The sequence below is a fragment of the Guyparkeria sp. SCN-R1 genome, assembly GCF_003932495.1.
In the GTDB taxonomy this organism is placed as follows: Bacteria; Pseudomonadota; Gammaproteobacteria; order Halothiobacillales; family Halothiobacillaceae; genus Guyparkeria.
On the sequence record NZ_QZMT01000002.1, the window covers coordinates 56797 to 169880 of the forward strand.

The following is a 113084-nucleotide window of genomic DNA, read 5'->3' on the forward strand; positions in this document are numbered from 1 at the left end:
GTCACGAGATAGTAGTGCATGCACGCAAGGCCGACAGAAGTTCTTCCAGATCGGCCCGCTCGTGTGCGGCACTCAAGGTGACCCGCAGACGCGAGCCGCCCACCGGGACGGTCGGGGGTCGGATTGCCGGCACCAGCAGCCCCACCGAATCGAGCCGCTCGGCCATGGCCAGCGCCCGGTCCGCCTCACCCACCGTCAGCGGCTGGATCGGGGTGGATGAGGGCATCGGCTCGAGACCAGGGATACCGGCCACGCCCGCGCGAAACCGACGCACCAGCTCGGCCAGGTGATCACGGCGCCAACCCTCGTCGCGCACGATCGCCAGTGCGGCGCGCGAGGCCTCGGCCACGGCCGGTGGTTGCGCCGTGGTGAAGAGGTAAGTGCGTGCCCGCTGCAGCAGCACCGCCAGCGGCTCGGCCGCGCCGGCGACGAAGGCCCCAGCCGTACCGAAGGCCTTGCCCAGGGTGCCGACCCGAAGCACCCGCTCGCCGGGCACCTGCTCCGCCGCCTCGAAACTGCCTCGCCCCTGGGCGCCGAGCACGCCAAAGGCATGCGCCTCGTCGACCACCAGCCAGGCATCGAAACGCTCGGCCAGCTCGACCAGTTCGGCCAGCGGCGCGACGTCACCGTCCATGGAGAACACGCCGTCGGTCAGGATCATGCGCTCGCCACGGGCCCGCTCGAGACGAGCCTCGAGATCGTCGAGATCGTTGTGGCGATAGCGGGACAGGCGGGCACCGGAGAGCTGCACGGCGTCGACCAGCGAGGCGTGATTGAGCCGGTCGGCGATCACGGTGTCGCCACGCCCCATCAGGGCCCCGACCACGCCGAGGTTCGCCATGTATCCGGTGGAAAAGAGCCGTGCGGCATCCACGTCGAGCCAGCTCGCCAGCTCATCCTCGAGCCGCTGATGCGGCTCGAAGTGCCCGTTGATCAGGTGTGCCGAACCGGCACCCACCCCGTAACGGTCGATACCCTCACGCATGGCCTCGGCCAGCCGCGGATCGTTGGCCAATCCGAGGTAGTCGTTGCTGCAGAAGGCCAGATACTCGCGCCCGTCGATCCGCATGCGCGGTCCCTGCGGGGAGCCGGCAACCCTCAACCGGCGGGTGAGCCCCGCCGCGGCGCGCTCGCCCAGCCACTGTGCCCAATCATGCTTTGTGATAGCGTCACCTTCACCGTAATCCATGCGCCGGCCCGCGGGCCGGACGCACCCGAGGCTCACCCGCATGCGTCTGCCGGTCAACATCTTCCTGTGGACCTTTACCGCCACCCTGGTACCGCTCGTGCTCCTGGTATGGGGCGTGACCAGCTACAGCGAACAGCGCTTCCAGAAGGAATTCAGCCGCGAAATCGACGAGAACATCGATTCGCTGATCAGCGAAATGAGCAACCGCATGCGCTATGAGCGCGAGGTGGTCGAGGGCATCGGTCAGTCGCAGGAAATCCAGACGATGCTCAATGCCCTGATGGCTTCGTCCATGGGCATTCGTCACCCCGAGCTGACCTCGATGCGCATCAATGCCAACCGCTTTCTGGCCGGACTGCAGCGCACCGTGCCGGGGCTGGGGAGTATCCGCATTCTCGATGCGGCCGGCAACACGGTAATCAAGGTGACCCTCGGGCGGGTCGCCTCACCCTCCTTCGACAGCCTCGGCCAGGTCAACTACGTCGAGGAGGAATTCGACAACGATCGCTTCCTCCGGCGGCTGGAGTCCCTGTCCTCCGACCAGATCAGTTACATGACCCTGCCGCTGGCCTTCGGCGATGCCCTGCCCGGCCGCGAACCGAGCACCCTGTATGCCGTGCGCCCGCTGCGCAACGTCGACGACCGCACCGCCGGCTACGTGGTAGTCAACACCTTCGGCGAGCAACTCGACCAGATCCTATCGTTTTCGCCCCGCCCCCGGGACGGCAAAGTGATGATCATCGAACACAATCCGGGTGCGCCGGCGCGCGACGGCTTGCTGCTGTTTGACGACCAACGCGACATCAGCTTCATCAGCCCGTTCGAAAACGGCGGCAACGCAGACTACCCCGGTGCCCGACAGATCGACGACGGCAGGTTCTGGGATACGGCGGTGGCGCAATCAAACGGCTCCTACCTCAGCGAGGACGGCGATACCCGCTATTACTACCAGGAGTACCATCCCTACCCGCACAGCCTTGCTTCATGGTTCGTGGCATTCAAGCTGCCGGCCGACATCACCACCGCCCCGTTCCGCGACATCCGGTTGAGCCTGTTCGGCTTCGGCCTGCTGGCCCTGGTGATGAGCCTGCTGTTCGCCGGGCTTGGAGCACGCTTCTTCTCCCGGCCGATCATCCGGCTGTCAGAGAGCCTCAAGCGATTCGCCGACGGCGACCGCGGCGGCCCGATCCCGGTGGACTCGCGCACCACCGAGGTCCACGAGCTGCAGGCCTCGTTCCGCTACCTGACCACCCAACTCGCCGAAGAGGCTCGTCGACGTGACCGTGCGGAGAGAAAGGCCCTGCAACAGGCCAAGCTTGCCTCGATCGGCGAGATGGCCGCCGGCATCGGCCACGAGATCAACAACCCGCTCAACAACATCCTCACGCTCACCCGGCTGGTCGAGCGCCAGCTCCCGCCCGACCAGCCCGGGATCCGCGAGGACATGAGCGATCTGCGCGCCGAGGCGCTTCGCGCCAGCCGGATCGTGCGCGGCGTGATGAACTTCGCCCGCCAGCTGCCCCCCGAACACGAGACCGTCGCGCTGGCAGAGTGGCTCGAAGAAGTGATCGACCGCATGGAGCCGGAGGCCATGGAAGCCGACGTCCACCTGGCCCTGCTGAGTGCCACCGCGCGCTGCGAGGCGGAATTCGATCCGGGCCAGATGGAACAGGTGGTCGCCAACCTGGTGCGCAACGCCATCCACGCCAGCCCCACCGGTGGACATATACTGATCCAGGCCGAATGCCTGGACGAAATCGTCCGGATCGAGATCCGCGACGAGGGCAGCGGCCTGCCGACCGAGGTGATCGAGCAGATCTTCGACCCGTTCTTTACCACCAAGGCGGTCGACCGCGGCACGGGCCTCGGGCTGTCGATCAGCCTGGGCATCGTGCAGTACCACGGCGGCGAACTGACGCTGGAAAACCGGCGTGATTTGGGCGAGGACGCCACCGGCGTACTTGCCCGTGTCGTGCTGCCGCGTCACAAGGCACGGCCACGCGTCATTCGTCCGCCCGAGACATCCACCCCCTCGAAACCCACGCCACCGACACCGACGCCATGACGACAGCCAGGCAAAACGACAACCCGCCGGTCATCGCCTTCGTCGACGACGACGAACGCACCTCGGACCTGTTCACGCGCTACGCGCACACGGAAGGACTGACGGTTCACGGCTTTCAGTCGGTCGAGGCCGCCCAGTCGTGGCTGACCGAAAACCCGGTCGACCTGGTGATCTCGGATCTCAAGATGCCGGGCATGAACGGCCTGGAGTTCCTGGAATGGCTGCGCGGCGAATGGCCGGAACTGCCGGTGATCCTGATCACCGGCTACTCCACCATCGACAACGCGATCCAGGCGCTGCGGCTCGGCGCCAGCGATTTCGTCAAGAAGCCCTATGACCCGGAAGAGTTGATCGACCTGGTGCGCCGGCTGCTCGACGAAGGACCGGCCCAACCACCCTCCGCGGCCGAACCGGGTGAACGCGCGATGCTGGGTCAGTCGAAGGCCATCGAGGCGGTCTATCACATCATCGACAAGATCCGCGACGTACGCATCAACGTGATGATCGAGGGCGAATCCGGCTCGGGCAAGGAGCTGGCCGCGCGCGCCACGCACGAGCGCTCGGACTTCGCCGGCACGCCGTACATCGTGATCGACTGCGGCGCGCTGACCGACACCCTGCTGGAAAACGAACTCTTCGGCCACGAGAAGGGCGCCTTCACCGGCGCGAACACGGCCAAGCCGGGCCTGCTGGAAGTCGCCAGTGGCGGCACGGTCTTTCTCGACGAGATCGGCAACATCTCGGATGCCATGCAGACAAAGCTGCTGCGCGTGGTGCAGGAACAGGAAATCACCCGCGTCGGCGGGGTGCAGACCATTCCCATCGACGTGCGCTTCATCGTCGCGAGCAACCGCAACCTCGCCGACATGGTGCGCGAAGGGACGTTCCGCCACGACCTCTACCACCGATTGAACGTGGTGCGGCTGCTGATGCCGCCGCTGCGCGAACGAAGCGATGACATCCCGGCCCTGGCGCAGCACTTCATCGACGAGTTCGCCGGCCGATTCCGCCGACCGGCCAAGCGCCTGACCGAGCGCGCCGAGCGCGCGATCCTCGATTACCCCTGGCCCGGCAACGTCCGCGAACTCAAGAACGCCATCGAGCGAGCCGTGGCCCTGTCCGACAGCGAGGAGATCGACCTGGAACTGGTCGGCGAAGACACGGCTCCGGCGTCGGCCAATACCGGGGCGAGCAGCATCGACGCCGACCTCCCGACCCTCGAGGAACTCGAGCGTCGCTACATCGAAAAAACGCTGGAGCACACCGAGGGAAACCGCGAAAAAACCGCCAACATCCTCGGCATCAACAAATCGACTCTCTGGCGCAAGCTGCAGAACTACGACAAGAAGTGATCAACACGCCGGATTCGGCCGATCACAGCCGGAATCATTGCAATCCCCGGCGCATCAAAATTGCAGATTGCAACTTGCAACGATCGACCAATATCCACCTTTTTCTTTTCCCATCAACCAGTTACAAAACTGGCACAGGCTATGCTTCACTAGGGGCGTGGACACCCACACATTAACGAGGAGTTAAGATATGCAAACCAAGCGTCGCGTATTTCTGAAGGGCAGCCTCGCTGCCAGTGCTGCTGGTCTGGCCGTTGGTGCCGGCCTGCTTTCCCCGCGTGCCGTACTGGCCGCCGATTGGCCGGAAGCGGCTTTCGATTCCGAGAGCATGGACAACGGCCTGAACGAGCTGTTCGGTTCCTCTGACGTTACCGATTCCGGCGACATCACTGTCAAGGCCCCGGACATCGCCGAGAACGGCGCCGTTGTTCCGGTCACCGTCGAGTCCAGCATCGCCGACTCCGACAAGGTCGCCATCTTCGTATCGAAGAACCCGACCCCGCTGGTCGCTTCTTTCGACCTGTCCGGCGCCAACCCGTTCGTTTCCACCCGTATCCGTATGGGCGAAACCGACGACGTAACCGGCGTAGTTCACGCTGGCGGCAAGCTGTACAAGGCGTCCAAGGAAGTCAAGGTAACCATCGGTGGCTGCGGCGGCTAATCAGCCTCTGAACCCGAAGTCATTGATTAAAGACAGATAACACCCAAGAGGTATAGATTATGTCTACTATCCGCATGCGCATTTCCCCGGCCGGTGACGTCCTGGACGTGAAGGCCCTGATCCGTCACCCAATGGAGTCTGGCCTCCGCGAAGACAAGTCCACCGGCGAGAAGATCCCGGCTGACTACATCCAGAAGCTGGTTGTTGAAGTCAACGGCGAAGAAGTCATGGACGGCAACCTGTCGGAAGCCGTTTCCAAGAACCCCTACCTGAACATCAAGGTTCCGGGTAAGAAGGGTGACGAGGTCAAGATCTCTTGGTCCTCCAACACTGGTGACACCGACGAGGCTACCCAGGCTGCCTAAGGCAGACTGAACAGCCCGAAGGACAAGGCCCGCCACTCGGCGGGCCTTTTTTGTGCCTGACGTTTTTATCTCGGCGGGACACAGCGCCCGCTTCCGGCACGCTCAAGCGGACGGCGGCACTTGTAGCCAGAAGGTCACCGGTCCGTCATTAACCAGCTCCACCTGCATGTCGGCACCAAAACGCCCGGTCGCCACCGCCCCGGGGTGCCGGCGGCTCAGCGAGTCGACGAAGACGCCGAACAGCCCTTCCGCCACATCGGGGGCGGCGGCCGGGGTGAAACTGGGTCGATTGCCGCGACGGGTGTCCGCTGCCAGCGTGAATTGCGGCACGGCCAGCACCCCGCCCCCGGCCTGCTGTACGGATAGGTTCATCCGGCCGGCCTCGTCAGGAAACACGCGGTAGTTGAGCACGCGCTCGGCCAGTCGCTCGGCCTGGGCCGGCCCATCGCCCTGCTCGACCCCCACCAGGCAGACCAGCCCGACCCCGATTTCGCCGACCACCTCGTCATCCACCCGTACGGCACCCCGCCGCGCACGCTGGATCAGGCCGATCATGAACGCGCCTCGTCGGCGAACCGGTCGGTGGCACGCACCAGCGAATCGACGATCCCCGCCTCGCTTGCGGCATGACCGGCGTCATCGATCACCTCGAACGTGGCGTTCGGCCAGCGCTCGTGCAGCGCGAAGGCCTGATCGACGGGACAGACCATGTCGTAGCGCCCGTGGACGATGTGCCCCGGAATATCGGCAAGGCGATCCATGCCATCGAGCAGCGGCGTCTCGAGGAACGAATCGTTCATGAAATAGTGGTTCTCGATCCGGGCGATCGACAGGGCGTGATGGGCATCGGCGAAGTAGTCCACCACCTCGGATTCGGGCCGCAGCGTGGCGCAGCGTCCTTCCCACACCGACCAGGCCTTTGCTGCGTGGTATTGGGCGATCTGGTCATCGCCGTTGAGTCGACGGTGATAGGCAGCGACCAGGTCATCCCGCTCGTCGACGGGGATCGGCTCGAGGTAATCGCGCCAGTAATCGGGGAACACATGCGAGGCTCCATCCTGGTAGAACCAGCGGATGTCCTGCCGGCGACAGAGAAACACGCCCCGCAGGATCAACCCGCTCACCCGCTCGGGGTGGGCCTGGGCATAGGCCAGCGCCAGGGTCGAGCCCCAGGAACCACCGAAGACCAGCCAGCGGTCGATGCCCAGCGTTTCGCGCAGCACTTCCAGATCCGCGATCAGGTGGGCGGTCGTGTTGGCCTCCAGCCCGGCATGCGGCGTCGAGCGGCCCGCACCGCGCTGGTCCGGCAGGATGATGCGGTAGCGGTCCGGGTCGAAGAACCGCCGGTGCATCGGGGTGCAACCCGCCCCCGGCCCGCCATGCAGGAACAGCACCGGCAGGCCGGTCAGTCGGCCGCATTCCTCGACATGCAGGACGTGCCCGTCGCCGACCGGCAAGCTGTGATTGACCAGGGGTTCGATCGGGGGATAGAGCGCACGCATGCAGGCGGACCTCGATTGGCTGCGGTGGACGAACGGGCCAGTTGGCCGGAATCAGTCTAGGGAAACTCTGCACGAATGCCATACCGCTCTGCGTGCCTTGAGCCGGGCAGATGCAACGCCTGATCGAACTCAAGCGCGCCCTGGAAAAGGACATGGGGATCACGGTCGACATGTCTCGCTACGGCGTCGAACAACGCCTGCTGCGCCTCTCCCGGGCGAGCGAGGACCCGGCGGTGCAGGCCCTCGCCGCCTCGCTCGACCAGCCCACGACCGCCGCCGAACCCGGCGATGCCGGCGAAGCCGGCCCTCGCATCCGCGGCTACTACCGCGGCCGCCCCATCTACGACGATTAACCCCGCGCGACCCGACGACGTCGCGGCCAGATCACGACTGGTAAGATGGCCGTCCAACACCAACGACTCCATCGAGCCGTCGCATGCCCGTCACCCTGAAGAACGATCCCGTCGATATCGCCGACACGCCCAAGGCGCGCTGGGCAACGCCCGGCCGCGGCCTGCAGAAACAGGTGGCCCGCGCCGTGATGCACTACCAGATGCTGCATCACGGCGACCGGGTGCTGCTGGGGCTGTCCGGCGGCAAGGACTCGCTCTCGCTGTTGCACATCCTGCGGCATATCCAGCGGCGCGCGCCGATCGATTTCGAGATCGCCGCGATCACCGTCGACCCGATGGTGCCCGGTTTCGACCCCGGCCCGATGGGTGAGTACCTGGCATCACTCGGCATACGCCACTACCGGGTGCAGGAAGACATCGTATCGCTGGCCGACGAGCACATGAGCGGGGATTCCTACTGTTCGTTCTGCTCACGGCTCAAGCGCGGGCTGATCTATCGGCTCGCCCGCGAGGAAGGCTTCAATGTGCTGGCGCTGGCCCAGCACCTCGACGATCTTGCCGAGAGCTTCATGATGAGCGCGTTTCACGGCGGCAAGCTCAACACCATGAAGGCGCACTACCTCAACGACGCCGGCGACGTGCGCATCATCCGCCCGCTGGTGGATGTGCGCGAATCCGCCCTGGTCGACTTCGCCCGCCGCTTCGAGCTGCCGGTGATCAACGACAACTGCCCCGCCTGCTTTGCTATGCCCACCCAGCGCGAGCACTTCAAGCAGCTGCTCGCGACCGAGGAGCGGGACAACGGCCAGCTATTCCACTCGCTCCGGTCGGCCATCGCGCCCTTGGTTGCCGATGGCGCCGATCGGGCCATTGCGCACGCTACCACTCACGCGACACCGGCCGCCCCGATTGCGGACAACCACGCGTGAGCAAGCGACGCGACACCGCCCGGTACCGCTGGCGCGGCCAACTACGATTGGCCGCCGCGCGTACCGTGCTCACCGGCCTGGGTTGGCTATCGCTGCCGGCCGCCCAGCGAATGGGCATCTGGATGGGCAAACTTGCGTGGCTCATGCACGGATCGATGCGGCGAACGGTCGAGAGCAATCTTGCCCTGTGCCTGCCGGAGAAGGACGAGGCGGAACGCGAGGCCCTTGCCAGGCAAACCCTGATCGAAACGGGCAAGGGGCTGTTCGAAACCGGTCCGATCTGGCGCTGGCCACGCGAGCGCGTCGAGGCGATGATGATCGACATGCCCGGCTTCGAGCGGATCGAGCAGGCCTTGTCCGAGGGGCGTGGTGCAATACTGCTGGGGCCTCACCTGGGCAACTGGGAGTTCGGCGGACTGATGACCGCCGCACGGGTGCCGACGACCGTCATGTACCGCCCGCCACGCGAACCCACCATGGAGCGATTACTGGTAGAGGCACGATCCCGCTTCGGCGCTTCGATGGCCCCGGCCAATCTCGGCGGGGTGCGGCAGGCACTGCGTGCGCTCAAGCGCGGCGAACTGGTCGCCATCCTGCCCGATCAGGCGCCACGACATGGTGAGGGGGTGACCGCACCGTTCTTCGGTCAGCCGGCACTGACCATGACGCTGATCCGCACGCTGACACAACGCACCGGCGCACCCGCCTTCACGGGCTGGGCCGAGCGGCTGCCCGATGCCGGCGGATTTCGCATCCACTACACGCCGGTCACCGAGCCCATCGGCCACGAGGACGCCGTCGAGGCCGCCGCGGCCCTCAACCGCGAGGTCGAGCGAGTCGTGCGGATCAAGCCCAGCCAGTACCAGTGGACCTACCGGCGCTTTCGACGCCAGGCCAGCGGCCGGGTCCGGCGCGAGCAGCGCCAGAAAGGCTGACGACAGGCGTCAGGCGCCAGCCGGTCAGTCCCGATATCGATCGTCCTCGCCCGGCGGCGTGGTCTTGAAGTACTTGAGCGACCACATCAGCTGGGCCGGGTCATCGACCACCAACTCCTCGATCACGCGATTGATCGCCGTGGCCGCCTCGCGGTCGTTGCCCGCGGGCAAGTCGACCGGCTCGAGGAATCGCAACCGATACCGCCCCGTGACCTCGTCGAGCTGACCGATCACCGGATAGACCGTCCGGCGGCTGGCCCGCGCCAGCTTGCCCGCAAGCGGCAGGGTCGCCTTTTCCACGCCGAAGAATGGCGCGAAGATGCTGTGCTCGGCGCCCAGATCTTCGTCGGCGATATAGAAGAAACTCCGCCCCGACCTCAGGGCGCGCAGGTGCGGCCCCATGCCGCGCGAACGCGGCAACGCCTCGGTGCCGTGCCGGGTGCGCATCCCGCCGAACCACCAGTCGATCACCGGGTTGTCGGCGAAGGGCTTGTAGATGGTCGAGCCCTCGACCGTCTCGGCCAACATGGCCGCGGCCCACTCCAATCCGACGCTGTGCACGGTCAGGATCAGGCCGGGCTCGGCACGCAGCCGGTCGAGAACCGCCTGTCCCTCCACCTCGGTCTGACGGGTCAGCTCGCCGCGGCGGGCACGACGGATGCGCCCGAGATCCAGCAGCGCAAGCATGTGCCGATCCAGATACTGACGCAGCCATTGTTCGCGGGTCTCAGCCGTCTGATGCGGGAAACACAGCCGCAGGTTGGTGGCGATGATGCCGACCCGGCGCGGGTTGAGACGGCGGTAAAGCCCGGCAAGCACCCATGCCGCGCCACGGCGCAGCGGGTGCCCGCCAACAGCCAGCAGGCGCAGCAGGCCGATCCCCAGCCAGGTGGGCCAATAACGCGGTGCGAGCAGTCGGCGACGAAACACCGGCGGCCCGACGGTGCCACTGCTCGGGCTCATCGCCGCCAGAACATCGGCAACAGGATGGCCAGCACGGTGAAGATCTCGAGGCGCCCGAGGATCATCGCCAGCATGCCCAGCCACAGCACCGTATCCGACTCCGAGGCGAAATTGCTGGCCACCGAGCCGATGCCCGGGCCGAGGTTGGCCAGGGTGGCGAGCACCGCGCCCAGGGCGGACTCGATGTCCATGCCGGTGAACAGCATGGCGAAGAAGAAGAACAGGAAGGTGAACATCCACGCGGCAAAGAAGGCCCAGACCGCGCTGATCACACTGGGGTCGAGTGGACGTCCGCTCAGGCGGATGACGAACACCGCGTGCGGATGGATCAGGCGGCGTATCTCGTGAAAGCCCTGACGGGCCAGCAGCATGACGCGCACCGATTTCATCCCGCCGGTGGTCGAGCCGGCACAGCCACCAATCACGGTGGTCATCACCAGCAGCAGCATCAGGAACGGCCCGTAGGCGGTGTGATCGGTGGCGGTGTAGCCGGTGGTCGTGGCGAAGGAAACCAGGTTGAACAGGTTCAGGCGCACCGTGTCGAGCCAGCTGCCCTCCGGCCAGTTGGCCAGGAAGAACGCCACCACCATCGCCGCGACCGCGGCCATCCAGCCGAGGAAAAAGCGCACCTCGGCACTGCGCCAGTAGGCACGCAGCGAGCCATGCCGAAGCGCGATGAAGTGCAGCGCCATCGGCAGCGCCCCGAGGATCATGAAGACCATGGCCGTGACTTCCATGGTCGGGTTCTGGAAATAGCCGAAACTCGCGTCGTGGGTGGAGAACCCGCCGGTCGCCACGGTGGTAAAGGAGTGACTGACGGCATCGAACCAGCTCATGCCCTCGATCTTGTAGACCAGCGCACAGAGCACCGTGATGCCGGTATAGACCAGCCAGAGCACCTTGGCGGTCTCGGATATGCGGCCCGACAGGCGCGAATCCTTGATCGGACCGGTCATCTCGCCCTTGTACAGCTGCATGCCGCCCACACCCAGCAGCGGCAGAAAGGCCACCACCAGCACGATGATCCCCAACCCGCCAAGCCATTGGAGTTGCTGACGGTAGAACAGTAATGAGCGCGGCAGCTCATCGAGCCCCGTGATCACCGTCGCGCCGGTGGTGGTGATACCCGAGACCGACTCGAACACCGCCTGCGTAAAGCTCAAGCCCAGGTCCGGCTGCAGGTAGATCGGTGTCGAACCGATCAGGCCCAGCACGACCCAGAACGACACCACGATCAGCAGCCCGTCACGCAGCTTCATCTCACGGCGGTAGTTGCGCGTCAGCCCCCAGAGAACGCCACCGAGCGTCACGCTGATGACGAAACTCAGGACAAAGGGCGTGAGGTTGGTATCCCCCATGACCCAGCCCACCAGCCACGGCGGGATGAAGGTCAGGCCGAAGACCATCAGGAGGATCCCGAGAATACGGATGACGATCAGAAATTGCATTGGAGCTCGCTGCCGACCCTAGAAAAAGCCGAAGCCGACCGAGAACAACTGCTCGATTTCGCCGATGCGGCGCTTGTCGGTCAGGAACAGCACCACGTGGTCATCCGACCGGATCACGGTGTCGTGGTGGGCAATCAGGACTTCATCGTCGCGCAGGATTGCCCCGATGGTGGTGCCGCGCGGCAGATTCAGCGCGTCGATGCGCCGGCCGACCACCCGCGAAGTGCTCTCGTCGCCACGGGCGATGATCTCGATCGCCTCGGCCGCGCCACGGCGCAGGGAATACACGCTGACCACGTCACCACGCCGCAGGTGCGTCAACACCTCGCCGATGGTGATCTGGTGAGGCGAGAGGGCAATGTCGATGCTGCCCATCTCGATCAAGTCAACGTACTCGGTGCGGTTGACGATGCACATCGCCCGCCGCGCCCCGAGACGCTTGGCCAGCATGGCGGCGAGGATATTGTCCTCGTCGTCGTTGGTCAGGGCCAGGAAGACGTCCATGTCCTCGATGTTCTCTTCCTCGAGCAGTTCCGTGTCCGAGGCATTGCCCGAGAGCACGATGCTGCGATCGAGGGAAGCCGACAGTTCACGCGCTCGGCGCAGGTTGTGACTGATCAGCTTGACCTGGTAATCGTCCTCGAGCTTGCCGGCCAGCGCCCCGCCGATGTTGCCGCCGCCGGCGATCATGATGCGCTTGTAGGGCTTGTCGAGCGGGCGCATCACGCTCATCACGCGGCGGATGTCGCTCTTCCTGGCCAGGAAGAACACCTCGTCGCCGGCCAGCAGGCGGGTGTCGCCCTCGGGGGGGACCGAGGTCTCGTGTCGGTAGATCGCCGCCACCCGCGCCTCGATGCCCGGCAGCAAATCACGCAAGCGGTGGATGGGCTCGCCCACCATGGGCCCGCCGCGGTCGACCTCCATGCCGATCAGCAACAGCCTGCCGTCGCCGAATTCGCGCACCTGCAGGGCATCTGGGTACTGGATCAGCCGGGCGATGTAGTCCTTGATCAGCCGCTCGGGGCTGATGATGAAGTCGACCGGGATCGCCGCGTTGTCGAACAACGCCGGGTGATCCTGGTAGTCGGTGACCCGGATCCGCGCGACCTTGGTGGGCGTGTGGAACAGCGTCCAGGCGATCTGGCAGGCGAGCATGTTGGTTTCATCCGAATGCGTCACCGCGATCAGGATGTCGGCATCGGCCGCACCCGCCTCCTGGAGCACGCTGGGCTGCGAGCCCAGGCCGGTCACCGTGCGGATATCGAGCCGTTCCTGAAGCCAGTTGAGCGCCTCGACGTCGGTATCGACCACCGTGACCGAGTTGTCGGTTTCGGTCGCCAGCGCGGTCGCCACCGAACTGCCGACCTGGCCGGCTCCCAGCACGATCACCTTCATGCATTCGTCCCCGTGGATCGTTCGCCGCCGGTCTGGATGCCCAGTGATTTGAGCTTGCGATAAAGATTGGTGCGCTCCATGCCGGTGCGCCGCGAGAGCTCGGTCATCGAGCCGTCGACGTTCTTCAACTGGGCGAGCAGGTAACGCCGCTCGAACTCGTCACGTGCCTCGCGCAGGGGCAGGTCGAGGTTGAGCGACACCAGCGCCGGGCTGTTGTCCGCGCCGGCCTCGTCCATCGGCGCAAGCCCCAGCGCCCGCTGGACTTCCTGCTCGTCGATCACCTCGCCGCTGCCCAGGATCAGCAGGCGCTGGACCAGGTTCTTGAGCTCGCGGACGTTGCCCGACCAGTGGTGGTAGCGCAGCAGGTTACGCGCGCCGATGGTCAGCTCGCGTCGCGGCAGGCCCTCGACCTTGTGGGCCGTCTCCAGGTAGTGCGACAGCAGCACCGGGATGTCCTCGGGGTGCTCGCGCAGTGGCTCGATGTGCACCGGCACCACCGACAGGTGGTAGTAGAGGTCCTCGCGGAAGTTGCCGGCGCGCACCTCGGCCTCGAGGTCCTTGCGAGTCGCGGCAATCACGCGCACGTCCACCCGCACCGGCTCGTTGCCGCCGACGCGGAAGAACGACTGGCTCTCGAGCGCCGAGATCAGCTGCATCTGGGTCTGCTCGTCCATGTCGGCCGCTTCGGCGATGAAAAGCGTCCCGCCATTGGCCTGTTCGAGCAGCCCGTAGCGGATGCGCCCGTCCTCCTCGGCACCGAACAGCTCGACCGCGGCGTTCTGCCGCCCGGAGACCGCGCTGCCGCCGGTGTCGACGAAGGGGAAGTGACGACGGGCCGAATGCCGGTGGATGAATCGAGCCAGCGCCTGCTTGCCGGTACCCGGCTCGCCGGAAATCAGCACCCAGGCATCGTGGTCGGCGATCTTCTTCGCCTGATCGCGCAACTCCTGCATGTACTCGGAATCGCCGATCAAATCGAGTGGGTCGACCTCGCCGCGCTTGAGTGCCGCGTTTTCCTGCGCCAGGCGCCGGTTGTCGAGCGCATGCTCGATCAGCAGCAGCAACTTGTCGAGCGAGATGGGTTTCTCGATGAAGTCGAACGCACCCAAGCGGGTGGCCTCGACGGCCGTCTCGACCGTACCGTGGCCCGACATCATGATCACCGGCCAGACCAGCTGGTCGCGCTCGTGCCATTCACGCAAGAGACCGATGCCATCCGTGCCGGGCATCCAGATGTCCAGCAGGATCAGGTCGGGCCGCCGCACCGCGATCGAGCCGCGTGCCTCGACGGCATCGGCCGCGCTGCTGACCGTGAACCCTTCGTCCTCAAGCACGTCGGCCAGCAGGTTGCGGATCTCGCTCTCGTCATCGACGACCAGGATGTGTCCGATACTCATTCGTCAGGAAATTCCCGTTTCTCCGTGGGTGCCACCTTGGCGACCCTTTTCGACGTGGGCGCCACCATGGCGGCCCTTTTCGACTTGGGCGCCCTCGTGGCGACTCTTTTCGACTTCAGCGCCTTCGCGGCGGCGATTGTCCCGTGCCTCGCAGCGCCCCGATTCCAAGGGTAGGCGAATCGTAACGCGAGCACCGTGATTGGCAAGCCGCCGGCCCGCCTCGGTGTCGTCATTCTCCAGCTGCTCGAACGCGTTCCAGGCATGCACGGCCCCGGCGTGCTCCTCGACGATCTTCTTGACGATCGCCAGGCCCAACCCCGATCCCTTGGGCCGGGTGGTCGCGTAGGGCTCGAACAGGCGGTCGAGTATCTCGGCCGGGAAGCCCGGCCCGTTGTCGGCCACCGTCAACTCGGCAAGGCAATGCCCTTCCTCCCCGACCACCCGCAGGTCAAGCAACACGATCGGTTCGCCGGCCACCGCGCCGCGCTCCTCGAGCGCCTGGCTGGCGTTGCGAATCAGGTTGTGCAGCAATTGGCGCACACGGTTGCCATCGCCCTCGACCCATACCGGTTCGTCGAGCTCCGGCAGGTAGCGCACCTTGACGGCCGTGTTGCCGCGGTAGAGCTCGACCGTCTGGCCGGCCAGGGCCTGCAGGTTGAGCCGCTCGAAGCTCACCTGCGGGCTGCGCGCGTACTCGGCGAATTCGTTGACCATCTGCTTCATGGCGTCGACCTGGGCGATGATCGTGGCGGTGGCCCGATCGAGGATCGGCGCATGCTCCTCGTCGAGCTGCGGCAGGATACGCCGGCGCAGCCGCTCGGCCGACAGCCCGATCGGGGTCAGCGGATTCTTGATCTCGTGGGCCAGACGGCGCGCCACCTCCGACCATGCCGCGTCACGCTGGGCCTGGATCAGCGCAGTGACGTCCTCAAGGACCATCACGTAGCCACCGGCGTCACTCTCGCCATCCGGCGGCAGAGCCGCAAGCCGGGCCAGCAATACCTTCCGGCCGCTGCCGTTCATGATGCGCACCTGGGCCTCGACCGTCTCGCCGGGAGGCGGCCCCGCCGCCCCCAACCGGTCGAGGAACGCCTCGCATAGCGGCAACAGGCTGGCATGCTCGCGACAGACCGCCTGCAGTGTTCCCTCGAACAACTCCTCCGACGCCACCCCAAGGATCTGCTGCGCGGCGGAGTTGCCGCTGATGATGCGCCCGTCGAAGGACAGCGTCAGCACGCCGGAGGACAGGTGCTGGATCACCGTGTCCAGATAATCGCGTTCCTTGTCCGCGAGCTCCTGGAGCTCGCGCATCACCTCGTGGGCCCGGCGCACCCGGGCGGTCATGGTGTTGAACGACTGGACCAGCTGACCGAGGTCGTCACGCCGGTCGACCGGCAGGCGCAGGCTGTAGTCGCCCTCGGCGACCGCCTGGGTGCCGGCGGCCAGCTCGCGTATCGGGCTCAGCAACCGACGCGCGGCCAGGAAGGCCAGCCAGACGGCCGTCAGCAGGGACAGCAGCAGCGCCAGGGTCAGCGCCAGGGTGAAGGTCTGCTTGAGCGAGCTGTGCAGGTAGACCAGTTCGCGGTAGTCGTTGAAGGCATCCTGCACGCTCTTGGAAAGCTCGTTGGCGTCGTCGGGCACGTCAAACAGGGCCTGCAGGACCCGCTTGCCACCCTCGCTGGTCAGCCCGGCCTCCATCGGCACGACCACGCGGATCTGCAGATTGCCGTCGCCGCCGGGATCAAGACCGATGAAATCCCGGCCGGAGCGGGCATGCGCCAGCGCGGTATCGTCGGCCCGCGCCGGGACGATGCTAGTGGAATCTTCAGAGGACGAGGCGACGATCAAGTTGCGCTGGCCGAGAATGGTCATCTCCTCGGCACCGGTAGTGCGCCGCACCTGCGAGAGCTTCAGTGCAATCAATTCCGACCCGCCATCCTGCAGGTCACTGGCCGCACGACGGGTCTCCTCCAGGGCCTGGCGCATGCGCCCGTCGAAAGACATCTGCGAGAGCGAGAGCGCGTCGGTCATCGCCTGCTCGACCTGGACGTCGAACCAGGAATCGATGCCGCGCTGCACGAAGGTGAGCGAGAAGTAGAAAACGATCGCCACCGGCACCACCGACAACGCGACGAAGGTCACCACCAGGCGGGCGGTCAGCCGGGCACCGGGCGTGCCGCGGCGATAATCGCGGATCAGCCGAACGATGTGCCACAGCACCACCATGGCGAGGAACAACAGCCCCACCGCACTGATACCCAGGAGCGCCAGGAACAGCCCCTCGGGTTGCTCGACGGCGCGCAGCGAGTCGGAGACCAGGTACAGCAGCACCAGCAGCAGCACGATGACCGTCGCGCTGATCGGCGGGATGGCACGCCTGACCCAGCGTTGCATGCGGCGGCCCAGACGCGTCATCGCCGCACCTCCGAGAGCCCCCACAGGAACCAGTCGCTGTCGAGATCCCAGGCGTCCTTGAACAATGCCGGAACGCGCAGCGGCAGCGGCAGCTTGTTGACGTCCAGCGTCACGCGCAGCTTGCCCAGCAGGCGCGGCTTGTCGGCCAGCGGCGCCCAGGGACCCAGCCGCCAGGCGCGCACGCGCGAGAGCGACTCGACCGCGCCGACCAGCTCGGAGAAGGTGTGCGTCTCGCGGGCGTGATAGTCGGTGACCACCCAGGTACGGGAAAGCGCGTGGTATTCCAAGCGCAGCCGCCGCCGATCAGACAGCAGGCGCCGATCCCAGAGCCATTCGCGCGGTTCGGCAATCTCCGCCTCGACGATCAGGTTCACGGCGATCGAGTTGCGCAGCGCCTCGATCACCTCGCTGCCCAGCGACAGCTCGAGGTTGGCATCCAGGAACACCGACTCCTCGCGCACCTCGGCATGCACGTCGATCACCCGGGCATCCGCGTGCAGCCCGGCCGAGCCGCCGAGCCCGATCACGAGCATCAGGAGCAACCAACCCGGACGTGACACGCGGCCCCACCTCATCCGTCGGCCACCGCTTTTTCCAGCACCGCGTAATAAAAGCCGTCGTGGCCGTCGGCCTGCGGGAACAGCTGCCGACCGACCACCTGCGGCTCGCCCCAGTCGACATCCAGCGGCACCGCCACCGCGTCCGGGTGATCGCGCAGGAAGGACTCGACCTGCTTGGCGTTCTCGCGCTTGAGGATCGAGCAGGTTGCGTAGACCAGGCGCCCGCCCGGGCGCAGCAAGGCCCAGAGCCGCTCCAGGATCTCGCGCTGCCGGCGCACCAGGGTATCCAGGTCTTCGGGGCGGCGCAGGCGCTTGATATCCGGGTGGCGCCGGATCACGCCGGTGGCCGAACAGGGTACGTCGGCCAGGATGCGGTCGAAGCTCGCCGGCGGCTCGATCGACTGCGACGTCAGGTCGGCGCAGACCAGCTCGGCGTAACGCCCGGAGCGTTCGAGATTGTCCTGCACGCGCGCCAGGCGCGTGACGTCGATATCCACCGCCGTCATCTGCACGGCTGGCTCGGAATCGAGCATCGCCAGCGTCTTGCCACCGGGGGCGCAGCAGGCATCCAGCACGCGCAGCCCCGGCGACAGGTCCATCAGGTCGACCACCAGCTGGGCCGCCTCGTCCTGCACCGACACCTCGCCCTGGTGAAAACCCGGCAGCCGCTCGACATCCAGCGGCGTGGCAAGCGCCACCCCGTGGGGGGCGTGGCGCGTGGCGCTGGCCTCAACCGACTGCTCGGCAAGGCGCTCGATATAGGCCGACACGCTCTGTTCGGCGGCATTCACCCGCAGGGTCATGGGCGGGTGGGTAGCCAGCTGCTCGCCCAGCTCGATGGTGCGTTCCTCGCCCCAGTCGTTCGCCAGCATGCCGAACAGCCAGTCCGGGAGACGGGCACGTACCGCGGGCGGGGCGTTGTCGAACGGCGTTTCGCCGGCCTCGATCTGACGCACCGCACGCCGCAGCACGGCGTTGACCAGCCCGGTCGCCCAGTTGTGATTGAGCTCGCGGGCGGCATGCACCGCGGCATTGACCACGCGCGAGGGTTCGCGCTTGGAGCCGGTCAGGCGCTCGAGGCCGACCAGCAGCAGCATGCCGACCTCGGCGGCGCGCGGATTGAGCGGACGGTCGAGCAGCTGGTCGCGCCACCAGGCCAGCGGCTCGTAGTGACGCAACACCTCGTAGCTCATCGCCTGAACCACGCTGCGGTGGGCGGTCTGCGCGCGCGCGGTCAGCTCGGGCAGCACGCTATCGAGGGAACGGCCGTGATCGACGACCTGCAGCAACCCCTCGGCGACCAGGGCCTCGGGCGAGCGCGGCGCCCCGCCGTGATCGGCGCCACCGGGACGGCGACGCGGGCGCCCCCGTTGGCCGTCGGGGCGGCGCCTGGACTGGCGATCGGCCTGTGGGTTATCCGCCAAGCCGCACCCCCAGCAGATCTCGGCCGCGGGCGAAGTCGGCGGCCGCTATCGGCCGGCCGCCGGCGCGCTGCACGCGGGTCAATTCCAGACCACCACTCCCCGTGTGCACCACGAGGCCATCAGTGCTCAGCTCGATCACCTCGCCGGGTGTCGCCCCCGCGCGGCCATCGACGACGCGCGCGCCCCACAGGCGCAACGGCTCGCCGTCCAGCGTGGTCTGCGCGACGGGCCAGGGGTTGAAGGCGCGCACGCGGCGCTCGATCAGCTCCGCCGGCTCGCGCCAGTCGACCTTTGCCTCGGGCTTGGCGAGCTTGGCGGCATAGCAGGCCTGCGCATCGTCCTGCAGTTCGGGCGCACCCTCGCCCCGAATGATGGCCGGCAGCGCCTCGATCAGCGCCTGCGCACCGAGTGGCGCGAGCCGATCGTGGAGAGTGGCAGCGGTATCATCGGGATGGATCGGCTCGATCCGCTTGAACCACATCGGCCCGGTGTCCAACCCGGCCTCCATCTGCATGATGGTGATGCCGGTTTCGGTATCGCCCGCCTCGATGGCGCGATTGATCGGCGCCGCCCCGCGCCAGCGCGGCAACAGGGAGGCGTGGATATTGATCGCGCCGAGACGTGGCATCTCGAGCACGGCCGGCGGCAGGATCAGTCCGTAGGCGGCGACGACCAGCAGGTCGGGCCGATACTCGGCCAGCCGCGCCTGGGCGGCCTCGTCGCGCAGCGAGAGCGGCTGTTCGACCGGCAAACCCAGCTCGAGCGCGGCCTGCTTGACCGGCGAGGCGGTGAGTTTCTTGCCCCGCCCGGCCGGGCGGTCGGGCTGGGTGTAGGCAGCGACCAGTTCGACCTTCTCGCCGCCGATCTCGTTGAGGCGCGCCAGCGCCTCGAGTGCCCGCACGGCGAAATCGGGCGTGCCGCAGTAGACCATGCGCAGGGTCATACACGCTCCCGGCGCGCGGCCTTTTCCATCTTCTTGCGGATGCGCTGCTGCTTGAGTGGCGAGAGGTAGTCGATGAACAGGCGACCGTCGAGGTGGTCGAGTTCGTGCTGGACGCAGATGGCGAGCAGCCCGTCGAGATCCTGCTCGATGGCCTTGCCCTTCTCGTCGTGGGCACGCACGCGAATGCGTTCGGCGCGCGGGATGGTCTCGTTGATCCCCGGGATCGACAGGCAACCCTCTTCGGATTCGACTTCCCCGGCGCGGGCCACGATCTCGGGATTGACGAACGCCATCGCCCCGCTGCGATCCTCGCTGACGTCGGCCACGAACAGCCGCCGATGCTCGTCGATCTGGGTGGCGGCCAGCCCGATACCGCGCTCCTGGTACATGGTCTCGAACATGTCGGCCACCAGTTCGGCCAGCGCGGGCTCGAAGGAATCAACCGGGCGGGCAATCTCGCGCAGGCGGTCGTCGGGATAGATGAGGATGTCTCGCAGGCTCATACGTCGGTCACTGGTTTCAATTATTCGCCACGGTGGGGTCACTGGCACGGCGATTCATTCGCCCGCTGACCGACTGGACGGTAAGGGCGAAATCTTTTACAACAAGCCGTATTTGGGGATACATTGTACGCCAGCACTCGGCAGAACCCAGATGAATGTCGACAATCACGGGGGAACAGTTCGCACGCGGGCTGCTCTCGGCCGGACACCAAGGACGTTGTAACGATGAGATCGACCAAAGGACTCCCCCTGGCACTCGCCCCGGCACTCGCGCTCGTGGGCCTGATGCCGCTGACCGCCAGCCTCACCGGCTGCGCACTGACCGAAGACGACGTGGTCAACCCACGCGAACCGATGTCCGCCGATGCCCTGCCGCTGGGCGCCGAGCGTGGCCCGGTCAAGCGGACCCTCTCCGCCGAGGAAACCCGCGACCAGTTCCGTGACCTGTCCGCCGAGGACTACGTGGTCAAGAAGGGCGACACCCTCTGGTCGATCGCCAACCACTTCCTCAAGGATCCCTATTACTGGCCCGAGATCTGGTACGCCAACTCGGAAATCGCCAACCCGCACCGCATCTATCCGGGCGACCGAATACAGATCGTCTTCGTCGGCGATCGCCCGCGGCTGTCCGTCGGTCTGCGCCCGCACATCCGCTACGAATCGCTGCCGCCGGCGGTCACCGCCGTGCCGCTCGACCTGGTGCGCCCGTTCCTGACCCACGACCAGGTGATGAACGAGGACGAGTTTGAGGCCGCCCCCTACATCCTCGCCAACCGCGAAGGCTCGATTCACGCCAGCAGCGGCGACACCGCCTACGTCCGCCCGCCGCTCGACGGCTCGCAGCAGCGCTTTGCCGTCGTCGAACAAGGCGAGGCCCTGGTCGACGGCCGCACCGACGAGCACCTCGGCTACCGCGCCATCTTCAAGGGCGAGGCCAACGTGGTCGAAACCGGCGACCCGACCACCGTCAAGCTCGAAGACACCGTGCGCGAGGTCAATGAAGGCGACCGCCTGGTCGAGATGACCGAAGAGGCCTTCGATCGCGACGTCACGCCGCAGATCCCGGCCTTCCCGATCGACGCGACCATCATCCTGCTGCCGGATGCCATCACCCAGGTGGGCAGCCAGCAGGTGGTCGTGATCGACCGGGGCAGCGAATCGGGCGTCACCGCCGGCGACCTGCTGCAGATCAGCAAGCGCGGCCGCGTGGTCGAGGACCGCTTCGCCGAGCGCGACACCGGCGAGGATGGCCGCGAGGCCACCCACGGTCCGGCCGTGCTGCTCCCGGATCACCCGATCGGCACCGCCATGGTCTTCCGTGCCTACGACCGCGTCAGCTACGCGCTGGTGATCAAGGCCACCCAGCCGGTCCACGAGGGCGATCTCGCCCAGACCCCGGTTCAGGGAAGTCGCCTCTAAGCGGTGCCTCCCGCACCGACCTCCTCGCCGAACGCCCGGGCGATCGCCCCGGGTAACGGCGACGAAACCACCGCACTGATCGAGTTGCTTGCGACCCACGGCATGGGTCCCAAGCGGCTCGGTCTGTTGCTGGCGCATTTCGGCACGCCCAAGGCTGCCCTCGACAGCCCACGCGGCGAATGGCGCCACGCCGGGCTTCCCGAGGGCGTTATCCAGGCCCGCCCGGATGCCGAGAAGGTCAGGGCAATCGCCGACTGGCTGGCCGCCGACGAGACCCACCACCTGATCGCCCGCGGCGACCCGCACTTCCCCGCCGCCCTCGAGGATCTCCCCGACGCCCCGGCTGCGCTCTTTGCCCGCGGTCGCATCGCCGCGCTCAGCGAGCCGCAGGTCGCGATGGTCGGCTCGCGCACGCCCACCACCGGCGGACGCCAGAACGCCCGCGCCTTCGCCCGCCATCTGGCCGCCCAGGGGCTGGTGATCACCAGCGGGCTGGCCCTGGGCGTGGACGGCGAGGCCCATCGGGGCACGCTGGATGCCGACGGGATCACCATCGCCGTGCTCGGCTCGGGCCTCGACCACATCTATCCGCCCGAACACTCCTCGCTGGCCGACGAGATCGTTGCCGGCGGCGGGGTGATCCTGTCCGAATGGCTGCCGGGCACCGAACCGCGCCGCGGACACTTCCCGCGTCGCAACCGGCTGATCAGCGGGCTGGCCAGCGGCGTGCTGGTGGTCGAGGCCTCGGTCAAGAGCGGCTCGCTGATCACCGCCCGCCTGGCCGGCGAGCAGGGTCGTGATGTCTTCGCCATTCCCGGCTCGATCCACAACCCGCTGGCCCGCGGTTGCCACCGACTGATCCGCGAGGGGGCAAAACTGGTCGAGACCGGTCAGGACGTGCTCGAGGAACTCGCCCCCACCCTGCGCCGTCAACTGGAAGCGACCGCCGCCGCACTGAGCCGGGCCGCCGATACCGCGACCGATTCGGCGACCGAGGGGCCCGCCCCGGTGCGCGATCCGGACCAGCAGCGCATCCTCGACCTGCTCGGCCATGACCCGCAACCGGCCGACACCCTGATCGAGGCGAGCGGATTGACCGCCGGTGAGGTTTCCTCCATCCTCCTCATGCTTGAACTGGCGGGAGAAGTGTCCACCCTGCCCGGTGGACTGTACGTCCGCACGAGCTAGAGCAACCTGCCGACCGCGCCTGCCGCCGCTCCCATGATATTCCCGCCCGCGCGCGCAGACTCAAGCCATCTTGTCCCGGTGAGCCGATGAAAGAGACCGTTCTCGACCTGTTGATGTTCCTCTTCGAGAATTACATGGAAGACGAAGACCGCTTCCCCCCGCAAAACGAGCGTGCCGGCCTGCAGATGAAGCTGCTGGAAGCAGGCTTCGACCACGACGAGATCGAACATGCCTTCGCCTGGCTCGAAGGCGTGCTGGAACAGGGCAGCGAGTCCGGCCCCGAACGCGACCAGGCCTTCAGGGTCTACAGTGACGACGAGCAGATGATGCTCGACGTCGATGCCCGCGGCTTTCTGATGCAACTCGAACAGATCGGCGTGCTCTCCCCATCCGCCCGCGAGACGGTGATCGAGCGCGCCATGGCCCTCGGCGAGGACGAAATCGACGTCGAGCGTCTCAAGTGGATCGTCCTGCTGGTCCTGTTCGCCAAACCCGGCGAGGAACAGGCCTTTGCCTGGATGGAAGACCTCGTCTTCGAAGACGCCGCCATACTGCACTGACGTCACAAGCGAAAGACATTCTATGAGCGAAAACCTGGTCATCGTCGAGTCGCCTGCCAAGGCCAAGACGATCAAGAAATACCTCGGCCCCGGCTACGAAGTGCTGGCTTCCTACGGCCACGTGCGGGATCTCGTGCCCAAGAACGGCGCGGTCGACCCCGACAACGACTTCGCGATGAACTACACGGTCATCGACAAGAACAAGAAGCACGTCGATGCCATCAAGAAGGCGCTCAAGAAGGCCGACACCCTGCTGCTGGCCACTGACCCCGACCGCGAAGGCGAGGCCATCTCCTGGCACCTCCACGAGCTGCTCAAGGAGGCCGGCCTGCTCGAAGGACGCGAGGCCAAGCGCGTGGTGTTCTACGAGATCACCAAGCGCGCCGTGCAGGAGGCCATCGCCCACCCGCGCGGGCTGTCCGAGGACCTGATCGACGCCCAGCAGGCGCGCCGGGCGCTCGACTACCTGGTGGGCTTCAACCTCTCGCCGCTGCTGTGGAAGAAGATCAACCCGGGCCTGTCGGCCGGCCGCGTGCAGAGCCCGGCCCTGCGGATGATCGTCGAGCGCGAGCAGGAGATCGAGGCGTTCAACCCGCGTGAATACTGGTCGATCGCCGCCGACTGCCGCACCGACGACCAGCCGTTCAGCGCCCGCCTCTACCAGCTCGACGGCAAGAAGGTCGCGCAGTTCACCCTCGAGGACGAGACCAGCGCCACCGCGGCACGGGAACGCTTGGAGGCGGCCGCCGCCGGCAAGCTCACCGTCGCCAAGGTCGACCGCCGCGAGCGCAAGCGCCACGCCGCCCCGCCGTTCACCACCTCCACCATGCAGCAGGAGGGGGTGCGCAAGCTCGGGCTGACCGCCTCGCGCGCCATGCGCACCGCCCAGGAGCTCTACGAGGGCGTCGACATCGGCCAGGGCACCGTGGGTCTGATCACCTACATGCGTACCGACTCGGTCAACCTGTCGAACGACGCGATCGGCGAGATCCGCCACCACATCGGCCAGAGCTACGGCGCCGACTACGTGCCGGAAACCCCCAACCAGTACCGCACCAAGTCGAAGAACGCGCAGGAGGCCCACGAGGCGATCCGCCCGACCTCGATCGCCAACACGCCGGACAAGGTGCGCGCCTTCCTCAACCGCGACCAGTTCCGCCTCTACGAGATGATCTTCAAGCGGACGCTGGCCTCGCAGATGAACCCGGCGATCTTCGACCAGGTCTCCGTGGATCTCGCCGCCGGTGACGAGCACAGCTTCCGCGCGACCGGCTCGACCCTGAAGTTCCCCGGTTTTATCGCGGCCTACCGCGAGGACGAGGACGACCAGGCATCGGACAAGGACGACGATCGTCGCCTGCCGCCGCTGGAGGAAGGCCAGCAGATCGAGTTGGCCGCGATCAACGCCACCCAGCATTTCACCGAGCCACCGCCGCGCTTCACCGAGGCGAGCCTGGTCAAGACGCTCGAGCAATACGGCATCGGCCGCCCGTCGACCTACGCCAGCATCATCTCCACGCTGCGCTCACGTGAATACGTCGAGCTCGAGCAGCGCCGCTTCAAGCCCACCGACATGGGCCGCGTGGTCAACGGCTTTTTGACCGAATACTTTCGCGACGTGGTCGACTACGAGTTCACCGCCAAGCTCGAGGACGAGCTCGATGCCGTCTCTCGCGGCGAGATGGACTGGGTGCCGCTGCTGCGCGAATTCTGGGAGCCGTTTTCCAAGCGCATCGAGCACACCCAGCAGAACGTCTCCCGCCAGGAGGCCGCCCAGGGTCGCGAGCTCGGCGTCGATCCCAAGAGCGGCAAGCCGGTAGTCGCCCGCCTGGGCCGCTTCGGGCCGTTCGTGCAGATCGGCACCAAGGACGACGAGGAAAAGCCCAAGTTCGCCTCGCTGCGCCCGCACCAGAGCATCGCGACGATCACGCTCGACGAGGCCATGGAGCTGTTCAAGCTGCCGCGCAAGCTCGGCGAGACGCCCGAGGGCGAGCCGGTCGAGGCCAACATCGGCCGCTTCGGCCCCTACGTGAAGTTCGGCAACAAGTTCGCCTCGCTGGGCAAGGACGACGATCCCTACACCGTCGAACTGCCGCGCGCGCTGGAGATCATCGAGGTCAAGAAGCTCGCCGAGAAGAACCGCATCATCAACGAGTTCGACGACGGCATCCAGGTGCTCAACGGTCGCTACGGCCCCTACGTGACCGACGGCAAAAAGAACGCCAAGATCCCCAAGGACGACGACCCCAAGGCGATCACCCACGAGCAGGCAATCGAGATGATCGCCAAGGCCCCGGAACGCAAGGGCCGTGGTCGCAAGGCCGCCGCCAAGAAGGCGACGACCACCAAGACCGCAGCCAAGGCCACCACGAAGGCGACGGCCAAGAAGACGGCGAGCAAGACCACAACCAAGAAGGCCCCGGCGAAAAAGACCGCCGCCAAGAAGAGCACGCCGAAAAGCGCCTCCGGGGACAAGGCCGAATGAGCATCCCGTCGCCGTTCCACCTGCGCGAGATCGCCCGCCACCTCGATGACGGCGGGCTGATCGCCTACCCGACCGAGGCGGTCTTCGGCTTGGGCTGCGCGCCGCTCGACCCGTTCGCGGTCATGCGCCTGCTCGCCCTCAAGCAGCGCGAGGTCGGCAAGGGGCTGATCCTGATCGCCGACACGCCGGAGATGCTCCAGCCCTTCGCCGCGGTGACTGCCGAGGAGTGGGACCGCATCGCGGCCGACTGGCCGGCGGCGCGCACCGTGATCGTGCCGGCGGCGGACGGCGTGCCGCCCTGGCTGACCGGCGGGCGCAAGGAGATCGCCCTGCGGGTCCCGGCGCACGAGACCGCGCGCGCGATCAGTCGCGCCTTCGGTGGGCCGATCGTCTCCACCAGCGCGAACGTCAGCGGCCGGCCGGCGGCCCGTGACGCGCTGACGGCACGGCGCCTGTTCGCCCGCGCCGCCGTCCAGATCATCCCGGGCAGCGTCGACCGGCGCGCCCGCCCCTCCCAGATCATCCACTGGCCCACCGGGCGGACCATCAGGAGCTGACATGGCGGATAACCAGGCCGAAACACAGGCCGACCTCCAGGCCATTCGTGACTACCTCATCGACCTGCAAGACCGGATCGTCGCCGGCCTCGAAGGCCAGGAAGACGGCACGCGCTTTCTGCACGACGACTGGAAACGTCCGCCGGGCGATCACCTCAACGGCGAGGGCCGTGGCCGCATCCTCGAGGACGGCTCCACCTTCGAGCGTGCCGGGATCAACTTCTCGCATGTGACCGGCAACAAGCTGCCGCCCTCGGCCACGGCCCACCGACCGGATCTGGCCGGCGGCTCGTTCGAGGCGATGGGCGTCTCGCTGGTCATCCATCCCCGTAATCCCTACGTGCCCACCTCGCACGCCAACGTGCGCTTTTTCCAGGCACAGAAGGAAGGGGTCGAGCCGGTGTGGTGGTTCGGCGGTGGGTTTGATCTCACGCCCTACTACGGCTTCACCGAGGATGCGGTGCACTGGCACGAACAGGCCGAGGCAGCCTGCCGGCCCTTCGGTGACGACCACTACCCGCGCTTCAAGCAGTGGTGCGACGAGTACTTCTGGCTCAAGCATAGAGCCGAGCCGCGCGGCGTTGGCGGCCTGTTCTTCGACGACTACGGCGCCGACGGCCAGATCGACTTCGACACCGCCTTCGGCTTCATGCGCTCGGTGGGCGATCACTACCTGCCGGCCTACCTGCCGGTCGTGGAAAAGCGCAAGGACACGCCCTATGGCGAGCGCGAGCGCGCATTCCAGGCCTACCGCCGCGGGCGCTACGTGGAATTCAACCTGGTCTATGACCGCGGCACGCTGTTCGGGCTGCAGTCGGGTGGGCGCACCGAGTCGATCCTGATGTCGATGCCGCCGCGCGCCGACTGGCGCTACGACTACCACCCGGAGCCCGGCAGCGAGGAGGCACGTCTCTACGACGAGTTCCTGCGCCCGCGCGACTGGCTGGCCGAGCGCTGAGCCGATTGCCGCACTCCGACGAAAAAGGGCGAACCCGGTTAGGTTCGCCCTTTTTTCCTTCCGCTTGCCCGCTCGTCAGTCGAGACGTTCGAGCGCGTGCAATGAGTCCACCGGGATGAACCAGTCCTGGTAGCGGTTGCTGTGATGCACGATCCAGCCGCGCGCCCGCAGCTCCTCGCCTTCCAGTGCCTCGAAATCCCAGCCGGGGAAACGCTCGAGATCCGCCTTGTCGATGCGCACGGCCACCCGGCCCTCCAGGTTGAGCCAGATATTGCGCCGGCTTTCACCCACCGACTCCACGCGGCCACGGACGATCGCCGCACCCTGCACGTGCTCGGGAATGCCCCGGGCCGACGGCAGGCCCGGCTCGTAGGCGGGCAGCGACCAGATGCCGCGCTCGTCCTGCCGCGCGCGTTGCTCGCGGGCCACGAGGCAGTCGGCCAGTTCCAGGTTCGGGGCGACGAACACCGCCATCGCCATGCCCTGTTCGAGCAACCGCGCCTGCACCGAGCGCCCGTCCGGCAGGTAGAGGTAGGACAGCCGACGGCCGTAGCGGTCCTCGCCCTCGGTGGCATCGACCACGGTCACGCGATTGCGCGACTCGGCCAGCAGCGCGCGCAGCGCCTGCTGCGCCTCGCGGGCCATCGGTTCGTCGTCCGCGCCGTCACGCCCCAGCTCGGGGGTATCGATGCCGACCAGGCGCACCCGGTCGCCGTTGGCAAGACGGACGGTATCGCCGTCGTTGACGTAGCTGACCGTGGCCGACTCGATCGACAGGTCGGGCGGCGGGGCACAGTCACCCGTGGGCGGCTGCGGCGGCTCCTCGGCCACGCAGCCGCTGGAGACGACCAGCGCGGCGAGCAGCCAGGTCAGCCCCATCGAGCGCGCACGAAAAAGGGCACCGGGAAAGCCCGCGGTGCCCTTTTGCTGCGTCCGGCCGGTTGGCGGGAGCGCGACCATGGTTGGTCTTACTTCTTCTTGCCGTAGCGGTTGCGGAACTTGTCCACCTGCTTGGCCATGCTGCCCTCGGAGCGCTTGCCCGTGAAGAACGGGTGGCTCGCGGAGGATACGTCGATCTTGACCAGCGGGTACTCGTTACCGTCTTCCCACTTGATGGTCTCCTTCGACTTCATGGTCGAACGGGTCAGGATGGCGAAATCCGCCGCGACGTCCTGGAATACCACCGCCTGGTAGTTCGGGTGAATGCCTTCTTTCATCTCGATTCTGCCCCTGGTAAAGGTTCGAAAGTTGGGTCGGATGCCGCCGGGGCCGCATCTCAGGTTGATCGTCTTCGGGTTCGCCCCTGGCGGGGCCGCCATCCCGACGCTCGCCCCGGGGTTAGCAACCACCACGGGCGTACGCGGCCGGGACGGCCAAGGCGCGAGATTCTACCCAAACTCCCGGCACGGCACAAGCCACATCTGCGCGTGCTTGGGGCAGGAGTCTGGTCGGCTTCTGCCGCCCAGACTCCTAGGGCGTGCGCGCCAGCGCCCAGACGGACACGGCACTCGCGCCACCGCGCTGCAAGGCCGCGGCCAGCGCCTCGGCACTCGCGCCGGTGGTCAACACGTCATCGACGATCGCGACCCGTTCGGGGATCGGCCCGTCGGCGACAAAGGCCCCACGCAGGGCGCCACGACGGGCACGGGCCGAAAGCTCGGTCAACGAGCCAGTATCCCGCACCCGCCGCACCCCGCGACGCAGCAACGGCACGCCGGTCGCGCGGGCCAGCCCGTCGGCCAGCAGCCAGGCCTGGTTGAAACCGCGTCGACGGCGCTGCCTCGGGTGCAGGGGCATGGGCACCAGCGCATCGATTCTCGCCGCCTCCTCCTGCCCGGCGACGGCCTCGATCAGCGTGGCTTGCAACAGCGGCACGACGCTGAAATCCTGACGATACTTGAGCCGGTGGATCAGCGCGCGCACCGCCGGATCGAGATCGACCGCCGCGACCACGCGTTCGAACGGCGATCGCCGACCGACACAGACCGCGCAGGCCTCGTCCCCCGCCCCGGCGGCCAGGTCGCCAGCAAGGATCAACCCGCAGGTTCGGCAACGCGCTTGGCCCAGCGCGGCGCGCCATTCGCGGCGGCAGTCCGGGCACAGGCCATCGGCATCGACGGTATCGAGGCGGCAGAGATGACAGGGCGCGTCGAACCAGCGCCGCCGTCGCGAGGGCATCCATTCCATGCTAATCTGCATCCCATACGCATATTTAGAGGTCGTTTCATCATGAACCACGATGCATCCGCCGAAACGTTCGACACAAACGACGAGCACACCCCGACTCGCATCTCCGGCAAGTCGGCCCGGCGGGCCGCCACCTGGTTCAACTGGGGCAACATCGTCGCGATGATCGTGCCGCTGCCGCTGGCGATCTTCTGGACCGGTCTGTCCATGCTGGTCTACGCCCTGAACAAGCACCACCCCAACCCCAAGGTGGGCTACTACACCCAATGGGCCGCCTATCGCTTCTACGGCGTGGCCGGCACCGCGATGGTGGTCGCCGTGTTCGCCCCGCCGAGCCTGACCTTCTACCTGGTCCTCTGGGTGATCGCCGCGGTGATCCTGATCCCCTGGTCGCTTTACGACCTCTACCGGATCAAGCAAGATACCTGGGAAGATTCCTTCACCGAACCGCCCGAATCGTTCGAGGATAACTGATTCCCATGACCCGCCCGCGCTGGAGCAAACAACAAGCGCTCGACCTGTTCGCCAAGCCCTTCAACGACCTGCTTTTCCAGGCCCAGACGGTGCATCGCGAGCACTTCGACCCCAACGCGGTCCAGGTCAGCACCCTGCTGTCGATCAAGACCGGCGCCTGCCCGGAAGACTGCAAGTACTGCTCGCAGAGCGCCCGCTACGACACCGGTCTCGAGCGCGAGCGTCTGCTGCCGCTCGACGAGGTGCGCACCGCCGCCCGCCGGGCGCGCGAGAAGGGCGCGTCACGATTCTGCATGGGGGCGGCCTGGCGCAACCCCACCGATACCCAGCTCGAGCGGGTCATCGACATGGTGCGCGTGGTCAAGGAGACCGGCATGGAGGCTTGCGTCACGCTCGGCATGCTCAAGCCCGAGCAGGCCGGCCGCCTCAAGGAAGCCGGGCTCGACTACTACAACCACAACATCGACACCTCGGCCGAGTTCTACGACCAGGTGATCACCACCCGCTCGATCGACGACCGCCTCGAGACGCTCGACCACGTCCGCGAAGCGGGCATCAACGTCTGTTCCGGCGGCATCCTCGGCATGGGCGAATCGCGCGAGGATCGCGCCTCGTTTTTGACCACGCTGGCCAACCTCGAGCGCGCGCCGGAATCCGTGCCGCTGAACATGCTGGTGCGCATCCCCGGCACGCCGATGGCCGACGTCCCGGCGCTCGACCCGATCGAGTTCATCCGCACCATCGCCGTGGCCCGCATCCTGATGCCGAGCTCGCACGTGCGCCTGTCCGCCGGCCGCGAAGGCCTGAGCGAGGCAATCCAGGCCTGGTGCTTCTTCGCCGGTGCGAACAGCATCTTCTACGGCGAGAAACTGCTGACCACCGAGAACGCCGACGCGGCGGCCGACGAGGCCATGTTCGAGAAGCTCGGCCTGACCCCGCTGATCCCCGACGGCTGCCAGCTCGACGAGCCGGCCGACAGCCAGCAGGCCTCCGTCTCGGCCTGATCGGCAACGACACCACGGCCATCACGGGCCGCGACTGACCACCCGGTCGCTCGCGGCCTGTTTCGTTTGGCGCGCCGAGCAATAGAATCTCCCACAGGTCGCGGCGGGCGCCGTAGGACCGGCTTTAGCCGCGATGAGCCGGGGAAGACGTTCTCCCATCGCGCCTGAAGGCGCTCTTACTGTACGAGCGGGCGGGGGCCTACGGCTACCCTCGCGCGCTATTCACCGCACTACTCGACCTCGACCTCCACCTCGTCCGGCGCGAGGCACACCTCGTCATCGCAGGCCTGCAGATCGAGGCGCAGGCGCGTCGGCATCTCGCCGGTCACGGGCACCCGCAGCTCGAGCACCCCCTCAAAGACATCGATCGCCGAGCGGGCGAACTCGGCGCGAAATGGCTTGCCCGGCGGGTAGTCGATCGGCCCGATCTCGCCATCCAGGGCAGTGACCCGGGTCGGCACCAGGAAGTCCTCGCTGGCCGGGTTGGCATTGATGTGAAAGCCCTCGTCGATGGCGAGGCGCACCACGATGGCCGCACCGCCCTCGATCAGGCGCGCCTCGACCTCGACGTGATCGCGCGTCTCGCCCGGCCCGCCGGTGGTCTCGGTCGCCTCGGCCAGTCGCGCCGCCTCGCGCGTCACCACCTCGGCACGTGACGGCCGGGCCAACGCCCCGACCAGGAAACCCCAGTCGGCCGGCGCGGCATCGACCTCGGCCGCGAACCCCGCCAGCGCGCGCACGGCCCGCTCCTGGCGCGCCGCATCCTCGAGCACGGTCCCCAGATCCAGCAGGAACACCACCGCCTGCGAATGCCCCGATGGTGCGGCGTCGTCACCCACCAGCGGCGGGCTAAGCGGCAACCCGCCGCCCGATTCCGGCGGGCGCTCATGCAGCCGCCCCGACTCGTCGAGGTAATCGCGTTCGATCGTCGCGGCGATTCGCTGGGCGCGGAACAGCCAACGGATATCGTGGCTCGATCCGTACAGCGCCAGCATCAGGCGACCGGCAGCCGCGTGATCGGAAAGAAATGCCTCGCCGGAGACATCGCCTTCGTAGACCTGTCGGTACAGGTGCTGCTCATCGGCATCCCAGAGCCTCGCCCAGAGCCAGTCACCCACCGCCTGCGCCCGCTCTTGCCAGTCACCTCGGTCGAGCGGCTGCGCCGCCGCCAGCAGCCCCAGCCCGGTCAGGGCGTTGAACTCGGCGACCTGCTTGCGGTCGCGCTTGGGCAGACCGCGCTCCTGGCGAGCCTCGAGCAGGGCCGCGTACTCCGCCTCGAATCCGGCGATCGACTCGGCCAGCTTCCCCTGCTCGAAGGCATCGTACGCCCGGCCCACCGCCAGGTTCACCGCCCCGCCGTCGGGCAGTTCGTGATCGATCCGGCTTTCCGGCAGGTCGGCCAGCTGGTGCCAGTCGAGGAAGGCCTCGGCATCCTCGCCCAGCACCGCGCGGATCTCCTCGGCGGTAAAGACGTAGCTCTTGCCCTCGATGCCGTCGAGCTCGGCGTTTTCCGCGGTGAAATAGCCACCCTCGTCCGCCCACAGCCGACGGTCGAGATAATCGACGCTGCGCGCGGCGACGTCATCGAACCAGCCCTCGTCCAGCCGCTGCCCGGCCCGCGCGTAGTGACCGACCAGCTGGGCGTTGTCGACCAGCATCTTCTCGAAGTGCGGAATCGCCCACTCGGGGTCGACGGTGTAGCGGTGGAACCCGCCGCCGACGTGATCGAACAGCGCGCCGATGCTCATCGCTGCCAGGGTCTGGCGCAGCATCGGCTCCGCCCTTGCGGCCTGCTCGTCGTCATCGACCGCCGAGAGCAGCAACGCCAGCCGCGGTGACTGCGGAAAGCGGCTCGACTGCCCCGGCGGGGCGAAGCCGCCCACCAGCGAATCGAACTGCCCTTCCAGCGCCTCGATGGCCCGCGCCTGCCAGTCGGCCGGGTCGATGCGCTCGGGCGCCAGACTGGCATCCGCACCCTCCCGCAGCGCCTCGGCCGTCGTTTCGGCCCGCTCGAGCAGCGGCTCGCGGTTCGACTGCCACTGGCCGGAAAGACGCTCCAGGATCTGCGGGAAGCTCTCGCGACCGGGCAACGGCTCGGGCGGGAAATAGCTGCCGGCGAAGAACGGCTCGAGCTCTGGGGTGAGAAAGACGTTGTTGGGCCAGCCACCGCCCTCGCCCAGCGCCCGCGTGGCCGCCATCAGCACGCGATCGAGATCGGGGCGCTGCTCGCGGTCGACCTTGATGTTGATGAAGCCCTCGTTCATCGCCGCGGCGATCTCGGGGTCCTCATAGAGCTCGCGCTTGGCGACGTGGCACCAGTAGCAGGTGGAATAGCCCACCGAGACAAAGATCGGCTTGTCCTGCTCGCGGGCCAGCGAGAGGGCCTCTTCACCCCAGGGATACCAGTCGACCGGATTATCGGCGTGATCGCGCAGGTAATCCGAGGCGGTATCCGCCAGGCGGTTCTCGGCGGTCGCGACACCGCCGGCCATCCACCCCAGCAGGGCCAGCGACAGCAAGAGCGGGGGCAATCGACTCATGGGAGCAGCTCGTTCCAGAGTAGAGTTCGAGAATGGCACAGCCAGGCGGGTAATGCGGGGTCGGGCAGGCGACGGCCACAATGCTAGGCTTGCCTCTCTTCCTCCTCATGCTGGACACCACATGTTCGAAGCCGCCGAACTGGGCCGCCGCCTCTCCAAGGCCGATTTCAAGGACGCCGTGCCGTCCTTGCGCCTGCAGCTGCTCGATGCCCAGCGACGGGCGCGGGCCGCCAACCTGCCGGTGCTGCTGCTGATCAACGGCGTGGCCGGTGCCGGCAAGGGCGAGCTGGTCAATCACCTGCTCGAATGGCTGGATTCGCGCGGCGTGCAGACACACGTGTTCTGGGACGAGACCGACGAGGAGAAGCAGCGCCCGCGCTGGTGGCGTTATTGGCGGACGATGCCGGCGCGCGGCGAGATCGGCGTACTGTTTGGCGGCTGGTATCAGCGCCTGATCGAGGATGCCCGCCACGGCCGCCTGGAGGAAGACGGTGTCAGCGGCGAGCTCGAACGCATCCGCGAGACCGAGCACATGCTGATCAACGGCGGCGCGCTGCTGGTCAAGTTCTGGTTCCACCTGCCAGCGCGTGAACAGGCCCGCCGGGTCAAGGAACGCCGCAAGGACCCCACCAGCCACTGGCACATGGCCCCGGAAACGGCCAAGGAGGCCAATCACTACGACCAGTTCATCGAGATCGCCACCCGCGTGGTGCGCGAGACGGATACCGGCGAGGCACCGTGGTTCTTGATCGAGGCCACCGATCCGCACTTCCGCGACCTGACCGCCGGCAAGACCCTGCTGCGCGCCATCGAAACCCGCCTGGCAAACGGAGCCCACGAGAGCTCCGTCAAGGTCTCGCACTCGCCGGCCCTGCCCGAGGCCGACAGCGCCCGGCGCACCATCGTCGACCACGTTCCCGACGATCTCGTGCTGGACAAGGCCGACTACAAGCATCGAAAGCGGTCGCTCGACGCCCAGCTCAACCGCCTCGGCTGGCAGGGCTTCGAGGCGCGCCGGCCGGTCGTCGCCCTGTTCGAGGGCTGGGATGCCGCCGGCAAGGGCGGGGCCATCCGTCGGCTCACCGAGGCGCTCGACGCCCGGCTCTACCGCGTGATCCCCATCGCCGCGCCCACCGACGAGGAGGCCGACCACCACTACCTGTGGCGCTTCTGGCGACACGTGCCGCGCGACGGCTACTGGACCATCTTCGACCGCTCCTGGTACGGCCGGGTCCTGGTCGAACGGGTCGAGGACTACGCCGCCCAGCCCGACTGGGCGCGCGCCTACCACGAGATCAACACCTTCGAGGAGCAGCTCGCCGAGCACGGCATCACCCTGCTCAAGTTCTGGCTCAACATCACGCCCGAGGAGCAGCTCAAGCGCTTCGAGGCCCGCCAGCAGACGCCCTACAAGCAGCACAAGATCACGCCCGAGGACTGGCGCAATCGCGACAAGTGGGACGACTACAAGGCCGCGGTCAACGAGATGGTGATCCGCACCTCCACCGAGTACGCGCCGTGGCACATCATCCCGGCGAACGACAAGCGCTACGCCCGGATCGAGGTGATGCGCATCGCCGCTGAGGCGGTGGAGCAACCCTCAAAAAGAAAGCAGGGGAATAAGTAACCCCACCGCAAGGCCACGAGGCAGGCAATGCGTTCGCTCACTTCATCGCCTCTTCGATCTTGCGCTCCATTTCGGGCGTCACCTCGGTGGAACGAGGTGGAAGGCTGGCACCGCCCCGCTCCCCGTTTTCATCGATATCGTCCAAGAGCCGCTTCATCAACTCGATCTCGCGGACCTGCGCGGCGATGATCTCGTCGGCCAGTTCGCGTACGCGTGGATCGCTGATATCTGCCTTGCGCGCGTTGTTTATCGCGATCGAGTGATGGGGAATCATCGACTTCATGAAGTCGTCATCGTCGATCAGCATCTGCCCCCTGTTCACGGCCAGCAACAACACGCCCACCAGGGCCGCCACGACGACGACCGAGATCTTGGTCTTCAGCCCCTTGTACATCGGCCACATGAAACCGAGCATCACCACGGCCATCACGCACCCCATCAGCAGGGAGGCCGTCAGGCGGTTCAGGCTGAACGTAGCGTGGTCCATCGAGAAGACCAGCTGGTACATCAAGAAGAACATGATGAAGGTCGACGTCGCGATCATCGCCGCAAAGCGCCCCCAACTCATGCCGGACATCTGCGTTTTCTGACTCATTACGGGTCCTCCCTCGCATATGACATGTGTCTTGGCTCTAGACAGCGACAAGCACTCAAAGTGCCGAGAACCACACAGACATGGCGCGCGCCATGCACCATCACCCAGAGCGTAGACCGCGCCTTTCGCATCGACCGAGATGGGTGGGCGTTTGGGTGCGGGGCACCAGGATTCGTGTCGGGGAAGTCGGTGGGCGCGGGTCTTGTTCGCGAAGGCCGAGTTTGTGGCTTGGGGAACACGTGTTTGTGCCGCTGGCTGATATTTCGCGCGCCGGTTGCGCGAGTAGGTATGAAATAGGCGCCGTGCCCGGCGCACGAGGGTATTTTCTTGCTTGTCCAAGAAAACACCCGAAAAGAAGGACACCCCGGCGCCTTGGCCCTTCGGGCCTGATCGCCGCGGATGAGATCCGCGTCGATCAGCCTCGCAAACGAGCGATTGCGGACGGGTCGGTTCGACGCGACGTCGTGTCGCGGCGAACCTCGGGCTCGCGTCCATGCGAGCCCGACCCTGCAATCCCTCGTTCGCGAGGCAAGGCACAAGGGGGACCAGCGCTTCGTTTCACCTCACGACAATTGTCGAAAATGACACACTCTTTGCAGAAGAGTGCACGAGATCACGAGTGCCAGGCAATCGACAAAAGAACGACAAAACGGCGGAAAGAGGGTTAATAACGAGATAAAATGTTAAGCACCCTCCTGCCCCATTAAGCAAATGTTTTCGCAACAAAAAGCCACGGAAGAGCTTCCACTATGCACCTCAGATTACTCACCGCTTACATCACCGTCGCGCTCGTAACCGTAATCAACAATCCAGCCCTGGCGACAGAGGCTATGGATACGCGAAATGCAATTAAGGCCTGCAAACAACTCGAGAAGTTCGCATCCCGCACGGCGAACGACCGATTCGTAAAGGAAATCCCACTATCGGATGCTTTGCTCGAAGTAGCGGGCGATCCGACGCGCGAGGCAATCGTGCTTGAGGCGTACACGAAAGGCCCCAGGGAAATCGGCAATGGGGGACGAGGCTTTGGCGAACATGTATTCCGTCGATGCTACGCCGGCGCCAACTCACCAGACGACGGTCGAACAACACAGGAGATCCTTGCTGAAAACAAGAAGATGAAACACCAAGCCCTTTCCCACTGGGCCATGGCCGTGCAGAAAAAACTACGCGACAACTGGAAACGTCCCGATGACGCCTCCGTCGGCTGGACATGCACTGCGACGATATGGATGAAGGAGTCCGGTGAAGTCAAAACAATCAAGATCGAACGGTGCGATGGAACGAGCTCCTTCAAGGATTCAGTCCGTTCCGCTATCGAGTCCTCGTCTCCACTCCCCCGCCCTGCAATTAGCTCCATCTGGCAGGAAAAGATCCGCCTCAACTTTAAACCGGAATAGGTGGCAAGCCAGCCATACGGTGTCCCACTTGAATTGAGAGCGACAGCACTTCGTACTTGCCGGGAGACGTATCGGAGAAACCCCATTGCATCCTGTCTCGGGGCCGGTGGATGGCTCAGGGCCGGGGCGACATGGACGGCGCTCCGAGGCGCGCCTGGCATGGCGTCACCCCGCAAACCACCGAGCGACAACGGCGTGCGAAACCAAAAACCACGCCTGACGAGAGACGACTACGACACTCGTCGTAAATAAGCCGTCACCTCATCCCGATCGTGATACAGCTGCCGGATATCCAACTCGAACGGCACCTCGGCTGCAACCAACCGATCCTCGATTAACTCCCGACACTCCATCACCGCCTGCTGGCGCTTCTTCATCGGCAGCTTGAGATTGAAGATCGCCCGGCGGCAATCGCCCCGCGCCATCCACTCGGCTATCAGCGCCGCCACGCGGATCGGTTTTTCCACCATGTCGCAGACCAGCCACTCCACCGGCCGCTCGGGGCGGAAGGTGAAGCCGTCCTCGCGACGGTGCTCGACCTGGTGGGAGGCGGCCAGCTCTTCCGCCATCGGGCCGTTGTCGACGGCCGTGACCATCAGCCCGTCGCGCACCAGCTGCCAGGTCCAGCCACCGGGCGCGGCACCCAGATCGACCGCCTCAAGGCCAGATCGCAACAACTCTTGGCGCTCGTCGGGCGAGAGGAAGGTGATCAGCGCCTCCTCGAGCTTGAGCGCCGAACGACTGGGCGCGTGTTTGGGGAGCTTGAGGCGCGGGATGCCCATCGGTCGCGGTGCCGCCTGCCCCGGGTGCGACCAGCCGGGGATCACCGTGGTGGTGTCAGTAAAAGTGAGATGCAGTCGCGGCAGCTCCCGGTTGCCCGGTTCAAGCAGCCCGCGCTTGCGCATCGACTGCTCCAGCGGCTTGGTGAACTGGCGGGCCAGTCGCATCAACGGCCGGGTCGCCTCGGCGTCCGGCGTCTCGACGTATGTGCCACCGAACGCCTGCCCGTCGAGCGCGGCCAGGGTCGGACCGAGCCGATTGTCCGGCGGCAGATCGGCCAGCGACTCGCCGGCCAGACACATCTGCCGGGCGAAGATCAGGTCATTGAGGGAAAGCGTCTCGAACCAGTCGGCCAACGCCTCGGCGTCGTGGGCGATGAAGGTGAGGTAACCGGTGTCGGCCTTGGCCTTGCAGAAGCCGTGCACGCCGGCCTCGGCGGCGACGGTCTGCACCTGGGCGGCGCAGTCGCCCTCGTAGCCGGCGCGGGTGAGAAGGAGCAATTGGGTTTCGTCTGACATGACGCGAAGCATGCCAGAGCCCGGCGGGGATTCCAGCCCATGCGGACCGGACACACCGATCGGCTCAGTGAGCCGCCTCGTCGAACGTCAGCGGCTCGATACCGGCCAGGTCAATCTGCGACCGGGCGACGGCCAGATCGTGCATGTCCTGCATGGCAAGCCAGCTCTCCGGCGAACGCCCCAGCGCGCGCGAAAGCCGCAACGCCATCTCCGGACTGACAGCGCTCTGTCCACGCAGCAACCGCGCCACCGTCGACGGCGCAACCTGCATGCGAGCCGCCAGATGGCGTGCACTCATCCCGAACGGCTCGAGATAGACGTCGCGGATGAACTCGCCTGGGTGAGGGGGGTTGTGCATGGTCATCAGTGATAATCCTCGTAGTCGAGAACGTGCGCATCGCCGTCGCGGAATTCAAACGTCAGCCGCCAGTTGCCACTGACCCGGATCGACCAGCGATTGGCCTGTTCCCCGCGCAATGCATGCAGACGAAAGCCCGGCACGTCCATGTCGTCGATCGTCGTGGCGGTCTCCAGTGCGGCAAGCTGCATCCTCAAGCGCCCGGCATGCGCCGGTTGAATCCCGGCGACACTGCCCGACGTGTGGAACCGCCGGAGTCCCTTGTGGCGGAATGATCGAATCATCGGACGATCGTAGCGTGTTGCGCATCACGCATCAATAGGCTCGAGGCCGAACGCCTCCAACAGCACCAACACCCCCGAACAGCAGGCGCGACTTATGCGCTCAATCGACTACGCTTGGCTTGGTCCCGTTTCGACTTGCTCTCGTCATCGCGCGTGGCGCACCACCCGGATCAGAAAAGGAGTCACCCGTGAGTCAGCCCCCTTCCAGCACCCCGTCCGCGCACTGGCTGGCGGATATCGACTCGCTTGATCGCGAAGACTTGATCGAGCGCCTGCGCTCCATGGCCGCCCAACTCGACCGGGCGGAGGGGCGCGAACGCGCACGGGTCGGGCAGCAGGTACTGATCGACGAGCTGACCGGCCTGGGCAACCGCCGCGACTTCGTGCGCCAACTGGACACCCTGTTCAGCCAGCATCGGCGCAACGACCTGCCGGTGAGCCTGATCCTGCTCGACATCGTCCAGTACCTGAACCACCACGGCCCGTCGGCCGAGGATCGTGTCCTGCGTGCCTTCGGCGATTGCCTGCGCGAGACGCTGCGCGGCATGGACATGTCGTTTCGCATCGCCGACCACGAGTTCGCCGTCATCCTGCCCGACACCCCGGTGGCCGGCGCCTCGGCGGTCGCGGACAAGCTGCGCCTGGCGGCGGCCTACTTCCTGGTCGAAGATGTCGAGGCCACGACGACATACGACGTCAGCGTGGGCGTAGATGCCTTCCGGGTCGAGGATGAGAGTGCCGATGCCGTGGTCCAGCGCGCGTACGAGGCGCTCGACGAGAGTCGGGCGGCGCAGGCGGATTGGGGAGAAACGGCGCCCGAGAAATAGACCGCCCCCGCCCTCCTGTAGGTCGGACTTCAGTCCGACGTCGGCCACCGGCCGACTACTCCGAACAATCGAATCCACGCTGGAGGATCGTTTCGCACGCCTGTTTGCGCGGGGCGGCCATTAATTAACGCCCTGCCTGGCGCGCGAGCCCCTTTTCTTGCTTGTCCAAGAAAAGGGGCGAAAAGAAGGACACCCCACGGCTCGGCCCTTCGGGCCTTCGAGGCCGGACGTTTGTCCGACCTCGAAGCCTCACGACCACCGGCTGTCTCGGGGCCGGCTCGACGCGACGTCGTGTCGCGGCGAGCCTCGGAGCGACATCCATGTCGCTCCGACCCCGGCCACCCGCCGGCCGTGAGACAAGCCGTCAGGGGGGGGGGCGACTTTCGTTAAGCGCCGTGCCGGTTGCAGAGCGTTCATCCCACCGGAAACCGAAGGCATGTCCGCCGCTGAAGTCCGTGAATTATGTGGATCGAAGGGTGAAGCCCCTTACGCCTTGCCTCGCGAGCGGGGAATCGCAGGGTCGGGCTTGCATGGACGCAAGCCCGAGGTTCGCCGCGACACGACGTCGCGTCGAACCGACCCGCCCGCGATTGCCCGTTCGCGAGGCTGATCGCGCAGCGATCAGGCCCGCAGGGCCAAGGCGTCGGGGTGTCCTTCTTTTCGTCGGTTTTCTTGGACAAGCAAGAAAACCGACTCGCGCGCCGGGCACGGCAGCATGATCGTGCAAGCTCGCTCAACCGGCGCGTGAAACCGTTCCACCGCGGCCCAAGCACAGATAAATCCGGATAAGGGATGGGATCTGCCCGAATTCGCCTGACACAAAAAAGTCGCAGAAACCTCCCGGTCCAACTGCGACTTGTTCTTGCGACTAGGGCGAACCGATGACTGCTATTTGTGACAGGGCCATAAAGCCCTTCCCCCATAACTCGCGGCTCCCCCAGGATTCGCTATCAGACTGGAACTAAGAGGGTTCACCCTCCACTTCCTGAAACTACTATTTAATGGCAGTGATAAGGCTTAGAGCCGCCATGACAACCATTTGCGTCAGTCCCGCCAGAATGAGCATGAGCCACGCCAGCAATCATCATCGAAGCAAACAGGAAAGCAACTAGCTTTTTCATAAAACACCCTTTTTATTGGTTACAACTCATCCGTGATGCATTCCTTTGCAACGAAGCACCCACAAACCTTGTGAGTGTCAAAGCATGTGGCTACTCGACCACGCCCTCAACGTATCACGCCCGCCAGATATAGACAAAGAGCGCGATTTTTATTTGTCCGAACGAAAACCCTACTCTTCTTCGCGTCCGGGGAATTACAGGGTCTGGCTCGCATGGAGGCGAACCGACCCGTTCGCGAGGCTGACTTCGCAGCGATCAGGCCCGCAGGGTCAACAGGCAGTCGGGAGTCCTTCTTCCCGTCGGGCACGGCGGCGAGTCGGTAGCCGCTCCCGCAACTGGCGCGTGAAACAAATCGGTGCCCTTCAGGACGGGGCACGTGCTCTTTATGCGGAAAACTTTTAACAGCTCAAGAGCCTGTCACACCGCAAGAACTGGCAAGCTTTAACGCTCCGCCAGATAAGACTCACACAGAGAACTTATTCGCCCAGCCTGGGCCTGAATGTCTCCCACGGGGTCAAAATGATGCTTGTGGGCCTTTAACTGCTGGGCAATGTCATCACGACTCTGCTTAAAAAGATCTCGGGCAAAATCGGGGACAAAGGAGTTGCTCATGCAACTTTCAATATAGTTCATCTTGTCTACATGACTCTGAGTTGGGATGTTCTGACCCAACTCCACAGCGATCTTATCGATTTCCACCATAAAATCCGTCGAAAACTCCAAACACAAAGTAAGGACGTCATCCTTAGGAGCTTCAATAGAAATGAGTCGCCCACGGTTATCAAATCTCTCCACATCACTTGCAACAAAGTATCGGCCGTCTGCCCAACCATCGATGATTTGCATGCCGTCATGGGTGACCGCATTTCGGCATTCCTTAAAAAAATGGAAGTGCCTAACATCGGCAAAGCGTGACCAAACGAGGGGCTCACCAGTTGCCGTTGCCAGAGAGTCTTTCAGAGATTGAAATGTATTAACGAGAGCATTGAATATGAAATTAACATCTTCCTGTCCACTGTTTGCTGGGCAAACCCCAGACAGAAAATTCTTGTGCGTCAAGGTGCATATATCCGCAACCTTCTGCAGAAAATACTCATACTCCTGCAACTTATTCTTAATAAAGCTGCCGACAACCATTTTATGGTGGGTCTTCTGCTCATCCATGAAGCAGGCTCCTTCCAATAAGTCAGACTACGCCGAGGGAACACTGGGCACGAGCCTCCAGAGAAGGCATCAAGAAAGTCACTCGCCGTCCAACCCCCGACTCGCCATATTCGCCGCCCGAAACAACGCCCGCCGCTTGTTCAACGTCTCTTCCCACTCGGTCGCAGGAATCGAGTCGGCCACAATCCCGCCCCCAGCCTGCACATGCAACTGCCCGTCCTTGATCACCCCGGTACGGATGGCAATCGCCGTATCCATATTGCCGTTCCACGCCCAGTAACCCACCGCCCCGGCGTAAACGCCACGCTTTACGGGCTCGAGCTCCTGGATGATCTCCAGCGCGCGGATCTTCGGTGCACCCGAGACGGTGCCGGCGGGGAAGGTCGCGCGCAGGACGTCCATGGCGTTGAGATCGTCGTCGAGCTGGCCGGTGACCTGCGAGACGATATGCATGACGTGCGAGTAGCGCTCGATGATCATGCGCTCCTCGAGCTTGACGCTGCCCACCCGGGCCACGCGGCCGGTGTCGTTGCGTCCCAGGTCGATCAGCATGACGTGCTCGGCGATCTCCTTGGGATCGCTCAACAGATCCTGCTCGAGGGCCTTGTCCTCGGCCTCGGTGGCCCCGCGCGGACGGGTGCCGGCGATGGGGCGGACGGTGACGGTGCCGTCCTCGAGGCGCGCGAGGATTTCGGGACTCGAACCCACCACGGTGAACTCGCCGGCATCGATGAAGTACATGTACGGCGAGGGGTTGATGCTGCGCAGCGCGCGGTAGAGGTCAATCGGCGCGGCGCCGAACTCGATGCTCATCCGCTGGCTGGGCACCACCTGCATGACATCCCCCGCCGCGATGTACTCGCGGATGGTGCGCACGGCGCTCTCGTAGCCTTCGCGGGTGAAGGTGGCGGTGAAGTCGTTCTCGTCGATCGGCTTGCCCGGGGCGGAGGAGCCGTAGTTGGCCACCGGCTCGCGCAGGCGGGCGGCCAGCCGGTCGAGGCGCACGTTGGCCAGATCGATCGCGCCGGCCTCGGCCGGGTCGATCAGGGTGACCAGCAGCAGTTCGCTGGAGAGGTTGTCGACCACGACCACCTCTTCGCTGGCCATCAGCAGGATGTCGGGCACGCCCAGCGGGTCGTCGGCGTCGAAATTGGCCAGGCGCGGCTCGATGTAGCCGATGGTCTCGAAGCCGAAGTAGCCCACCAGGCCGCCGTGAAAGCGCGGCATATCGAGGGGCTCGAAGACGCGGTAGCGGGCCTTGAAGGTCTCGATCCAGGCGAGCGGATCGTCGACGGTTTCGTCCTCGACGATCTCGCCATTTTGTTTGACCACCACGCGGTGGCCGTGGACGGTCAGGACGGTGGAGGACGGCAGGCCGATGATCGAGTAGCGACCCCAGCGCTCGCCGCCGGTGACCGACTCGAACAGGTAGCCGAACGGCCCCTCGACCAGCTTGCGGTAGACGGACAATGGCGTGTCGTAGTCGCCCAGCACGCGGCGGGTGACGGGGACGCGGTTGTATCCCTGGCCGGCGAGTCGTTCGAGGTCGTGGCGGGTGGGCTGGTAGGGCTGGAAACGGTTGGGCATGACGGGCTCCGGAAGGGAAAACGAGGGTCGGGGACGAGTGCGCGTTCAGCTACGCCATCGTCTCCGCCATCGCGTCGTTCCCGTAGTCATCGTCGCCGCAGCCATCTTCCCTGGGCCCGTCATGGTGCCTACCTGCCGACGAGACCGGCGAGCTCGGTCATGGAATCAATCACGGCATCCGGGTCGAAATCCCGGATGTCCTTGCCGTGGTTGTAGCCGTAGCTCATGCAGACGATCGAGAAGCCCGCGGCACGCGCGGCCTTCACGTCGGAGATCGAGTCGCCGATCATCAGCGCCTCGGAGGGGTGAACGTGGAACCAGCCCGCCGAGTAGATCAGCGGGGCCGGGTCCGGTTTCTTCAGCGGCAGGGTGTCGCCGCTGATGACCACCTCGAAGTGATCGCGCAGGCCGGTCTGCTCGAGCAGCGGCAGGGTGAACGCCTCGGCCTTGTTGGTCACGCAACCCATCGGCAGGCCCAGCGACTTGACGAACTCCAGCCCCTGCAGCACGCCGTCGAAGACCTGCGAGTGCTGGCCGTTGTTCTCGGCGTAGTGACGCTTGAACACCGGCAGGGCCTGGTCGAGCTCGGCCGGATCGGGCGTGCCGTCGAGGTCGTTGGTCAGCGCGCGCTCGACCAGTCGCTCGACGCCATTGCCCACCCAGTTGCGGACGTCCTCTTCGGCGCGCTCGGGGTTGCCCAGCTCACGCTGCATGGCGTTGACCGAGACCAGCAGGTCGGGCACCGAGTCGACCAGGGTGCCGTCCAGGTCGAACAGCACCATGCGTGGCGTGAAGCGTGGCATCACTTGACCTTGGCCAGCTCGGCGCGCATCTCCTTGATGACGCTGTCGTAGCCGTTGGGGTCGGAATCCTGGCCCTTGCCGAACAGCGCGGAGCCGGAGACGAAGGTATCCACGCCGGCGGCGGCAATCTCGGCGATGTTGGCGCTGGAAACGCCACCGTCGATCTCGAGGCGGATATCACGGCCGGAGCGGTCGATGATCTCGCGCGCCTGGCGGGCCTTCTCGAGGGTCGCCGGGATGAACTTCTGGCCGCCGAAGCCCGGGTTGACGGACATCAGCAGGACGATGTCGACCTTGTCGATCACCCATTCCAGCACGTCCAGCGGGGTGCCCGGGTTGAACACCAGGCCGGACTGGCAGCCCTCGTCACGGACCAGCTGCAGGCTGCGGTCGACGTGCTCGGTGGCCTCCGGGTGGAAGGTGATCGAGGTGGCACCGGCCTTGGCGAAGTCCGGGATGATGCGATCGACCGGCTTGACCATCAGGTGGACGTCGATCGGCGCGGTGACGCCGTGCTTGCGCAGCGCGTCGCAGACCAGCGGGCCGATGGTCAGGTTCGGCACGTAGTGGTTGTCCATCACGTCGAAGTGCACCCAGTCGGCGCCGGACTTCAGGACGTTGTCCACTTCCTCGCCCAGGCGGGCAAAGTCGGCCGACAGGATACTGGGGGCAATGATGTAGTCGCTCATCTCGCGGTCCTCGGATACTTGCAAAATGCGGGGGAAATTCGGGCGCGCGGCCCTGGGCCCGGCCATCGAAACGGAGTCGGGCAATTGAACGCACGCGCGGAAACTGGCGGTCAATGTACCGGATTTGGCGCGATTTTTTAAGAACGGCATCGGTGGACCACCGACCGGGAACCGCGTTACGACCCTCCGGCATACGCCGCGCTCGGTATCGCCTTCCGTGCCCTGGCAGCGGCGGTTACGCAAATCGGCTAGACTCCCCCGACATTTTCCAGCCGAACCACGATTCAACACCACTATGTTCCAGACCGAACTGCTGCTGCGCGAATTCGTCACCCATGACGTACAGCGATACATCCTGGCCAAGCCGGATGGCTACACCTTCACGCCGGGCCAGGCGCTCGAGCTGGCCATCGACGAGCCCCAGTGGCGCGACCAGGGCCGCCCGTTCACGCTGACCAACCGGGTCGGTGATCGCGTGCTGGAACTGATGATCAAGAGCTACGGCAGCCACGACGGCGTCACCCAGCATCTGGCCCAGGCCCAGCCCGGTCAGAAGCTGCTGATCTCCGAGCCCTTCGACAGCTTCAACTACGAGGGGCCGGGCTGGTTCATCGCCGCGGGCGCCGGCATCACGCCGTTTCTCGCCATCATTCGCGACCTCGCCGACCGCGGCCAGCTCGACGGGCAGAAGCTGATCTATTCGAACAAGACCGCCGGCGACATCATCCAGCAGCGCGAACTGGAGGCCGCCTTCGGCGAGAACGCGCATTTCGTCTGCACCCGCGAGCACTCGCCGCTGTGCACCCACAGCGGCCACGTCGACGACGGCTTTATCCGCGAGCACGTGCGCGACCTGTCCGACGAGTTCTACGTCTGCGGCCCACCGGCCTTCACCGAGCAGGTCAAAAAGACCCTCGGCGACCTAGGCGGCAACACCCAGAGCATGGAATTCGGCTAAGCCGAGCCGATCACCGGACGAAGAAAAGCCGCGCCACGGATCATTCCGGGCGCGGCTTTTTCATGTTCGCCTCTTACACGGGGATGCCGGCCGTAGGAGCGGCTTTAGCCGCGAAGAAAACCGAAGGCACCTGATCCTTTCGCGGCTAAAGCCGCTCCTACACAAGGCCGGGCCGTTCGGTATCAACAGGCGTCGATATCGAACCACTCGGTGACGCGCACCCGGGCGAGGAGGATGCGGTAGACGGTCTCGCGGCTGATCCGGCCACCCTGGAGACTGACGCGGAAACTCAGCCGGCGACAGAGCGGTTGCCGGGCGAGCACTTCCATCAGCGGGGTGTCGGCCAGGCCGGTGATCGCACGATGCAGACGCGGGGTGAGCGGGCCGACCACCTCGGTCAAGGCATCGACCCGGGCATCGCCGCTCTCCAGCCGGACGCGACGCTCCCAGACGCGCGTGACCCTTGGGGTCGGCCAGCGACCGGCGACGTGCCCGCGCCACCCCTCGGCAAGGCGCCTGACCACCACCGGTCGACCGGTGTGCCGCCGCAAGGCCTGCGTGAACGAGCCGGTCGTGATCGCCAGGCGACGCTGCGCGGCCGGCACGCTGAAGAGCGTCTCGTCACCCGCCGGCCGGGCCGTGGTGCGGAAGCAACCCAGGGCAAACCGGCTCATGGCGCCTCCGCGGCGAACACCACCGCCTCGCCCTCGCCGCGCGGGTCGCTGGCCGCCTCGAGCCGGCCGTCGTCACGCCACCAGGCGACCGCCTGCATGTTGCCAAAGCCATCATTGACCTCGATGCGATGCCCCATCAGCTCGAGTTCGGCGCGCTGCTCGTCGGTGAGCAAGTCTGGCTCGACCTCGATGCGATCCGGCAGGTACTGGTGATGGATGCGCGGGCCGGTCACCCAGTCGTCGACCGGCTCGCCGCGGGTCGCCGCCAGCACACCGCCGAGCACCATGGTGATGATGCGTGATCCGCCGGGCGTGCCGAGCACGCCGACCAGGTCCTCGCTGCGCACGAAGGTGGGCGACATCGAGGACAGCGGCCGCTTGCCCGGAGCGATGGCATTGGCCTCGGCACCGACCAGCCCGTAGACATTGGGCACGCCCGGTTTTTGCGAGAAGTCGTCCATCTCGTCGTTCAGGAGCACGCCGGTTCCCGGCACGGTCACCGCGGCGCCGAACGGGTAGTTGATCGAGAGGGTCGCAGCGACGTAGTTGCCTTCGCCGTCCATCACGGAAAAGTGCGTGGTGTGCGGGCCTTCCGGCTCGGTGACCACCGGGGCGAGCGCGGACGAGGGCGTGGCGTCGGTCGGCGAGATGCCCACCGCCAGCCCGGCGGCATAGTCGTCGCCGGTGAGCCGTTCGATCGGCATGTCGACGTAGTCCGGGTCGCCCAGGTACTCGGCACGGTCGCGGTAGGCGCGGCGCATCGCCTCGACCCGGTAGTGCAGGCCCAGCACGGACAGGTCGTCCAGCTCGCCCGCACGACGCTCGAGTGCGCCATAGGTGTTCAGTACCTGCGCGATCGCCACGCCGCCGGAGGACGGCGGGGCCGCGGAGACCACCTCGAAGCCCCGGAAGTGGCTGACCACCGGCTCGCGTTCGACCACGCGGTAGCCGGCCAGGTCCGAGCGACACCAGATGCCGCCGGCCTTGCGCACCCCGTCGACCAGTCGCCCGGCCAGTTCGCCCTGGTAGAAGCCGTCGCGGCCCTCGACGGCGATACGCTCGAGCGTCTCGGCAAGGTCCGGTTGGCGAATGACATGCCCCAGCGCCGGCAGCTTGCCGTGGTCGAGGAAGATCGACCGGCTGCCCGGATCGTTCGCCAGCAGTTCCTCGCGGAAACCCGCCAGCCGACGATACATCTCGGTGACCGCAAAGCCGTCACGGGCGGCGTGGATGGCCGGATCGAGCGTCGTGCTGAGAGGCAGTGCGCCGTAATCGGCGGCCAGGTGATCGAGGGCGGCAGGGATGCCGGGGATGCCGGCGGCCAACGGCCCGTCGACGGACAGATCGGGTTGGGGGTTGCCCTCGTCGTCGAGATACATGTCGCGGCTGGCCTGGCCCGGGGCACGCTCGCGGGCATCGAGCATCACGTCGCGCCCGCTTGCCGCGTCATGGAGCAGATAGAAGCCACCGCCACCCAGCCCGGAGCTGTAGGGCTCGACCACCGCGAGTGCGGCCGTGATCGCCACCGCGGCATCGAAGGCATTGCCGCCGGCCTCCAGCACCTCACGCCCGGCGGCCGTGGCCATCGGGTGGGCGGTGGCAATCGCGGCCTGGCCCGGCGAAGCCGAGGCCGACAGCCAGCCCAGCGATAGTGCGAGCGCAAGCGCCAGCCGAGGCAGTAGCCCGGTCATGCTCAGCCCCCGCCGATCGCCTGGACGATCTCGACCCGATCGCTGTCGGCGACCACGGCGCTGGCGTGCTCGGCACGCGGGCAGATCTCGCCGTTGACCTCGACCGCGTAACGCTTGCCGCTCGTCCCGGCCAGCGTGACCAGCGCCTCGATCGTGGTGCCCTCGGGCACGTCGCGCGGCTCGCCGTTGAGCTCGATGCAGACGGTGGATTCGGCCATCGTGTGTCTCCTGTGCCATCGGCCCGCCGGACCGAGTGGAAAGTTGCTACTGGTAGAATGGCGCACTGGCCGCCTGGGGGAAACTCTAGCGGCCAGTCCACCCATTTGTTCAGGCCGCCTCCATGAGCGACACGCCCGCCCATCCAGCCCTGCCGTGGCAGGACATCGACACCGTGCTGCTCGACATGGACGGCACGCTGCTCGATCTCGACTTCGACGCCCGCTTCTGGAAGGAACACTTCCCGCAGCGCTACGTCGAGCTGAGCGGGCTTGCCGAGCCCGAGGCGATGGCGCGGCTCAACGCCCGTTTCGAGGGCCTGCGCGGCCAGCTGGCCTGGTACTGCCTCGATGACTGGCACCGTGCGCTGGCGCCAGACTGCCGCAACGAGCTCGACCTGATCGCCCTCAAGCGCGAGCTGGCCCACCACATCCGCTACCGCCACGGCGTGCCCGAATTCCTCGAGCGCCTGGGCGGGGCGGGCAAGCAGCGCGTGCTGGTGACCAATGCCCACCCGGCCAGCGTCGATCTCAAGTTCGAACGGGTCGACCTCTACACGCGGCTCGACCGCCTGTTCAACGCCCACGAAATCGGCGCGGCCAAGGAGTCGCCCCGCTTCTGGGATCGGCTGGCCGAGCAATTGCACTTCGACCCCGACCGAACCCTGCTGGTCGACGACAACCTGGTCGCCCTGGCGGCCGCCGAGGACTTCGGCATCCGACACCTGCGGGCGATCACCCTGCCCAACAGCCGCGGCGAGCCCATGGATACCGCGCCCTTCGAGCCGCTGGATGATTTCCTGGCCGCCACGGCGGTTCTGGCGACCCGGTAGCGACGGCCAAAGCCACGCCCCAAGGTTACGTAGGAGCGGCTTTAGCCGCGAAAGGCCGCGGCAGACACCCGGCATTCGCGGCTAAAGCCGCTCCTACAAGGGGCGTCGCGCGCTCCTCTTACTCGCCCTCGCTCGGCGGGACGTAGCCTTCCGGCTTGTCCTCGTTGCCCTCAAACAGGAATTTCTCCATCTCGCGGACCAGGAATTCGCGCGCCTTGGGATCGATCGGCGTCAGGCGATACTCGTTGATCAGCATGGTCTGGTGCGCCAGCCATTGCTGCCAGGCGGCCTTGGAGATGTTGTTGTAGATGCGCTCACCCATCTCGCCCGGATAGGGCGGCTTGGGCAGGGCCTCGGCCTCGCACTGTAGGCGCTGGCAGAAAACGGTGCGGTCAGTCATGAAAACCTCGTTCGCGACTCGATGCGGAATGTGTCCGGAATGATAACAGTGCCGGCAGGGACCACCGGCCAGTCAGTGCGCGGGATTCACCCTCACCGGATCGCCTTGGCGGCAAAATCGCCGGACCGACGCCCTACCGAAATGCCGTGATGCTCGAGAGACGGCCGGGATTCACGATTGACCCAGTGCCGCCCCGCCGCGTTCGCGGATCAGCCGCTGGATCGGGGCGGGCAGCCCCACCGGCGGCTCGTGGACCAGCTGGTCGACCGCATGCCATTCGCCATGGCGCTCGGCCACGGCAGCGGGCGCGACCTGCATGCCCCACACCTCGGCGGCCAGCTCGAAGTGACTGAAGACATGCCGCAGTTGCCCCAGCGCCTGCCAGTCATCGGCCGGCTTGAAACCAAGCTCGGCCAGCCGTTGATCGACCGCCTCGGGCGTCTCGCTCACCGGCAGGCAGGCCAGACCTCCCCAGATGCCGCTCGGCGGGCGTTTTTCCAGGAAAACATGGCCGTCACCATCCTCCAGCCACAGCAACACCCGCTCGCGCACCGGCTTGGGCTTGCGCCGCCGGCGGACGGGCAACTCCTGCTCGCGTCCCTGCCGGCGTGCCCGACAGTCATCACGGACCGGGCAGACATCACAGCGGGGCGTGCCCCGCCGACAGACGGTCGCGCCCAGGTCCATGATTGCCTGGGTGTAGTCGGCCGCACGATCACCCGGGGTACGCTCATCGGCCAGCGCCCAGAGAACGCGCTGGGTCGCCGCCGCTTCCTGCGGGGTGTCGACGGCGGCATGACGGGCGAGCACGCGCTTGACGTTGCCATCCAGGATCACCGCTCGGCAGTCGAAGGCCTGGGCGACGATCGCTGCGGCGGTGGACGGCCCCACACCCGGCAGGTCGCCCCAGCCCTCGACCGTTTCCGGCACGCCCGTTTGCGCCATTGTTCGAGCGGCGGCATGCAGGTTGCGGGCACGGGCGTAGTAACCGAGCCCCGACCAAAGCGAGAGCACGTAGTCCGCCTCGGCGGCCGCGAGCGCATCGATATTGGGGAATCGCGCCATGAATCGCTCGAAATACGGGACGACCGTGGCAACCTGGGTCTGCTGGAGCATGATCTCCGAGACCCACACCCGGTAGGGCGAACGCGGGTGCTGCCACGGCAGGTCATGCCGACCGTGGTCGTCAAACCAGGCCAGCAGCCGTTCGGCGAACGGCGCCGTCACGGCCCGCGACGGGGGCGATCGGCTGATCGCATGACGGCTGCACCGGACCGACTCACAGGCCGAAACCCTTGAGCAACTCCTTGACCGCGTCGCCGCCCTTCTCGTCCAGACGCTTGTCGATCTCTTCCTCGACGCGCGTTTTCACCTCGCCCTTCGCCGCTTCCCTGGCCAGCGATTCGAGGTCGAGCGAGATCGACGGGTCGCTGAATGCGCCCTTGATGCGGATCGGCACCGGCACCTGCTTGAGGCGCTCGAGATCCTTGCCGCCCTGGCCGGTGGCGGTATTCACCACGGTGACGGTCAGGCCGTAGTCGATCTGCTCTCGCGGCAGGTCGACCTCGCCCTTGCCGGCGACCCGTAGCAGCGGGGAGGAGCCGGCAAGATCGTCATTGCGCACCACGCCGTTGCGGATGACGGCCGTGCCGGTGATGGCCGTGAAGTCGGTGGACAGCTCTTCGGGCTCCGGCTCGGTCTTGCCCTCGAGGCGCGCCTGGGCTCGGCGCAGCAGGTAGCCGATGTCGAAGCCCCTGATCTTGCCATCGCGCAAGGAGAAATCGGCATTGCCGTCGAGCCCCGACTTGAGCTGATCGACCCGTTTGCCTTGGGTGGTGACGTCGAAGGAGATGTCACCCTTGCCGAGCAGCCGATCCTCGTCCATTACCGCGATGAGCAACGGTTGCAGCGAGACGCCCTGCACGTGCCCCTTGCCGGCGTAGCTCGGCACCTCGCCACGCACGTCCAGCGCACCGCTGGCGTCGATCGCCCCGTCGAAGGCATTGGCGGTCAACTCAGCCAGTTGCAGCTGGCCACCGGCCGCCGTCAGGTGCACCACCGGGCTGCTCAGGCGGTAGTCCTCGTAGCGAAGGCTTTCCAGCTGCAGCCGGGCATCGAGGTTGAGCCCGCGCAGGGTCTCGACCGGCAAGTCGATCTCGGCGTTCTTGGTGGCGGCCTTGCTCTGCGCACTGCCGCCATTGCCCGAACCGGACGATTCGCTGGCGTCCTTGTCGCCTTCGGTCTTGGGCGCGAGGTACGGGTTGGCGTCGAAATCACCGCCCTGCAGCCGGGCCAGAAGGCGCCCGGATTCGAGGTTGTCGATACCGGCACGGCCGGTCAGCTCCTGACCGTCGAGCGTGACGCGCAGATCGTTGAGCATCGCCCGCGACGGGGTCACGTCGATCTGCCCCGTCATCGCGAATTGGCGCAGCGCATCGTCCGAGCGCATCTCGGGCACGATCATGCCCAGCCGATCGGCCAGCTCGCGCGGATCGAAGGCGGCAATCTCGATCGGACCGGAGGAGACCAGCTCGCCCGTGTTCAGACCGCTGACATCGATCTGCCCCGAGCCCCTGACCGGATCGGAGGCGAACACAAGATCGCTGATCGAAGCGGTACCGGCGGCCAGATCGGCGTCAACTACCGCGCTGGCAGAAACGCTCACCGTGCCGTCAACCTCGGGAAGCCCCTTGAGATCGGCGCTCAGGGAGAGGCGCGGCAGCTGGTAGCGCCCGGCGGCCCAGTCGGCCTCCAGCACCGTCTCCAGCCGACTCTCGAGGTAGGTCAATGGGCCGACGCCCTTGCCGTTCAGGTCGAGCACCACGCCATCGAGCCGCGCCTGTGACTTGCCGGCACGCACGTCGGCCTTCTCGACCTGCAGCATCGCCTCGATGCGCTCGGGCAGGCCGGCCTCGGCTCCGTCGTCGTGGCTGGCCACCAGGTTGAGCTCGAGATCCTCGAACAGCATGTCCTGACGGTCTAGCCACAACTGGGCCTTCGTGGTCAGATCGACGCTGCCGTTCAGGACTGGCATGTCGGGCATCGCCAGGCGAAAGCCCGAGACCAGTTCGATGTCGGTCGGCGTGCCGTCGGCCAGTTCGCCGGTCGTGAGAGCCAGCCCGTCGATGGTCAACTGCTGATCGGCCTGCTCGTCCCGCCAGTGCAGGGTGGCATTGCGGATGTCGACACCGCCGACAGTGAGCACGAGCGACGGCCCGCCGCCATCCTGCGGCTCGACCCTCTCCGGCTCGGAACCTGATGCCTCGGCCGACTCGGCGGAGCGCTCGAGCAAGTCGTCCCAATTGTTGCGCCCGTCCTCGAGGCGGGTCAGGTGAATCTGCGCGTCTTCGAGCAGTAGGGTGCCGATCTCGAACTCGCCACGCAGCAGCGGCAGGAGCGCGGCCTGTGCCTCGAGCCGCTTGACCTCGATCATCGACTCGGGCTCGAAGCCCTCGGCATTGGCCAGCACCACGTCCTCGGTGGCCGCCCCCAGCCAGGGGAAGATCGTTACCGACAGGTCACCGTTGAACTGGATGCTGCGCCCGGTTTCTTTTTCGACCTGGGCGGCGATCTGCGGCTTGTAGTCGTTGGGATCGAAGGTCAGGGCGAAGGCGACGATCGCCAGGATGGCGACCAACACGATCGCGACGAAAAGCAGGCCAATGCGCTTGATCCATTTCATGCAGGGTCGTCCTCGAATGTCGATGGCCGGGCAAGTGTGCCCGGTTGGTCCGATCGGCCCGGTCGATTCGCGTGGTTCGGGCGCAATCCGGACTAGGATTGGTTCAGACTTTAGCAGACAATAGGCGTTGCCAGACCGGGCGTTCGCAGGTGTCGAAACGTCCGGCAACGCGTACATACACTGTCAGCGAAACGACCGACCATGAGCATCACCGTCCGCCTGTTTGCCAGCCTGCGCGAGCGCATTGGCTTCGACGAGACCCGGCTCGACCAGACCCCCGCCACCGTGGCCGAGGCTTGGCAGCGGGTCACCGACATCGAGCGCCCCAGCAACACCCTGGCGGCCGTCAATCACGAATATGTCGACCTGGACCATCCGCTCTCGGATGGCGACGAGGTCGCGTTCTTCCCACCGGTGACCGGAGGCTGAGCCATGGCCAAGAAGCTGCCCGCCAACGAAATGCACCGGGAGATGCGCCAGATCATTTCCCGCCGACGCCGGCTGATTCGCATCTGGCCGGCGATCGCCTTGCTGCTGGGTGCGGTGACCATCGGCTTCTACGTCTGGGCCTTCTTCCAGCGTCCCATCCTGGTCAATCCGCTGCACGTGCTCGAACTGATGCAGACCGGCAACCTCGACTCGGCCACCCAGGCCCTGCTGGCCGTGACCGCGCCGATGCTGTTCCTGGCCGTGGGGTTGCTGGTGCTCCTGCTGCTGGCCTTCGTCACCGCCGGGCTGGTCAGCGAGGGCCGGCTGATGCGCGTGCTCGAGAAGAACCTGTCGCGCTGACCCCGACCGTCTCCGAGCCAAGCACCCTCCGCGTCACACAAGCGTCAAGATCGTCGCGTAAACAATCACTTGACTGGATTGCCCGTTCGCCCGACATTGCTTAGGCAATGTAAGGCGACCGACGCCCGGTCGGCTTTGTGTGTCAATGGAGGGAAGGCCATGTCGATCACGAAAAAACCGCTCAAGGTACGTCCCGAGTGTCGCGTCACCTTCAGTTACCGCCCGAACGACGGCGAGAAACATCGCGTCGAAGTGCGCGGCGATTTTAACGGCTGGGGTGATGAAACGTTACCGCTCAAACGCCAGCGCGACGGCAGCTACCGGACCTCGGTCAGCCTGCCACAGGGCAGCGAGTACGCCTTCCGCTACCTGATCGACGAGGAACGGTGGGACAACGACGAGGCGGCCGACGACTACGTGCCCAACCCGTACGGCACCGGCGACAACGGCGTGCTGCGCACCTGAGCGCCGTCCTGCCGAGACGCGGGGGCGACCGGGAAATTTTTCGGGACCAATTCGAGGGTGTCCCGCCCGGGAACCTCAGCCGCGCGTCAGGCGCAGGCGTTGCAGGCGCATGACCTCGCGGTCGATCAGCTGGCTGTCGCGCGGGGGAAGCGCGGCGAATTCCAGGCCGTAGACCACGCTCTTGCCCACGCCCGGGCGGCGGTTGCGGACAATGAACTCCAGGCGCACGTCGATGCCCTCGCCGACCTTCAGGCGCGCGGCGCTGACCTCGTCGCCGGGCTTGAGCCCCGGGTCCTTGTCTCCGACCACGCTCACGGCACAACCGGTGGCCGAAAGGTTGACCACGTCGCCGGACGTGACGCCTCGCGGCGGCGACGGGCAGAAGGCCAGCGTGCCGGGCACATCCGGGGGAAGGTCGATGCGAAAGGCCGCCCGGCGCTGGAGACGCTGCATCACCTCGGGATAGCCGACACTCAGGTAGCAATCGCCACCCTCTTCACGGGTCGCGAGATCGGCGGAATAGAACCAGTTCAGCAGACCGTCGACGACCGCCTGCAAACGCACCCGCCCGGCGTTGAGCACGTGACGCAGCACCACGGGGTCCGGGCAGTCGAGCACCAGCCGCCGGGCCTCGGATTCGTTGCCCACCACCTGTACCTGGCCCTGGAAATCCGGGTCGTCATCGGGGATCAGCCAGACATGTCCGCGGGCCTCGTACAGTCGCTCGAGCGAGCGCTCGATGGCGCGAGGAGAGCGGACGGTTTTGATGTCCTGATCGTCCAAGACCGATGACTCCGGATCCGTGGGTTCGGCCGGGCGGCGGACGCCGCCCAAGCATGAGCGTCGACAAGCATACCCATTTTGGCCTTACCCTGCAGCCGCCCGGAAACCGCATGCCAGCGCCGCTCGTCGGCCGTGGTTCGGTTGCTGCCGGCGATCGGTTACTATAGGCGCCGATTTTTGTAGCAGGGCGGCTCTGAATGCTCGGGACGTTCTTCCTAACCATTCAAAGACTTCCTGTCTCCAAGATCCGTTTAACCATTCGACTGACACAGAGGACTTTTCCATGTCTGAAGCCAAGCGACTTTCGCAGTACCTGGCCGAGCACCAGCGCCAGGGCCGCGTCGACGCCGATTTCGTCGGCCTGATCAGCGACGTGGCTGCCGGCTGCAAGCTGATCGCCGACCAGGTCGGCCGCGGCAACCTCATCGGCCTGCTGGGCTCCGCCGAGACCGAGAACGTCCAGGGCGAGACCCAGAAGAAGCTCGATATCATCTCCAATGACGAGTTCACCGACATCCTCACCGAGGGTGGCCACGTCGCGGGTCTCGCCTCCGAGGAAATGGACGAGGTCTACGACCTGCCGGCGGGCAAGCACCGCGGCCCGTACCTGTGCACCTACGACCCGCTGGACGGCTCGTCGAACATCGACGTCAACGTCACCGTCGGCACCATCTTCTCCGTGCTCAAGGCCCCCACCGGCAAGGAGAACCCGACCGAGGAAGACTTCATGCAGCCGGGCACCGAGCAGGTCGCCGCCGGCTACGTGACCTACGGCCCGTCCACCATCCTGGTCCTGACCATCGGTGACGGCGTCGACGGCTTCACGCTCGACCGTTCGGTCGGCGAGTTCAAGCTGACGCACCCGAACATGACCATCCCGGAAGACACCGCCGAGTTCGCCATCAACATGTCGAACCAGCGTTTCTGGGATGCGCCGGTCAAGCGCTACGTCGACGAGTGCCTCGCCGGCACCGAAGGCGAGCGTGACAAGGACTTCAACATGCGCTGGGTCGCCTCGATGGTCGCCGAAGTGCACCGCATCCTGGTGCGTGGCGGCGTGTTCATGTACCCGATCGACAGCAAGCACCGCGAGCGCGGCGGCAAGCTGCGCCTGATGTACGAGGCGAACCCGATGTCCATGATCGTCGAGCAGGCCGGCGGCCTGTCGATCACCGGCCCGGACCGGATCATGACCATCGAGCCGGAAAAGCTGCACCAGCGCGTGCCGGTCATCCTGGGCTCCAAGAACGAAGTCCAGCGCCTCTGGGATTACCACAAGGAAGGCTAAGGCCTTCCGGACAACCCGGATGCAAGAAAGCCCCGCGGGTCATCGACTCGCGGGGCTTTTTCTTTTCAGGGCTGGATGCTGAAAGCGTGAAGCTTAGCCGTACCGCCCGGTGATGTAGTCCTCGGTCTGCTGCTTTTCCGGGGTGGAGAACATGGTCGCGGTGTCGTTGTACTCGATCACCTTGCCCAGGTGAAAGAACGCGGTGTAATCGGCGACCCGTGCGGCCTGCTGCATGTTGTGGGTGACGACGACAATGGTGAAGTCACGCTTGAGCTCGTGCATCAACTCCTCGATCGTGGCCGTGGAGATCGGATCGAGCGCGGAGGTGGGCTCGTCCATCAGGATCACGCTCGGCTGCACGGCGATCGTCCGGGCGATGCACAAGCGCTGCTGCTGGCCACCGGAGAGCGACGTCCCCGGCTTGTCCAGCTGATCCTTGACCTCGTCCCACAGGCCGGCGGCGCGCAGCGACTGCTCGACCAGCTCGTCCTGCTCACTGCCCTTGCTGACGATGTCGTGCATGCGCGGCGCGTAGGCGATGTTCTCGTAGATGCTTTTGGGGAACGGGTTGGGCTTCTGGAACACCATGCCCACCTTCTTGCGCAGGGCGACCTCGTCGACCTGCTTGGAGAGCACGTTCCGGCCTTCCATCACGACCTCGCCCTCGGCACGCACCGACGGGATCAGGTCGTTCATGCGGTTCAGGCAGCGCAGGAAGGTGGACTTACCGCAACCCGACGGCCCGATCAGCGCGGTGATGTTGTTCTGGTAGATATCCAGATCGATGCCGTGAAGCGCCTGCTTGTCCCCGTACCAGAGCTTGAGATCGCGCACGGTCAGCTCGAGGTCGTGGGTGGTCTCCTGGTTGAAGGTGACCGGGGCACCGGGGGATGCGAGTTTGGTTGTCATGCTCGCCGTACCTGTCGTTGGTTGACGTGTGGGAAAAAGTGGTTAGGCCGCTGGAGCCTCTGTGCGAGTCCGATGACGTTCTGCGCGCCCTGAGCCGGGCAGCTGCAAGGCGACCGCCCGCCGCGGAAGGGTTGTTCCCTTTCCAAGGGCGGCAACGCAGCAGATGCTCGGCTCAGGGTGTGCCCGCAGGGGGCTGGCCGCCGGCTCGCCTGATAACCGTTTCGCCAGCCCAGAGCGACATCGGACTTGTGCAGAGGCTCCATTACCAGCGGTGTTCGAACTTCTTGCGCAGATAGACCGCGGTGGCATTGAGCGTGATCAGCACCGACAGCAATACCAGGATGCCCGCGGCGGTCCGCTCGACGTAGGCCGACTCCGGCATGCCCGCCCAGGTGAAGATCTGCGCCGGCAGTACGGTGGCCGCCTGGGTAAAGCTGCCCGGTGCATCCGGGATGTAGGCGATCATGCCGATGATGATCAGCGGCGCGGTCTCGCCCAGCGCCTGGGCCAGGCCGATGATCGAGCCGGTAAGAATCCCGGGCATCGATAGCGGCAAGACGTGGTCACGCACGGTCTGCCAGCGGGTCGCACCGACGCCGTAGGCCGCCTGACGGATCGAGTCGGGCACGGCGCGCAACGCGGCGCGCGAGGTAATGATGATGATCGGCAGGGTCATCAGGCCCAGCGTCAGACCGCCGGCCAGCGCCGAGGAACGCGGCGCGCCGAAGAAGTTGATGAAGATCGCCAGCCCCAGCAGACCGAACAGGATCGAGGGGATCGCGGCGAGGTTGTTGATGTTGATCTCGAGAAAGCGCGTGAAGCGGTTGTCCGGCGCGAATTCCTCGAGATAGACCGCCGTCATCACCCCCACCGGGAAGGCAAACGCCAGGGTCACGATCAGTACCAGCACCGAGCCGATCGCCGCCGAGGCGAGACCCGCCATCTCGGGCAACTTGGAATCACCGTTGGTGAAAAACCCGGTGTTGAAACGCAACTCGGCGCGCCCTTCCTCGACCATCCGCTCGACCACCGCGACCTGCTTGTCCTTGAGCCGGGACTTCCTGCCCTTGAGGTGCTGGTCGACCGCGTCGTCGGCAAGCACCCATTCGGTCTGCTTGGTGCCCATCAGCGAGTCGTCCTCGGCCATGCGTCCGGGGATCAGTCGAAGGTACCCGCGGCTGACCAGTTCCCGGTAGTCCGCTTCGACGGCGGCCAGCGGCAGTTCGGCGGCCCGTTCGCTGTAGTCGATCTCGATCTCGATGTAGGCCTGCTGGAACGCCGGCAGCCCCTTGATCAGCATATCGGCAAGGAAGAACAGCAGGAACGCGCCGGCCGCGATCAGCGCCGACATCGACAACCACTTCATCCGGGCGGACTTGCGGTGGCGCTTTTTCAGCTGGCGGGAGATGTCGTCGAGGGACTGTGCCATGACGGGAGCTTTCCGGTTGATCGATTACAGGTTGTTGACCGCGTACTTCTCGCGGAAGCGGCGGATCATCACCACCGAGACGAAGTTCAGCGCCAGCGTGACCACGAACAGCATCAGGCCGAGGGCGAAGGCCGACAGGGTCGCGGCCGACTCGAACTCGTTGTCGCCGGTCAGTGCCGAGACAATGCTCACCGTCACGGTGGTCATGTCCTCGAGCGGATTGGCGGTGAGGTTCGGGCGCATGCCCGCGGCCATCACCACGATCATGGTCTCGCCCAGCGCCCGCGAGACGCCCAGCAACGTCGCCGAGACGATGCCCGGCAAGGCGGCGGGCAGCACCACGTGGCGAATGGTCTCGTTGCGGGTGGTGCCCAGCGCCAGCGACCCCTGCCGCATGGCCGTGGGCACCGAGCTGATGACGTCGTCGGACAGCGAGGAGATGAACGGGATGATCATGATGCCCATGACGATCCCGGGCGCCAGCGCGTTGTTGAACGAGGCCTCCAGGCCGACCGAATCGGCGGCCGAGACGATCAGCGGGGCGACGGTGATCGCGGCGAAAAAGCCGTAGACGACGGTCGGGATGCCGGCGAGCACCTCGAGCACCGGCTTGGCCACGTCACGCACCTTGGGTGGTGCGTACTCGGCCATGTAGATCGCCGCCGAGACGCCGATGGGCACGGCCACTAGCATGGCGATGGCGGTGATCATGAAGGTGCCGGCGAACAGCGGTAGGGCACCGAAGTTGCCGCTGGATCCTTCACCGGCCTCGGCGCGCCCGGCCGACTCGAGGAAGGAATCTCCCGGGGCCCAGTTGGTGCCGGTGATGAAGTACCAGAAGCTCTCCATCTGGAAGAAGCGGATCGCCTCGAACAGGATGGAGAACAGGATGCCGAAGGTCGCGAAGATCGAAATCGAGGCCGCGCCGATCAACACCCACTTGACCGCCCGTTCGAGCGAGTCGCGGGCACGCAGCTCCGGCCGAACGCGCCTCAGGCCGACGAACAAGCCGAACGCCCCGAGCCCCAGCGCGCCGGCCACTGCCAGCCAGCCGGGGAAGGCCGTTTCGGACAGGCCCAGCACGATGGCCGCGATCATGGCGACGACCACCGCCGGGCCGGCGGCACTCAGGACGGTGAACCAGGCGTACTGATCCGGCTGGGAATGCATGTGCGCCCCACCAGCACGGACCCGTGCAGCCTTGGAGCGGCCGAGGAAGAACCCCAGCACCCCGAGGAGCAGCACCCCGGCAAAGAACGTCATCAGTATCTGGTCGGTCTGCATTTCAGCGCTTTCCGTCTCGTTTCGTGCATCGCCACGGCATTGCCGAGCGAGTCCGGGTTGGGTAATCCAAAGCGGCCATTATTGAGAAGCTGGCTCCTGTTGCAAGCATTCGGTGATCGAGACACCAAACACTTGCGACAAGAGAAAGCCGGCGGATGACCCACCGGCTTTCCCCGTCCCTGGGAGGGCGTCCGTCCCCATCGCTGGGGAAACGGCCCCTGCGCTTACTTGAGGTCGGACAGCTGGAGCGTCTTGCGCTCGGCGACTGCCGATTGCAGCTCCTCGAGTTCCGCCTGCGGCAACGGGATCATGCCGATGCCCTTGAGGTAGCCCAAATCGCTGATCATCTTGTCGCTCATGAACAGGTCGACGTAGTCGTTCATGGCCGGGACGTCATCCGCGTGGCTGTTCTTGATGTAGAAGAACAGGGAACGGGAGACCGGGTACTCGCCCGAACCGATCGCGTCCGGCTCCGGCGCCACGCCGTCAATGTTCGAGCCGATCAGCTTGTTGCTGTTCTCCTCGAGGAAGCTGTAACCGAAGATGCCGAAGGCGTCGGTGTCGTTCTCGAGCTTCTGCACGATCAGGTTATCGTTCTCGCCGGCGTCGATGTAGGCACCATCCTTGCGCAGGTTGGCGTAGCCTTCGTTGCCGTAGGCTTCCATCTCCTCGGTCACGGCCTCGAGCACCAGCTCCTCGAAGGCGTCACGGGTGCCGGAGGTGGACGGCGGGCCGTAGACGCGGATCTCGCGATCCGGCAGCGAGGAGTCGATGTCGCTCCACTTCTTGTACGGGTTGTCGACCAGCTCACCATCGACCGGCACCTGCTCGAGCAGCGCCATGGCAATCTGCTCGCGGGTGAACTCGGCGCTGTCGTTCTTGTTGCTCTGGGCGAAGGCGATGCCGTCGTAGCCGATCATGGCCTCGGTGATGTCGGTGACACCGTTTTCCTGGCAGCGCTCGAACTCGGAGGGCTTCATCCGACGCGAGGCGTTGGTGATGTCCGGGGTATTCAGGCCGTTGCCTTCGCAGAACAGCTTCATGCCGCCGCCGGAACCGGTCGACTCGATGACCGGGGTCGGCCACTTGGTGGTCGCGCCCAGTTCTTCGGCCACGTAGCTGGCGAACGGGAACACGGTCGAGGAGCCAACGATGCGGATCTGGTCCCGGGCGTGGGCCGTGCTGATGGAGGCGGCCATGACGACGGCCAGGCCAATGCTGGTTACGGCAAACGGTTTCATACAGGTGATACCTCAGGTGAAATGCAACACAACGCTAGTACAGGAGTGGAGTCTGAGGATCGTTTGTGACAGCAAGATGAATGTGTGACAACGGTTCGGTGACAAGCGAAGAAACAAGAGACCAGAAGTGAGAAGACAGCAAGCCAAGGCGGCCACTTCTGATATCTGAACACCGATCTCTGACCCCGCCGCCGCAGACGGACCTTATGCCGTCTGCGGCGGCCTGACCCGGAACCACACCGCGTACATCGCGGGCAGGAACACGATGGTCAACACCGTGCCGACGGCGATCCCGCCAATCAGGGTGACCGCCAGCGGCCCCCAGAAGGTGCTGGCCGTCAGCGGCACGAAGGCGAGCACCGCCGCCAGCGCCGTGAGCACCACCGGCCGGGCTCGACGGATGGTCGCCTCGATCACCGCCGTGTGACGGTCGTCGCCGGCGCGGCGGTTCTCGTCGATCTGCCCCACCAGGATCAGGGTGTTGCGCATGAGTATCCCCGCCAGCCCGATGAGTCCCAGCAACGCGACGAAACCGAACGGCTGGTTGAACAGCGCCAGGGCACCGGCCGCGCCGATCAGGCCCAAGGGCGCGGTCAACAGCACCATGAACAGCCCCGGGAACGAGCGCATGTTGAGCATCAACAGGGTGAGCATCAGCACCACCATCAGCGGCATCACCACCTTGATCGAATCCTGCGCCCGGCCCGATTGCTCGACGGTGCCGCCGATCTCGATCCGGTAACCGGCCGGCAGCTCGGCGCGCAACTCGGCCAGGTCGTCCCAGCTGGCGAAGGTGGCATCCGGCGGCTGCGCGCCGCGGATCTCGGCATTCACGTTGAGATACGGGGTCTGGTTGCGTCGCTTGAACACCGGCAGCTCGGTCTCCACACGGATCTCGCCGAGCTGGGCGAGCGGCACGCTGCTGCCGTCGGCCAGGCGAATGGGTAGGGTCTCGAGCCGGGCGGGGTCGCGCGCCACGGCCGGGTCACCGCGCACCAGCACCTCGATACCACGGATGCCCTCGCGCAACTCGGTGGCAACCTGGCCATTGATCAGGCCGGCGGTCTGGCGCTGCACCTCGACCGGTGTCAGGCCGAAGGCCGCCAACCGCACCGGATCGAGCGACAGCGACAGCGCTGGCACCTGCCGCCCCCACTCCAGATGCGGGTCGACCAGATGCGGATTCTCGGCCATGACGCGACGCACCCGCTCACCGATCGCGACCAGCTGGTCGATCTCCGGGCCCATCACCCGGAACTGCACCGGCCAGACCACCGGCGGGCCGTAGAGCAGCGGGTGCGGACGCACGCGAGCCTCGGGGAAGGCACCATCGGCGATCATGGCCTCCAGGCGTTCACGCAGGGCCTCGCGCGCCTCGGCATCGTGGGTGACGGCGATAATCTTGGCGAAGGCGGGGTCGGGCAGCTCGGGGTTGAGCGCGAGGAAGAAGCGCGGCGCGCCACGGCCGATGTAGGTCGACAGCGATTCCAGCGCCGGGTCGTCCTCGATCGCCGCGGCCAGCCGTTCGGCCACCTCGCGCGTGGCCGTTGTCGAGCTGCCCTCGGGCAGCTGGATGTCGATCAGCAACTCGGGCCGGTCGGAGCTGGGGAAGAACTGCTGGGCCACGCCCTTGCCCATCAGCACCGCCGAGGCGACAAATAAAATCAACGTGCCGCCGAGCACCCACCAGCGATGCGCGACGCAAGCGGTAATCAGCCAGCGCAGCGCCCGGTAGACCCGCCCGCTATACATCTCGCCTGGCGACGGCTCGATGCGCGGCAACAGCTTGACGCCGAGATACGGCGTGAACACCACCGCGACGAACCACGAGGCGATCAGGGAGATGCCCAGAATCCAGAAGATATTGCCGGCGTACTCGCCGACGTTCGACTGGGCAAAACCGATCGGCACGAAGCCGACCACGGTGACTAGGGTACCCACCAGCATCGGCATGGCAGTGACCGTCCAGGCATGACCCGCCGCCGCGATGCGATCGGCGCCCTCCTCGAGCTTCACCAGCATCATCTCGATGGCGATGATGGCATCGTCCACCAACAGGCCGAGCGAGAGGATCAGCGCCCCGAGGGTGATGCGATCGAGGTTCTTGCCGGTGATCTGCATCACCACGAAGGTCACGGCCAGCGTCAGCGGCACGGCCATCGCCACCACCAACCCGGCGCGCAACCCCAGGGCAAGGAACCCCACCAGCATCACCACACCCAGGGCGAGCAGGAACTTGATCTGGAAGGTGTCGACCGCCAGCCGGATCGCATCGGCCTGGTTGGTGACCTTTTCCAGTTGCACCCCGGCAGGCAAACCGGTAGCGACACGCTCCTCGAAGGCCGCCAACCGCTTGCCGAGCCTCAGGCCGTTGACGTTTTCCTCCATGATCACGCCCACCATCAGGGCGCGCTCGCCGTTGTTCTCCACCACGAAGGCCGGCGGGTCGGCCAGTCGGCGCGAGACCTCGGCCACGTCCGAGACCCGCAGCACCCGCCCGTCGATGGTCAGCGGGGTGGCCGCGATGCGCTCGATGGTCTCGGGGCCCTCGGCATCGAGCCCCGGCCCGACCCGAAGATACAACCGTGGCCCGTCAGTCTCGATCAGGCCGCGGCCGGTCAGGCGGTTCTGGCCGTCGATGGCCTCGGCGACCGCCTCGACCGACAGGCCCATCGACTGGATGCGCGCCGGATCGAGACGGATCTCGACCCGGTCGTCCTGCTCGCCGATCAGGTGGGCCTTGCCCACGCCCTCGACCCGCAGCGCCTCACGCCGCAGCGTCTCGGCGGCATCCACCAGCGTGCGCTGATCCACCCCCGGCGCGGTCAGGGCGTAGAGCGTGAAATAGACATCCGAGAAGTCGTCGTTGAAGAACGGCCCGGCGACCCCCGGCGGCAGCTGTGGGCCGGCATCGGAGAGGTGCTTGCGCACCTGGTAAAAGATGTCATTGACCGCCTCGGGCGGCGTCGATTCCTCGAAGTTGATGCGCAGATACACCGAGCCGGGCCGGGCGATGGTCTCGACGAAGTCGAAATACGGTACGTTGTCGAGCGCGCGCTCCAGCGGCTCGCCCACCTGCTCCTGCATCTCGCGCGCACTTGCGCCGTCCCAGTGCGCCTCGGCAAGCATCACCTTGAGGGTGAAGGCCGGGTCCTCGGCACGCCCCAGCGAGACGAAGGCATACAGCCCGGCGAAGGCGACCAGCAAGATCAGATAGAGGGTGATCGACCGCTCGCGGACGGCCAGCGCGGAGAGATTGAAACGGCTGACCACCGACTGGCTCAAGGCGAGGTCTCCTCGACCTCGTCCCCCGCACCGGCCGCGACCTCGTCGCCGCGGCGCGGCGTGACCGCCTGACCGTCGTGGAGGCGATTGACCCCGGCAATCACCACCAGCGCACCGGCCGGCAGGTCGGACTCGATCACGGCATGGCCGGCCTCGAGGCGCAGCACGCGTACGGGGACCGCCTCGACCCGCCCATCGACCACCCGGAAGACCCGTGGATCATCGTCACGGGCGAAGACGGCACCGATTGGCACGCGCTGATGCGGTGTCGGCTGGTTGAACTCCAGCATGGCAGTCTGGCCCAGCGACCAGGGTCGCCCGTCGGCCGCGGGGAGGCGATACCGGGCGGCAAACGTCCGGCTGACCGGATCGGCCGCGCCGCTCACCGAATCGAGCGTGGCTTCGAGCTCGGCGTCATCGCTTTCCAGGCGCGCCATACCCGTTTCGGGCAGACCGGACACGCGCCGCTCGGGCACGTCCACCTCGATCAGCCGGCCGTCATCGGCCGCCAGCCGCACCACCGGCTGGCCGGCGGCCACCACGTCGCCGACATCGGCGACCAGCTCGATCACCACGCCCGCGAAGGGCGCCGCCAGCGTGGCGTAGTCGAGCGCATTGCGCGCCTCGGCCAGCCGCGCGCGGATGCTGGCCACGCGGGCGCGGGTCGCCTGTTCGCGCGAGATCGCCTGGTCGAGGGCCTGCTGGCTGGCCACCTGCCGCTGGCGCAGCTCGCGGGCACGTGCAAGCTCCTGCCCGGCCAGCCGCGCCTCGGACTCGGCCTGAGCGAGCTCGGCCTCGACCGAGTCGACCCGTGCGGTGAGATCACGGCTATCGAGGTGGGCCAGGGGTTCACCGGCGGTGACGCGCTGGCCCCGCCGCACCGGGCGCTCGTCGATGCGCCCGGCGGCCTGAAAGCCGACCGATGCGGTGGTCTCGGCGGTCACCTCGCCGACCAGCGGCGCCTGTTCCACCACGCCGGTCGCTACCGGGGCGACCAGCACCACGGGGGCCTCAGAGTCGGCCGACTCGGACTCGGCCAATGCCTCACCGATGGGCAGGCCCTGCGTCAGCATCAGACCGCCGAGCAGGCCCAGCAGGGGCAGAAAAAAACCAGGGCGCTTTGCCATACTCACCGGCCATTCCTCCCTGCAGCCATTAGCCAACCGTCCATGTCCACATCGTCCACCCTCGTCTGGTTCCGCCAGGATCTGCGCCTTGCCGACAATCCGGCGCTCGACGCCGCACTGGCATCCGAGCACATCATACCTGTCTACATCGTACCCCCGGAGACCTCAGACGAGGGGCAAGACGGCTTTCTCCGGGGCGGTGCCAGCCGCTGGTGGCTGCATCACAGCCTGACGGCGCTCGACCGCGACCTGCGGGCACGGGGCAGCCGATTGATCATCCGCCGCGGCGAGCCGGGCGAGGTGCTGGCCCGACTCGCCACCGAGAACGGCGCGACGGCCGTGCACTGGAACCGTCGACTGGAACCGGCCGGCATCGCCAGCGACCGGGCGGTCAAGCAGTCGCTGCGCGAGCAGGGGCTGACCGCGCAATCGTTTGCCGGCAACTACCTGCACGAGCCCTGGAACGTACTCAACAAACAGGGCGCGCCCTACAAGGTGTTCACCCCGTACTGGAAGGCACTGCTCGCCGAGGGCATCGACCTGCCGCTCCTGCCCGCGCCCGAGCGCCTACCCCCCGTGGAGGAGGCTATCGCCGGCGAGACGATCGACTCGCTCGGGCTCCTGCCTCAACTCGGCTGGGCCGACGGCTTTGCCGACTGGTGGGTACCGGGCGAGGCGGGTGCCTGGGATCGGTTCGAGTCATTCCTCGACGACATTTCCCACTACCACGAGACCCGCAACCGGCTCGACCTGGATGGCACCTCGCGGCTCTCGCCGCACCTGCACTTCGGCGAGATCTCCCCGCGCCAGGTCGTCGCTCGAGTGCGCAGCGAATACCCGGACGCCCTCGACGACAAGGGGCCGGAGCACTTCCTACGTGAGGTCGGCTGGCGCGAGTTCGGCGCCAATCTGCTCTACCACTTCCCGCAGACCGAAACCGACAACCTCGACGCGCGCTTCGACCACCTGCCCTGGCGCAACGCCCCCGATCACATCGCCGCCTGGCAACGTGGCCAGACCGGCATCCCGGTGGTCGACGCGGCCATGCGCGCCCTGTGGGCGACCGGCTGGATGCACAACCGGGCGCGGATGATCGTCGCCTCGTTTCTGACCAAGAACTGCCTGGTCGATTGGCGCATCGGCGCGGACTGGTTCATGGACACACTGGTCGACGCCGATCTGCCCAGCAACACCGCCGGCTGGCAGTGGGTGGCCGGCACCGGTGCGGACGCCGCCCCCTACTTCCGCATCTTCAATCCTGTGCTGCAGGGCGGGAAGTTCGACCCGGAGGGTGCGTTCATCCGCCGCTGGGTGCCGGAACTGGCCGCGCTGCCCGACAAGGCGCTGTTCGCCCCCTGGGAGGCCGACCCCGGCACCCTGAACCGCGCCGGCGTGACGCTCGGCGAGACCTACCCCTACCCGATCATCGATCTCAAGACCTCCCGCGAGACGGCCCTGGAGGCGTTCGCGCAGATCAAGGATTACGAGAGGTGACGATCGATGCGGGTAAGATCGGCCACCTGTTTACCCCGTTGTTCCGCACCCCATGTCGATATATAGTGAAAAACATAACGCGATGTTCACCGGCTCGCTCGGCCTAAAACTGGGCGCAGGCGAGGTATCCGATCGCCGCCTGCGGCTGCTGGCCGCCCTCGAACGGACCGGCTCGATCAGCGGTGCGGCGCGGGCGATCGGCATGACCTACAAGGCGGCCTGGGACGCAGTCGACGCGATCAACAACCTCGCCGACAAGCCGCTGGTCACCACCCGTCACGGCGGGACGAAGGGCGGCGGAGCGTTGCTTACCGAGGAAGGGCGGCGCCTGCTGGCCGCGTGGAAGCGGCTCAACGGCATGCAGCAGGAACTGCTGGCCCTGTTCGAACGCAACGAGCTGACCGACGACCTCGATCTGCTTCGGAGGATTCACATGAAGACCAGCGCGAGGAACGCCCTGGCCGGCCGGGTGAAGGCGATCACCCACGGCCCGGTCAGTAGCGAGGTGGTCGTCGCACTGGCCGGTGGCGACGAGTTGGTCGCCGTGATCACGCGCCGCAGCGCCGAGGACATGGCGCTGGCCGAGGGGCGTGCCGTGCACGCCCTGATCAAGGCAAGCTTCGTGATCCTGAGTGATGCCGGCTCGCGCACCTCGGCACGCAACCAGCTCTGCGGCACGGTCGAGCGCCTCGAGACCGGCGCGGTCAACAGCGAAGTGGTGGTCGCCCTGCCCGGCGGCGCGCGCCTGACGGCGGTGGTGACCAACACCAGCATCGACACGCTGGGCCTTGCCGAGGGGGCGGCGACCTGCGCGCTGGTCAAGGCCAGCCACGTGATCCTGGGCGTGGACGAGTAGCCGCGCGGGCGTTCACTCGGCGTCTCGCCTTGCACATCGATATATACCCGACAACCAATCGAAAGACGAAACAGGGAGTCCGAGATGTGGAAAAAGACCCTGATGGCCGCCCTGCTTGCCAGCGGTTGGCTGACCGCGGCGGCCGCCCAGGCCGAGACCATCACCGTGGCGGTGGCCGCAAACTTCACCAAGGCGGCCGAGGAGATCGGCGCGGCCTGGGAAGAGTCCTCCGGCCACGAGGTGCGATTCTCCTTCGGCCCATCGGGCAAGCTCCTGGCCCAGATCCGTAACGGCGCGCCCTTCGATGCCTATTTCTCCGCCGACACCGGCCGACCGGAACAGCTGGCCGAGTCCGGCGAGGCGAGGGACGTTTTCGTTTACGCCCGGGGAAAGCTGGCCCTGTTCAGCCTTGATCTGCCCGTTGACGAGCGCGCCGAGGAGATCCTGGCCGATGGCGATTTCCGCTACCTTGCCGCGGCCAACCCGAAGGCCGCTCCCTACGGACTGGCCGCGCAGCAGGTGCTGGAAAAGCGCGATCTCTACCAGCGCTATCGCGCGGAGGGGAAGATCGCCACCGGCGAGAGCATCACGCAAACCTTCCAGTTCGTCACCACCGGCAACGCCCAACTGGGTTTCGTCGCCCTGTCGCAACTGCGTGACCCGCAAAGCCCGGTAACGGACCAGGGGTACATCTGGACGCCGCCGGCCGAGGACTACGATCCCATCGAGCAGGGCGCCGCCGCTCTGACCCGCAGCCAGCACCCCGAGGTGGTCGACGACTTCCTGGCCTTCGTGCGCAGCGACCAGGGTGCAGCGATCATCCAGAAGTACGGTTACGACACGCCCTGAGGGTCGGTTTCCCGAGGATTTTCCATGACGCTTTTCGGCATCCCGCTCGACACCCACCCGATCTGGCTGACCCTGCAGGTGGCGGCGGTGACCACCATCCTGCTGCTGCTCATCGGTGTGCCCATCGCCTGGGGGCTTTCCCGCATGCGGTCGCGCTGGCGGGTGGTCTTCGAGGCGCTGGTCTCCCTGCCGCTGGTGCTGCCGCCGACGGTGCTGGGCTTCTACCTGATCATCGCGATGAATCCCAACGGCGCGCTGACCGAACTCCTGGGACTGTTCGGCTTCGACGGCCAACTGACCTTCAACTTCACCGGGCTGGTGATCGGCTCGGTGCTGTTCTCGTTGCCATTCATGGTCCAGCCGATGATGTCCGCCTTCCAGGGGCTCTCCGAGGAGGTGCTGGATGCCGCCCGGCTGATGCGCGCCGGCTTTGTCGACCGGTTCTTCACCGTGATCCTGCCGCTTTCACGCCAGGGGCTGCTGGTGGGCTCGGTGCTCACCTTCGCCCACACCGTGGGCGAGTTCGGCGTGGTGCTGATGGTCGGCGGCAATATCGAGGGCCAGACGCGCATGGTCTCGATCGCGATCTTCGATCACGTCGAGTCGTTCGAGTACGCCCAGGCCCACCTGCTCTCGGCAGTGATGGTGATCTTCTCCTTCGCCACGCTGGTGGGTGTGTACCTGATCAATCGCCGGTTCTCGGCAAGGCTGGGCTAGGACCATGTTCGAAGGAAACCTGACACTGACCGTCGGCGACTTCCGGATGGACTCCGGCGACTTCCGCTTCGACTCGGACGGGGTGACCGCGCTGTTCGGTCGCTCGGGGTCGGGCAAGAGCACGCTGCTGCGTGCCATGGCGGGTCTGGATCGGCACACCCGCGGCCAGCTGCGCTTTCACGACGAGGTCTGGCAGGACGGACGACGCGGCCTGCCGGCCGAGCAGCGCGATATCGGCATGGTCTTCCAGCATGCCGCCCTGCTCGCCCATCGCACGGTGCGTGGCAACCTCGACTTCGCGGCACAGCGTGCGCCGACCGATCGCGGCGCGGCCATCAACCGCGACCAGATTATCGAGCGCACCGGCATCGGCCCACTGCTCGACCGGGCGGTGGGCAACCTCTCCGGCGGTGAACGCCAACGCATCGCCATCGCCCGGGCGCTGATCGGCCGACCCCGCGTGCTGATGATGGACGAGCCACTGGCCGCGCTGGACTGGCGGGCCAAGGCCGAACTCCTGGACCTGTTCGAGACGGTGATCCGCGATTTCGGCATTCCCACGGTGATGATCACCCACGCCCCGGCGGAGGTGGAGCGCCTCGCCGACCGGGTGGTGTTCATGAACGAGGGGCGCGTCGAGCGGGTCGAGACATTGAAGGAAGCGCTCGGGCGGGTCGACTCGCCGCTGTTCACCGAGGAAGGCCCGGTCGCTTCGCTCGACGGCCACGTGGAGCACGTCGATGGCGACCCGCATCGGCTGCGCTTCGTCACCACGCCCCAAACGGGCACCGGCCAGCCGGTCACCTTCCACCTGGGCGCGGACGGCTCGACGACCGAGCACGGCCCGCGTCGCCTGCGCGTGCGCGCCGACGACGTGGCACTGGCCCGGGAGCGACTCGACAACATCTCGATGCAGAACCAGCTCCCGGCCCGGATCGAACGGATCGACACCAGCGCCCCGGGCCGCCGGGCCGTGTTCCTCACCCTGGACGACGGTCAGCGGCTGGTCAGCGAGGTCACCGACCGCGCCGTGGCCGACATGGGGCTGGATGCCGGCCAGGCCGTGATCGCCCTGGTCAAGAGCGCGGCATTGGCGAGGTAATCCGGGCCGGGCGGCACGACCGCGGGCCCGCGTGGCCCGATCAGGCGGAAACCGAGCCCTTCCCTGGCCACGATGCCCCGACGGCGCTGTCGTCACTGACCCGCCCCTCCCGACACAACTGGCCCATCCGCAGCAATTGCCGATCGACCTGCGGCCCCCAGCCGTAGTGACGCACGGCCCGTCGGCGCGCGGCGGCGCCGGCGGTCAGCCAATCGCGGTCGAACAGGCGCGTCACCCCCCGCGCGAGTGCCGCGGCCCGCGCCTTCGGGACCAACTCGCCCACCCCCTCGTCAACCAGTTCCGGCGTGGCCCCGGCATCCACGCCGACCACTGGCAGGCCGCAGGCCATCGCCTCGAGGATCACCAGCCCGAAGGTCTCGGCATCGCCGGCATGCAGCAAGGCGTCCGCCGAGGCGAGGTAGGCGGCCAGCGTGTGCTCGTCGGCGACGTAATCGACCACGCGCAGACGGGGATGACTGCCGACCGGCATGCCGGCGCCGATCAGCAACAGGTAGTAACGATCGTCGAGTTCGTCGAGCGACGCAACCAGCTGGTTGACGTGCTTCTCACGCGTGTTGCGCCCGGCAAACACCAGCAAGCGGGCATCGCGCGGAATGCCGAGCCCGTCACGCAGTCCGGGCTGGGCCGCGGAGGGACGAAAGACCGAGGTATCGACGCCGAGGCGCTGCACGCTGACATGGCGCACGCCCAGATCGACCAGCTGGCTGGCCATGACGTCACTCGGGGCGAACATCCAGTCGAATCGGCGGTACAGCCGGCCCAGGTAGTGCCCCGACAGTGGCCGAACCCAATCGCCACAGCGCAGGGCGAGCAGTCGCGAGAGATCCGAATGGAAGAAGCCGACGGCCGGGACGCCCAGTTGTTTCGCCGCGGCCTGGGCGGCGTGGGCCGTGACGTAGGGATCGCCGGCCTCGATCGCATCGGGCGCCAGCTCGATCAACGCCTCGCGCCAGGGACCGGGGCGCAGGGGAAACCGGTAGCCATCGCCGGCGGGCAGGCGCCAGGCCGGCAACTGGCGCAGCCACTGATTGGCATCGGCCGACCACGCCGGATGCGGGCCGGGCACCAGCAGGCTGTGCTGGCAATCCGCGCAACCGGCGATGTGATGGCGCTTGGCCTCGAGGTAACGCCTGACGCCGCCCGAGGCCGGCCCCCAGAACATGGTGACGTCGGCGAGATGCAGCGCCGGGGAAGCAAGTATCTTTTCCATTTGCGCCACGCTACCCCGCGCGCATGACGGTTTGTTGTCAGCCGGAGCGGTCCTCGGCCCCTGGCCACTCGACCGGCAAGACCCGCTCCGGGTACTGGCCGGCCAGATGGGCGAGGTTGCGGCAATCGGGGCGGTGGAGCTTGTAGCCCTGTGAGCGGCTGAGGAAGGCCATTACCCGCTCTCCCGGTTGCGGGTTGCAGCATTTGGCCGGGATGACCTTGAGCCCGTCGATCGACTGGTTCTCGATGACAAGACTGCGCCCGCCCGGCGGCTCGGGCAACGGCTCGCCCGCGGGTGTCTCCTCGCGCGGCGGGCGCGCGGAGCGGTCGGCTGCCGCGCCCAACTGACCACGGGCGGCAGCCTGCAGCGTCTCCGGGGCGATCCGGTGGTGCCCCACGGCCAGGAACAGCTGGTCTTCGCTGTTCACACCCAGCGCCTCGAGCAGCTGCCGGCGGGCGGGGGCATCCATGGAAAAGCGTCGGTACAGCCGCTCGCAGATCAGGCGTCCCCGCTCGCGGGCATCCTCACGATCGAACTGCGCGAACCAGTTGCGCACCTTGGCCCGGGAGCTCGCCGAGCGCAGAAAGCCGCTCTTGGCGTGCGCCCATTCGCGGCTGGGTGCCGGCTCCTTGTTGGTCAGCACCTCGACCGTGTCGCCATTGGCCACCTCGGTCTTCAGCGGCGTGATCTGGCCGTTGATCTTCGCCCCGCGGCAACGGTGCCCCAGGTGGGTGTGAATGCGATAGGCGAAATCGAGCACCGTCGCCCCGGCCGGCAGCTCGACCAGCTCGCCATTTGGTGTGAAGGCATACACCATCGGCGCGGCCAGCGGCCGGATCTCGCCGCGCGACAGGCCACGCCGCAGCGATTCGACCTGCATGTCGAAGGGGTTCGCCGACCCGCCGCCGGCCTTGTAGCGCCAGTGGGCGGCGACGCCGTACTCGGCGAAGGCGTGCATGCGCTCGGTGCGGATCTGGATCTCGACCACCTTGTCCTCGTCGGCGTGCACCGCAGTATGCAGCGACTGGTAGCCATTGGGCTTGGGGCGGGCGATGTAGTCGTCGTACTCGCTGGGGATCGGACGGAACAGCTCGTGGACCACCGAGAGCGCGGCGTAGCAGTCGGTGACCGAGTCGACCTGCACCCGCAGCGCGCGCACGTCGAACAGCCCCTCGAAGGAGAGCTGCTTGCGGCGCATCTTTCCCCAGATGCTGTAGATGTGCTTGGGCCGGCCGTAGACCTCGGCCCGGATGCCCGCCTGGATCAGGGCGTGATTCAGTTTCTGCTCGATGTGGGCCAGATACGACTCGCGGCTGGTGCGACGCTCGTCGAGCAGCCGGGCGATCTCGACGTAGGTATTCGGTTCGAGATGGCGGAAGGCCAGGTCCTCGAGCTCCCACTTGATCTGACCCAGGCCGAGCCGATGAGCGATCGGCGCATGGACGGCCAGCGTCATGCCGGCAAACCGTCGACGCCTCGCCTCATCGGGCTCGTCGCCAAGCGCCCGCATCCCCTCCAGCCGGTAGGCCAGATCGATCAGCACCGCGCGGGCATCACGCGCGCCAGCGAGCAGCAGGCGACGCCAATACTCGCGCTGCCCCTCGGCCCGCGGCTCGGGGTAACGCGCCTCCCAGCCCCGCAGACGCTCGATCGCCTCGATCAGGCGCTGCACGTCCCGCTTGCCGTCTTGGCCCAGCATCGTTGGTGCCGGCGAGGAGACACCGGATTCGCTCAGGGCCGGGTCCGCCAGCAAGGCGGCAACCAGGGTAGGCAGGTCGGCCTGGATGTCCGCCAGCGCCACGGCGACACGCGGGCCGGCCGCCGAGGCCGATTCCCGCGCGGCCGACAGGCACAGCCGCTCGACGGCCAGCGCCACGTCGGGCGCGACCTCGCCGTCCATGCCATCCAGCACCTGTTGCAGGCGTTGGCAGAGATGATCGGAGCTGATGTCGAGCGGATGCTGCATGATGTTAGGTCGATGGCCTTGCCGGCCGACCCGCGGCCTCGTGTTGGGTTACGGCGGATTACCGTGGCAATATCCCGTTGAAACGCGTCCCTGCCGGTCCGACCGGCGGGGTGTCACCAGATTATCACCCGGCCCGCCAGCCGGGGATGCCCTTGGACGAAGGCGCCTCATGGAAAAGAAGATCGATATTCACGCCGAGCATCACCGCATCAATCGGAATTCATGGCTCAGGGCGTCCGTGATGGGGGCCAACGACGGCATCGTGTCGGTCTCCAGTCTGATGCTGGGCTTCATCGCGGCAGGCACCCCGCGTGCGGCCATCGTGCTGGCGGGCACCGCCGGACTGGTCTCCGGGGCGCTCTCGATGGCGGCCGGCGAGTACGTCTCGGTGCAGTCGCAGAAGGACACCGAAAAAGCGGATCTCGCCATGGAGGCGCGTGAGCTGGAGATCAACTTCGACCACGAGCTGGCCGAGTTGCGCGAGATCTACATCGACCGTGGCCTGAAACCGGAAACGGCCCAGGATGTCGCCCAGCAGCTCATGGCACACGATGCGCTCGGTGCGCATGCACGCGACGAGATGGGACTGCACGAGATCACCCGGGCTCAACCCTTTCTCGCCGCCTGGTCGTCGGCCGCCTCCTTCTCCGTCGGGGCGGGCCTTCCCCTGCTGACCGCGCTGTTCGTTCCCGACTCGACCATGATGGTCGCCGTGGTGGTAATGACCCTGATCTCGCTCGGCCTGCTCGGTGGCCTGGCGGCCCGCGCCGGCGGCGCCTCCATGCTCCGCGGTGCCGCGCGGGTGCTGTTCTGGGGCGTGGCCGCCATGGGTGCAACCGCCTTCATCGGCAACCTGATCGGCTATCACGTCTGACAGCGACCCGATGACGCCCTCCTCCGACCGCAGGCAGGTGGTACTGATCCACGGGCTGTGGATGGGACGCTGGGCCATGTGGCCACTGGCACGTCGCCTGAAACAGTCCGGATTTGATCCCCTCCTGTTCGGCTACCCCACCCGCGCCACCCCGGCGGCCAACGCCGAGCGACTCGCGCGCTGGCTGAACGAGCAACGCAGCCCACCCGGCCACTTCCTCGCCCACAGTCTGGGCGGCGTGGTCCTCGCCCACCTGTTCGCCCGCCACCCCGATAGCCGGCCGCCCGATGCACGCCTCGTGTTGCTTGGCTCACCCCTGGGGGGCAGCGCCGTCGCCCGTGGCCTGGCCCAATGGCGGCTCGGGCGCTGGCTGCTCGGCGGCAGCCTGGAGGCCGGGCTCGACGGCGACGTTCCGGCATGGAACGCCCCCAACACCCTGATGCTGGCCGGCACCCGACCGGTCGGGCCAGGTCGTCTCGTCCCCGACGCGCTCGACTCGCCCAACGACGGCACGGTGGCCGTCGCCGAAACTGTGGCCTCCGAAATGGCCGGTCACCGCTGCCTGCCCGTGAATCACTTCGCACTGCTCTGGTCGGGGCGCGTGGCGAAGGTGGTGATCGACCACCTCTCGTCAGGTGACCGGTGACGGCCCCGGCGATCCCACACCGTCCCACAGCCAACCGATAACCGCGAGAACACGAAAAAGGCCGACCCCAGTGGAGTCGGCCCATTTATGTGGCCACTTCGGGCGCCCCTGCGCCGACCGGCTTGGGCCGGCGGGGCCCGTCCTTACTCGCCGGTATTCGGCGTGTGGTAGGCGGCGAAGTAGTTCTGTTCGCCCATGCGATCGAGCAGCTCGAGCTGGGTCTGCAGCCAGTCGGCATGCCCTTCCTCGTCGATGAGGATTTCCTCGAACAACTGGCGGGTGCCCACGTCCCCATCATTGGCGGCCTCACCGGCAGCCTTGCCGTAGAACTCGATCGAGGCGAGTTCTTCCTTCAGGTCGGCCTTGAACATCTCGGTCAGCGACGTGGAACGCTTGGTTGGCTTGGCCTCCGAGACCACCGGATCGCCATTGAGGAACAACATGCGATCGATGAACTTGCTGGCATGCCCCAGCTCTTCCTGGACCTCGCCGTTCATCTTGGTGGCCAGGCGATCCAACCCCCAGTCCTCGAGCACGTGGGCGTGCAGCAGGTACTGGTGGGTGGCGGTCAATTCCATCGACAGCGCCTGCTGCAGGTTCTTGAGTGTCTTTTCGCCTTTCTTCGCCTTGGCTGCGCACATGAGTGGTAGCCCTCCATGATTTGGATGAAAACCCTCTCCGGCAGTCGTTCCCGCCGGACCTGTGCAAGACCTTAGACGTCTGCAGCGATTTTGCCAGCCGAAAGGTCAGCGACGCGCGCCCGCGGGTCCTGGCCGTAGAAGCGTGAGAGATGCCCGTATAGCGCGGCATCGAAGTGCCACAACGCCTCGGGCAGCCGGAAAAAGTATTCGGAGAGCACGGCAAAGAACTCGGCCGGGTTGGTGGCCGCGTACGGGTCGATCGCCGGCTCATGCCCGGCGTCGATCTCCCGGTTGAGCCAGTCGAAGGCCGTCTGGAAGTCATGCGTCCAGCGGGCGCGGTCATGCCCCTTGCCCAGTGGCGGGAAGCCGTTTTCCGCGCCGTTGGCCCCGTCGATGAAATGGGCCACCTCGTGGATCACCACACTGGTCGCGTAATCCGGGTCGAGGCCGGCCTCGATATCCGCCCAGGAGAGCACCAGCGTGCCATGCGACCAGGCCTCGCCGGCGCGCAGGTCGCGCACGTGATGCACCACCCCGTCCTCGTCGACCTCCTCGTGATCGACCTCGAAGGCATCCGCGTAGACCACGACCGACCGAATCCCCGCCAGCCAGTCCATCCCGAGTGAGAGCGCCGGCAGGCTCGCCAGCGCCGCGATCCGCAGCTGCATGGCGTCGGTGAGCTCGATCGCCCCGCCGGCGTAGAATGGCCGCCCGACGAGAAACCGCCCGGCCAGCGACCGCAGACGTTCGCACTCCTCGACCGACAGCACGGAGAGCTCCGGCTGCCCCCGGCAGACGCGTGTCCAGGCCGGGGCCGGTATCTCGATCGCTTGATGGGAGTGCCGGCCGAACAGGCCGAGAAGCCAGCGCCAGACCGTCAACTCGCCCCCCCGCTGGAATCCACCGCCAGCGTCATGTACTCACGGGTCTCTGGCAGGTAGTGCACCAACCCCTCGAGCACGCCGGCGGCGTAATTGCCGTTCATGCCGAACAGCCCGCCCTGGGCGAGGTAGAGCGTGCCCTCCAGCGCGCCGGCACGCACCAGTTCGCGGGCACGCGCCTTGACCGCCGGTTCGGCGTTGGCGACCAGCGTCCCGTTGATGTGGCTGCCGAGGGCGTGGAGGTCGTTGCCCGAATCGCCAGCGAACATCGCCCGGCATTCGTCGAAGGCCAGATGCTGGATGAGAAATTCGATCGCGTGCAGCTTGCTCGCTCCGGTGGGCAACACGTCGAGCAGCAGCACGTCGGCCGCCTCGTCGAGCGACCAGACCAGTCGTGCGTCGACCCCGTTTCGCCATAGCCGGCCGTGCAGTTCGGCATCGAGCACCTCCTGGTTCGCCTGCCGGTCGACGTAATAGCTCGCCTTGAACGCCCCCTGCTTGGCCGGCTCCTGGGGACGGATGGCGGAAATGTCGGCGAACATGTCGGTGACATCGTCGTGGGTCAGTCCGTTCCAGTCCGGCGCGATCTGATCGGTCCAGGCTGGCCAGCGAATCCAGTCGCCATCTTCATGCCCCGTCTGCGAGCGCGGCGCGTAGATGGTAGTGCCGACGTCACCGATGATGTAGTCCGGCTGCGGCAGCGACCACTCGTCGATGCCCTCGAGCACCAGTTGGAGATCCCGCCCGGACACGAACACCAACTGGACCGCCGGATGGGCACAGAAGCGGGCCAGGCGCGGCCGGGCCTCGGCCGATTCCTCGGCCCGACCGTTGGGGATCAGCGTGCGGTCGAGATCACAACACAGCAGGATCGGCGCCAGCTTGCTCATGACGCCTCTCCATCGGCAACCCGCCGCTCCTCGGGCAAGGCACAGGCACCGAAGAAGTCGTAGTGATCGATGGCCTCGAGCACGCCCGTGGGTCCATGTCCCCGGGTGAAGATCACGCGATCGAGGTCCGTCAGGCCCGGCAGTTCGCCCACGCCGTCGGGCGTGACCACCGCGCCGAGTGGATTGCCTCGCAGCATGTCCTCGTCGGTCGCCACGCCACCGGCCACCAGCAGGTGGTCGAGCGCAATGCCCCACTGCGTGGCGAAATAGCGCAGCGCGAAGCCCTTGGAGGCGCGCACCGGCATGGCCAGCAGTTCGTTGCGCGACAGGCGCACCAGGTTGGCGTGGATGTCGAGTTGATGCAGCTCGTTTTCCAGCGCCTCGAAGCCCGGGAAGGCATCGGTGTCCGCAATGAAGGCATGCACGGCATGCACCCCCTGCACCGCCCGGGAACGCAGTTCCACGCCGGGCGTCCGGGCTAACAGGTTATAGACGCGGTCCGGTTGCCAGGCATAGCCGATATGGCGACTCCAGCCCTCGTCGCGCGACTGGCGCGGACCGTAGTGGATCTGCGTGCCGCCCCGGGTGATCAGCACGTCTGGTGTGGGCACGCCCAACTCCTTGAGCGCGCTGAGCACCTCGCGGCGCGGTCGGTCGGAGACCACCGCAAAGCCGGCCTGCCGGCGATGGGCGCGCAATGTCTCGACCAGCCTCCGGCGCGTGCCGGCATCAGTGGAATCGCCCAGCGCCGCCAACTCGACCACCAGCGCCCGGTCGACCTGGGTGAGCACATGATCCGGCAGGCTGGGACGCACCGCGCGACGCTCGCCCTCGAACAGGCTGGCCACGCGGGCGAGGTAGCTCTCGACGTGGGCATCCCAGGCGTAGCATTCACGCACGCGCCGGATGCCGTTCTGCGAGTAGCGCCGCCAACGTTCGCGATCCTCGAGCAGGGCGGTGATCCGCTCCCCGATGCCGTCGGCATCCAGCGGGTCGATCAGCTCGCCGTTCTCGCAGGCGGCGATGATGTCGCGCGGCCCGCCGTCCTCGGTGGCCAGGATCGGCGCGCCGGCGGCGGCCGCCTCGATCAGGGTCAGGCCGAACGGCTCGGTCAGCGCCGGGTTGATGAACACACCGCCGCTGCGGGTGACCAGCCGGTAGAGATCGGGCACGTCGTCGGACTGATGGTGACGCGGATAGGCGGCCACCCCGTAGAGGTCGTGGTAGTCGATCAGCAACAGGATATCGGTGAGCACCTTGCGCGGCCCGGCGTCCATGTCGCGGATGTCGTCGCGGTTGCCGGCAATGATCACCAGGTTAGCCTGCTCGCGCAGCGTGGGATGCGCGCCGAACGCCTCGATCAGGGTGGCAATGTTCTTGCGCTCGTCGGGACGCGACAGCGCCAACACCATCGGTCGCTCGGGCTCGCGCAGGAAGCGACGCAGCTCGGCGCAGATCGCTGGTGCGAACTGCTCCGGCGGCGGGGAAAAGCGCTCGAGGTTCACGCCCGGCGGGATCACCGTCATCTTCTCGGGATCGGTCCAGTCGTAAAGCCCGTACTGCTCCTCGATCTCCTGCCCGGTGCTGACCACCACCATGTCCGCGGCGAGCAGCACCTCCTCCTCGGCACGGATGCGGGTGGACATGGCGTAGGTCGACTCGATCGTCTCGCTGCTCTCGCCTCGCGCCAGCAGGCGGCGGCGCTTGACGCGGCCCAAGGAATGGCCGGTGTGGGCCAACGGCACACCCAGGTGATGGGCCAGCCGCACGCCGACGTAACCGGCATCGGCGTAGTGGCTGTGGATCAATGTCGGCGTCCAGCCGAGCCGATCGATATGCGCCAGCGCGCCGTCGACAAAGCAGTTGAGGTAGTCCCAGAGCCGCTCCTTGGGCAGGTACTCCTCGGGACCGGCATCGATACGGATGATGTGGGCGTTGTCACCGAGCTCTTCCTCGGGCTGGGCATAGTCGGCATCCACGCGCGGGTCGATCACCCGCCGGGTGAACAGGTCGACGCGGGCCACCTCGGGACGGCGCGCCAGCGCGCGGGCCAGTTCGACTACGTAGAGGGTCTGCCCGCCAGTATCGGCATCTCGACCTAATTCCAGGTTGTACCCACGAATCAGCCCATGCACGCTGATCAAACAGATGTACAGCCCGTCGCGACCTCCCACCATAGCCATGGCATCGCTCCCCTCCCTCATCTGACCCTATTTAACCGCCGCGCCCGTCGCCGGGGGCACTGTTTTCATCCTCGGACAGCCCCAGCTCGACCAAGTTCTCGGGGTTGGCCAGCAGGTGACGGGCCAACAGCAGCCCGGTCGCGCTCCAGACCTGGTGCAGATTGGCCCGACGACCGATCAGGCGGCCGTGCCGACCGTCGTAATATTCAGGCCAGCTGTCGGCCATCAGGCGCCGCTCGGCGACGCGGAAGGCCCGCTCGCCCAGGTCCTGGCGATCGACGGCCAGTGCCGCGGCCACCATCGGCCAGATCAGCACCGGCCAGTTGCCGCCGTTGTGATACGACCAGGGCACGTTCTTCGGGTCCGACCCGGTCATCAGGCGCCACTCGGCCCCGCGCGCCGGGGGATAGACCAGCTTGACCGGCATCTGCCCGACCAGGTCGTCCCAGCGCTCGGTGACGGTGTGCATCAGCAGACCGCCCTGCTCCGCGGTCGCCAGTCCGGTGGTCGTGGCGAGGAAATTGCCCTGAGAGAAAAAGCGGAAATCGATCCGCCCCGGGCCGAGATTGCCGACGAAGTAACCGCCGTCGTCCGGCAGCCAGTCGGCCACCCACTCGGGAATCGACTCGGGATAGATATTGAAGACGTTGTCGACATCAACGCCGAACTTCTCGGTGGAAAAGCGGTGCACCTCGTTGAGCACGTCCAGATCCAGCCAGTAGTAGCGGCGCACGTAATCGCGCAGCACGTCGCGACGGCGACGGGCCAGGTCGATCAGCCAGTGGCTGCCCTCGTCGACGGTCAGCAGGTCGGCGGCCCGCAGGGTCATGTCGAACAGCGCCTGGATCTCGAGCGGGTGGCCATTGACGCCCATGCGGCGATCGACCATAAACGAGCCGTCCGGCACCAGCAGGGTCGGGAATACCTCGAAGCGGCTCTGCAGGCAGAGGCTCAAGATCATGCGCAGGCCGCGCTGGACCTCCGGGGTGTGGGCAAACGCCGTGTCGCCGGTGTAGCGCACGTAGGCACGCAGCAGCACCGCCCACCACATCATCGAGTCGACCGGGGCGACCCGACCGATGGCGCGATCACCGAAGTCGGCCGAAAGCTGCTCGCTGCCGTCGTCGAGGGTGATGACGCGGAACGAGGCCGGCAGCACGCCCGGCGCGACCTGCTGCCCTTCAAGCTCCTCCTGCTGGCCACGCATGCGCAGGATCAGGGCGAGAAACTCGCGCACCACGTCCGAGCGTCCTTCCAGCAGCATCAGGAACGCCGCCGAGACAAAATCCCGCACGAAGCAGTCACGGTAATTCTCGGCCGGGGCACGCGGGTCGAGGCTCGCCATCGTGCCGACCGGATGACCCTGGTAGCGGATCACCGCGTCATCGAGCAGGCGATAGGCATCGGCAAGCACGGCCGACTCGTCGGCGAACCGCGGTTGGGCGAAGCAATGACGCGAGGCGTGCAGCGGTTCGGTGGCACGACTCGTGGACGGACGCTCGTTCATCCGGGGTCCTTCGCTGGTGTCGAAGTGGCAGGGGCGGCGGGCTCGACATGTCGCCGAGTGCCGACCGGGGTCACTTAAAACTTAGCACAGCCAATCGAGGCGGTAACTCGCACCGGCGGCGGTGCCGGTCGAATCAGGGGGCAGGCAGGATATCGAGATCGACCGGGCGGTCGACATCGCGCACCACGCCGGCGTGCTCCCACTCGATCGACCGCCCCGCCGCGGCCGGGAACCCCGACTCGCCCAGTTCGGCCAGCCACCGGGCCGGGCAAGCGACCGGGTGCCCGGGATCGCCGCGATAGACCGGACGAACGGGCAACCCGGTCTCGAGCATCGCCGCCCCCAGGCGACGGGCATCGACGGGGCGGATGGCCGGCATGTCGCCGAGGAAGACCAGCACGCCACGCAGGGCGGAATCGTCCTTCAGGGCATCGAGCCCGCAACGCCGGCTGAATGCCAGACCCCGGTGCGCCTCTGGACAGATCACCGGCTCGGCCGGTAGTCGCTCCAGCAATTCGTCCAGCGCGGGATCGAGCCGCTCGACGACCACCAGCACGCGCTCGCAGGCCGCCCGCGCCGTGCGCAGCACGTGGGCGAGCAGCGGCTCGCCCTGCCAGGACGCCCAGCGCTTGTCGGCACCAAAGCGTTGCGCCCGCCCGGCGGCGAGCACCACGCCCGCCACCCCGGGAAGCGGTGGCTGGTCAGCCGGCATCGAGTGCGTGACGTGCGGCAGGCTGCCTCGCGGCGGCCCGCTGGCGCTCGAGATGACGCGCCGCGACCAGCTCGGCGGCCATCGACACGGCGATCTCCGCCGGGGTATGCGAGCCGATATCGAGCCCCGCCGGCGCCCGCAGCCGCCCGGTATCGATGCCAAGGGCCGCCAGCCGGTCGCGACGCGCACGACTGGTGGATGCACCGCCCATGGCGGCGACGTGGAAGGCCGGCGACTCGAGCGCATCCATCAGCGCGAGATCATCCAGCCGCGGGTCGTGCGCCACGGCCACCACTGCCGTGCGCGCATCCAGCCCGGTCGCAGCAAAGAACCGCTCGGGTGCCTCGCGGTGCAGCGTCACCCCGGGTATGGACCAATGGGCATGTGGTCGCGGGTCGCAGACATCCACCTCGAAGCCCAGCGAGAGGGCCTGGGGCGCGAGGGCCTCGGCCACCGGCCCGGTGCCGATGATCGCCAACCGCCACGCCGGGCCGAAGGGCACGGCCAGGGCGCGCTCGCCACGACTGGGCGATTCCGGCACCACACCATCGATCGGGTGAAAGTCCACCCGGCCGGTGGCCAGATCGACCTCACGCCAGACCGCCTCGCGACGGGAAACAGCCGCCAGTGCCGGACGCAGATCGGCGGATCGGCGCGGCCACTCGACCAGCACCGACAGGGTGCCGCCACACGGCAGACCCGGGTGAGTGGTGCCATCGAAATGCCGCTCGACCGGCCTGCCACAACGCGCCTGATCTGGGTGAGCGGCGAGCCAGTCGAGCAGGTCGTCCTCGACGCAGCCGCCGGAGACCGATCCGGCCTGCCTTGGGATCCCCTCGGGCTGCGGGCCGGCCGGGTCGACGATCACCCACAGCGAGCCGGGGCGACGAGGTGCCGACCCGTAGGTCTCGAGCACCGTGATCAATGCTACCTCGCGGCCGGCGTCGAGCGCCTCGACCGCCAGGGTCAGTGCCGCCTGGCGATCGTTTGCCGCGGCCGGGGACGGGGTCACGCCTCGTCGCCCAGCTCGATCGGCAACCGGCGGATCGGCTTGCCGGTCAGGCTTGCCAGCGCGTTGACCACGGCCGGCGCCAGCGGCGGCAACCCCGGCTCGCCCACGCCACCCGGTGGCTGGCCCGAATCGACGATGCCCACCTCGACCTCGGGCATCTGGTCGATGCTCACGGCCTGGTAGTCGTTGAAGTTCTGCTCCTGGACCCGGCCGTTCTTGATGGTGACCTTGCCGAACAGGGCGGCGGTCAGACCGTAGGCAATCGAGGAGTGCACCTGGCGCTCGACCCCGGCCGGGTTGACCGCGATGCCGCAGTCCAGCGCGCACCAGACCTTGTGCACCCGTGGCTTGCCGTCCTCGATCGAGACCTCGGCGACCTGAGCGCAATAACTGCCGAACGACTTGGCTAGCGCCACGCCGCGGGCACGACCCTCGGGCACCTCGCCGCCCCAGTCGGCCATCTCGGCGGCACGCCTGAGCACGCCGACGTGCCGCGAGTCGTCCTCGAGCAATTTCAGCCGATACTCCACCGGATCGGCATCGGCCCGGCGGGCGAGCTCGTCGAGAAACGACTCGACGATGTAGGCGTTGTGCGAGTGACCCACCGAGCGCCAGAACCCGACCGGGATACCCGGGTCGACATTCGCATAGGACACGGCGATGTTTTCGATCTGATAGGGGTGATCCGTCGCGCCTTCGACGGCAGCCGGATCGATGCCGTCCTTGACCATGCCGGGCGCGACACGCGACCAAATCGACGGACCGGCGATGCGATGCACCCAGGTCACGGGCAGACCGTCATCGCCAAGGGTGGCCGACAGCTCGTTGTAGGCCGCCGGCCGGTAGAAGTCGTGGCGCACGTCGTCCGGACGCGAGTAGATCACCTTGACCGGGCGACCGGCGCGCTTGGACAGCTCGACCGCCTCGCGGACGAAGTCGGTCTCGAAGCGACGGCCGAAACCGCCGCCGAGGAAGGTGGTATGCACCGTGACCTTGTCCTTGTCGACGCCGGCGACCTCGGCGGCCACCTTCTGTACCGAGCCCGGTGCCTGGGTCGGCACCCACAGGGTCACGCCATCCTCGGTGACCGAGGCGGTAGCGTTCATCGGCTCCATGGTCGTGTGGGCCAGATACGGCACGCGATAGGTCGCGCTATGGGTGTTCTCGTCATTGCCCAGCGCATCGGCACCACGACCCTCGCTACGCGCGGAGCGGGCATCCTCCTTGATCCGCTCCTGGAATTGCGCGTCGATCGCCTCGTCGTCGAGGTCGGCCAGATCACCCTCGTCCCACTCGATCGAGAGCTTGCCGCGCGCCTGGTCGGCACTCCACCAGTCACGCGCCAGCACCGCCACGCCGTGATCGAGCTCGATCACGTCCTCGACCCCATCGGCCTTGCGGGCCTCGTCGGCGTCCACCGACTTGAGCTTGCCGCCGAATACAGGGCAACGCTCGATGCTGGCCTGCAGCAGGCCATCCGGGCGGGCATCGATGCCGAAATCCGCCTGGCCGGTGACTTTCTGCGGCGAATCGAGGCGCTTGGTCGGCTTGCCGATGATGCGAAAGTCCTTGCGGTCCTTGGTGAAGACCTCTTCCGGTGGCTCGAGCTGGGCGGCATCGGCGACCAGGTCCTTGTATTCGACCTGCCGACCACTGGCGGTGTGCACCACGACACCCGGCTCGGTACGCAACTCGTCGAACGGCACATCCCAGCGGTTTGCCGCGGCCTGCACCAGCATTTCGCGGGTCGCCGCGCCCACCTCGCGCAGCTTGGTGTAGAAACCGCGCACGGTGGCACTGCCGCCGGTGACCTGGCTGCCAAGCGCCGGGTTGGCGTAGGCCTCGTCGGCGGGGGCGAACCGCGTGTCGAACTCGCCCCAGGGCAGGTCGAGCTCTTCTGCGATCATCATCGGGATCACCGTCATCGCGCCCTGGCCCATCTCGGAACCCGAGATGGTGAGCATCGTGCGACCGTCGGGGTGCATCTCGATCCAGGCGTTGGGTTCGAACACGCCCGCCGACCCCGACGCGCCTGACGTACCGTCGGCGGCCATGGCCGACTCGGGGGCGCCGAAACGAAAGCCGACCAGCAAGCCGCCGCCCACGGCGGCGGATACCTTGAGAAACTGCCTGCGCGTGGTCATGCCGACACCTCCTGGTTGTCACTCTGGACATCAGAACCGGCCATCTTGGCCCGGGCCGCGTGCTTGATCGCCGCGCGAATCTGGTTGTAGGTACCGCAACGGCAAAGATTGCCCTTCATCGCCCGGTCGATGTCCTCGTCGGAGGGGTCCGGGTTGTCGGCCAACAGCGCGGCGGCCTGCATGATCTGGCCGGACTGGCAATAGCCACACTGCGGGGCGTCCTCGGCCACCCAGGCCAGTTGCACCGGGTGATCACCGGCCGAGGAAAGCCCTTCGATGGTGGTGATTTCCTTGCCGTCCGCGGAGGCGACCGGCGTGACGCATGAGCGCGTCGCCTCGCCATCGACGTGGACCGTGCAGGCACCGCACAGCCCGGCGCCACAGCCGAACTTGGTGCCGGTCAGGCCGATATAGTCACGAATGGCCCACAGCAGGGGCATGTCATCGGCGACCTCGAGGGTCACGGATCGCCCATTGATGGTGAGTGTTGCCACGGCGGTTCTCCCTGAGTTGAATGCAGAGTCACGAACGCCCCGGTTGCCGGGGCGATCAGGACAGTGCCAAGGAGACTAGACCGTCATTGCCGGGTCGCAATATGTTTTGAGAAACAGATCGGTGCCGGCGGGACGCTGCGCGGGGGAGTCGCGCCTCAGGCCCGGTCGGTGATCAGGCCGTCGGCGATGTGCAGGGTGCGATCCATCCGGGCGGCCAGCTCGAGATCGTGGGTGACCAGCACGATGGCGCTGCCCATCGCCTGATTGAGCTCGAGCATCGCCTGAAAGATCGCCTCGGTGCTGCGGGTATCGAGGTTGCCGGTGGGCTCGTCGGCCAGCACCACCGCCGGCCGGGTGACCAGCGCCCGGGCAATGGCGACGCGCTGGCGCTCACCGCCCGAGAGTTCACCGGGACGGTGATCGAGCCGATGCCCCAGCCCGACGCGCTCGAGCAGGGCGCGCGCCTGCGATTCGGCCTGCTCGCGCGGTTCGCGGCGGATGATCAGGGGCATGGCGACGTTGGTCAGCGCCGAGAATTCCGGCAACAGGTGATGGGCCTGATAGACGAAACCCAGATGCTGGTTGCGGAGCAACCCCCGACGGCGCTCGCCCATGGCCGAGAAACGCTGGCCTGCCAGCCACACCTCGCCCTCGGTGGGCTGGTCGAGTCCCGCCAGCAGCGAGAGCAGGCTGGACTTGCCCGCCCCGGAGGCACCGACGATCGCCATTCGCTCACCGGCGTGAATGGCCAGGTCGATGCCGCGCAGCACCTCGACATTGAGACTGCCCTCGCGGAAGGTGCGGGTGAGTCCCTTGGCCTCGAGTACCAAACGAGGGGTATCGGGGAGATCATTCATAACGCAGGGCCTCGTTATTCATAGCGGAGCGCTTGGGCCGGCTGGACACGGGAGGCGCGCCACGCGGGATACAGCGTGGCCAGGAACGAGAGCGCGAAGGCCATCAGGCCTATCAGGCCGACGTCGCCCCAGTCGAGCCGTGAGGGCACTTCGCTGATGTAATAGACGTCCGCAGGCATGAACTGGGTGCCGACCAAATCTTCGATCCAGGGCACGATCACGCCGATGTTCTCGGCAATCAGCACGCCCACGCCCACCCCGACCAGCGTGCCGATCAGACCGATCACCACCCCGGTGATGATGAAGATCATCATGATCGAACCCGGGCTGGCGCCGAGCGTGCGCAATATGGCGATGTCGCCCTGCTTGTCGGTGACCAGCATCACGAGCGTCGAGACGATATTGAACGCGGCCACCGCCACGATCAGCGACAGGATGATGAACATCACCGTGCGCTCGATCTGGATGGCGCGGAAGAAATTGGCGTTCGACTGGGTCCAGTCCTGCGCCACGTACGGGTAGCCCAGCCGCTGGTTGAGATCCCGCGCCACGGCCGGCGCACCGAAGATGTCGTCGAGTTTGAGACGCAGCCCCGAGACGCCTTCGCCGGTGCGGAACAGCGCCTGGGCATCGGCCATGTGGATCATCGCCGTGCCGCGGTCGTACTCGTACATGCCGACCTCGAACAGCCCCACCACGGTAAAGCGCCGCTGGCGCAGCATGCCGCCGACCGGGGTGACTGCGACGTCCGCGCTGATAAGCATCAATCGGTCCCCCAGCTCCACGCCCAGCGAGCGCGCCAGCGCCGAGCCCAGCACGATGCCGAACTCGCCCGGTTCGAGGGCGTCAAGCGCCCCCTCCTTCATGTGCGCTCCGATGTCGGTGACCGGCGATTCCCGCTCCGGCTCAATGCCGCGGATAATCGCCCCCGAGACCTCCGAGGAGGCCGACAGCATGGCCTCGGCCTGCACGTAGGGCGCGACCGCCTGCACCGACGGCTCCTCGCCGACCCGCTCGGCGACCGTCTGCCAGTCACCCAGTGAGCCGCCCCGCTCGCTGACAGTGACGTGCGCGGTCATTCCGAGGATGCGCTCGCGCAGCTCGTCCTGGAAGCCGTTCATCACCGAGATCACCACGATCAGGGCGGTCACGCCGAGGGTGATGCCAATGATCGAGGTGGCCGAAATGAACGACACAAACCGGTTGCGTCGTTTGGCGCGCGTGTAGCGCAACCCGATCATCCATTCGAATGTCCGCCGCATGCAGACCCCTGCTGTGCTGTAGGTGAATATCGTGAGAGAGCCGACATGAATCGACTCGTCGTGGGCCTTTTCGACCGTGAAACCGCCGATTCGTGCCCACGTATCGGGACGAGAGTCTAACCCGCGCCGCCGGTCATCCCGCTTGCAGCCAACGGCGGCGTGACGCAGACTAGCGACAATCGCGCCGAACACCCCGCCGCGCCGGCCGCCGGGCCGCCCCCAGCGGGGCATCGGCACCGCCCGGCCACCGGGGCGCGACAGACGATCATTCAGGGAACGAGTCATCAATGCAAGACAAGGAGCCGATCATGACCCCGCTGACGCATCTCGCCCGGCCGCTGGCCGTCGCCCTGCTGGCACTCGCCGGCATCCTGGCCGCCAGCCCGACACTCGCCCAGGGCGGCGACCGCTCGGCCGCGGTCCACGGCCTGACCCAGGAGCAGGTCATCGCCCGTTTCGGCGAGCCGGAGCGTCGCCACGCCCCCGTGCCCGCCACGGGCAAACACCCCACGCCGCCGATCACGCGCTGGGATTACGCCGACTTCAGCATCTTCTTCGAGAAGCGCATCGCGCTACACCGCGTCGAGCACGGGAAATTCCCGCCCGAGTGACTACACTCCGGGCATGGACTTTTTAACCCGCTCAACCGGAGGATGCTGAGATGACTGCCAACGTGGGAATGATCGACAAGTGGTTGCGCATCGTGGTCGGCGTCTTGCTGATCGCCTTGGCGCTGTTTGGCGTGATCGGCTGGTGGGGTTACATCGGCATCATTCCTCTCGCCACCGGCGTGATCAACTTCTGCCCGGTCTACAAGCTGATCGGTTTCGACACGCGTGGCGCGGGGGTCGACAAGTCCGGAGACGGCCCGGCCTGACCGCCACGGCGGCAGTGCCCGGGGAACCTCGCCCCTTTGCGAGAATCCCACTTGAACCGATCCGGCTAACGGCCGATCCAGAAACACGCCCCGCCCCACCGGGATGCCCTAGGGAAGCTCTGCACGAATACGCAATGCCTCTGGCTTACCGGCTTGTTCGCCATCAAGGCGCCGATTGGAAGGTGGGCTCATTGCCCGGCGAGAATCGGCAACACCGATGGCGGGCAAGCCGGCAAGCCCCGCAGGGCGGGCCGCCAAGCGCCCATCTGCGGTGTTGCAGCGCTTGCCAATGACCATCGCCATTGGTCGGCGCACTGCGCCTTGCATCTGGACGCCTGGCGACCCGCAGAGGCGTTGCGTATTCGTGCAGAGCTTCCCTAGTGGGGCGAGGCGTTCCCATGTCTGCTCACCCTGTCGCTGATCATGGCCCTCATCGAACGTGACCCACACCGCTGGCCAACCGGGCTGCTGCTCCTACTGCTTGGAGCCGCCAGCATTCCCCTGTGGGCCGCACCACCCGCCCCGGCGGAGCGCGAGTTGCCGAGCGCCATCGACGAGGCATCCGGGCTGACACAGTCCGGCCAGCATGCCGGGCTGCTCTGGACGCACAACGACAACATCAACGACCCCGGCTCCATGCAGCGCGTCACCCCGCTCGTGCATGGCATCGACCACGAAGGGCGACGCCTGCTGAGCCTCGAACTGGACGGGGTGACCCAACGCGACTGGGAGGCGATCGACAGCTTCCGAATCGATGGCTCGCACAGCCTGGTGGTCGCCGACACCGGCGACAATCGCGACAGCTGGCCGGATTACGCGCTGTGGTTCATCGACGAGCCGACCGAACTGCCACGATCGGTCACGACACACACCACCACGCCGACCCATCTGCTGCGCTTTCGCTATCCTGACGGGCCGGCCGATACCGAGGCCATGGTTGTCGACCCGCATGACGACCAGATCCTGGTGCTCACCAAGCGTGAGGACCCGCCGCGCCTGTTCGCCCTGCCACTGTCGGCACGCCAGCCGTTCCCCGACGAGGGCAGCCCGCGTGAGCGCCTGGCCAGTGCCGAGGTGCACGAAGCACGCCTGCTGGGCCCGATGGGCGGCCTGGCACCCACCGACCCGATCAACTGGCTGCTCTCGCCGCTGACCGGCCGCCAGACCAGCCTGCCCACCGGCATGGCGCTATCGCCCGACGGCCGCCTGCTGGCGGTACTGACCTACTCGTCGTTGTATTTCTTCCGCCGCGATGTGGGTGAACGCTGGAGCGAGGCCATTCGCCAACCGGTCGCATCGCGCTCGCTGCCCCGCATCGAGCAGTGGGAAGGCATCGCCTTCGACCACGACGCCAGCCAGTTGCACATCGTGCGCGAGGGCACGGGACCGGGCACCCTGCTTCACTTGGAGGTCCCCGAGGCGGCTCGCGTGAAGCACGACTCGCAGACGGCCGAGGCGCAGGAGCCCGACTGAATCCAGATCCGAGGGAGATGACCATGGCAGACATCACCCGGCGACACGTGCATGTCAGCGGACGCGTGCAGGGCGTGTTCTTCCGCGACTTCACCCGGCAGCAGGCGCAGGCGCTGGGACTGGCCGGCTGGGTCCGCAACCTCGACGACGGCCGGGTGGAGGCGGTATTCGAAGGCGACACGGCTGCGGTGTCGACGATGCTGGAAAAACTGCGTGACGGGCCGCCACGGGCACGGGTCGAGGATCTCGCGGTGCGCGAGGAGCCGCCCGAGGGGCTGGACGACTTTGTGATAGCCGGCTAAGGCCGCAGACCGGGATTGGGGGCGCGCGGAGCGTAACCGTTCAGCCGGACAGGCGCGCGCCGGCCACCAGCAGCTGGTAGACGCCGAAGGCGATCACCATGCCGCCGGCGACCCGGCGCACCCAGGGCCGGCGCACGAACGCCGACAACTGCCCGGCGAACGCGCCCATCGCGAGCAGGTTGGGCAACGTGCCCAGGCCAAAGCCGAGCATCAGCAGCGCGCCCTGCAACGGGCCGCCCGCCGACAGCGCCCAGATGAGCACGCTGTAGACCAGCCCGCAGGGCAGCCAGCCCCACACCAGCCCCAGTCCGAATGCCTGCGTGGGCGTGCTCACCGGCATCAGGCGACGCCCCACCGGCTCGATAAAGCGCCACAGCCGCGAGCCGAAGCGCTCGATCCGCGTCAGCCCGAACCACCAGCCGCCGACGTACAGCCCCATCATCACCATGAACAGCCCGGCGATGCCCAGCAGCACCAACTGGGCCTGCTGCATCGGCACCAGCGACAGCCCCAGCAGACCGATCGTCCCGGCAATCGCCCCGGCGACGGTGTAGGAGGTGATCCGGGCGAGGTTGTAGGCAAGCAGGTAGGGGAACAGCCGCGAGGCGCGCTCGCGCGTCTCGGCGGGCAGGCCGAAGGTCAGCGCACCGACGATCCCGCCGCACATGCCGACGCAGTGCACACCGCCGAAAAACCCGACGGCCAGGGCGGCGAAGAAACTGACGTTTTCCGGCATGGGGCAACCTCTGCGTGAGTGCGTGTTCGGCCCGGGCCATCGGGCGACTAACCATCCGTGTCCAGTATGTGGCGATCCAACCCATGCCATCTCGTACAATGGGTCGGATGAGTCATCCCGTCGACACCGCCGATCCGGCGAGCATTCTCGCGTATATCAACGCCAATCGCGATCACCTGGCCCTGCGTCATCTGCCACAGGTCGACCGGCAGTTGCGCCGGCTCGAGGAAGGCACGCCCGACGAGCAGGCCCTGCACCGATTGCTCGACCGCGTGACGGCCGCCGCTGACGAGGTGGCCGCGCGCGAAGCGCTGGCGATCGACATCGACTACCCCGAGAGCCTGCCGGTTTCCGGCGCGCGCGAGGAGATCCTCGAGGCCATCCAGTCCCACCCGGTCACCATCATTGCCGGCGAGACCGGCTCGGGCAAGACGACCCAGATCCCCAAGATGCTGCTCGAGCTGGGCTACGGCCGCCGCGGGCTGATCGGTCATACCCAGCCGCGGCGGATCGCGGCACGCAACGTCGCCCGCCGGCTGGCCGAAGAACTCGACGAGGGCGTACGTGAAGAGGATGGGGGCGGCGACGGGCGCACCGCGGTCGGCTACAAGGTGCGCTTCTCCGACCAGACCCGCCCGAACTCGCGCGTGGCGGTGATGACCGACGGCCTGCTGCTCGCCGAGCTGCAGCACGACCGCGACCTGCTGCGCTACGACGCGCTGATCATCGACGAGGCACACGAGCGCAGCCTCAATATCGATTTCCTGTTGGGGGTGATGAAGCGCCTGCTCAAGCGCCGGCCGGACTTCCGGCTGATCATCACCTCGGCGACCATCGACCCGGAGCGCTTCGCCGAGCACTTTGCCGACGAGCGCGACGGCCGTCCGCCGATCATCTCGGTCAGCGGCCGGGGCTACCCGGTCGAGGTGCGTTATCGTCCACCGGAATCCGACCGCGACGAGGAGCTGGGCTCGGTCGTCGCCCGCGGCGTGATGCACGCGGTCGACGAGCTGGTCCACGAGGGCCCCGGCGACATCCTGGTGTTCCTGCCCGGTGAGCGCGAGATCCGCGAGACCGAGCGTCAGCTCTCGCGCCACGGTCTGCGGAACACCGAGATCCTGCCGCTGTACGCGCGCCTGTCGGCATCCGACCAGCAGCGCGTGTTCGCCCCGCACGCCGGCCGACGGATCGTGCTGTCGACCAACGTCGCCGAGACCTCGCTGACGGTGCCGGGCATTCACTACGTGATTGACTCGGGCGTGGCACGGATCAGCCGCTACCATCCGCGTGCCCGACTGCAGAAACTCGGCATCGAGCCGATCTCGCAGGCCTCGGCGAACCAGCGTGCCGGGCGCTGCGGGCGGATCGCCCCAGGCGTCTGCATCCGGCTCTACGAGGAAGAGGACTTCGACGGACGGCCGGCCTTCACCGACCCGGAGATCCTGCGCTCCAACCTTGCCTCGGTGCTGCTGCAACTCGACTCGCTCAAGCTCGGGAGGGCCGAGGAGTTCCCCTTCATCGAGCCGCCGGAACCCCGCCAGTTGGCCTCGGCCCGCAAGCACCTGTTCGAACTGCGCGCCCTCGACGAGACCGGCCGACTGACCGAGATCGGCCGCCGACTCTCGCGCCTGCCGATCGACCCGACCCTGGGCCGGATGATCGTCGCGGCCCGCGAGCACGGCGACCGGGCCACCGAGGACATGCTGGTGGTCGCCGCCTTCCTCGCCCTGCAGGACCCGCGCGAACGCCCGACCGAGGCACGCGGTGCGGCCGATGCCGCCCATCGCGACTTCGCCCTGGCCGATTCGGACTTCGCCAGTGCGCTCGCGCTCTGGTCGGCCTGGCACGAGGTACGCCGCCACAAGAGCCGCCGCCAGGCCCGCCAGTGGGCGATCAAGCGCTACCTCAACGCCAACCGCCTGACCGAGTGGCACGACCTGGTCGGTCAGCTGCGCCAGTCGGTCGACGAGATGTTCCGCATCCGCCTGCCGGAGTTCGAGCCAATCGTGATGCCGGACAAGCCCGAGGAAGGCGAAAAGCAGAAACTCCCCGGCGCGCTGGCCGCTCGCATCGAGCAATTGCACCAGGCGGCGCTCGCCGGGTTACTCGACCACGTCGGGATGCGTGACCCCGCTCCCCCGAAGAGCTACCAGCAGGCCGCCGGCGATCATCGCGGCAAGAAGCGCCGCGCGCCAACGGTCTATCTCGGCGCACACAACCGCCGCTTCTACCTGTTCCCCGGCTCGGTGACCGTCAAGGCCCAACCCAAGTGGATGGTGGCCGCCGAGATCGTCGAGACCTCCAAGGTGTTCGCGCGCATGAACGCGCCCATCAATCCGCGCTGGCTCGAACCGATGGCCGGCCACCTGGTGACCCACGAGCACAACGAGCCCAACTGGGACCCGAAATCCGGCCGGGTGACGGCCTTCGAGACCGTGCGCCTGTTCGGCCTGCCGATCGTCACCAAGCGTCGGGTCGATTTCGGCGCGATCGATCCGGTCGCCGCCCGCGACGTCTTCATTCGCCGGGCCCTGGTCGAGGGGGATTTCGAGTCGGCCCAGCCGTTCTGGCAACACAACCAGGCACTGATCGAGGAGATCCGCACGCTCGAGGCCAAGCTGCGCCGACCGGCCTTCCTGGTCGACGATCAGGCGCTCTACGACTTCTACCAGGCCCGCATCCCGGCCGATGTCACCGACGCGCGCAAGCTCAATCACTGGATCAAGAAGGACCGCGCCGCGGCCGCACACCTGGAACTGACCCGCGACGACCTGCTGGCCACCGAGCCCGACGACCGCCGGCTGTCCGAACTGCCCGATCACTGGCAGGCGGGCCGCTATCGACTGAAGCTCTCGTACCACTTTGCCCCCGGCGAGCCGGACGACGGCGTGAGCCTGCACGTGCCGCTCGGTCTGCTCAACCGCATCGACATCCCGCCGACGACGCACCTGGTGCCGGGCCTGCGCCGGGAGAAGATCGAGGCGATGATCCGGGCGCTTCCCAAGGCCGAGCGACGCCATTTCGTCCCGGCCCCGAGCTTTGCCGAGGCGGTCGAGGACCGCATCACCGACACCGACATCTCGCTCTCGCAGGCCGTGGCCGACGAACTGCGCCGCATGACCGGCCACGAGGTCGACCCGGCCCTGTTCGACGAGCAGAAGCTGCCCGAGCACCTGCGCATGCGCTTCGTGGCCGTCGACGAGGACGGCGAGCCGATCGATGCCGACCGCGACATCAACGCCCTGCGCGGCCGGCAGGCCCAACGCGCGCAGGAGGCGTTCAACCAGCGCAGCAAGCACCGCCTCGAGGATCACCTGGCGACCGAATGGGACTTCGACGAGCTGCCGGAAAAGCTCACGGTCGAAAGCGCGGGCGCGCAGGTCGAAGCACACCCGGCACTGGTGGACCAGGGTGATCACGTCGCGATCGAACTGATCGACGATCCCGGGCGCGCGCGCCGGGTCCACGAGACCGGCGTCGTCCGGTTGATGTTGCTGGCCCGCGCCCAGATGGTCCGCCAGGCCGAGTCCGACCTGCGCGGCGACCGTTCGCTGGACACCGTCCGTCTGCACTACAGCCGGTTGAAATCCCCACGCCCGGTCCCCAGTGAGGGCATGCAGGCATCCCGGCGGGCCGACCGCGCCTTCGACCAGGAGCTGATCTTCCGCGCGGCCTGGGAACTGGCCGTCGCCGGCGAGCCACCGATTCGCGACCCCGATACCTTCCGTCAGCGTCTTGCCCGTCTCGATGGCGAGCTGCCGCGCCGGGCCATGGCGCTCGCGCAGCGGATCAAGGCTATCCTCGAGCACCAGCATCGCCTGCGCCGCCAGCTGAGCGGGCGGCTGCCGTTGTCGGTGATCGAGGCGGCCAAGGAGATCGGCGACCAGATCGACCTGCTGGTCCACCCCGGCCTGATCTGGCTGGCGAGCGAGGAACGGCTTGCCGCCTTGCCGCGTTACCTCGAGGGCGCCGAGAAGCGCCTGGAGAAGACGGAGCGCCAGCCGGAGCGCGATCGCATGCTGCGGGTGACCTTCGCCCCGCTCGCCGAGCAGGTGCGCAACCGGCTGATGAAGGGCAGGCCGGACCTGGTCGAGTGGCAACGACGCGAGGCCCTGCTCGACCTGCTCGAGGGCCACCGGCTGGACGTCTTTGCCCAGGAGCTGGCCGGCAAGGGTGCGCCCAAGGCCAAGGACATCGAAGCGGCCCTCTCGGATCAATGACTCGACCGGACGAGGGCGAAACCGGACCGCGACAAACTGGTCTATACCCGTTAGGGATAACGAGCTTGAAGACAACCACGCGGGGCGCGAGCAGGATGATCCGGTTGCATACCTCATTACGACTGCCGGCCGCCATTGGCATGGCCGCCCTGGCCCTGACCCTGACCCTGGAGGCGACCGGCGCGGCCAGTGCGCAGGAATCCGAAACCGTCTACAAGTGCATCCACTCGGATGGGCGCATCGTCTACTCCGATGAGCCCTGCAACGGCAAGATGGAGATACAGACCATCACGGCGCCGGAGGCGGGCAGCGGGGGCGAAGCGGCTCGCGAGGGCATCAAGCGGATTGCCGAGGAATACGACGAGCGTGTCGAGGCCGAGCAGCGTGCACGCGAAGAGGCCGAGCGGCGCGCCCTCGAGCAACGCCTGTCCAACCCGGAGGTAGTCGTGGTCGCCCCGTGGCGCGACGAGCCCCGTTACACCCCCTACTACCCGCGGGGTGAGCACTTGCCACCCTACGATCGCTACCGCGATCCCGCGCATGGCGGCATGCGCCTGGACGACGACGGCTTCTCGCTCTGGTTCGACAGCGGCCAACCCTTCCCGAACCACAGACCACCGCCCTACCATCGCCCGCGCGATGGCGATCGCCCGCCACGCGATCCGTATTCCAGCGACGGCCAGCCGATCAAGGAGCCCGGCTACTCCGGCCGCTACCCCGGAGGGTTCCCGGGCTACCGATAGTCAAGGCGAGGGCAGGAGGATGCGGAATCTGCGACAATCGCCCACCCATCCATCGGTGAATTAGGCAGGTCAGGCCCGTCATGCAGGCGCATATCTTCAAGAGTCGCAAGAACCCCGACATGTATCTGTTCGTGCGCGAGGGACAGGACATGGACGAACTCGATCAAATGGTGCGCGAGCGCCTGGGTGAACTCGAGTTCGTGATGGCGCTGGACCTATCGGCAGACCGGCAGCTCGCGCGCACCGATAGCACCACCGTGCGCGACCATATCGAAAAGCTGGGCTTTCATCTGCAGATGCCGCCGAGCGCCGAGAACTGGGCCCACTGGGACAACCTCAAGGCCGGCATCCGCGCCGGCAAGCCCGAGCCCGAGTAACAGCCAGCTCCCGCTGCAGGCGGGGGCTGGTCCCCACCGGCGAGCGCTTCAAAGCGCGGCGATCTCGTGCAACCGATCGAAATCCAGATTTAGTCCGTTGTGGGCCACGAACATCGGGTTGAGCAGCGATTCGCGGGTGTTGTAGCGCAGCGGGCGGCCCGAGAGGTCGGTCAGCTGGCCGCCGGCGGCCTCCAATACGCACTGCGAGGCAGCGGTATCCCATTCCGAGGTGGGCCCCAGGCGGGGGTAGAGATCCGCCTTGCCTTCGGCCACCAGGCAGGTCTTTAGCGAACTGCCACAGCGCACCACGCTGGCTTCGGCTCCCGGTCGGGAGAAGGTGTCGATCAGCTGCATTTCACGCCGGCTGGCGTGCGAACGGGACAGCGCCAGGGTGGGCGGATCGGCCGGAGCGCGCACCTGAATGGGGCCGGGCTCGTCATGATAGCGCCAGGCACCCTGACCGCGAATCGCCGCGTACTCGAGATCGATCGCCGGGGCGAGCACGACACCCAGCACCGGCACGCCGCCATCGATCAACGCGATATTGACGGAGAATTCACCATTGCGCTTGACGAACTCGCGCGTGCCGTCGAGCGGATCGACCAGCCAGTAGCGCGGCCAGGAGCAGCGCTCACGCCAAGCCGGGGCACGCCCCTCTTCGGTGATGATCGGCCAGCCGTCACCCAGGGTGGCCAGACGATCGGCAATCAGCTGATTGGCCACCAGATCGGCCTCGGTGACCGGCGAGGCATCCGCCTTGCGTTCGACCACGAAGTCCTGCCGGTAGACCGCCATGATTGCCCGCCCGGCCGCCGCGGCAATCGCCCGCACCTCGGCGAGCAGTGCGGCATCGACACCAGGGATCTCGCCAGCCGCTGAATCCCCCATCGGGGCTACACGATCCGTCATGCGCTCCCTTCCCTTTCCCGTAGCTGCCGGTGCGCCCGCACCAGGAACATGGCGGCCAGTGATCTTGCCTCGGAACAATCGCCCGAGGCGGCAAAGTCATCGAGATCGGCCATTGGCAGGAAACTGACCTCCAGTGGCTCGGGCTCGTCGCCCGGCAGACGGGCCGGGTAAAGCGATTCGGCCAGCACCAGCTGCGTGCGCTGGCCGGAATAGGTGGGCGCCATGGTCATTTCGTTGAGCCGGGTCAGGCGGCGGGCGGCGAAGCCTGCCTCTTCCCTCAGTTCACGATTGGCGGCCTCCACCGGCGTTTCGCCGGCATCGATCCGGCCCTTGGGCAGGCCCAGCTCGTAGCGCTCAGTGCCGCAGGCGTATTCGCGAATCAGGACGAACTCGTCACGTTCGGTCACCGCCGCGACGATCACCGCGCCGTTGGCGCTGCCCTTGAGACGTTCGAATTGCACCTCGGTGCCATTGGCAAAGCACAGATCCACGCCCTCCACGCGAAACAGGCGGGTTTCGGCCAATGTACGGGTCGCCTGGATGGTGGGAGGGGCATTCGAGGGCATGTCACGGCCTGATCCGGTGAAAAAGGTTTCGCGCTTCTTCGTCATTGTAGCCGACAAGCTCGCTTCGCCCGACCGGCTCACCGCCCGACAGGGGATTCATCTCGGCCATGAGAATGGCTCACGCTAGCCCCTTGCCTTTGCGCAACGGATTGCAAACAATGCGCCCCGACGTCAGAGGTGGTGCCCCCGCGGAACGCGGCGGGCACTGAAACAGGGAAGCAGGTCCAATGCCTGCGCTGCCCCCGCAACGGTAGGTGGTGACGCCGACATCATTACGCCACTGTCCCGGGTGCCCCGGGCCGGGAAGGCGATGTCGGCCGGGATGGCTTCAACCGCCCCTAGACCACGAGCCCGGAGACCGGCCTCTGATCGGCATTCCCGACCTGCGGTGGGCTGGTCGGTCACGTGAAATCAAATCCATGACGCATGCTTTCCCACGGCGACGGTCGTCGCTCACCGCCGGGCTCACCGGCCTGACCTGTCTTTTTACCCTCGCCCCATCACAGGCCGATGACCGGCTGGGCCCGATCAACATCACGGCCACCCGCGAGGCGCCAGCCATCGCACCCGCGATGCCCGAGACCGTCATCACGCGCGAGGAGATCGAGCGCAGCCAGGCACGGTCGCTCGAAGAGCTGCTGGCAGGCCGTCCCGGGCTGAACGTGACCAATCTGGGCGGGCCGGGCAAACAGTCGAACGTCTCGATCTGGGGGCAGAGCGCCAGCCGGACGGCCGTCTTCGTTGACGGGATTCGAATCGGCCTGCCGTCAGCCGGACAGAGTTACCTCGAACACATTCCGCTGGCGCAGATCGAACGCATCGAGATCGTGCGCGGCCCGCGTTCCGGGCAATGGGGCGCGGACGCGGGCGGCGGGGTGATCCAGATCTTCACCCGCAAGGGCACTGCGGATGGCACGCATCTATCCGGCGGTATGGGCGCCGGCTCGCGTGGAAACCGCGAGGCCGACGCGCACCTTGGTGGCCGGCAGGGGGCGTTCGACTATTCGTTCGGCCTGTCCCACCGTGAAACCGACGGGTTCGACAGTTTCGAGGGCAGCGACCCCGACGACGATGGCTATCGGAATCAATCTGCCCAAGGGCAGGTGGGCTACCGATTTGGCGATGGTGGGCATATACGTGGCCACTTCCTGGGCTCGGAAGCGGAAACCGAGTTCGACAGCACCTTCGGTCCGTTCGGGGCCAACGAAGTCGAGGAAAGCTCGCGTGCCTTCGGTGTTTCCGCCAGCACCGGCCAGATCGGCTTCTGGCAACTGAGGGCACGCGCCGGGCGCTCGAGTGCCGATCGGGATTTCTATGAAAACCGCGCCACTCTGTCAGCACGACAACCCGCGTATGCCTACGACGATCAACGTGACACCGTGTTCGTCGCCAACGACTTCCAGGTCAATGAGCAGCACACGATCACGGTGGGCGGCGACTGGAGCCGGGATTCCGCCGAGACGTCGCCGGATTACCTGATCAACGACCGCATCAATCGCGCCCTGTTCCTGCAGGTCAATTCCCGTTTGGGCGAACGGCTGGATCTGCAGGCCGCCGTTCGTCGTGATTTCAACGAACAGTTCGGCACGGCCAACACCGGCTCACTGGATCTGGCCTACGCCCTGACCAGCCAGTGGACACTCACCGCCGGTCACGGCACCGCGTTTACTGCCCCCTCATTCGATCTGCTTTACGCGCCGTTCGCCGGATTCAGCAACCCGGATCTCGACGCGGAAAGGACACGCACCAGTCGCGCTGGCCTCCAGTGGCAAAAGGGTTCCTGGCAAGCCGAATTCACGGCATTTCGTACCAACGGCCGTGACCTGATCCGGACCGGTTTCGAACCGGTCAATATCGACCGCGCGCGAATCCACGGTGCCGAGGCCCTCGCTGCTTACACCGATGCGAACTGGTCCGCCAGCGCCAGCCTGACCTACCTGACCACCGAAGACCGTGAGACAGGGGAACGACTGGTCCGTCAGCCGCGCTGGAACGGTCGCGTGGACGTCGATCGACGGCTCGGGCGCTTCGACGTCGGGGCGACCCTCAGGGGTCAAAGCAATTCGGAAAGCACCGGCATGCAGGAGAACGCCGGCTTCGTCACCGCCGACCTGCGCGGCGCCTACCGGATCAATGCCGACTGGCGCGTGGAGGCACGCATCGACAATCTCTTCGACCACGACTACCAGATCGAGCATGGATACAATCAAGCCCCACGAGGCGTGTTTGTGAGCCTGCGCTACGGCCGGTAACATAAGCGCTTCCCACCCGGTTTTCAGGACGTCATCCGACCATGCCCCATCCGCTCCAGGAACGACTTTTCCCGTCCAGCCGAGTTGTCGCCATTGCGGCGCTTGTTGTCATGGCGATCTCGATGCTCGCCACGCGCTATCACCACTTCAGCTCGGCGCTGCACCTGGCGGATACCTCCTGGGCGGTCTTCTTCCTGGCCGGGCTGTGGTTCCGTCAGCTGCGGGTGCTGGGCGGTCTGCTGATGCTTGCCGTCGCGATCGATCTGGGCAGCGTCTGGCTCGATGGCGCGGCAATGGCCAGCTGTTTTTCACCGGCCTATCCCGGTGTGCTGGCCGCCTATGCCGCCCTCTGGGGCGCGGGGCGACTCGCGGGCACGCGACTGACGAATGGCTCGGGAAACACCTTCGCGGGGCTGGCGTGGATTGCCGGGGCCTTGCTCGCGGGCAGCGTGATCGCGTTCGGCATCTCGAACCTCACCTTCTACGCCTTCTCCGGTCAGTTCGGAGCCATGGCGGCATTCGAATACGCCCAGCGCACAGCGCCGTATCTGGGTGGCTATGTGACCAGTGCGGCGATCTACAGCGTGATCGCACTGGCCGGCATGGCCGCAACGAATGTCGTTCGCCACGGAGTCCGGGCACAGCGACACGGCTAGCCAGCCCGCGCACCTCGCCCCGGGAATTGGCGGGGCACAACAAAAAACCCGGCACACGTCAGTGGCCGGGTTTTTTCGTCGGTGCCTGAGCACCACTCGCGGCAGGGACTACTCGATGGCGGGGGATTCTCGCGACTCTTCCTCGCCAAGGCGCATCTGTTCGATCCGCTCCTCGAGCACGCGGATGTCAGGGATGGCCGTAAGGCGCCCATCCAGACGAACGACGGCATGCCAGAGCGGGTTGTCCTGCGGGCCCGCCGTCTCGATCTGGCGGCGCTCGACCTGCTCGGAACGCGGCACGCCGGACAGGAGCAAGGCGTAGTAGGGCAAGGCCCGCTCGGGATCGGTTCCATAGAGTATGGCGCACCGCACACGCCGGCCGATGGTGGGCACGGTCTCGCCGTTCATCGCCTCGAGGCTGACCAATGGCACGCGCTGACCGCGCCAGTTGACGATAGTGGCCTCGTTTCGCCCCAGACGAATGCTGCCCTCGGGCAAGGAGACATCGGTGATCTCGGCGATCAGCGCATAGGGGATCAGCAGCTCGAGGTCGGTCAGCTGCGTGGGGAGTCGCACGGCGCGGATCGGGGTCTCGCCGGCTTGCGGTTGCTCTTGCTGTGCCATGGCTGCTTGCTGTCCTTCAGTCGGCATGCTCGTCACCCGCACCCTCGTCGGCACCGGCCACCGCGGCTACCGGCAGCAGGCGCGTGATGGTGTCGATCAGATCGAGTTCCGTGTAAGGCTTGCCCAGGTAGGCGGAAACGCCCAACGCCTCGGCACGCGCGCGGTGCTTCTGGCCGGTGCGTGAGGAGATCATGATCACCGGCGTGTCGGCCGCCGATCGATCATTGCGGATCGCACCCAGCAGCTCGAAGCCGTCCATGCGGGGCATTTCGATATCGGTGAGCACGAGATCCGGCAGGCTGTCCTGCAGGAGGCCCAGCGCCTCGACCCCGTCACGTGCCAGGACGACGTCGTAGTTGTTGCGCTCCAGCGTGCGGGCGGTGACCTTGCGCACGGTAAGCGAATCGTCCACCACGAGCACCGACGGACGGGCGCGAGCGGGCTTGAGGCCTGCCTGCGTACCCAGACGACGCTGATAATCGCGCCGCTGGAACTGCTGGACCAGCTCGAACAATTCCAGCACCAGGATCACGTCGCCATCGTCGGCGATCGTGGCCCCGGACATGCCCGGAATACGCCCAAGCTGCGGCCCCATCGACTTGACGAACAGCTGGATGCCACCGAGCTGATGGTCGACATGCAGCGCGAAACGGCGCTCGCCCAGCTTAAACAGCATGATCGGACGGATCGCCGCCACGTCCTGCGCCGTCTCGGCGGGCGGCTGCCCCCAAAGGAGCTCGCCCAGGTAATACAGCGGGTAGTGCTCGCCGTCATGCTCGATCTGCGGCTTTTCCTCACGATAGTGCTCGGCTAGCGCCACGCCGGTCATGCGGGTAACCGCGACTACCCCCTTGTAGGGGATGGCGTAACGATCGTCGCCGCTGGCAATCAGGATCCCGCGGGTCATCGCCTGGGTCAGCGGAAGATTGAGCCGGATTTCGGTGTAGCGCCCTTGCTCGGAACCCACGTCGACGAAACCGCCGAGCTCACGCGTGGCGCTGGCGACCACGTCCATCCCCACCCCGCGCCCGGCCACCTGGGAGAGGTTCCCGGCGGTGGAGAAGCCCGGCAGGAAAATCAGCGACCGCGCCTCCTCGTCACTGATGTCGATGTCGGCCGGCATCAGGCTGCGCTCGACCGCCTTGCGACGAATGGCATCCAGATCGAGCCCGCGGCCATCATCACGCAAGCTGACGGTAATATTGCCGCCCCCGCTGTCAATGTTGACCAACAGGCGACCCACCGGCGGCTTGTGGGCGGCGCGTCGCTCCTCGGGGGACTCGATGCCGTGGGCAATGGAGTTGCGCAGCATGTGTTCCAGCGACGGCAGCATGGCCATCAGGGTGACCCGGTCGATCTCGGCATCGCCATTTTCGATCACCAGTTCGGCCTGACGCCCCATCTCGTCACCGACCTGGCGCACGATGCGGCGCAGGCGACCGGCGACGTCATTGAAGCGAACCAGACGCATGGCAAGCACGCCGTCCTGCATCTTCCGCCCGAGACGGGACTGCTGCAGCAACAGGAGTTGCGACTGCTCGGTGAGCGAACTGAGGCTCTCCTCGATATTGGCGACGTCCCCGAGCGACTCCATGATGCCGCGAGAAAGCTCCTGGACCTGGGTGAAACGGTCGAATTCGAGCGGATCGAACTGTTCCTCACTGATCCCGGCCTCTTCCATCAGGTCGGCCTTGATCTGCGTCTCGGTTTCGATCTCCAGTCGGCGCAGCTGGCTGCGCAGGCGGGTGACGGTCTGCTGAAGCTCGAACAGCTGACGCTCGAAGCCGTTGACCTGCCGATCGATGCGCGACTGGAGCAACACCGACTCGCCGATCTGGTTGACCATGGCATCGATGCTGCCCGCGGCAACCCGCACCTGATCGTCTCGGCGCTCGGCGCCGGCCTCCTGCCCGAACCCGCCGCTGGCTTCGGTTGATTCGACGGTCGGCGGCGCCGGCCCGGCAGCGGCTGGCGATGGCGTGCCTTGACCACCGGCTTCGTCCGAACGGGCAACATCTCCGCCCTGGTTGCGTTCGGCAAACCGGCGGGCACCTTCCGGATCGCGAATCCGACCTATCAACTCGCGCTGTTGCGGAATCGGCTGCTGGTTGCGCACCCGGTCGAGCAGGCCGGCAATCACGTCGTAACTGTGCTGGACCAGCGCCACCAGGGGCTCTTTATCCGCGGATTCGTCGCGCCGGGCCAGGTCCAGGCGTCCCTCGAGGTGGTGCGCCACGTCCCCCAGATTGAGCAGGCCGGCCATGCGGGCACCGCCCTTGAGGGTGTGCAGGTTGCGGTGCAGCAGACGGATCGATTCGAGGTCGTGCGGGTGGACCCGCCAGTGGGCCAGGTAGGCATCGGCCTGCTCGAGCAGCTCGTCGGCCTCGTCGAGGAAGATCTGCAGGATGTCTTCGTCCTGCTCGGACGGATCATCGTCCGGGCGATGCTCGATGTCGGCATACTCGTCGTCCACCTCGTCATCGCCGACCGACGCGCCAGCCGAATGGTCCGCTTCGGTTCCTGACGCCTCGACGTCACCTAACTCGACCTGATCTGTCTCGACTTCATCCGGTTCGGCATCGTCCACGGCCGTTTCATCGACCGTCTGCTCGTCTTCCCGGAGCTCGACGCCCGATGGCTCATCTGCCGAGGCGTCGGACGCCTCGTCCTCTTCTGCCACGTCGTCGGACTCGGCGCCGGAATCTTCGGCGGTCAGCGAGGGTTCGGGGTCTTCTGCCTGACGCGAATCGCGCGCCTCGGCGCTTTCCGCCACCTCGCCATACTCGGCCAGCACTTGCTGCAACTGGATATCCAGGCGCTGTTCCAGATCGGTCGTGTCGGGCTGCTCGAGACTCGGATCAACCGCCCAGCGGCGCAATGCCTCGATGGCATCGGCCCCCTCGGAGAACAGGGCCAGTTCCTCACCGCCCAGACGCTCCTGATGCTCGGCAAGGGCGCGGGTCCAGTCCTCCAAATAGCGAGCCAGCGAGGCGATGATGTCCACGCCGGCGGTGCGCGCCGAGCCGAGCGTGGTATGCAGCAGACGCACCAGGTCGTTGTCACAGGCGAGACCGACGCCATGCTCGCGCGCGGACTCGATCTCGCGATGCAATTCGTCGATATAGCCGCCGATCTCCTGATCGAAGATCTCTCGCAGCACCGGATCGTCGATGACCGGCGTCACCGCTTCGGCATCGACCGACATCTCGTCCGATGACGCCGCGTCGGTTTCGATTGCCCCTTCTGGAGCGGCAAGTGCGGTGGTCTCGGTCTCCGCCGGGGATTCGGCCGTGGCCTCGTCGGGCGAGGCCTCCACCTCAACGGGCTCGCCGGATTCGAGACGCTCGGCCAGCCGGCGCGATTCGGCCCAGTGAGACTCGGGCGTCGCCTGCCCCGCCTCGAGATCGGGCAGTGCCGCCTGCATCAGGGCAACGGCCTCGAGCGCGCCCTGACGAGTCGCCTTTTCGCCGTCGATCTTGCCGTCGATCACCTGATTGAGCAGTCGTTCCCAGGCCCAGGCCCACTCACCGATGGTCTCCAGACCGACCATTCGGCCACTGCCCTTGATGGTGTGGAAACCGCGGCGCAGGGTCACCAGCGCCTCGGCATCCTCTCGACTGCGCCAGGCCTCGGCGGCCTCACCCATGTCGGGCACGGTCTCGGCCATCTCCTCGGCAAAGACCTCGCGCATCTCCGCCATCATCGGGTCGTCTTCCGGCTCGGTGACGGCCTCGGTGTCCGGCGTCTCCTCGAACTCGTCCGCGGAGGTGGCGACAGCCTCCGCCTCGGGCAGCTCCGGGGCCTGGGCGGACTGATCGGGCAGGTCGACCGCCATCTCGTCATCGGCGGCTTCCGCCGGCGCGGCCCGCAGTTCATCCTGGTCGTCGGCAAGCCCGAAATCGAGCGCGGACTCCAGTTCCGGTGACGACTGGTCTTCCGCCTCGCCGAAGGACGGGGCAGCCGGCTCTTCGGCCGCAGACTCCGTATCGCTGCCCGAGGCGTCGGTCGTCAGCGGCTCGCCCTGGCCGCCTGCGGTCTCGGTCTCGGACTCGGTCTCGGTCTCGGTCTCGGTCTCGGTCTCGGTCTCGGTCTCGGTCTCGGTCTCCGCGAGCGTGTGGTCCTGCTCGTCTGCTGACAAGCCCGCTTCTTCGGGTGCGGCCACCGGCTGATCGGGAAGGTCGACGGTCAGCCCATCATCGGGCGACTCGGGCCGTTCCGATTGCGCCTGGTCAAAACGCACGTCGTCCTGATCGGCGGCCAAGCCGAAATCGAGAGCCGGCTCGAGGGCCTCCGAGCTTTCCTCCGATGTGTCGGAGAACGTCAACGCTTGCGCATCGACGTCCGGCTGATCCGCGACTTGCGTCGCCTCGATCTCCTCCCGTACGACGCTCGTGCCCTCGTCCGACTCGAGCGGTGACACGGCTTGCGTTTCGGTAGTGGCCGACGCCTCGTCCCGAGGCAGAGAGTCCAGCGCCGTCTCCTCGGATTCGCCCTCGGACGTCTCCGATTGGGACTCCTCGGTCGGCTCGTCTGCCGGCAGGCTCAGGGCATCGAGATCGGCCGGGGTTTCCGAGGCTTGCGGTGTTGCCGCAACCTCGTCGGGCAAGTCGGGCAGGTCGTCCGACGCCGGGGCAACACGCTGTTCTTCCTCGCCCTCGTCCAGTGCGAAGTCGAGCGCCGCCTCCAATTCCTCGCCAGTCGCCTGGTCACGGGTTTCGGCCTCGACCGGCTCGACGTCTTCGGCAGGCTCGGCGCGATCGGCGCGATCGGCTTCGTGGGCATCCGGGGCGAGCTCCTCTTCCTCGACCTGCCAGAATTCGATCAACTCGTCCGGGGTGGCGAGACTGTCGTCGACCGGTGCGGCTGGCACCTCCTCGGCAGTCGACTGGGACTCGTCTGGCGCAGTGTGGGACGCCGCCGATTCGGTCGTGTGGTCCTCGACCGACGCCATGACCTCCTCCACGTCGCCGGCGTCACCCAAGAGATCGTCGATCCGCCGCTTGGGCGCTTCAAGGAAACGGGCGATTTCCTTGCTGAAATCGCGCAGGTTCTCGAGATAGAACTCGAGCGCAGCGAATATCTCGCTCAAGGCCGACAGGGTATGTTCGTCGCCGACCGGCTCACCGAAGGTCTGTGCGCGACTCCAGCGGGCCAGCGCCATGACCAGCGGGGTCGCGGCATCGCGGCCAGACAGACGGAGGACCTCGCCGATGCCGGTCAGCCGATCGGCCGCCTGGGCAAACGGGTCGTCGGACGGCGCTTCGCCGTCACCCTGCCCGGCGAGGCCGGTGTTGATCTTCTCGCGAGCCTCGCTCAGGGATTCGAACGCCGCGCTGGCGATCGCACCAATCGAACTCGCAACCGTCTGGTCGTGCAGGGCCTCGGCCCGGTCGCCGTCGGCCATGCTGCGCGGGATGCCGTCGATGACCTGCTCGACCAACATGACCGTGCCGGCCAGATCCATGAGCATCTCGTCATCGAGGAGCTCGGCGCCTCGAGTCACCGCCTGCAGCCGCTCGCGACCGTCTGCCAGCGCCTCGGCCGCCGCCGTGTAGCCAAGCGTGTACAGCACCCCGCTCATCTGTTCGAACTTGTTCAGGATCCGGCCGAGGGGTTCGAGGTCATCGCGCTTGCCACGGACGAACAGGTCGAGCACGTCCTGGGTGGCGAGCAGTTCTTCCTCAAGCGCCTGCTGGACCGCCTCGAGTGCCTGGGCATCAAGACCGACGAAACGCGCCGGCACATCGGCGCGATCCAGTTGCTCGAGCCAATCGCCGGCACGGTCGCGACAGATCGGCTCGTCATCGTCGACCCGCTCCAGCAGTGAGAGCAGCACGGAAGCGCCCAAGTCCAGGCCGGCATGGTTGATCACTGACTCGCTGCGCCCCTGAAGCTGCAGGCGGAAGAGCTGCAGGACCCGCCCGACCGCTCGTTTGAGCATCGGCGCGTAACGATCGGGATCGGACTCGGTCAGCCGTAACAACTCGCCGACCACCCGGATGGCGATGATCGCGCTGCGACTGGGTTCGTGAGCGATGATCTGCATCGACAGATCCCGCAACCCCGGCAGGACGGACCAGTCGTCGCGCATGACGGCGAGCACTTCCCGCTCCATCCGGCGCAACAGCGGACGCAACTCGGCCTCCTCGTCCACCCCCTTTTCGCGGTGCGGGCGCTTGCCCAGCTCGTGTTCGGCCTGCAACAGGAAGGCGCGCGCGGCCAGCTCGCGGGCCTCGAGCGGCGGCTGCTTGATGGTTCCTCGCAGGCGGTTGACCATCGGCAGCAGGCTTGCCGGCGCGATCTCCGCGCCGGCCGCCATACGATCCAGCAGGGCCTGCAGCAGGGCCGCCGACTCGATCTGCGCGGAAATGGCCGTCGGGTCGTCGGACGGCTCTTCGAGCGGCTCGAGGGCGGCCATCTGGGTGCGCACCAGCACGCGCACCAGCTGGATGTCGACCATGGAGAAGACACGGTCGATGGTCTGCAACGCCTGGGTGGCGTCGAAGACATGCTCGGTGACGTTTTCGCCCTCGGAAAGCTGTTCCAGCGCCCTCAAGAGCTCGGCGAGCCGCTCCTCCAGCCCCTCACGGAGCCAGTCGAATACGATCGCGTCGACTTTCCTTTCTGTCCGCATGTCTCAATTCACCGCCTTTCGGCATCCCGCCTGCTGGAAGATCCGTGCCCTGGTCACGACGATTGCCTCGCCGGCCGACCGGGCCGCCTGCTGTCCTGCCGGACTCAGCCCGCTGCCTGAGCGTCGTCCCGCTCGGGCATTGTGAAGCCGGCCACGGAGCGGTTGAGCTCCTGCGAGAGCGAGCCCAGCTCGCCGATCTCGTCGGCGGCCTGGGTCGCGTTTTCTGCCGTCTGTTGCGTGTCCTGGCGAATCCGGTTGACCGCCTCGCGCAGCTCGGTCGCCACGGAGGCCTCCTTCTGGGCCACCGAGGTGATGTCGTTGATCTGCTGGGACAGTTGCAACGAGACGCTCTCGATCTCGGACAGCGCCTTGCCGGCGTTCTCGGCGAGCGTGGCGCCGTCGACGACGTTCGAGGTGGTCTGTTCCATGGCGAGCATGGCCTCGGAGGTATCGGTCTGGATCGTGTTTACCAGCAACTCGATCTGGCGGGTCGCGTCACTGACGCGCTCGGCCAGTCGCTGGACCTCGTCGGCAACCACCGCAAAGCCGCGACCGGCCTCACCCGCCATGGCGGCCTGAATGGCGGCGTTGAGTGCCAGGATATTGGTCTGGTCGGCGATGTCGGTGATCAGGCCGACGATGTCGCCGATCTCCTGCGAGGACTCACCCAGGCGCTTGAGGCGCTTGGAAGTTTCCTGGATCTGCTCGCGGGTCTGGTTCATGCCCTTGATGGTCTGGCGCACCGCATCGCCCCCGCGGTGGGCCACGTCGACCGAGGATTCCGCGATCTGGGCCGATTCCTGCGCGCTGACCGAGACCCGCTCGATCTCGTCGGACATCTGCGCGATGGCATCGGAAATCTCGGTGATGCGTTGGGCCTGGCCGCGCGACTTGTCGGCGAGTGCCCGCGAGCTGTCCTGCGAGGCGCGCACCGCCGCGGCAACCCGCACCGAGGTGTCGTTGATGGTGCCGACCAGGTCGCGCAGGGCGTCGATGGTGTAGTTGACCGAGTCGGCGATCGCGCCGGTGATGTCTTCGGTCACGGTGGTGTGCGCGGTCAGGTCACCGTCGGCGAGCGTCATCATCTCGTCGAGCAGACGCAGGATGGCCGCCTGGTTACGCTGGTTGGCCGCTTCGGTCTCATTCAGGGCCCGGCGGGATTCCTGCACCAGCGTCACGCCCAGCCAGACGAGCAGCAACAGGCCGATCGCGCCACTGGCATAACCAAGGTAAAGGAACTGCGATGCCTTGTTCTGATCGGCGGCCAGCGTGCGCGCCAGTTCGGAGGTCGCGCTGGTGAAGTCGCCCGACATGCGGTCGATTTCACGCGCCGCCTGGTTGGCCGCCAGCAATTGCGGCGCCTGTTCGAGTACGGCCGATACAAGCTGGTTGACGGTGGCGAACAGCACACCCACCTCGCGCAGCCCGTCGCGGACTTCAGCGTTGTTGACGCGCGGTGCCATGCGGTTGCCGTTGAGCAGGCCATTGAGTACGCCGCCGAACAGGGCCACGTCACGGCCGAAACGCTCGGAGGCGTTCACGGCCTGCTCGCCACCGCCGGTGATCTCGTCGAGCGTGGTGCCGATGCGTTCGATGAACATCAACTGCCGGGTGCCCAGGTAGATGAGATGGCTGGGCGCTTCATTGGCGACCAGCGTCTGGACCACCTCGTCCGAGGCCGCGGTCAGGTCCGGCAGGATCTCCTCGATCTGCGCGGACTGCTCGCCGACGCTGAGGATGGCCTCGCGGCCTTCGAGCACCTTGCTCAACGAGTCGTTGTACGTCCCCCACTGACTGTCGACGGTGCCGAGCAAGTCCTGACGGTTATTGGGCACGGCCAGCTGTGGACGCTCGGGGTCGTCGCCCTGCAGGGCGGTGAGGCTGTCGGTGAATTCGGCGCGGACCGACTGGACCCGGTCGAATGCCCCCGGGTTGCCGCGGATGGCACGCAACACCTCGATGGTGATTTCCTGCGAAGAACGCTCCAACTCGGCGCCGGCAAGACGGCGGTCGAGGAACTCCTGCTCGCGTTGGGCCGCGAAAATGAACACGACAACGGTCGCGACCAGGGCCAGAACCGCGAGAACCACGAGGATCAGTATCTTACGGCTGATGCCGCCCATCCGTGCGCCAAGACTCATAGTTGCCACTTACTCCTGAATGGAATTCATCGTCATTGTTTAGTTATATCCGGGCAGCTGCCCGGAGCCGACGTCATGCGACGGCATTGAGAAACTGGTCGTGGTCGAGTAGAGACCGGAACTCGAGCACCGGTAGCCACTCCTCGTTGAGCCGCACCTCCTGGTGGAAGCCCGGCAGGGACGCAAGCTCGCGGTGGTGATCGGAATCGCTCAGGGGGCGCTCGTCGCCGTAGGCAACCTGGCGGATTCCGTAGGAACGCTCTACCAGAAAGGCGGACGAGGCCTGGGCGTGCTTGGCGAGGAAGACCACGCTGTGGCGGGATTCCGGCGTGGTGACATCGAACCAGAAGCGGGCCAGATCGAACACACCGGTCAGTTCGCCACGCAGGTTGGCCAGACCCGATACCCAGGGGCGCGCCCCGGGTAGCGTCACCATGCGCGGCGGGGCGACGATTGCCCGCACCTCGTCCAGGGCGACGATCATGCGCCGACCGTCGACGGCAAACAGGATGCCCTGCCAGGTCCTGACATGGTCGTCGCTGCTCGGCAGACCGACGGCATGCTCATCGACCTGGCGATTGATCCAGCCGAGATAGTCGAACACGTCCTCTGTGCGCTGCATGACGTCAGCCGAGCACGCTCTTGAGCACGTCGATCAGGTCGGCCTCCTTGACCGGCTTGACCAAATACTCCTTGGCACCCTGGCGCATGCCCCAGATGCGATCGGTTTGCTGGTCCTTGGTGGTGACGATAATCACCGGAATCCCGCTCGTCTCGCTGTCCTTGTTGAGGGTGCGGGTGGCCTGAAAGCCGTTCATGCCCGGCATCACCACGTCCATGAGCACCGCGTCGGGGCGAACCTGGCGCACCAGCTCGATGCCCTCTTCGCCACTGTTGGCGACGGAAACCTGGTGACCGTGACGCTCGAGAATCTGCTGGAGCACGTACACCTCGGTCGGCGAGTCATCAATGACAACGATGTGAGCCACTACCCTGTTCCTCTAGAAAAATCCGGTTCAATACGATCCTGCCGGCGTCCGCGATCGGACCCCGGTCGCCACGCCCTTCTCAGTCCGCCATCGCGCCTTCGTCGGCGACGGGGCGTCCTTCGGCGAAACGCTCGACCGCGGCGAGAATCTCGTCGCTGTTGAAAGGCTTGGTGAGGTAATCGGAGGCACCGACAATGCGGCCGCGCGCCTTGTCAGAAGATGCTGTCCTTGCTGGACAGCAGGATGATGGGCGTCTCGGCGAAGCGATCGTTGTTCTTGATCAGCGCCGTGGTCTGGTAGCCGTCGAGACGCGGCATGAGGATGTCGATGATGACCACGTCCGGGTCGAACGCGCCAATGCGGGCCAGGGCGTCGAATCCGTCGATCGCGCTTTCCACTTCGCAGCCCGCCTTGCTGAGGATGCTGTCTGCTGTCCGTCGGATGGTCTTGCTGTCGTCGACCACCATGACCCTCAGCCCGTCGAGGCCGGCGTGATTCTCTGTCGCTTCCATGTCTTCGTCCTTGCTGCTGGCCAATTCTTGCCTTGCGTCGGCCGAATGTAACCAACGCGCCGGCCTTTGGCAAACGCCTTGACGGCTACCCGCGTGAAGGAACAAGCGAGCCGGCCATCGTTTGGTAGCGTCCCGGGAAGTGGTGTAAATCTGGCGGGGTGAGGAGGCCACCGTGGCC

The 113084-nt window shown here is 66.6% G+C and carries 99 protein-coding genes, 1 pseudogene and 1 riboswitch; of the genes and pseudogenes, 40 read left to right on the forward strand and 60 right to left on the reverse strand.

What is annotated here, in order from left to right:
- Nucleotide 1 precedes the first annotated feature (1 nt).
- Complete coding sequence (bioF, locus tag D5687_RS01725) at nt 2-1189, reverse strand: 8-amino-7-oxononanoate synthase (RefSeq protein ID WP_125198037.1); 1188 nt, start codon at nt 1187-1189, stop codon at nt 2-4.
- Nucleotides 1190-1229: 40 nt separating this feature from the next.
- On the opposite strand from bioF, the gene D5687_RS01730 reads away from it, so the two are divergent.
- The 4 genes from D5687_RS01730 (at nt 1230) to soxZ (ending at nt 5632) form a co-directional block, all read left to right on the forward strand.
- Nucleotides 1230-3254, forward strand: coding sequence for a sensor histidine kinase (locus D5687_RS01730; RefSeq protein ID WP_158611711.1), 2025 nt, complete (start codon nt 1230-1232; stop codon nt 3252-3254).
- The gene (locus tag D5687_RS01735) at nt 3251-4606 is read left to right on the forward strand and encodes a sigma-54 dependent transcriptional regulator (RefSeq protein ID WP_125198039.1); all 1356 of its coding nucleotides are present in this window, start codon (nt 3251-3253) and stop codon (nt 4604-4606) included. The genes D5687_RS01730 and D5687_RS01735 overlap by 4 nt, the downstream gene beginning before the upstream one ends.
- 190 nt (nt 4607-4796) lie before the next feature.
- Nucleotides 4797-5267, forward strand: a complete 471-nt coding sequence (gene soxY, locus D5687_RS01740; RefSeq protein ID WP_125198040.1) for a thiosulfate oxidation carrier protein SoxY — start codon at nt 4797-4799, stop codon at nt 5265-5267.
- 59 nt (nt 5268-5326) lie between these two features.
- Entirely contained in the window at nt 5327-5632 is a 306-nt protein-coding gene (gene soxZ, locus D5687_RS01745) for a thiosulfate oxidation carrier complex protein SoxZ (RefSeq protein WP_204742103.1), read from the forward strand.
- Nucleotides 5633-5734: 102 nt separating this feature from the next.
- Here the strand turns inward: soxZ and dtd are convergent, their stop codons facing one another.
- Complete coding sequence (gene dtd, locus D5687_RS01750; protein ID WP_125198042.1) at nt 5735-6187, reverse strand: D-aminoacyl-tRNA deacylase; 453 nt, start codon at nt 6185-6187, stop codon at nt 5735-5737.
- Nucleotides 6184-7134, reverse strand: a complete 951-nt coding sequence (pip, locus tag D5687_RS01755; protein ID WP_125198043.1) for a prolyl aminopeptidase — start codon at nt 7132-7134, stop codon at nt 6184-6186. The genes dtd and pip overlap by 4 nt, the downstream gene beginning before the upstream one ends.
- 110 nt (nt 7135-7244) lie before the next feature.
- Between pip and D5687_RS01760 the strand changes: the two genes are divergently transcribed.
- The 3 genes from D5687_RS01760 (at nt 7245) to D5687_RS01770 (ending at nt 9351) form a co-directional block, all read left to right on the forward strand.
- Nucleotides 7245-7487, forward strand: coding sequence for a hypothetical protein (locus D5687_RS01760; RefSeq protein ID WP_125198044.1), 243 nt, complete (start codon nt 7245-7247; stop codon nt 7485-7487).
- Nucleotides 7488-7675: 188 nt separating this feature from the next.
- Nucleotides 7676-8416, forward strand: a complete 741-nt coding sequence (locus tag D5687_RS01765) for an ATP-binding protein (protein ID WP_240031391.1) — start codon at nt 7676-7678, stop codon at nt 8414-8416.
- Nucleotides 8413-9351 (forward strand): lysophospholipid acyltransferase family protein, encoded by a 939-nt coding sequence (locus tag D5687_RS01770; RefSeq protein WP_125198046.1) that lies wholly within the window; start codon nt 8413-8415, stop codon nt 9349-9351. The genes D5687_RS01765 and D5687_RS01770 overlap by 4 nt, the downstream gene beginning before the upstream one ends.
- A 24-nt stretch (nt 9352-9375) precedes the next feature.
- Here the strand turns inward: D5687_RS01770 and D5687_RS01775 are convergent, their stop codons facing one another.
- The 9 genes from D5687_RS01775 to def are packed head-to-tail and all read right to left on the reverse strand — an operon-like array spanning nt 9376 to nt 20399.
- Complete coding sequence (locus D5687_RS01775) at nt 9376-10314, reverse strand: lysophospholipid acyltransferase family protein (RefSeq protein ID WP_125198047.1); 939 nt, start codon at nt 10312-10314, stop codon at nt 9376-9378.
- Nucleotides 10311-11762, reverse strand: coding sequence for a potassium transporter TrkG (locus D5687_RS01780; protein WP_125198048.1), 1452 nt, complete (start codon nt 11760-11762; stop codon nt 10311-10313). The genes D5687_RS01775 and D5687_RS01780 overlap by 4 nt, the downstream gene beginning before the upstream one ends.
- An 18-nt stretch (nt 11763-11780) precedes the next feature.
- A complete protein-coding gene (gene trkA / locus D5687_RS01785; RefSeq protein WP_125198049.1) occupies nt 11781-13157 on the reverse strand; it encodes a Trk system potassium transporter TrkA in 1377 nt (458 codons plus the stop codon).
- Entirely contained in the window at nt 13154-14554 is a 1401-nt protein-coding gene (locus D5687_RS01790) for a sigma-54 dependent transcriptional regulator (protein ID WP_125198050.1), read from the reverse strand. Before D5687_RS01790 ends, trkA begins: the two co-directional genes overlap by 4 nt.
- A gap of 3 nt (nt 14555-14557) precedes the next feature.
- Entirely contained in the window at nt 14558-16969 is a 2412-nt protein-coding gene (locus tag D5687_RS01795; protein WP_125198051.1) for an ATP-binding protein, read from the reverse strand.
- Nucleotides 16966-17529 carry a DUF4390 domain-containing protein gene (locus tag D5687_RS01800; RefSeq protein WP_158611712.1) on the reverse strand — a complete coding sequence of 188 codons (564 nt, stop codon included), beginning with the start codon at nt 17527-17529 and terminating at the stop codon, nt 16966-16968. Before D5687_RS01800 ends, D5687_RS01795 begins: the two co-directional genes overlap by 4 nt.
- Before the next feature lie 11 nt (nt 17530-17540).
- Nucleotides 17541-18953 carry a 16S rRNA (cytosine(967)-C(5))-methyltransferase RsmB gene (gene rsmB, locus D5687_RS01805; protein ID WP_158611713.1) on the reverse strand — a complete coding sequence of 471 codons (1413 nt, stop codon included), beginning with the start codon at nt 18951-18953 and terminating at the stop codon, nt 17541-17543.
- The gene (fmt, locus tag D5687_RS01810) at nt 18943-19896 is read right to left on the reverse strand and encodes a methionyl-tRNA formyltransferase (protein ID WP_125198054.1); all 954 of its coding nucleotides are present in this window, start codon (nt 19894-19896) and stop codon (nt 18943-18945) included. The genes rsmB and fmt overlap by 11 nt, the downstream gene beginning before the upstream one ends.
- Nucleotides 19893-20399: a peptide deformylase gene (gene def / locus D5687_RS01815; RefSeq protein WP_125198055.1), complete on the reverse strand. Its 507-nt coding sequence runs from the start codon at nt 20397-20399 to the stop codon at nt 19893-19895. The genes fmt and def overlap by 4 nt, the downstream gene beginning before the upstream one ends.
- Nucleotides 20400-20624: 225 nt before the next feature.
- Between def and D5687_RS01820 the strand changes: the two genes are divergently transcribed.
- From D5687_RS01820 to hemF, 6 genes are all read left to right on the forward strand, one after another.
- Entirely contained in the window at nt 20625-21818 is a 1194-nt protein-coding gene (locus D5687_RS01820) for a LysM peptidoglycan-binding domain-containing protein (RefSeq protein ID WP_125198056.1), read from the forward strand.
- A gap of 3 nt (nt 21819-21821) precedes the next feature.
- On the forward strand, nt 21822-23006 hold the full coding sequence (gene dprA, locus D5687_RS01825) for a DNA-processing protein DprA (protein WP_240031389.1): 1185 nt from the start codon (nt 21822-21824) through the stop codon (nt 23004-23006).
- Between the two features lie 86 nt (nt 23007-23092).
- A complete protein-coding gene (locus tag D5687_RS01830) occupies nt 23093-23566 on the forward strand; it encodes a DUF494 family protein (protein ID WP_125198057.1) in 474 nt (157 codons plus the stop codon).
- A gap of 22 nt (nt 23567-23588) precedes the next feature.
- The gene (locus D5687_RS01835; RefSeq protein WP_125198058.1) at nt 23589-26051 is read left to right on the forward strand and encodes a DNA topoisomerase I; all 2463 of its coding nucleotides are present in this window, start codon (nt 23589-23591) and stop codon (nt 26049-26051) included.
- A complete protein-coding gene (locus tag D5687_RS01840; RefSeq protein WP_125198059.1) occupies nt 26048-26608 on the forward strand; it encodes an L-threonylcarbamoyladenylate synthase in 561 nt (186 codons plus the stop codon). The genes D5687_RS01835 and D5687_RS01840 overlap by 4 nt, the downstream gene beginning before the upstream one ends.
- Nucleotide 26609: 1 nt before the next feature.
- Nucleotides 26610-27566, forward strand: a complete 957-nt coding sequence (gene hemF / locus D5687_RS01845) for an oxygen-dependent coproporphyrinogen oxidase (RefSeq protein ID WP_125198060.1) — start codon at nt 26610-26612, stop codon at nt 27564-27566.
- Nucleotides 27567-27641: 75 nt separating this feature from the next.
- Here the strand turns inward: hemF and D5687_RS01850 are convergent, their stop codons facing one another.
- The 3 genes from D5687_RS01850 to D5687_RS01860 form a co-directional block, all read right to left on the reverse strand.
- Nucleotides 27642-28526 (reverse strand): thermonuclease family protein, encoded by an 885-nt coding sequence (locus D5687_RS01850; protein WP_125198061.1) that lies wholly within the window; start codon nt 28524-28526, stop codon nt 27642-27644.
- A gap of 8 nt (nt 28527-28534) precedes the next feature.
- Nucleotides 28535-28783: a type B 50S ribosomal protein L31 gene (locus tag D5687_RS01855; protein ID WP_125198062.1), complete on the reverse strand. Its 249-nt coding sequence runs from the start codon at nt 28781-28783 to the stop codon at nt 28535-28537.
- Nucleotides 28784-29036: 253 nt separating this feature from the next.
- On the reverse strand, nt 29037-29753 hold the full coding sequence (locus tag D5687_RS01860) for a ComF family protein (protein WP_125198063.1): 717 nt from the start codon (nt 29751-29753) through the stop codon (nt 29037-29039).
- A gap of 42 nt (nt 29754-29795) precedes the next feature.
- On the opposite strand from D5687_RS01860, the gene D5687_RS01865 reads away from it, so the two are divergent.
- Both D5687_RS01865 and bioB read left to right on the forward strand, forming a co-directional pair.
- Nucleotides 29796-30227 carry a hypothetical protein gene (locus D5687_RS01865; RefSeq protein WP_125198064.1) on the forward strand — a complete coding sequence of 144 codons (432 nt, stop codon included), beginning with the start codon at nt 29796-29798 and terminating at the stop codon, nt 30225-30227.
- A gap of 5 nt (nt 30228-30232) precedes the next feature.
- A complete protein-coding gene (gene bioB / locus D5687_RS01870; protein WP_125198065.1) occupies nt 30233-31231 on the forward strand; it encodes a biotin synthase BioB in 999 nt (332 codons plus the stop codon).
- A gap of 230 nt (nt 31232-31461) precedes the next feature.
- Here bioB and D5687_RS01875 read toward each other — a convergent pair whose 3' ends face one another.
- On the reverse strand, nt 31462-33771 hold the full coding sequence (locus tag D5687_RS01875; protein ID WP_125198066.1) for a DUF255 domain-containing protein: 2310 nt from the start codon (nt 33769-33771) through the stop codon (nt 31462-31464).
- A gap of 121 nt (nt 33772-33892) precedes the next feature.
- Between D5687_RS01875 and pap the strand changes: the two genes are divergently transcribed.
- Nucleotides 33893-35398, forward strand: a complete 1506-nt coding sequence (gene pap, locus D5687_RS01880; protein ID WP_125198067.1) for a polyphosphate:AMP phosphotransferase — start codon at nt 33893-33895, stop codon at nt 35396-35398.
- Nucleotides 35399-35435: 37 nt separating this feature from the next.
- Here pap and D5687_RS01885 read toward each other — a convergent pair whose 3' ends face one another.
- Nucleotides 35436-35993, reverse strand: coding sequence for a DUF305 domain-containing protein (locus D5687_RS01885; RefSeq protein ID WP_125198068.1), 558 nt, complete (start codon nt 35991-35993; stop codon nt 35436-35438).
- Nucleotides 35994-36742: 749 nt separating this feature from the next.
- On the opposite strand from D5687_RS01885, the gene D5687_RS01890 reads away from it, so the two are divergent.
- Nucleotides 36743-37393 carry a TonB C-terminal domain-containing protein gene (locus D5687_RS01890; RefSeq protein WP_125198069.1) on the forward strand — a complete coding sequence of 217 codons (651 nt, stop codon included), beginning with the start codon at nt 36743-36745 and terminating at the stop codon, nt 37391-37393.
- A gap of 230 nt (nt 37394-37623) precedes the next feature.
- Here D5687_RS01890 and rlmM read toward each other — a convergent pair whose 3' ends face one another.
- The 3 genes from rlmM to D5687_RS01905 all read right to left on the reverse strand — a co-directional run bounded on the left by rlmM (nt 37624) and on the right by D5687_RS01905 (nt 39333).
- Nucleotides 37624-38691, reverse strand: coding sequence for a 23S rRNA (cytidine(2498)-2'-O)-methyltransferase RlmM (rlmM, locus tag D5687_RS01895; RefSeq protein WP_204742104.1), 1068 nt, complete (start codon nt 38689-38691; stop codon nt 37624-37626).
- A gap of 64 nt (nt 38692-38755) precedes the next feature.
- Entirely contained in the window at nt 38756-39055 is a 300-nt protein-coding gene (locus tag D5687_RS01900) for a HigA family addiction module antitoxin (RefSeq protein WP_125198071.1), read from the reverse strand.
- On the reverse strand, nt 39055-39333 hold the full coding sequence (locus D5687_RS01905) for a type II toxin-antitoxin system RelE/ParE family toxin (RefSeq protein WP_125198072.1): 279 nt from the start codon (nt 39331-39333) through the stop codon (nt 39055-39057). Before D5687_RS01905 ends, D5687_RS01900 begins: the two co-directional genes overlap by 1 nt.
- 188 nt (nt 39334-39521) lie before the next feature.
- On the opposite strand from D5687_RS01905, the gene D5687_RS01910 reads away from it, so the two are divergent.
- Complete coding sequence (locus tag D5687_RS01910; RefSeq protein ID WP_125198073.1) at nt 39522-40160, forward strand: GGDEF domain-containing protein; 639 nt, start codon at nt 39522-39524, stop codon at nt 40158-40160.
- Between the two features lie 998 nt (nt 40161-41158).
- Here D5687_RS01910 and D5687_RS11510 read toward each other — a convergent pair.
- The 5 genes from D5687_RS11510 to rpe form a co-directional block, all read right to left on the reverse strand.
- Entirely contained in the window at nt 41159-41281 is a 123-nt protein-coding gene (locus D5687_RS11510; RefSeq protein ID WP_125198074.1) for a YHYH domain-containing protein, read from the reverse strand.
- Between the two features lie 441 nt (nt 41282-41722).
- Nucleotides 41723-42445: a hypothetical protein gene (locus D5687_RS01920; RefSeq protein ID WP_125198075.1), complete on the reverse strand. Its 723-nt coding sequence runs from the start codon at nt 42443-42445 to the stop codon at nt 41723-41725.
- Nucleotides 42446-42523: 78 nt separating this feature from the next.
- Nucleotides 42524-44032 carry an anthranilate synthase component I gene (gene trpE / locus D5687_RS01925; protein ID WP_125198076.1) on the reverse strand — a complete coding sequence of 503 codons (1509 nt, stop codon included), beginning with the start codon at nt 44030-44032 and terminating at the stop codon, nt 42524-42526.
- Between the two features lie 128 nt (nt 44033-44160).
- On the reverse strand, nt 44161-44835 hold the full coding sequence (locus D5687_RS01930; RefSeq protein WP_125198077.1) for a phosphoglycolate phosphatase: 675 nt from the start codon (nt 44833-44835) through the stop codon (nt 44161-44163).
- On the reverse strand, nt 44835-45524 hold the full coding sequence (gene rpe / locus D5687_RS01935; RefSeq protein WP_125198078.1) for a ribulose-phosphate 3-epimerase: 690 nt from the start codon (nt 45522-45524) through the stop codon (nt 44835-44837). The genes D5687_RS01930 and rpe overlap by 1 nt, the downstream gene beginning before the upstream one ends.
- Before the next feature lie 295 nt (nt 45525-45819).
- Between rpe and D5687_RS01940 the strand changes: the two genes are divergently transcribed.
- Nucleotides 45820-46482 (forward strand): FAD-binding oxidoreductase, encoded by a 663-nt coding sequence (locus D5687_RS01940; RefSeq protein ID WP_125198079.1) that lies wholly within the window; start codon nt 45820-45822, stop codon nt 46480-46482.
- A 182-nt stretch (nt 46483-46664) separates the two neighbouring features.
- Here D5687_RS01940 and D5687_RS01945 read toward each other — a convergent pair whose 3' ends face one another.
- The 3 genes from D5687_RS01945 to thiS are packed head-to-tail and all read right to left on the reverse strand — an operon-like array spanning nt 46665 to nt 49065.
- Entirely contained in the window at nt 46665-47156 is a 492-nt protein-coding gene (locus D5687_RS01945) for a hypothetical protein (protein WP_125198080.1), read from the reverse strand.
- Nucleotides 47153-48847: a gamma-glutamyltransferase gene (gene ggt / locus D5687_RS01950; RefSeq protein WP_125198081.1), complete on the reverse strand. Its 1695-nt coding sequence runs from the start codon at nt 48845-48847 to the stop codon at nt 47153-47155. The genes D5687_RS01945 and ggt overlap by 4 nt, the downstream gene beginning before the upstream one ends.
- Nucleotides 48848-48849: 2 nt before the next feature.
- Complete coding sequence (thiS, locus tag D5687_RS01955) at nt 48850-49065, reverse strand: sulfur carrier protein ThiS (RefSeq protein WP_125198082.1); 216 nt, start codon at nt 49063-49065, stop codon at nt 48850-48852.
- Nucleotides 49066-49187: 122 nt separating this feature from the next.
- Between thiS and D5687_RS01960 the strand changes: the two genes are divergently transcribed.
- Nucleotides 49188-49895 carry an HAD-IA family hydrolase gene (locus tag D5687_RS01960; RefSeq protein WP_125198083.1) on the forward strand — a complete coding sequence of 236 codons (708 nt, stop codon included), beginning with the start codon at nt 49188-49190 and terminating at the stop codon, nt 49893-49895.
- 118 nt (nt 49896-50013) lie between these two features.
- On the opposite strand, the gene D5687_RS01965 is transcribed toward D5687_RS01960, so the two are convergent.
- From D5687_RS01965 to D5687_RS01975, 3 genes are all read right to left on the reverse strand, one after another.
- Nucleotides 50014-50295 (reverse strand): oxidative damage protection protein, encoded by a 282-nt coding sequence (locus tag D5687_RS01965; protein ID WP_125198084.1) that lies wholly within the window; start codon nt 50293-50295, stop codon nt 50014-50016.
- A 171-nt stretch (nt 50296-50466) separates the two neighbouring features.
- On the reverse strand, nt 50467-51522 hold the full coding sequence (mutY, locus tag D5687_RS01970) for an A/G-specific adenine glycosylase (protein WP_125198085.1): 1056 nt from the start codon (nt 51520-51522) through the stop codon (nt 50467-50469).
- 52 nt (nt 51523-51574) lie between these two features.
- Nucleotides 51575-53977 (reverse strand): AsmA family protein, encoded by a 2403-nt coding sequence (locus D5687_RS01975; protein WP_158611714.1) that lies wholly within the window; start codon nt 53975-53977, stop codon nt 51575-51577.
- Nucleotides 53978-54178: 201 nt separating this feature from the next.
- Between D5687_RS01975 and D5687_RS01980 the strand changes: the two genes are divergently transcribed.
- The 3 genes from D5687_RS01980 to D5687_RS01990 all read left to right on the forward strand — a co-directional run bounded on the left by D5687_RS01980 (nt 54179) and on the right by D5687_RS01990 (nt 55231).
- Entirely contained in the window at nt 54179-54406 is a 228-nt protein-coding gene (locus D5687_RS01980) for a MoaD/ThiS family protein (protein ID WP_125198087.1), read from the forward strand.
- A 3-nt stretch (nt 54407-54409) separates the two neighbouring features.
- Nucleotides 54410-54766 (forward strand): hypothetical protein, encoded by a 357-nt coding sequence (locus D5687_RS01985; protein WP_125198088.1) that lies wholly within the window; start codon nt 54410-54412, stop codon nt 54764-54766.
- A gap of 159 nt (nt 54767-54925) precedes the next feature.
- Nucleotides 54926-55231 (forward strand): isoamylase early set domain-containing protein, encoded by a 306-nt coding sequence (locus D5687_RS01990; protein WP_125198089.1) that lies wholly within the window; start codon nt 54926-54928, stop codon nt 55229-55231.
- 75 nt (nt 55232-55306) lie between these two features.
- On the opposite strand, the gene D5687_RS01995 is transcribed toward D5687_RS01990, so the two are convergent.
- The gene (locus tag D5687_RS01995) at nt 55307-56014 is read right to left on the reverse strand and encodes a flagellar brake protein (RefSeq protein ID WP_125198090.1); all 708 of its coding nucleotides are present in this window, start codon (nt 56012-56014) and stop codon (nt 55307-55309) included.
- 283 nt (nt 56015-56297) lie between these two features.
- On the opposite strand from D5687_RS01995, the gene D5687_RS02000 reads away from it, so the two are divergent.
- Nucleotides 56298-57302 (forward strand): class 1 fructose-bisphosphatase, encoded by a 1005-nt coding sequence (locus D5687_RS02000; RefSeq protein WP_125198091.1) that lies wholly within the window; start codon nt 56298-56300, stop codon nt 57300-57302.
- Nucleotides 57303-57395: 93 nt separating this feature from the next.
- Here D5687_RS02000 and pstB read toward each other — a convergent pair whose 3' ends face one another.
- From pstB to D5687_RS02030, 6 genes are all read right to left on the reverse strand, one after another.
- Complete coding sequence (pstB, locus tag D5687_RS02005) at nt 57396-58211, reverse strand: phosphate ABC transporter ATP-binding protein PstB (RefSeq protein WP_125198092.1); 816 nt, start codon at nt 58209-58211, stop codon at nt 57396-57398.
- A 262-nt stretch (nt 58212-58473) separates the two neighbouring features.
- Nucleotides 58474-59640, reverse strand: a complete 1167-nt coding sequence (gene pstA / locus D5687_RS02010; protein WP_125198093.1) for a phosphate ABC transporter permease PstA — start codon at nt 59638-59640, stop codon at nt 58474-58476.
- Between the two features lie 24 nt (nt 59641-59664).
- Entirely contained in the window at nt 59665-60924 is a 1260-nt protein-coding gene (gene pstC / locus D5687_RS02015) for a phosphate ABC transporter permease subunit PstC (RefSeq protein ID WP_125198094.1), read from the reverse strand.
- Between the two features lie 224 nt (nt 60925-61148).
- A complete protein-coding gene (locus D5687_RS02020) occupies nt 61149-62165 on the reverse strand; it encodes a PstS family phosphate ABC transporter substrate-binding protein (RefSeq protein ID WP_125198095.1) in 1017 nt (338 codons plus the stop codon).
- 204 nt (nt 62166-62369) lie between these two features.
- Nucleotides 62370-65450: an efflux RND transporter permease subunit gene (locus D5687_RS02025; RefSeq protein ID WP_204742105.1), complete on the reverse strand. Its 3081-nt coding sequence runs from the start codon at nt 65448-65450 to the stop codon at nt 62370-62372.
- On the reverse strand, nt 65447-66577 hold the full coding sequence (locus D5687_RS02030; RefSeq protein ID WP_125198096.1) for an efflux RND transporter periplasmic adaptor subunit: 1131 nt from the start codon (nt 66575-66577) through the stop codon (nt 65447-65449). Before D5687_RS02030 ends, D5687_RS02025 begins: the two co-directional genes overlap by 4 nt.
- Nucleotides 66578-66619: 42 nt before the next feature.
- Here D5687_RS02030 and D5687_RS02035 point away from each other — a divergent pair, with 42 nt between their 5' ends.
- From D5687_RS02035 to modC, 5 genes are all read left to right on the forward strand, one after another.
- Entirely contained in the window at nt 66620-68071 is a 1452-nt protein-coding gene (locus D5687_RS02035) for a deoxyribodipyrimidine photo-lyase (protein ID WP_125198097.1), read from the forward strand.
- A gap of 52 nt (nt 68072-68123) precedes the next feature.
- Nucleotides 68124-68927: a TOBE domain-containing protein gene (locus D5687_RS02040; protein ID WP_204742106.1), complete on the forward strand. Its 804-nt coding sequence runs from the start codon at nt 68124-68126 to the stop codon at nt 68925-68927.
- Between the two features lie 84 nt (nt 68928-69011).
- On the forward strand, nt 69012-69776 hold the full coding sequence (gene modA / locus D5687_RS02045; protein WP_125198098.1) for a molybdate ABC transporter substrate-binding protein: 765 nt from the start codon (nt 69012-69014) through the stop codon (nt 69774-69776).
- 24 nt (nt 69777-69800) lie between these two features.
- Nucleotides 69801-70493: a molybdate ABC transporter permease subunit gene (modB, locus tag D5687_RS02050; RefSeq protein ID WP_125198099.1), complete on the forward strand. Its 693-nt coding sequence runs from the start codon at nt 69801-69803 to the stop codon at nt 70491-70493.
- A gap of 4 nt (nt 70494-70497) precedes the next feature.
- Complete coding sequence (gene modC / locus D5687_RS02055; protein ID WP_125198100.1) at nt 70498-71595, forward strand: molybdenum ABC transporter ATP-binding protein; 1098 nt, start codon at nt 70498-70500, stop codon at nt 71593-71595.
- A 40-nt stretch (nt 71596-71635) separates the two neighbouring features.
- Here the strand turns inward: modC and D5687_RS02060 are convergent, their stop codons facing one another.
- Nucleotides 71636-72826: a glycosyltransferase gene (locus tag D5687_RS02060; protein WP_125198101.1), complete on the reverse strand. Its 1191-nt coding sequence runs from the start codon at nt 72824-72826 to the stop codon at nt 71636-71638.
- A 37-nt stretch (nt 72827-72863) separates the two neighbouring features.
- Nucleotides 72864-74792: a bifunctional (p)ppGpp synthetase/guanosine-3',5'-bis(diphosphate) 3'-pyrophosphohydrolase gene (locus D5687_RS02065; protein WP_125198102.1), complete on the reverse strand. Its 1929-nt coding sequence runs from the start codon at nt 74790-74792 to the stop codon at nt 72864-72866.
- Between the two features lie 169 nt (nt 74793-74961).
- Here D5687_RS02065 and D5687_RS02070 point away from each other — a divergent pair, with 169 nt between their 5' ends.
- Together D5687_RS02070 and D5687_RS02075 are read left to right on the forward strand one after the other, a co-directional pair.
- On the forward strand, nt 74962-75666 hold the full coding sequence (locus D5687_RS02070; RefSeq protein WP_125198103.1) for a VIT family protein: 705 nt from the start codon (nt 74962-74964) through the stop codon (nt 75664-75666).
- A 10-nt stretch (nt 75667-75676) separates the two neighbouring features.
- Nucleotides 75677-76312 (forward strand): triacylglycerol lipase, encoded by a 636-nt coding sequence (locus tag D5687_RS02075; protein WP_125198104.1) that lies wholly within the window; start codon nt 75677-75679, stop codon nt 76310-76312.
- 143 nt (nt 76313-76455) lie between these two features.
- Here D5687_RS02075 and D5687_RS02080 read toward each other — a convergent pair whose 3' ends face one another.
- From D5687_RS02080 to D5687_RS02130, 11 genes are all read right to left on the reverse strand, one after another.
- Entirely contained in the window at nt 76456-76953 is a 498-nt protein-coding gene (locus tag D5687_RS02080; RefSeq protein WP_125198105.1) for a bacterioferritin, read from the reverse strand.
- A 71-nt stretch (nt 76954-77024) separates the two neighbouring features.
- Nucleotides 77025-77834: a zinc-dependent peptidase gene (locus tag D5687_RS02085; protein ID WP_125198106.1), complete on the reverse strand. Its 810-nt coding sequence runs from the start codon at nt 77832-77834 to the stop codon at nt 77025-77027.
- A complete protein-coding gene (locus tag D5687_RS02090) occupies nt 77831-78724 on the reverse strand; it encodes an HAD-IIB family hydrolase (protein WP_125198107.1) in 894 nt (297 codons plus the stop codon). The genes D5687_RS02085 and D5687_RS02090 overlap by 4 nt, the downstream gene beginning before the upstream one ends.
- Nucleotides 78721-80907 (reverse strand): HAD family hydrolase, encoded by a 2187-nt coding sequence (locus D5687_RS02095; RefSeq protein ID WP_125198108.1) that lies wholly within the window; start codon nt 80905-80907, stop codon nt 78721-78723. Before D5687_RS02095 ends, D5687_RS02090 begins: the two co-directional genes overlap by 4 nt.
- A 31-nt stretch (nt 80908-80938) precedes the next feature.
- Nucleotides 80939-82414, reverse strand: a complete 1476-nt coding sequence (locus D5687_RS02100; RefSeq protein ID WP_125198109.1) for a glycoside hydrolase 100 family protein — start codon at nt 82412-82414, stop codon at nt 80939-80941.
- A gap of 133 nt (nt 82415-82547) precedes the next feature.
- Nucleotides 82548-83126: an NTP transferase domain-containing protein gene (locus tag D5687_RS02105; RefSeq protein ID WP_125198110.1), complete on the reverse strand. Its 579-nt coding sequence runs from the start codon at nt 83124-83126 to the stop codon at nt 82548-82550.
- Nucleotides 83116-84138: an XdhC family protein gene (locus D5687_RS02110; protein ID WP_125198111.1), complete on the reverse strand. Its 1023-nt coding sequence runs from the start codon at nt 84136-84138 to the stop codon at nt 83116-83118. Before D5687_RS02110 ends, D5687_RS02105 begins: the two co-directional genes overlap by 11 nt.
- Complete coding sequence (locus D5687_RS02115; RefSeq protein WP_125198112.1) at nt 84135-86282, reverse strand: xanthine dehydrogenase family protein molybdopterin-binding subunit; 2148 nt, start codon at nt 86280-86282, stop codon at nt 84135-84137. Before D5687_RS02115 ends, D5687_RS02110 begins: the two co-directional genes overlap by 4 nt.
- A complete protein-coding gene (locus D5687_RS02120) occupies nt 86279-86776 on the reverse strand; it encodes a (2Fe-2S)-binding protein (RefSeq protein WP_125198113.1) in 498 nt (165 codons plus the stop codon). Before D5687_RS02120 ends, D5687_RS02115 begins: the two co-directional genes overlap by 4 nt.
- A 155-nt stretch (nt 86777-86931) precedes the next feature.
- On the reverse strand, nt 86932-87633 hold the full coding sequence (gene lolD, locus D5687_RS02125; protein WP_125198114.1) for a lipoprotein-releasing ABC transporter ATP-binding protein LolD: 702 nt from the start codon (nt 87631-87633) through the stop codon (nt 86932-86934).
- A 14-nt stretch (nt 87634-87647) separates the two neighbouring features.
- Complete coding sequence (locus D5687_RS02130; protein WP_125198115.1) at nt 87648-88895, reverse strand: lipoprotein-releasing ABC transporter permease subunit; 1248 nt, start codon at nt 88893-88895, stop codon at nt 87648-87650.
- A gap of 287 nt (nt 88896-89182) precedes the next feature.
- Between D5687_RS02130 and D5687_RS02135 the strand changes: the two genes are divergently transcribed.
- From D5687_RS02135 to D5687_RS02150, 4 genes are all read left to right on the forward strand, one after another.
- Nucleotides 89183-89506, forward strand: coding sequence for a hypothetical protein (locus D5687_RS02135; RefSeq protein WP_240031390.1), 324 nt, complete (start codon nt 89183-89185; stop codon nt 89504-89506).
- Between the two features lie 50 nt (nt 89507-89556).
- Nucleotides 89557-89772 (forward strand): DUF2892 domain-containing protein, encoded by a 216-nt coding sequence (locus D5687_RS02140; RefSeq protein WP_125198116.1) that lies wholly within the window; start codon nt 89557-89559, stop codon nt 89770-89772.
- 423 nt (nt 89773-90195) lie between these two features.
- A complete protein-coding gene (locus D5687_RS02145; protein WP_125198117.1) occupies nt 90196-91245 on the forward strand; it encodes a hypothetical protein in 1050 nt (349 codons plus the stop codon).
- Between the two features lie 23 nt (nt 91246-91268).
- Nucleotides 91269-91547 carry an acylphosphatase gene (locus tag D5687_RS02150; protein ID WP_125198118.1) on the forward strand — a complete coding sequence of 93 codons (279 nt, stop codon included), beginning with the start codon at nt 91269-91271 and terminating at the stop codon, nt 91545-91547.
- 40 nt (nt 91548-91587) lie between these two features.
- Here D5687_RS02150 and D5687_RS02155 read toward each other — a convergent pair whose 3' ends face one another.
- A complete protein-coding gene (locus D5687_RS02155) occupies nt 91588-92283 on the reverse strand; it encodes a sulfite exporter TauE/SafE family protein (protein ID WP_125198119.1) in 696 nt (231 codons plus the stop codon).
- A gap of 107 nt (nt 92284-92390) precedes the next feature.
- Between D5687_RS02155 and hrpA the strand changes: the two genes are divergently transcribed.
- The 3 genes from hrpA to D5687_RS02170 all read left to right on the forward strand — a co-directional run bounded on the left by hrpA (nt 92391) and on the right by D5687_RS02170 (nt 97623).
- The gene (hrpA, locus tag D5687_RS02160; protein WP_158611715.1) at nt 92391-96503 is read left to right on the forward strand and encodes an ATP-dependent RNA helicase HrpA; all 4113 of its coding nucleotides are present in this window, start codon (nt 92391-92393) and stop codon (nt 96501-96503) included.
- A gap of 65 nt (nt 96504-96568) precedes the next feature.
- A complete protein-coding gene (locus D5687_RS02165; protein ID WP_158611716.1) occupies nt 96569-97246 on the forward strand; it encodes a DUF4124 domain-containing protein in 678 nt (225 codons plus the stop codon).
- An 80-nt stretch (nt 97247-97326) separates the two neighbouring features.
- Nucleotides 97327-97623, forward strand: coding sequence for a YcgL domain-containing protein (locus D5687_RS02170; protein WP_125198122.1), 297 nt, complete (start codon nt 97327-97329; stop codon nt 97621-97623).
- A gap of 48 nt (nt 97624-97671) precedes the next feature.
- Here D5687_RS02170 and cysQ read toward each other — a convergent pair whose 3' ends face one another.
- On the reverse strand, nt 97672-98532 hold the full coding sequence (gene cysQ / locus D5687_RS02175; RefSeq protein WP_370271290.1) for a 3'(2'),5'-bisphosphate nucleotidase CysQ: 861 nt from the start codon (nt 98530-98532) through the stop codon (nt 97672-97674).
- The gene (gene nudE / locus D5687_RS02180) at nt 98529-99143 is read right to left on the reverse strand and encodes an ADP compounds hydrolase NudE (RefSeq protein ID WP_370271291.1); all 615 of its coding nucleotides are present in this window, start codon (nt 99141-99143) and stop codon (nt 98529-98531) included. The genes cysQ and nudE overlap by 4 nt, the downstream gene beginning before the upstream one ends.
- A 113-nt stretch (nt 99144-99256) precedes the next feature.
- Nucleotides 99257-99480: riboswitch (cobalamin riboswitch) on the forward strand.
- Nucleotides 99481-99517: 37 nt separating this feature from the next.
- On the opposite strand from nudE, the gene D5687_RS02185 reads away from it, so the two are divergent.
- Nucleotides 99518-101350: a TonB-dependent receptor domain-containing protein gene (locus D5687_RS02185; protein ID WP_125198123.1), complete on the forward strand. Its 1833-nt coding sequence runs from the start codon at nt 99518-99520 to the stop codon at nt 101348-101350.
- A gap of 41 nt (nt 101351-101391) precedes the next feature.
- The gene (locus D5687_RS02190; RefSeq protein WP_125198124.1) at nt 101392-102006 is read left to right on the forward strand and encodes a hypothetical protein; all 615 of its coding nucleotides are present in this window, start codon (nt 101392-101394) and stop codon (nt 102004-102006) included.
- 108 nt (nt 102007-102114) lie between these two features.
- Here D5687_RS02190 and D5687_RS02195 read toward each other — a convergent pair whose 3' ends face one another.
- From D5687_RS02195 to D5687_RS02220, 6 genes and pseudogenes are all read right to left on the reverse strand, one after another.
- A complete protein-coding gene (locus D5687_RS02195) occupies nt 102115-102657 on the reverse strand; it encodes a chemotaxis protein CheW (protein WP_125198125.1) in 543 nt (180 codons plus the stop codon).
- On the reverse strand, nt 102647-109264 hold the full coding sequence (locus D5687_RS02200; RefSeq protein ID WP_125198126.1) for an Hpt domain-containing protein: 6618 nt from the start codon (nt 109262-109264) through the stop codon (nt 102647-102649). Before D5687_RS02200 ends, D5687_RS02195 begins: the two co-directional genes overlap by 11 nt.
- A 104-nt stretch (nt 109265-109368) precedes the next feature.
- Nucleotides 109369-111405 carry a methyl-accepting chemotaxis protein gene (locus tag D5687_RS02205; RefSeq protein ID WP_125198127.1) on the reverse strand — a complete coding sequence of 679 codons (2037 nt, stop codon included), beginning with the start codon at nt 111403-111405 and terminating at the stop codon, nt 109369-109371.
- Between the two features lie 73 nt (nt 111406-111478).
- Nucleotides 111479-112027: a chemotaxis protein CheW gene (locus tag D5687_RS02210; RefSeq protein ID WP_125198128.1), complete on the reverse strand. Its 549-nt coding sequence runs from the start codon at nt 112025-112027 to the stop codon at nt 111479-111481.
- A 4-nt stretch (nt 112028-112031) separates the two neighbouring features.
- Nucleotides 112032-112394 carry a response regulator gene (locus D5687_RS02215; protein ID WP_125198129.1) on the reverse strand — a complete coding sequence of 121 codons (363 nt, stop codon included), beginning with the start codon at nt 112392-112394 and terminating at the stop codon, nt 112032-112034.
- A 79-nt stretch (nt 112395-112473) separates the two neighbouring features.
- Nucleotides 112474-112906, reverse strand: a pseudogene (locus tag D5687_RS02220) (PleD family two-component system response regulator).
- Nucleotides 112907-113084 lie beyond the last annotated feature (178 nt).

Bases quoted from the DNA above. Each gene is read 5' to 3' on its own strand.
- D5687_RS02060 (WP_125198101.1), bottom strand. From the start codon at position 72,826: ATGGAAAAGATACTTGCTTCCCCGGCGCTGCATCTCGCCGACGTCACC.
- D5687_RS01820 (WP_125198056.1), top strand. From the start codon at position 20,625: ATGAGATCGACCAAAGGACTCCCCCTGGCACTCGCCCCGGCACTCGCG.
- D5687_RS02100 (WP_125198109.1), bottom strand. From the start codon at position 82,414: ATGAACGAGCGTCCGTCCACGAGTCGTGCCACCGAACCGCTGCACGCC.
- D5687_RS01730 (WP_158611711.1), top strand. From the start codon at position 1,230: ATGCGTCTGCCGGTCAACATCTTCCTGTGGACCTTTACCGCCACCCTG.
- bioB (WP_125198065.1), top strand. From the start codon at position 30,233: ATGACCCGCCCGCGCTGGAGCAAACAACAAGCGCTCGACCTGTTCGCC.
- D5687_RS01830 (WP_125198057.1), top strand. From the start codon at position 23,093: ATGAAAGAGACCGTTCTCGACCTGTTGATGTTCCTCTTCGAGAATTAC.
- D5687_RS02070 (WP_125198103.1), top strand. From the start codon at position 74,962: ATGGAAAAGAAGATCGATATTCACGCCGAGCATCACCGCATCAATCGG.
- D5687_RS02190 (WP_125198124.1), top strand. From the start codon at position 101,392: ATGCCCCATCCGCTCCAGGAACGACTTTTCCCGTCCAGCCGAGTTGTC.
- D5687_RS02020 (WP_125198095.1), bottom strand. From the start codon at position 62,165: ATGAAACCGTTTGCCGTAACCAGCATTGGCCTGGCCGTCGTCATGGCC.
- bioF (WP_125198037.1), bottom strand. From the start codon at position 1,189: ATGGATTACGGTGAAGGTGACGCTATCACAAAGCATGATTGGGCACAG.
- thiS (WP_125198082.1), bottom strand. From the start codon at position 49,065: ATGGCCGAATCCACCGTCTGCATCGAGCTCAACGGCGAGCCGCGCGAC.
- D5687_RS01890 (WP_125198069.1), top strand. From the start codon at position 36,743: ATGCACCTCAGATTACTCACCGCTTACATCACCGTCGCGCTCGTAACC.
- pstB (WP_125198092.1), bottom strand. From the start codon at position 58,211: ATGACAACCAAACTCGCATCCCCCGGTGCCCCGGTCACCTTCAACCAG.
- D5687_RS02000 (WP_125198091.1), top strand. From the start codon at position 56,298: ATGTCTGAAGCCAAGCGACTTTCGCAGTACCTGGCCGAGCACCAGCGC.
- trkA (WP_125198049.1), bottom strand. From the start codon at position 13,157: ATGAAGGTGATCGTGCTGGGAGCCGGCCAGGTCGGCAGTTCGGTGGCG.
- D5687_RS01985 (WP_125198088.1), top strand. From the start codon at position 54,410: ATGGCCAAGAAGCTGCCCGCCAACGAAATGCACCGGGAGATGCGCCAG.
- cysQ (WP_370271290.1), bottom strand. From the start codon at position 98,532: ATGACGGATCGTGTAGCCCCGATGGGGGATTCAGCGGCTGGCGAGATC.
- D5687_RS01960 (WP_125198083.1), top strand. From the start codon at position 49,188: ATGAGCGACACGCCCGCCCATCCAGCCCTGCCGTGGCAGGACATCGAC.
- D5687_RS02090 (WP_125198107.1), bottom strand. From the start codon at position 78,724: ATGAGCAAGCTGGCGCCGATCCTGCTGTGTTGTGATCTCGACCGCACG.
- D5687_RS02035 (WP_125198097.1), top strand. From the start codon at position 66,620: ATGTCCACATCGTCCACCCTCGTCTGGTTCCGCCAGGATCTGCGCCTT.
- D5687_RS02170 (WP_125198122.1), top strand. From the start codon at position 97,327: ATGCAGGCGCATATCTTCAAGAGTCGCAAGAACCCCGACATGTATCTG.
- D5687_RS02155 (WP_125198119.1), bottom strand. From the start codon at position 92,283: ATGCCGGAAAACGTCAGTTTCTTCGCCGCCCTGGCCGTCGGGTTTTTC.
- D5687_RS01900 (WP_125198071.1), bottom strand. From the start codon at position 39,055: ATGACCATGCACAACCCCCCTCACCCAGGCGAGTTCATCCGCGACGTC.
- D5687_RS01860 (WP_125198063.1), bottom strand. From the start codon at position 29,753: ATGGAATGGATGCCCTCGCGACGGCGGCGCTGGTTCGACGCGCCCTGT.
- D5687_RS02145 (WP_125198117.1), top strand. From the start codon at position 90,196: ATGGCCCTCATCGAACGTGACCCACACCGCTGGCCAACCGGGCTGCTG.
- D5687_RS01965 (WP_125198084.1), bottom strand. From the start codon at position 50,295: ATGACTGACCGCACCGTTTTCTGCCAGCGCCTACAGTGCGAGGCCGAG.
- D5687_RS02195 (WP_125198125.1), bottom strand. From the start codon at position 102,657: ATGCCGACTGAAGGACAGCAAGCAGCCATGGCACAGCAAGAGCAACCG.
- nudE (WP_370271291.1), bottom strand. From the start codon at position 99,143: ATGACGAAGAAGCGCGAAACCTTTTTCACCGGATCAGGCCGTGACATG.
- modA (WP_125198098.1), top strand. From the start codon at position 69,012: ATGTGGAAAAAGACCCTGATGGCCGCCCTGCTTGCCAGCGGTTGGCTG.
- D5687_RS01765 (WP_240031391.1), top strand. From the start codon at position 7,676: ATGCACTACCAGATGCTGCATCACGGCGACCGGGTGCTGCTGGGGCTG.
- D5687_RS01975 (WP_158611714.1), bottom strand. From the start codon at position 53,977: ATGAAATGGATCAAGCGCATTGGCCTGCTTTTCGTCGCGATCGTGTTG.
- modC (WP_125198100.1), top strand. From the start codon at position 70,498: ATGTTCGAAGGAAACCTGACACTGACCGTCGGCGACTTCCGGATGGAC.
- D5687_RS02095 (WP_125198108.1), bottom strand. From the start codon at position 80,907: ATGGCTATGGTGGGAGGTCGCGACGGGCTGTACATCTGTTTGATCAGC.
- pap (WP_125198067.1), top strand. From the start codon at position 33,893: ATGTTCGAAGCCGCCGAACTGGGCCGCCGCCTCTCCAAGGCCGATTTC.
- D5687_RS01780 (WP_125198048.1), bottom strand. From the start codon at position 11,762: ATGCAATTTCTGATCGTCATCCGTATTCTCGGGATCCTCCTGATGGTC.
- pstA (WP_125198093.1), bottom strand. From the start codon at position 59,640: ATGGCACAGTCCCTCGACGACATCTCCCGCCAGCTGAAAAAGCGCCAC.
- D5687_RS01885 (WP_125198068.1), bottom strand. From the start codon at position 35,993: ATGAGTCAGAAAACGCAGATGTCCGGCATGAGTTGGGGGCGCTTTGCG.
- D5687_RS02105 (WP_125198110.1), bottom strand. From the start codon at position 83,126: ATGCCGGCTGACCAGCCACCGCTTCCCGGGGTGGCGGGCGTGGTGCTC.
- hrpA (WP_158611715.1), top strand. From the start codon at position 92,391: ATGAGTCATCCCGTCGACACCGCCGATCCGGCGAGCATTCTCGCGTAT.
- D5687_RS02065 (WP_125198102.1), bottom strand. From the start codon at position 74,792: ATGCAGCATCCGCTCGACATCAGCTCCGATCATCTCTGCCAACGCCTG.
- D5687_RS01840 (WP_125198059.1), top strand. From the start codon at position 26,048: ATGAGCATCCCGTCGCCGTTCCACCTGCGCGAGATCGCCCGCCACCTC.
- D5687_RS01920 (WP_125198075.1), bottom strand. From the start codon at position 42,445: ATGGATGAGCAGAAGACCCACCATAAAATGGTTGTCGGCAGCTTTATT.
- pstC (WP_125198094.1), bottom strand. From the start codon at position 60,924: ATGCAGACCGACCAGATACTGATGACGTTCTTTGCCGGGGTGCTGCTC.
- D5687_RS01990 (WP_125198089.1), top strand. From the start codon at position 54,926: ATGTCGATCACGAAAAAACCGCTCAAGGTACGTCCCGAGTGTCGCGTC.
- D5687_RS02030 (WP_125198096.1), bottom strand. From the start codon at position 66,577: ATGGCAAAGCGCCCTGGTTTTTTTCTGCCCCTGCTGGGCCTGCTCGGC.
- fmt (WP_125198054.1), bottom strand. From the start codon at position 19,896: ATGACCCTGCGCATGGTCTACTGCGGCACGCCCGATTTCGCCGTGCGG.
- D5687_RS01865 (WP_125198064.1), top strand. From the start codon at position 29,796: ATGAACCACGATGCATCCGCCGAAACGTTCGACACAAACGACGAGCAC.
- dtd (WP_125198042.1), bottom strand. From the start codon at position 6,187: ATGATCGGCCTGATCCAGCGTGCGCGGCGGGGTGCCGTACGGGTGGAT.
- D5687_RS11510 (WP_125198074.1), bottom strand. From the start codon at position 41,281: ATGAAAAAGCTAGTTGCTTTCCTGTTTGCTTCGATGATGATTGCTGGC.
- rlmM (WP_204742104.1), bottom strand. From the start codon at position 38,691: ATGTCAGACGAAACCCAATTGCTCCTTCTCACCCGCGCCGGCTACGAG.
- D5687_RS01775 (WP_125198047.1), bottom strand. From the start codon at position 10,314: ATGAGCCCGAGCAGTGGCACCGTCGGGCCGCCGGTGTTTCGTCGCCGA.
- D5687_RS01850 (WP_125198061.1), bottom strand. From the start codon at position 28,526: ATGGTCGCGCTCCCGCCAACCGGCCGGACGCAGCAAAAGGGCACCGCG.
- D5687_RS01905 (WP_125198072.1), bottom strand. From the start codon at position 39,333: ATGATTCGATCATTCCGCCACAAGGGACTCCGGCGGTTCCACACGTCG.
- D5687_RS02210 (WP_125198128.1), bottom strand. From the start codon at position 112,027: ATGCAGCGCACAGAGGACGTGTTCGACTATCTCGGCTGGATCAATCGC.
- D5687_RS01940 (WP_125198079.1), top strand. From the start codon at position 45,820: ATGTTCCAGACCGAACTGCTGCTGCGCGAATTCGTCACCCATGACGTA.
- soxY (WP_125198040.1), top strand. From the start codon at position 4,797: ATGCAAACCAAGCGTCGCGTATTTCTGAAGGGCAGCCTCGCTGCCAGT.
- D5687_RS02075 (WP_125198104.1), top strand. From the start codon at position 75,677: ATGACGCCCTCCTCCGACCGCAGGCAGGTGGTACTGATCCACGGGCTG.
- trpE (WP_125198076.1), bottom strand. From the start codon at position 44,032: ATGCCCAACCGTTTCCAGCCCTACCAGCCCACCCGCCACGACCTCGAA.
- lolD (WP_125198114.1), bottom strand. From the start codon at position 87,633: ATGAATGATCTCCCCGATACCCCTCGTTTGGTACTCGAGGCCAAGGGA.
- D5687_RS02080 (WP_125198105.1), bottom strand. From the start codon at position 76,953: ATGTGCGCAGCCAAGGCGAAGAAAGGCGAAAAGACACTCAAGAACCTG.
- D5687_RS02205 (WP_125198127.1), bottom strand. From the start codon at position 111,405: ATGAGTCTTGGCGCACGGATGGGCGGCATCAGCCGTAAGATACTGATC.
- pip (WP_125198043.1), bottom strand. From the start codon at position 7,134: ATGCGTGCGCTCTATCCCCCGATCGAACCCCTGGTCAATCACAGCTTG.
- D5687_RS01980 (WP_125198087.1), top strand. From the start codon at position 54,179: ATGAGCATCACCGTCCGCCTGTTTGCCAGCCTGCGCGAGCGCATTGGC.
- modB (WP_125198099.1), top strand. From the start codon at position 69,801: ATGACGCTTTTCGGCATCCCGCTCGACACCCACCCGATCTGGCTGACC.
- D5687_RS01835 (WP_125198058.1), top strand. From the start codon at position 23,589: ATGAGCGAAAACCTGGTCATCGTCGAGTCGCCTGCCAAGGCCAAGACG.
- D5687_RS02130 (WP_125198115.1), bottom strand. From the start codon at position 88,895: ATGCGGCGGACATTCGAATGGATGATCGGGTTGCGCTACACGCGCGCC.
- D5687_RS01735 (WP_125198039.1), top strand. From the start codon at position 3,251: ATGACGACAGCCAGGCAAAACGACAACCCGCCGGTCATCGCCTTCGTC.
- ggt (WP_125198081.1), bottom strand. From the start codon at position 48,847: ATGACCGGGCTACTGCCTCGGCTGGCGCTTGCGCTCGCACTATCGCTG.
- D5687_RS02200 (WP_125198126.1), bottom strand. From the start codon at position 109,264: ATGCGGACAGAAAGGAAAGTCGACGCGATCGTATTCGACTGGCTCCGT.
- D5687_RS01875 (WP_125198066.1), bottom strand. From the start codon at position 33,771: ATGAGTCGATTGCCCCCGCTCTTGCTGTCGCTGGCCCTGCTGGGGTGG.
- D5687_RS01790 (WP_125198050.1), bottom strand. From the start codon at position 14,554: ATGAGTATCGGACACATCCTGGTCGTCGATGACGAGAGCGAGATCCGC.
- D5687_RS01795 (WP_125198051.1), bottom strand. From the start codon at position 16,969: ATGACGCGTCTGGGCCGCCGCATGCAACGCTGGGTCAGGCGTGCCATC.
- hemF (WP_125198060.1), top strand. From the start codon at position 26,610: ATGGCGGATAACCAGGCCGAAACACAGGCCGACCTCCAGGCCATTCGT.
- rpe (WP_125198078.1), bottom strand. From the start codon at position 45,524: ATGAGCGACTACATCATTGCCCCCAGTATCCTGTCGGCCGACTTTGCC.
- D5687_RS02150 (WP_125198118.1), top strand. From the start codon at position 91,269: ATGGCAGACATCACCCGGCGACACGTGCATGTCAGCGGACGCGTGCAG.
- D5687_RS02040 (WP_204742106.1), top strand. From the start codon at position 68,124: ATGTCGATATATAGTGAAAAACATAACGCGATGTTCACCGGCTCGCTC.
- D5687_RS01930 (WP_125198077.1), bottom strand. From the start codon at position 44,835: ATGCCACGCTTCACGCCACGCATGGTGCTGTTCGACCTGGACGGCACC.
- D5687_RS01760 (WP_125198044.1), top strand. From the start codon at position 7,245: ATGCAACGCCTGATCGAACTCAAGCGCGCCCTGGAAAAGGACATGGGG.
- D5687_RS02185 (WP_125198123.1), top strand. From the start codon at position 99,518: ATGACGCATGCTTTCCCACGGCGACGGTCGTCGCTCACCGCCGGGCTC.
- D5687_RS02140 (WP_125198116.1), top strand. From the start codon at position 89,557: ATGACTGCCAACGTGGGAATGATCGACAAGTGGTTGCGCATCGTGGTC.
- def (WP_125198055.1), bottom strand. From the start codon at position 20,399: ATGAGCCTGCGAGACATCCTCATCTATCCCGACGACCGCCTGCGCGAG.
- D5687_RS02135 (WP_240031390.1), top strand. From the start codon at position 89,183: ATGCAAGACAAGGAGCCGATCATGACCCCGCTGACGCATCTCGCCCGG.
- D5687_RS01855 (WP_125198062.1), bottom strand. From the start codon at position 28,783: ATGAAAGAAGGCATTCACCCGAACTACCAGGCGGTGGTATTCCAGGAC.
- D5687_RS01945 (WP_125198080.1), bottom strand. From the start codon at position 47,156: ATGAGCCGGTTTGCCCTGGGTTGCTTCCGCACCACGGCCCGGCCGGCG.
- D5687_RS02115 (WP_125198112.1), bottom strand. From the start codon at position 86,282: ATGACCACGCGCAGGCAGTTTCTCAAGGTATCCGCCGCCGTGGGCGGC.
- soxZ (WP_204742103.1), top strand. From the start codon at position 5,327: ATGTCTACTATCCGCATGCGCATTTCCCCGGCCGGTGACGTCCTGGAC.